Annotated in this window: 118 protein-coding genes (2 of these 118 running past the window's edge); 28 read left to right on the top strand and 90 right to left on the bottom strand. The window is 28.5% G+C overall.

All coding sequences use genetic code 11. The annotated features are described in order from the left end of the window. The 16 genes from GOQ27_RS15855 to pdxR all read left to right on the top strand — a co-directional run. Window positions 1-67, top strand: the final stretch of a protein-coding gene (locus GOQ27_RS15855; protein WP_203367853.1) for a 2-oxoacid:acceptor oxidoreductase subunit alpha. It extends 1,088 nt beyond the left edge of the window; the window shows 67 of its 1,155 coding nt (coding positions 1,089-1,155); its start codon lies beyond the left edge, outside the window; it ends in the stop codon at window positions 65-67. Further along, window positions 49-870 (top strand): 2-oxoacid:ferredoxin oxidoreductase subunit beta, encoded by an 822-nt coding sequence (locus tag GOQ27_RS15850; RefSeq protein ID WP_203367852.1) that lies wholly within the window; start codon window positions 49-51, stop codon window positions 868-870. The genes GOQ27_RS15855 and GOQ27_RS15850 overlap by 19 nt, the downstream gene beginning before the upstream one ends. Before the next feature lies 1 nt (window position 871). Then, a complete protein-coding gene (locus GOQ27_RS15845; RefSeq protein WP_203367851.1) occupies window positions 872-1,399 on the top strand; it encodes a 2-oxoacid:acceptor oxidoreductase family protein in 528 nt (175 codons plus the stop codon). A gap of 13 nt (window positions 1,400-1,412) precedes the next feature. Further along, entirely contained in the window at window positions 1,413-2,303 is an 891-nt protein-coding gene (locus GOQ27_RS15840; RefSeq protein ID WP_203367850.1) for a MurR/RpiR family transcriptional regulator, read from the top strand. A 93-nt stretch (window positions 2,304-2,396) separates the two neighbouring features. Further along, complete coding sequence (locus GOQ27_RS15835; protein ID WP_203367849.1) at window positions 2,397-3,005, top strand: histidine phosphatase family protein; 609 nt, start codon at window positions 2,397-2,399, stop codon at window positions 3,003-3,005. A gap of 3 nt (window positions 3,006-3,008) precedes the next feature. Next, a complete protein-coding gene (locus GOQ27_RS15830; RefSeq protein WP_203367848.1) occupies window positions 3,009-4,250 on the top strand; it encodes a BaiN/RdsA family NAD(P)/FAD-dependent oxidoreductase in 1,242 nt (413 codons plus the stop codon). A gap of 55 nt (window positions 4,251-4,305) precedes the next feature. Next, the gene (gene aroH, locus GOQ27_RS15825) at window positions 4,306-4,668 is read left to right on the top strand and encodes a chorismate mutase (protein WP_203367847.1); all 363 of its coding nucleotides are present in this window, start codon (window positions 4,306-4,308) and stop codon (window positions 4,666-4,668) included. 25 nt (window positions 4,669-4,693) lie between these two features. Continuing rightward, window positions 4,694-5,353, top strand: coding sequence for a (d)CMP kinase (cmk, locus tag GOQ27_RS15820; RefSeq protein ID WP_203367846.1), 660 nt, complete (start codon window positions 4,694-4,696; stop codon window positions 5,351-5,353). A gap of 17 nt (window positions 5,354-5,370) precedes the next feature. Then, window positions 5,371-5,961 carry a lysophospholipid acyltransferase family protein gene (locus GOQ27_RS15815; protein ID WP_203367845.1) on the top strand — a complete coding sequence of 197 codons (591 nt, stop codon included), beginning with the start codon at window positions 5,371-5,373 and terminating at the stop codon, window positions 5,959-5,961. Window positions 5,962-5,972: 11 nt separating this feature from the next. Then, entirely contained in the window at window positions 5,973-7,940 is a 1,968-nt protein-coding gene (locus tag GOQ27_RS15810) for a bifunctional 4-hydroxy-3-methylbut-2-enyl diphosphate reductase/30S ribosomal protein S1 (RefSeq protein WP_203367844.1), read from the top strand. A 71-nt stretch (window positions 7,941-8,011) separates the two neighbouring features. Continuing rightward, on the top strand, window positions 8,012-8,788 hold the full coding sequence (locus GOQ27_RS15805; protein ID WP_203367843.1) for a CheR family methyltransferase: 777 nt from the start codon (window positions 8,012-8,014) through the stop codon (window positions 8,786-8,788). An 81-nt stretch (window positions 8,789-8,869) separates the two neighbouring features. Further along, window positions 8,870-9,925: a M42 family metallopeptidase gene (locus GOQ27_RS15800; RefSeq protein WP_203367842.1), complete on the top strand. Its 1,056-nt coding sequence runs from the start codon at window positions 8,870-8,872 to the stop codon at window positions 9,923-9,925. Continuing rightward, window positions 9,916-10,938, top strand: a complete 1,023-nt coding sequence (locus GOQ27_RS15795; protein ID WP_203367841.1) for a M42 family metallopeptidase — start codon at window positions 9,916-9,918, stop codon at window positions 10,936-10,938. Before GOQ27_RS15800 ends, GOQ27_RS15795 begins: the two co-directional genes overlap by 10 nt. Next, window positions 10,938-11,936, top strand: coding sequence for a M42 family metallopeptidase (locus tag GOQ27_RS15790; protein WP_203367840.1), 999 nt, complete (start codon window positions 10,938-10,940; stop codon window positions 11,934-11,936). The genes GOQ27_RS15795 and GOQ27_RS15790 overlap by 1 nt, the downstream gene beginning before the upstream one ends. 155 nt (window positions 11,937-12,091) lie before the next feature. Beyond that, the gene (locus tag GOQ27_RS15785) at window positions 12,092-12,634 is read left to right on the top strand and encodes a MerR family transcriptional regulator (RefSeq protein ID WP_203367839.1); all 543 of its coding nucleotides are present in this window, start codon (window positions 12,092-12,094) and stop codon (window positions 12,632-12,634) included. 29 nt (window positions 12,635-12,663) lie between these two features. Beyond that, entirely contained in the window at window positions 12,664-14,103 is a 1,440-nt protein-coding gene (gene pdxR / locus GOQ27_RS15780; protein WP_203367838.1) for a MocR-like pyridoxine biosynthesis transcription factor PdxR, read from the top strand. Here pdxR and GOQ27_RS15775 read toward each other — a convergent pair. Next, on the bottom strand, window positions 14,098-15,114 hold the full coding sequence (locus tag GOQ27_RS15775; RefSeq protein ID WP_203367837.1) for a potassium channel family protein: 1,017 nt from the start codon (window positions 15,112-15,114) through the stop codon (window positions 14,098-14,100). The two genes, pdxR and GOQ27_RS15775, sit on opposite strands and share 6 nt — an antisense overlap. Before the next feature lie 214 nt (window positions 15,115-15,328). Here GOQ27_RS15775 and GOQ27_RS15770 point away from each other — a divergent pair, with 214 nt between their 5' ends. The 9 genes from GOQ27_RS15770 (at window position 15,329) to GOQ27_RS15730 (ending at window position 25,544) form a co-directional block, all read left to right on the top strand. Continuing rightward, window positions 15,329-16,054 (top strand): hypothetical protein, encoded by a 726-nt coding sequence (locus tag GOQ27_RS15770; protein ID WP_203367836.1) that lies wholly within the window; start codon window positions 15,329-15,331, stop codon window positions 16,052-16,054. A 187-nt stretch (window positions 16,055-16,241) separates the two neighbouring features. Continuing rightward, window positions 16,242-16,391 (top strand): hypothetical protein, encoded by a 150-nt coding sequence (locus tag GOQ27_RS15765; protein ID WP_203367835.1) that lies wholly within the window; start codon window positions 16,242-16,244, stop codon window positions 16,389-16,391. Window positions 16,392-16,687: 296 nt separating this feature from the next. Then, window positions 16,688-18,010 carry a tRNA (N6-isopentenyl adenosine(37)-C2)-methylthiotransferase MiaB gene (gene miaB / locus GOQ27_RS15760; protein ID WP_207751326.1) on the top strand — a complete coding sequence of 441 codons (1,323 nt, stop codon included), beginning with the start codon at window positions 16,688-16,690 and terminating at the stop codon, window positions 18,008-18,010. Beyond that, window positions 18,003-18,383 carry a YlbF/YmcA family competence regulator gene (locus GOQ27_RS15755; RefSeq protein ID WP_203367834.1) on the top strand — a complete coding sequence of 127 codons (381 nt, stop codon included), beginning with the start codon at window positions 18,003-18,005 and terminating at the stop codon, window positions 18,381-18,383. Before miaB ends, GOQ27_RS15755 begins: the two co-directional genes overlap by 8 nt. Before the next feature lie 54 nt (window positions 18,384-18,437). Then, window positions 18,438-21,101, top strand: a complete 2,664-nt coding sequence (mutS, locus tag GOQ27_RS15750) for a DNA mismatch repair protein MutS (protein WP_484477138.1) — start codon at window positions 18,438-18,440, stop codon at window positions 21,099-21,101. Between the two features lie 8 nt (window positions 21,102-21,109). Next, window positions 21,110-22,981: a DNA mismatch repair endonuclease MutL gene (mutL, locus tag GOQ27_RS15745; RefSeq protein WP_203367832.1), complete on the top strand. Its 1,872-nt coding sequence runs from the start codon at window positions 21,110-21,112 to the stop codon at window positions 22,979-22,981. A 15-nt stretch (window positions 22,982-22,996) separates the two neighbouring features. Continuing rightward, window positions 22,997-23,947, top strand: a complete 951-nt coding sequence (gene miaA / locus GOQ27_RS15740) for a tRNA (adenosine(37)-N6)-dimethylallyltransferase MiaA (RefSeq protein ID WP_203367831.1) — start codon at window positions 22,997-22,999, stop codon at window positions 23,945-23,947. Window positions 23,948-23,951: 4 nt separating this feature from the next. Beyond that, window positions 23,952-24,176 (top strand): RNA chaperone Hfq, encoded by a 225-nt coding sequence (hfq, locus tag GOQ27_RS15735; RefSeq protein WP_203367830.1) that lies wholly within the window; start codon window positions 23,952-23,954, stop codon window positions 24,174-24,176. Window positions 24,177-24,260: 84 nt separating this feature from the next. Continuing rightward, complete coding sequence (locus GOQ27_RS15730; protein WP_203367829.1) at window positions 24,261-25,544, top strand: methionine gamma-lyase family protein; 1,284 nt, start codon at window positions 24,261-24,263, stop codon at window positions 25,542-25,544. Between the two features lie 25 nt (window positions 25,545-25,569). Here the strand turns inward: GOQ27_RS15730 and lexA are convergent, their stop codons facing one another. Then, window positions 25,570-26,190, bottom strand: a complete 621-nt coding sequence (gene lexA / locus GOQ27_RS15725) for a transcriptional repressor LexA (protein WP_203367828.1) — start codon at window positions 26,188-26,190, stop codon at window positions 25,570-25,572. Between the two features lie 146 nt (window positions 26,191-26,336). On the opposite strand from lexA, the gene GOQ27_RS15720 reads away from it, so the two are divergent. Then, the gene (locus GOQ27_RS15720) at window positions 26,337-26,639 is read left to right on the top strand and encodes a LysM peptidoglycan-binding domain-containing protein (RefSeq protein WP_203367827.1); all 303 of its coding nucleotides are present in this window, start codon (window positions 26,337-26,339) and stop codon (window positions 26,637-26,639) included. Here GOQ27_RS15720 and GOQ27_RS15715 read toward each other — a convergent pair whose 3' ends face one another. Further along, entirely contained in the window at window positions 26,640-27,596 is a 957-nt protein-coding gene (locus tag GOQ27_RS15715; protein ID WP_203367826.1) for a tyrosine recombinase XerC, read from the bottom strand. 420 nt (window positions 27,597-28,016) lie between these two features. Between GOQ27_RS15715 and uvsE the strand changes: the two genes are divergently transcribed. Further along, window positions 28,017-28,979, top strand: a complete 963-nt coding sequence (gene uvsE, locus GOQ27_RS15710; RefSeq protein WP_203367825.1) for a UV DNA damage repair endonuclease UvsE — start codon at window positions 28,017-28,019, stop codon at window positions 28,977-28,979. Window positions 28,980-29,022: 43 nt separating this feature from the next. Here uvsE and purB read toward each other — a convergent pair whose 3' ends face one another. The 87 genes from purB to GOQ27_RS15275 form a co-directional block, all read right to left on the bottom strand. Then, window positions 29,023-30,453: an adenylosuccinate lyase gene (gene purB, locus GOQ27_RS15705; protein WP_203367824.1), complete on the bottom strand. Its 1,431-nt coding sequence runs from the start codon at window positions 30,451-30,453 to the stop codon at window positions 29,023-29,025. A 63-nt stretch (window positions 30,454-30,516) separates the two neighbouring features. Further along, window positions 30,517-31,707, bottom strand: coding sequence for a pyridoxal phosphate-dependent aminotransferase (locus GOQ27_RS15700; protein ID WP_203367823.1), 1,191 nt, complete (start codon window positions 31,705-31,707; stop codon window positions 30,517-30,519). Between the two features lie 84 nt (window positions 31,708-31,791). Beyond that, window positions 31,792-32,163, bottom strand: a complete 372-nt coding sequence (locus GOQ27_RS15695; protein ID WP_203367822.1) for a PadR family transcriptional regulator — start codon at window positions 32,161-32,163, stop codon at window positions 31,792-31,794. A gap of 11 nt (window positions 32,164-32,174) precedes the next feature. Beyond that, window positions 32,175-33,002 (bottom strand): PHP domain-containing protein, encoded by an 828-nt coding sequence (locus GOQ27_RS15690; RefSeq protein ID WP_203367821.1) that lies wholly within the window; start codon window positions 33,000-33,002, stop codon window positions 32,175-32,177. Window positions 33,003-33,123: 121 nt separating this feature from the next. Beyond that, entirely contained in the window at window positions 33,124-33,384 is a 261-nt protein-coding gene (spoVS, locus tag GOQ27_RS15685; protein ID WP_203367820.1) for a stage V sporulation protein S, read from the bottom strand. A 168-nt stretch (window positions 33,385-33,552) separates the two neighbouring features. Continuing rightward, window positions 33,553-35,106: a ribonuclease Y gene (rny, locus tag GOQ27_RS15680; RefSeq protein ID WP_484477137.1), complete on the bottom strand. Its 1,554-nt coding sequence runs from the start codon at window positions 35,104-35,106 to the stop codon at window positions 33,553-33,555. Between the two features lie 242 nt (window positions 35,107-35,348). Next, complete coding sequence (locus GOQ27_RS15675; protein WP_203367819.1) at window positions 35,349-36,008, bottom strand: AAA family ATPase; 660 nt, start codon at window positions 36,006-36,008, stop codon at window positions 35,349-35,351. A gap of 13 nt (window positions 36,009-36,021) precedes the next feature. Beyond that, window positions 36,022-36,282, bottom strand: a complete 261-nt coding sequence (locus GOQ27_RS15670) for a hypothetical protein (protein ID WP_203367818.1) — start codon at window positions 36,280-36,282, stop codon at window positions 36,022-36,024. Between the two features lie 16 nt (window positions 36,283-36,298). Beyond that, window positions 36,299-37,741 (bottom strand): AAA family ATPase, encoded by a 1,443-nt coding sequence (locus tag GOQ27_RS15665; protein ID WP_203367817.1) that lies wholly within the window; start codon window positions 37,739-37,741, stop codon window positions 36,299-36,301. Window positions 37,742-37,744: 3 nt separating this feature from the next. After that, window positions 37,745-38,728 (bottom strand): metallophosphoesterase family protein, encoded by a 984-nt coding sequence (locus GOQ27_RS15660; RefSeq protein WP_203367816.1) that lies wholly within the window; start codon window positions 38,726-38,728, stop codon window positions 37,745-37,747. Between the two features lie 98 nt (window positions 38,729-38,826). Further along, a complete protein-coding gene (gene recA, locus GOQ27_RS15655; RefSeq protein ID WP_203367815.1) occupies window positions 38,827-39,861 on the bottom strand; it encodes a recombinase RecA in 1,035 nt (344 codons plus the stop codon). A gap of 97 nt (window positions 39,862-39,958) precedes the next feature. Next, window positions 39,959-41,185 (bottom strand): competence/damage-inducible protein A, encoded by a 1,227-nt coding sequence (locus tag GOQ27_RS15650; protein ID WP_203367814.1) that lies wholly within the window; start codon window positions 41,183-41,185, stop codon window positions 39,959-39,961. A gap of 13 nt (window positions 41,186-41,198) precedes the next feature. Beyond that, window positions 41,199-41,741, bottom strand: a complete 543-nt coding sequence (gene pgsA / locus GOQ27_RS15645) for a CDP-diacylglycerol--glycerol-3-phosphate 3-phosphatidyltransferase (protein ID WP_203367813.1) — start codon at window positions 41,739-41,741, stop codon at window positions 41,199-41,201. Beyond that, the gene (gene rimO / locus GOQ27_RS15640) at window positions 41,725-43,065 is read right to left on the bottom strand and encodes a 30S ribosomal protein S12 methylthiotransferase RimO (protein WP_203367812.1); all 1,341 of its coding nucleotides are present in this window, start codon (window positions 43,063-43,065) and stop codon (window positions 41,725-41,727) included. The genes pgsA and rimO overlap by 17 nt, the downstream gene beginning before the upstream one ends. Before the next feature lie 4 nt (window positions 43,066-43,069). Then, window positions 43,070-44,116 (bottom strand): tRNA 2-selenouridine(34) synthase MnmH, encoded by a 1,047-nt coding sequence (gene mnmH / locus GOQ27_RS15635; protein ID WP_203367811.1) that lies wholly within the window; start codon window positions 44,114-44,116, stop codon window positions 43,070-43,072. Window positions 44,117-44,179: 63 nt separating this feature from the next. After that, a complete protein-coding gene (locus GOQ27_RS15630) occupies window positions 44,180-46,498 on the bottom strand; it encodes an FtsK/SpoIIIE family DNA translocase (RefSeq protein ID WP_203367810.1) in 2,319 nt (772 codons plus the stop codon). A gap of 222 nt (window positions 46,499-46,720) precedes the next feature. Next, window positions 46,721-47,431, bottom strand: coding sequence for a ClpP family protease (locus tag GOQ27_RS15625; protein WP_203367809.1), 711 nt, complete (start codon window positions 47,429-47,431; stop codon window positions 46,721-46,723). A gap of 54 nt (window positions 47,432-47,485) precedes the next feature. Next, window positions 47,486-48,688 (bottom strand): aspartate kinase, encoded by a 1,203-nt coding sequence (gene dapG, locus GOQ27_RS15620; protein WP_203367808.1) that lies wholly within the window; start codon window positions 48,686-48,688, stop codon window positions 47,486-47,488. A 71-nt stretch (window positions 48,689-48,759) separates the two neighbouring features. Then, a complete protein-coding gene (locus GOQ27_RS15615; protein WP_203367807.1) occupies window positions 48,760-49,032 on the bottom strand; it encodes a YlmC/YmxH family sporulation protein in 273 nt (90 codons plus the stop codon). A gap of 97 nt (window positions 49,033-49,129) precedes the next feature. Then, window positions 49,130-50,419 (bottom strand): M16 family metallopeptidase, encoded by a 1,290-nt coding sequence (locus tag GOQ27_RS15610; protein ID WP_203367806.1) that lies wholly within the window; start codon window positions 50,417-50,419, stop codon window positions 49,130-49,132. A gap of 53 nt (window positions 50,420-50,472) precedes the next feature. After that, a complete protein-coding gene (locus GOQ27_RS15605) occupies window positions 50,473-51,183 on the bottom strand; it encodes a polysaccharide deacetylase family protein (RefSeq protein ID WP_203367805.1) in 711 nt (236 codons plus the stop codon). 122 nt (window positions 51,184-51,305) lie between these two features. After that, the gene (gene pnp / locus GOQ27_RS15600; protein ID WP_203367804.1) at window positions 51,306-53,399 is read right to left on the bottom strand and encodes a polyribonucleotide nucleotidyltransferase; all 2,094 of its coding nucleotides are present in this window, start codon (window positions 53,397-53,399) and stop codon (window positions 51,306-51,308) included. Between the two features lie 108 nt (window positions 53,400-53,507). Then, window positions 53,508-53,774 carry a 30S ribosomal protein S15 gene (gene rpsO, locus GOQ27_RS15595; protein ID WP_203367803.1) on the bottom strand — a complete coding sequence of 89 codons (267 nt, stop codon included), beginning with the start codon at window positions 53,772-53,774 and terminating at the stop codon, window positions 53,508-53,510. Window positions 53,775-53,891: 117 nt separating this feature from the next. Continuing rightward, the gene (locus tag GOQ27_RS15590; protein ID WP_203367802.1) at window positions 53,892-54,803 is read right to left on the bottom strand and encodes a bifunctional riboflavin kinase/FAD synthetase; all 912 of its coding nucleotides are present in this window, start codon (window positions 54,801-54,803) and stop codon (window positions 53,892-53,894) included. 12 nt (window positions 54,804-54,815) lie between these two features. Further along, window positions 54,816-55,706, bottom strand: a complete 891-nt coding sequence (gene truB, locus GOQ27_RS15585) for a tRNA pseudouridine(55) synthase TruB (RefSeq protein ID WP_203367801.1) — start codon at window positions 55,704-55,706, stop codon at window positions 54,816-54,818. A gap of 4 nt (window positions 55,707-55,710) precedes the next feature. After that, the gene (locus GOQ27_RS15580) at window positions 55,711-56,673 is read right to left on the bottom strand and encodes a DHH family phosphoesterase (RefSeq protein ID WP_203367800.1); all 963 of its coding nucleotides are present in this window, start codon (window positions 56,671-56,673) and stop codon (window positions 55,711-55,713) included. Then, entirely contained in the window at window positions 56,666-57,031 is a 366-nt protein-coding gene (gene rbfA, locus GOQ27_RS15575) for a 30S ribosome-binding factor RbfA (protein ID WP_203367799.1), read from the bottom strand. The genes GOQ27_RS15580 and rbfA overlap by 8 nt, the downstream gene beginning before the upstream one ends. Window positions 57,032-57,051: 20 nt before the next feature. Next, a complete protein-coding gene (gene infB / locus GOQ27_RS15570) occupies window positions 57,052-59,061 on the bottom strand; it encodes a translation initiation factor IF-2 (protein WP_203367798.1) in 2,010 nt (669 codons plus the stop codon). 22 nt (window positions 59,062-59,083) lie between these two features. After that, window positions 59,084-59,389 carry a L7Ae/L30e/S12e/Gadd45 family ribosomal protein gene (locus GOQ27_RS15565; protein ID WP_203367797.1) on the bottom strand — a complete coding sequence of 102 codons (306 nt, stop codon included), beginning with the start codon at window positions 59,387-59,389 and terminating at the stop codon, window positions 59,084-59,086. Continuing rightward, entirely contained in the window at window positions 59,382-59,651 is a 270-nt protein-coding gene (gene rnpM, locus GOQ27_RS15560; protein ID WP_203367796.1) for an RNase P modulator RnpM, read from the bottom strand. The genes GOQ27_RS15565 and rnpM overlap by 8 nt, the downstream gene beginning before the upstream one ends. 13 nt (window positions 59,652-59,664) lie before the next feature. Next, window positions 59,665-60,720, bottom strand: a complete 1,056-nt coding sequence (nusA, locus tag GOQ27_RS15555; RefSeq protein ID WP_203367795.1) for a transcription termination factor NusA — start codon at window positions 60,718-60,720, stop codon at window positions 59,665-59,667. Window positions 60,721-60,736: 16 nt separating this feature from the next. Beyond that, the gene (gene rimP / locus GOQ27_RS15550) at window positions 60,737-61,198 is read right to left on the bottom strand and encodes a ribosome maturation factor RimP (RefSeq protein ID WP_203367794.1); all 462 of its coding nucleotides are present in this window, start codon (window positions 61,196-61,198) and stop codon (window positions 60,737-60,739) included. A gap of 149 nt (window positions 61,199-61,347) precedes the next feature. Next, a complete protein-coding gene (locus GOQ27_RS15545; RefSeq protein WP_203367793.1) occupies window positions 61,348-65,628 on the bottom strand; it encodes a PolC-type DNA polymerase III in 4,281 nt (1,426 codons plus the stop codon). A gap of 104 nt (window positions 65,629-65,732) precedes the next feature. After that, the gene (locus GOQ27_RS15540) at window positions 65,733-66,365 is read right to left on the bottom strand and encodes a glycosyltransferase family 2 protein (protein ID WP_203368071.1); all 633 of its coding nucleotides are present in this window, start codon (window positions 66,363-66,365) and stop codon (window positions 65,733-65,735) included. A 17-nt stretch (window positions 66,366-66,382) separates the two neighbouring features. Then, window positions 66,383-67,429 carry a flavodoxin-dependent (E)-4-hydroxy-3-methylbut-2-enyl-diphosphate synthase gene (ispG, locus tag GOQ27_RS15535; RefSeq protein WP_203367792.1) on the bottom strand — a complete coding sequence of 349 codons (1,047 nt, stop codon included), beginning with the start codon at window positions 67,427-67,429 and terminating at the stop codon, window positions 66,383-66,385. A 12-nt stretch (window positions 67,430-67,441) separates the two neighbouring features. Then, the gene (gene rseP, locus GOQ27_RS15530; RefSeq protein WP_203367791.1) at window positions 67,442-68,443 is read right to left on the bottom strand and encodes an RIP metalloprotease RseP; all 1,002 of its coding nucleotides are present in this window, start codon (window positions 68,441-68,443) and stop codon (window positions 67,442-67,444) included. A 16-nt stretch (window positions 68,444-68,459) separates the two neighbouring features. Further along, complete coding sequence (locus GOQ27_RS15525; RefSeq protein WP_203367790.1) at window positions 68,460-69,611, bottom strand: 1-deoxy-D-xylulose-5-phosphate reductoisomerase; 1,152 nt, start codon at window positions 69,609-69,611, stop codon at window positions 68,460-68,462. 52 nt (window positions 69,612-69,663) lie between these two features. Beyond that, on the bottom strand, window positions 69,664-70,428 hold the full coding sequence (locus tag GOQ27_RS15520; RefSeq protein WP_203367789.1) for a phosphatidate cytidylyltransferase: 765 nt from the start codon (window positions 70,426-70,428) through the stop codon (window positions 69,664-69,666). 26 nt (window positions 70,429-70,454) lie between these two features. Beyond that, on the bottom strand, window positions 70,455-71,216 hold the full coding sequence (gene uppS, locus GOQ27_RS15515; protein WP_484477136.1) for an undecaprenyl pyrophosphate synthase: 762 nt from the start codon (window positions 71,214-71,216) through the stop codon (window positions 70,455-70,457). A 50-nt stretch (window positions 71,217-71,266) separates the two neighbouring features. Continuing rightward, window positions 71,267-71,455, bottom strand: a complete 189-nt coding sequence (locus GOQ27_RS15510) for a hypothetical protein (protein WP_203367788.1) — start codon at window positions 71,453-71,455, stop codon at window positions 71,267-71,269. A gap of 2 nt (window positions 71,456-71,457) precedes the next feature. After that, the gene (frr, locus tag GOQ27_RS15505) at window positions 71,458-72,015 is read right to left on the bottom strand and encodes a ribosome recycling factor (protein ID WP_203367787.1); all 558 of its coding nucleotides are present in this window, start codon (window positions 72,013-72,015) and stop codon (window positions 71,458-71,460) included. Window positions 72,016-72,017: 2 nt separating this feature from the next. After that, window positions 72,018-72,734 (bottom strand): UMP kinase, encoded by a 717-nt coding sequence (gene pyrH, locus GOQ27_RS15500; RefSeq protein WP_203367786.1) that lies wholly within the window; start codon window positions 72,732-72,734, stop codon window positions 72,018-72,020. 115 nt (window positions 72,735-72,849) lie between these two features. Continuing rightward, window positions 72,850-73,497, bottom strand: coding sequence for a translation elongation factor Ts (tsf, locus tag GOQ27_RS15495; RefSeq protein WP_203367785.1), 648 nt, complete (start codon window positions 73,495-73,497; stop codon window positions 72,850-72,852). 86 nt (window positions 73,498-73,583) lie between these two features. Then, window positions 73,584-74,288 carry a 30S ribosomal protein S2 gene (gene rpsB, locus GOQ27_RS15490; RefSeq protein ID WP_203367784.1) on the bottom strand — a complete coding sequence of 235 codons (705 nt, stop codon included), beginning with the start codon at window positions 74,286-74,288 and terminating at the stop codon, window positions 73,584-73,586. A 131-nt stretch (window positions 74,289-74,419) separates the two neighbouring features. Next, window positions 74,420-74,833: a DUF6115 domain-containing protein gene (locus GOQ27_RS15485; RefSeq protein WP_203367783.1), complete on the bottom strand. Its 414-nt coding sequence runs from the start codon at window positions 74,831-74,833 to the stop codon at window positions 74,420-74,422. 23 nt (window positions 74,834-74,856) lie between these two features. Further along, window positions 74,857-76,671 (bottom strand): flagellar assembly protein A, encoded by a 1,815-nt coding sequence (locus GOQ27_RS15480; protein WP_203367782.1) that lies wholly within the window; start codon window positions 76,669-76,671, stop codon window positions 74,857-74,859. Window positions 76,672-76,700: 29 nt separating this feature from the next. Next, entirely contained in the window at window positions 76,701-77,426 is a 726-nt protein-coding gene (locus GOQ27_RS15475) for a sigma-70 family RNA polymerase sigma factor (protein WP_207751325.1), read from the bottom strand. Between the two features lie 25 nt (window positions 77,427-77,451). After that, window positions 77,452-77,934 carry a chemotaxis protein CheD gene (locus GOQ27_RS15470; protein ID WP_203367781.1) on the bottom strand — a complete coding sequence of 161 codons (483 nt, stop codon included), beginning with the start codon at window positions 77,932-77,934 and terminating at the stop codon, window positions 77,452-77,454. Next, window positions 77,935-78,549, bottom strand: a complete 615-nt coding sequence (locus GOQ27_RS15465; protein WP_203367780.1) for a chemotaxis protein CheC — start codon at window positions 78,547-78,549, stop codon at window positions 77,935-77,937. Continuing rightward, on the bottom strand, window positions 78,549-78,998 hold the full coding sequence (locus GOQ27_RS15460) for a chemotaxis protein CheW (protein WP_203367779.1): 450 nt from the start codon (window positions 78,996-78,998) through the stop codon (window positions 78,549-78,551). Before GOQ27_RS15460 ends, GOQ27_RS15465 begins: the two co-directional genes overlap by 1 nt. An 11-nt stretch (window positions 78,999-79,009) precedes the next feature. Further along, window positions 79,010-81,016, bottom strand: coding sequence for a chemotaxis protein CheA (locus GOQ27_RS15455; protein WP_203367778.1), 2,007 nt, complete (start codon window positions 81,014-81,016; stop codon window positions 79,010-79,012). Continuing rightward, complete coding sequence (locus GOQ27_RS15450; protein ID WP_203367777.1) at window positions 81,016-82,062, bottom strand: protein-glutamate methylesterase/protein-glutamine glutaminase; 1,047 nt, start codon at window positions 82,060-82,062, stop codon at window positions 81,016-81,018. Before GOQ27_RS15450 ends, GOQ27_RS15455 begins: the two co-directional genes overlap by 1 nt. 2 nt (window positions 82,063-82,064) lie before the next feature. Further along, entirely contained in the window at window positions 82,065-82,694 is a 630-nt protein-coding gene (locus tag GOQ27_RS15445) for a flagellar brake protein (protein ID WP_203367776.1), read from the bottom strand. Between the two features lies 1 nt (window position 82,695). Beyond that, window positions 82,696-83,592: a MinD/ParA family protein gene (locus GOQ27_RS15440; protein ID WP_203367775.1), complete on the bottom strand. Its 897-nt coding sequence runs from the start codon at window positions 83,590-83,592 to the stop codon at window positions 82,696-82,698. Between the two features lies 1 nt (window position 83,593). Next, complete coding sequence (gene flhF / locus GOQ27_RS15435) at window positions 83,594-84,700, bottom strand: flagellar biosynthesis GTPase FlhF (protein WP_203367774.1); 1,107 nt, start codon at window positions 84,698-84,700, stop codon at window positions 83,594-83,596. Next, entirely contained in the window at window positions 84,700-86,730 is a 2,031-nt protein-coding gene (gene flhA, locus GOQ27_RS15430; protein WP_203367773.1) for a flagellar biosynthesis protein FlhA, read from the bottom strand. Before flhA ends, flhF begins: the two co-directional genes overlap by 1 nt. A gap of 15 nt (window positions 86,731-86,745) precedes the next feature. Next, on the bottom strand, window positions 86,746-87,831 hold the full coding sequence (flhB, locus tag GOQ27_RS15425; RefSeq protein WP_203367772.1) for a flagellar biosynthesis protein FlhB: 1,086 nt from the start codon (window positions 87,829-87,831) through the stop codon (window positions 86,746-86,748). Between the two features lie 5 nt (window positions 87,832-87,836). Next, window positions 87,837-88,619 (bottom strand): flagellar biosynthetic protein FliR, encoded by a 783-nt coding sequence (gene fliR, locus GOQ27_RS15420; RefSeq protein ID WP_207751323.1) that lies wholly within the window; start codon window positions 88,617-88,619, stop codon window positions 87,837-87,839. Between the two features lie 11 nt (window positions 88,620-88,630). Continuing rightward, on the bottom strand, window positions 88,631-88,900 hold the full coding sequence (fliQ, locus tag GOQ27_RS15415) for a flagellar biosynthesis protein FliQ (protein WP_203367771.1): 270 nt from the start codon (window positions 88,898-88,900) through the stop codon (window positions 88,631-88,633). 14 nt (window positions 88,901-88,914) lie between these two features. Next, entirely contained in the window at window positions 88,915-89,670 is a 756-nt protein-coding gene (gene fliP, locus GOQ27_RS15410; RefSeq protein WP_203367770.1) for a flagellar type III secretion system pore protein FliP, read from the bottom strand. Beyond that, window positions 89,667-90,173 carry a flagellar biosynthetic protein FliO gene (fliO, locus tag GOQ27_RS15405; RefSeq protein ID WP_203367769.1) on the bottom strand — a complete coding sequence of 169 codons (507 nt, stop codon included), beginning with the start codon at window positions 90,171-90,173 and terminating at the stop codon, window positions 89,667-89,669. The genes fliP and fliO overlap by 4 nt, the downstream gene beginning before the upstream one ends. Before the next feature lie 16 nt (window positions 90,174-90,189). Then, complete coding sequence (locus GOQ27_RS15400; protein ID WP_203367768.1) at window positions 90,190-90,552, bottom strand: response regulator; 363 nt, start codon at window positions 90,550-90,552, stop codon at window positions 90,190-90,192. Window positions 90,553-90,564: 12 nt separating this feature from the next. After that, a complete protein-coding gene (fliY, locus tag GOQ27_RS15395; protein ID WP_203367767.1) occupies window positions 90,565-91,713 on the bottom strand; it encodes a flagellar motor switch phosphatase FliY in 1,149 nt (382 codons plus the stop codon). Beyond that, window positions 91,706-92,701, bottom strand: a complete 996-nt coding sequence (gene fliM, locus GOQ27_RS15390) for a flagellar motor switch protein FliM (protein WP_203367766.1) — start codon at window positions 92,699-92,701, stop codon at window positions 91,706-91,708. The genes fliY and fliM overlap by 8 nt, the downstream gene beginning before the upstream one ends. Window positions 92,702-92,716: 15 nt before the next feature. Next, window positions 92,717-93,127: a flagellar basal body-associated FliL family protein gene (locus GOQ27_RS15385; protein WP_203367765.1), complete on the bottom strand. Its 411-nt coding sequence runs from the start codon at window positions 93,125-93,127 to the stop codon at window positions 92,717-92,719. 26 nt (window positions 93,128-93,153) lie between these two features. Continuing rightward, on the bottom strand, window positions 93,154-93,876 hold the full coding sequence (locus GOQ27_RS15380) for a flagellar motor protein MotB (protein ID WP_203367764.1): 723 nt from the start codon (window positions 93,874-93,876) through the stop codon (window positions 93,154-93,156). Further along, a complete protein-coding gene (locus GOQ27_RS15375) occupies window positions 93,876-94,661 on the bottom strand; it encodes a motility protein A (RefSeq protein WP_203367763.1) in 786 nt (261 codons plus the stop codon). Before GOQ27_RS15375 ends, GOQ27_RS15380 begins: the two co-directional genes overlap by 1 nt. A 20-nt stretch (window positions 94,662-94,681) precedes the next feature. Then, the gene (locus GOQ27_RS15370) at window positions 94,682-94,870 is read right to left on the bottom strand and encodes a flagellar FlbD family protein (protein WP_203367762.1); all 189 of its coding nucleotides are present in this window, start codon (window positions 94,868-94,870) and stop codon (window positions 94,682-94,684) included. Window positions 94,871-94,917: 47 nt separating this feature from the next. Beyond that, window positions 94,918-96,228, bottom strand: coding sequence for a flagellar hook protein FlgE (locus GOQ27_RS15365; RefSeq protein ID WP_203367761.1), 1,311 nt, complete (start codon window positions 96,226-96,228; stop codon window positions 94,918-94,920). Window positions 96,229-96,302: 74 nt separating this feature from the next. Beyond that, entirely contained in the window at window positions 96,303-96,665 is a 363-nt protein-coding gene (locus tag GOQ27_RS15360) for a TIGR02530 family flagellar biosynthesis protein (RefSeq protein ID WP_203367760.1), read from the bottom strand. Window positions 96,666-96,680: 15 nt separating this feature from the next. Then, the gene (locus GOQ27_RS15355; protein ID WP_203367759.1) at window positions 96,681-97,058 is read right to left on the bottom strand and encodes a flagellar hook assembly protein FlgD; all 378 of its coding nucleotides are present in this window, start codon (window positions 97,056-97,058) and stop codon (window positions 96,681-96,683) included. 16 nt (window positions 97,059-97,074) lie between these two features. After that, a complete protein-coding gene (locus GOQ27_RS15350; protein ID WP_203367758.1) occupies window positions 97,075-98,427 on the bottom strand; it encodes a flagellar hook-length control protein FliK in 1,353 nt (450 codons plus the stop codon). Window positions 98,428-98,457: 30 nt separating this feature from the next. Further along, complete coding sequence (locus tag GOQ27_RS15345; RefSeq protein ID WP_203367757.1) at window positions 98,458-99,636, bottom strand: MotE family protein; 1,179 nt, start codon at window positions 99,634-99,636, stop codon at window positions 98,458-98,460. Next, window positions 99,636-100,073, bottom strand: a complete 438-nt coding sequence (gene fliJ, locus GOQ27_RS15340; RefSeq protein ID WP_203367756.1) for a flagellar export protein FliJ — start codon at window positions 100,071-100,073, stop codon at window positions 99,636-99,638. The genes GOQ27_RS15345 and fliJ overlap by 1 nt, the downstream gene beginning before the upstream one ends. A 13-nt stretch (window positions 100,074-100,086) precedes the next feature. After that, window positions 100,087-101,397 carry a flagellar protein export ATPase FliI gene (fliI, locus tag GOQ27_RS15335; protein WP_203367755.1) on the bottom strand — a complete coding sequence of 437 codons (1,311 nt, stop codon included), beginning with the start codon at window positions 101,395-101,397 and terminating at the stop codon, window positions 100,087-100,089. Window positions 101,398-101,404: 7 nt separating this feature from the next. Next, window positions 101,405-102,160 carry a FliH/SctL family protein gene (locus tag GOQ27_RS15330; protein ID WP_203367754.1) on the bottom strand — a complete coding sequence of 252 codons (756 nt, stop codon included), beginning with the start codon at window positions 102,158-102,160 and terminating at the stop codon, window positions 101,405-101,407. After that, on the bottom strand, window positions 102,153-103,160 hold the full coding sequence (gene fliG / locus GOQ27_RS15325; RefSeq protein WP_203367753.1) for a flagellar motor switch protein FliG: 1,008 nt from the start codon (window positions 103,158-103,160) through the stop codon (window positions 102,153-102,155). Before fliG ends, GOQ27_RS15330 begins: the two co-directional genes overlap by 8 nt. 10 nt (window positions 103,161-103,170) lie before the next feature. Further along, window positions 103,171-104,697, bottom strand: coding sequence for a flagellar basal-body MS-ring/collar protein FliF (fliF, locus tag GOQ27_RS15320; RefSeq protein ID WP_203367752.1), 1,527 nt, complete (start codon window positions 104,695-104,697; stop codon window positions 103,171-103,173). Window positions 104,698-104,723: 26 nt separating this feature from the next. Beyond that, entirely contained in the window at window positions 104,724-105,014 is a 291-nt protein-coding gene (gene fliE, locus GOQ27_RS15315; RefSeq protein ID WP_350445929.1) for a flagellar hook-basal body complex protein FliE, read from the bottom strand. Between the two features lie 14 nt (window positions 105,015-105,028). Then, window positions 105,029-105,466, bottom strand: a complete 438-nt coding sequence (gene flgC, locus GOQ27_RS15310) for a flagellar basal body rod protein FlgC (RefSeq protein WP_203367751.1) — start codon at window positions 105,464-105,466, stop codon at window positions 105,029-105,031. 7 nt (window positions 105,467-105,473) lie between these two features. Then, window positions 105,474-105,881, bottom strand: a complete 408-nt coding sequence (gene flgB / locus GOQ27_RS15305) for a flagellar basal body rod protein FlgB (protein ID WP_203367750.1) — start codon at window positions 105,879-105,881, stop codon at window positions 105,474-105,476. Window positions 105,882-106,143: 262 nt separating this feature from the next. Then, window positions 106,144-107,532, bottom strand: a complete 1,389-nt coding sequence (gene hslU, locus GOQ27_RS15300) for an ATP-dependent protease ATPase subunit HslU (RefSeq protein WP_203367749.1) — start codon at window positions 107,530-107,532, stop codon at window positions 106,144-106,146. Between the two features lie 10 nt (window positions 107,533-107,542). Beyond that, on the bottom strand, window positions 107,543-108,073 hold the full coding sequence (hslV, locus tag GOQ27_RS15295; protein ID WP_203367748.1) for an ATP-dependent protease subunit HslV: 531 nt from the start codon (window positions 108,071-108,073) through the stop codon (window positions 107,543-107,545). A 14-nt stretch (window positions 108,074-108,087) separates the two neighbouring features. After that, a complete protein-coding gene (topA, locus tag GOQ27_RS15290) occupies window positions 108,088-110,163 on the bottom strand; it encodes a type I DNA topoisomerase (protein ID WP_203367747.1) in 2,076 nt (691 codons plus the stop codon). Window positions 110,164-110,214: 51 nt separating this feature from the next. Further along, complete coding sequence (gene dprA / locus GOQ27_RS15285) at window positions 110,215-111,312, bottom strand: DNA-processing protein DprA (protein WP_203367746.1); 1,098 nt, start codon at window positions 111,310-111,312, stop codon at window positions 110,215-110,217. A 53-nt stretch (window positions 111,313-111,365) separates the two neighbouring features. Further along, window positions 111,366-112,265: a YifB family Mg chelatase-like AAA ATPase gene (locus GOQ27_RS15280; RefSeq protein ID WP_425475020.1), complete on the bottom strand. Its 900-nt coding sequence runs from the start codon at window positions 112,263-112,265 to the stop codon at window positions 111,366-111,368. A gap of 13 nt (window positions 112,266-112,278) precedes the next feature. After that, entirely contained in the window at window positions 112,279-113,940 is a 1,662-nt protein-coding gene (locus tag GOQ27_RS15275) for a recombinase family protein (RefSeq protein ID WP_203367745.1), read from the bottom strand. 207 nt (window positions 113,941-114,147) lie between these two features. On the opposite strand from GOQ27_RS15275, the gene GOQ27_RS15270 reads away from it, so the two are divergent. Next, window positions 114,148-115,343 carry the 5' portion of an outer membrane protein assembly factor BamD gene (locus tag GOQ27_RS15270; protein ID WP_203367744.1) on the top strand. 61 nt of this gene lie beyond the right edge of the window, so only the first 1,196 of its 1,257 coding nucleotides appear in the window; the start codon lies at window positions 114,148-114,150; its stop codon lies off the right edge, out of view.

Below are 115,343 nucleotides of genomic sequence, written 5' to 3'. Positions count from 1 at the left end.
ATTAATTACTCCAGATGAAATATTGGAGAAAATTAAGGGGGACGTATTATGCCTAGCAAATTGTTAGATAGATATTTTAGAATGGATAAATTGCCACATATATGGTGTCCTGGATGTGGGCATGGGATTATTATGAAAGCAGTAGTCGATGCTATAGATGAACTTGGATTAGAAAAAGATAAAGTTTGTATTGTATCAGGAATAGGCTGTTCCTCTAGAGCTCCAGGATATATGGACTTCAATACTCTACATACTACTCATGGTAGAGCATTAGCATTTGCTACAGGAATTAAAATGGCAAACCCTGAATTACACGTTATTGTGGTAACAGGGGATGGAGATTGTGCTGCTATAGGAGGAAATCATCTTATACATGCAGCTAGAAGAAATATTGATATAACTACAATAGTATTTAATAATAATATATATGGTATGACAGGTGGACAATATTCACCAACAACTCCTACAAAAGAAAAAGGAACTACTGCACCTTATGGAAATATAGATAAGAATTTTGATTTATGCGAGTTAGCAAAGGCTTCTGGTGCCACATATACTGCAAGGTCTACAGCATATCATGCTAAGCAGATTAAAGATTTGACCATAAAAGGTATAGAGAATAAAGGTTTTTCTCTTATAGAATCTTTAAGTATTTGTCCAACATATTATGGTAGAAAAAACAAAAAAGGTGATGCTCCAGAAATGATGAAGCATTTAAAAAATGGTACTATTAACATTAAAGCTGCAAATAAGCTAAGTAAGGATGAAATAGGTAATAAGATTGTTATAGGAGAGCTATATAGTAATAAAGAGGCAGAGTATACTGAGGAGTATCAAAAAATTATTGATAGAATGCAAGAGGGGAGATAATATGAAGGGACAAACAGAGGTTAGATTAAGTGGATCAGGTGGTCAAGGGTTAATTTTAGCAGGAATAATATTGGCTGAAGCAGCTTTGATAGATGGTAAAAATTCTATACAGACTCAATCATATGGACCAGAAGCTAGAGGTGGAGCTAGTAAAGCTGAGGTTATTATAAGCGATACTGAAATAAACTATCCAAAGGTTAGAAAATGTGATGTGTTATTAAGTTTAACTCAGAAATCTTGTGATGAATATTTGGATTCTTTGAAGAAAAATGGTATTCTAATTATAGATAAAGATGTAGAGAAACCAGAAAGAACTGATGTTAAAATATTTCATGTGCCTATTATAGAAAAAGCTGTAAATAATATCGGTATTTCTATGGTTGCAAATATAGTTGCATTAGGTGCTATTAATGGAATAACAAAAATAGTTTCTGAAGAAGCATTAAAGGAAGCTATACTAAAAAGGGTTCCCCCAGGAACAGAAAAAGTTAATGAAAAAGCATATGAACAAGGTTTAAATATTATCTAATAAGGACGATTTTATGGATGAAAATAAAAGAGATTTAATTAAGCTGATTCAACTGAATTTTAGTCACTTAAGTAAAGGACAGAGGCTAATTGCAGAATATATAATATCAAATTATGACAAAGCTGCATTTATGACTGCTTCGAAATTAGGAGAAATGGTTGGTGTTAGTGAATCTACAGTTGTTAGATTTGCTAATGCTTTGGGATTTTCTGGGTATCCTGAGTTACAAAAATCTCTCCAAGAGCTAATAAAAAATAAACTTACAACGGTTCAAAGATTAGGAATGGAAGATTTCTCAGATAAAGAAAATTTTATCAAGAAAGTAGTCAGGGCTGATATTAATAATATGAGAACTACATTAGATAATTTAGATAATGATACCTTTTATAATGTAATAGATGAAATATCTAATGCAAAAAGAGTATATGTACTAGGTTTAAGGAGCTCTACTGCATTGGCTGGTTATTTGGGGTTTTATTTAAGTCTTATACTTGATAATGTTAAGGTTGTTAGCTTTGGAATGAGTGATATATTTGAACAGTTATTAAGAGTAACGAAAGATGATGTGGTTATAGGTATAAGTTATCCTAGATATTCTAAGAAAACTTTGGATGCTTTACAGTATGTAAAAAAACAAGGTTGTACTATCATAGGTATATCTGATGGTAATCTATCACCAATATCTAAGATATCTGACTATACTTTAGAGGCTAAGAGTAATATGGTATCATTTGTAGACTCTTTAGTGGCTCCAATGAGTCTTATTAATGCATTGATAATTGCATTAGGTATAAAGAACAAAAATGAAGTAAGTACATATTTTTCTAAACTAGAAAGTATATGGGATGAATATAATATATATGATGATAAGAATAAAAGTGATATAATAGATTATGATTTATAAAAAAGTAGCTAAGGCTACTTTTTTTAATGGATTGATTTTAATAATAAATTAAAAGCCATAATATATTTAAATATATATTATATTGGAGGTATTATGAAAAGACTATATATAATAAGACATGGTGAGTCAAAATGGAATGAATTAGGAAGAGTTCAAGGACAAAAAGATATAGAATTAACTGAAAAGGGGCAACTTCAAGCCTTGAAAGTTGCAAATAAGCTTAAAAATACTGATTTTGAGTATATATATTCCAGTGATTTAAATAGAGCTTATAACACAGCTAAAATAATATCTGATAAGTTGTCCACAGAATTAATACAAATAGAAGATTTAAGGGAGATTAACTTTGGAGATTGGCAAGGCCTTACATTAGAAGAAATAGAGAAAAAAAATAATAAAGACTACTATACTTGGAGAAATACTCCTCATAATCTAACAATACCAAAGGGAGAGAGTCTCATAAAGGTACAAGAAAGAGCTATGGGTTTTATCAATAAATTACATGAAAAACATAAAGGAAAGAATATTCTTTTAGTATCCCACGGAGTTGTGATAAAAGTTATACTTCTAGGATTACTTGATTTAGATTTGAGTAATTATAGAAAATTATCTATTAGTAATTGTGGTTTAACAATAGTTGAATTCATCAATAATAAACCACAAATAAAATGTATGAATGAAAGAATAACGTTGGAGGATTAAATTATGAAAGAAAAAATAGTAGTAATTGGTGGAGGTCCTGCAGGTATAATAGCTTCAGCCACTGCAAGTAAAAAAGGAGCTAATGTAATTTTAATTGAAAAGAATGAAAGAATCGGAAAGAAAATGTTAATCACAGGAAATGGTAGGTGTAATATAACTAATTTATGTTCTATAGAAGAATTGATAGATAATGTTACTAGAAATAATTACTTTTTGTACTCTGCATTCTATTCTTTCACTAATAAGGACATTATTGATATATTGGACCAATACGGATTAAAGGTAAAGGTTGAAGATAATAACAGATGCTTTCCTATCACTAATAAGTCAATTGATGTAACGAATGTTTTAGAAAGATACCTACTAGATAACAATGTTGATATAAGTTTAAACACAAAGGTATATAAAATAAATAAAAAAGACGATAAGTTTATTATTGATTATATTAAAAATGATAAAAACCACACAATTAAAGCTGATAAACTTATAATATCCACTGGTGGTAAATCATATCCAGCAACTGGATCTACGGGAGATGGATATGATTTTGCAAAAAAACTAGGTCATAATATAGTTTCTCTCATACCTTCTATGGTACCTTTTAATATTAAAGAAGACTGGATCAAAGAAATAAAAGGAATAAGCTTAACAGAGGTGAAAATTTCATTAATTCATAATAAAAAAGAAGTAGATAATGAAATTGGAGATATAATTTTTACCCATTACGGAATATCTGGTCCAAGTGTATTTAATTTAAGTTGCAGGAAGAACAGAACCATAGAACAAAATAATAACATTAAATTAAGACTAGATTTTTTCCCTCACCTTAATGAAAAAGAATTTGATGATAAACTATTAGGATTATTACAATATAATTCTAATAAAAATATAATTAATATAATAGATAATTTAATACCATATGCTTTAGGACTAAATATCTTGAAAAGATTAAACATTGAATATAATTTAAAAGCTAACCAATTAAATAAAGAAAATAGGAAAGGTATAGTTAGTATTCTTAAAGAATTAGAATTAAGTATATCAGGTTTACGATCTATAAAAGAAGCATATGTTACTTCTGGCGGTGTAGACACGAGAGAAATAAACCCCTCTACAATGGAGTCTGATATAGTAAAAGGTCTATATTTTTGCGGGGAAATCCTAGATGTAGATGCTTATACTGGAGGTTTTAATTTACAAATTGCATATTCTACAGGATACCTTGCAGGAGAAAGTTGTTGTTAAGCACCTTGAGGTAGTTTTTAAATTAATATATAATATATGAACAGGAGTGGTATATATGGGTGTTGTGAGTATTAGAGGAGCAATTACAGTTGAAGAAAATAACAATGAACATATAATACTTAATACCAAAACATTATTAAATCAATTAATTATGGAAAACAATATACAATCTGAAGATATAATATCCATATTATTTACAGCTACAGAGGATTTAAATGAAGCTTATCCAGCAAAAGCTGCTAGAGAGATTGGATTAGTAGAATGTAGTTTACTATGTTTTCAAGAAATGTATGTTAAGAATAGTTTGGAAAAATGTATAAGAATTCTTATTATGTTGAATTCTGATAAAAAACAATCCCAAGTAAGTCATATTTATCTTAAGGGAGCAAAAAGATTAAGAAAAGATTTATTAAAATAAATATGTAGAGAAGGAATGAAATTAAATGTCAAATTTAGTAATAGCTGTAGATGGACCAGCTGGAGCAGGGAAGAGTACTATTGCAAAATTAATTGCCAGCAAATTGAATATTATTTATATAGATACTGGAGCAATGTATAGAGCATTAACTTACAAATTAATAAATGAAAACATAGATTTAAAAGATATTTCAAAAATAATAGACGTATTAAAAGATACAGAAATAGATTTTAAGAATAACCATATATATTTAGATGGAAAAATTGTAGATGATAAAATAAGAACTAATGATATAAGTAACAATGTATCTATTGTTGCAAGAATTAAGGAAGTAAGAGAAAAATTAGTAAATATACAAAGAAAAATTTCTAAGAATAATGATGTGATTATGGATGGAAGAGATATTGCTAGTCATGTTTTACCTGATGCTAATTTAAAGTTTTATATAAATGCCACACCGAAAGAAAGAGGCAAAAGAAGGTATGAAGAAATAATTAAAAGAGATCCGAGTGTATCGTTATCAGATATAATACAAGAAGTTAAGGTAAGAGATGAAATTGATAGTACACGAGAGATATCCCCTTTAATTAAAACAAAAGATGCTATTGAAATAGACACAACTGATAAAAGTATAGAGGAAGTTGTTCAAGTTTTATTAGATTATATAAAAGATAATATTAATTAATTCAAGGGGGTATAAAAATGGGTTTATATAACTTTGTAAGAAGTGTAGCTAGTGTTTTGTTTAAAATGTTATACAGAGTAAAAGTTCACGGAGATAAAAATGTACTAGTTGATTCTAGAATGATAATATGTTCAAATCATATACATTATTTTGATCCAGTATTAGTAGCTGTCATTTTTAAGAATAGTCAAGTTCACTATATAGCTAAAAAAGAATTGTTTAAACATAAGATCTTAGGATCTTTTATTGAGAAGTTAGGTACATTTCCAGTTGATAGAGATGGTGCTGATTTAAGTGCAATAAAGAGAGCTTTAAAAATACTAAAAAGTGATAAAGTACTAGGAATATTTCCAGAAGGAAAAAGGGTTGTAAAAGGGGAAAAAATAGAAGCGAAACCAGGGGTGGCTATGATAGCAGTTAAATCTAAATCTCCTGTAGTACCTGTATATATTGACACTAGTTATAAGTTGTTTAGTGAAATAAATGTATATTTAGGACAACCCATGGAATTACACAATAATCAAAAAGGTAAATTGAGTATAGAAGAGTATAAATCAATAAGTGATGATATACTAAAAAAAATATATAGTTTAAAAAGTAATGGATAGGAGGATTGAAATTGAAAATAATTTTAGCTCAAAATTCAGGCTTTTGCTTTGGAGTGGAAAGAGCTATAAATAAAACATTAGAAACCATAGATACTAATAAAGGAGTTCATTCATTAGGTCCTTTAATCCATAATAAACAGGCAATAAGTTTTTTAAGTAAAAAAGGACTTAATACTATTAAGAGTCTCGACGAGGTAGATTCAGGGACTGTTATAATTCGTTCCCATGGTGTACCTATTGATATTCATAGTAAATTAGAAAATAAAAATATTGAATCTTTAGACTTAACATGCCCCTTTGTAAGAAAAATTCAGAAAAAAGTTGAAGAATATTATAATAAAGGGTATAAAATAATTATAATAGGTAACCCTGAACATCCTGAAGTTATTGGCATAAATGGTTGGTGTAATAATAGTGCAAATATAATTAACTCAAAAGATGATATTGAAGATACAAAGAAATATGATAAAATATGTATTGTAGCACAAACTACTATGAATGAAGAAAAATTTGAATTATTATCAGAATTGATAAGTAAAAAGTCAAATGAAGTATTAAAATTTAACACTATTTGTAATGCTACTAAGCTTAGACAGATGTCATGTAAAGAAGTAGCTGGAAAAGTGGATGCAATGATAGTTATAGGTGGTTATCATAGTTCTAATACTCAAAAACTTGTTACAATAAGTAAGGATATTTGTAAAAACACTTATCATATTGAAACTGTTGATGATTTAAATATTAAAGAATTACAAAAATATAATTTAGTAGGAATTACAGCAGGTGCATCAACACCTGACTGGATAATTAAGGAGGTTGTCAATCAAGTGAGTAATATTGATAATGAAATGAACATGATGATGGAAGAAATTGAAAAAAGTTTAGTAAGTGTAAACAAGGGAGACATTATAGAAGGTACTGTTATATCTGTAAATAAAGATGAAGTAATGGTAAACATAGGCTATAAGTCTGATGGAATAATCAAAAAATCTGAATTATCAAATGATCCAAATATAAATCCTGAAGAAACACTTAGTGAAGGAGATAAAATAGAAGTTTATGTATTTTCTTTGGATGATGGTGAAGGTAATGTATTGTTATCAAAGAAAAGAGTAGTGGATATAAAAGGATGGGAAGAAATAGAAAGTGTTTATGATGACGGAACTTTAGTAAATGGTAAAATAGTTGAAATAGTAAAAGGTGGAGCTATTGTTTTAGTTAATGGATTAAGAGGATTTATCCCTGCATCTCATATATCTATAAACTATGTAGACGATTTAAATAAATACTTAGGTAAAGAATTATCTTTAAAAATCATTGAGTTTGATAGAGTAAAGAAAAGATTAGTATTGTCAAGAAAAGAAGTAGAGATGGCAGAACTAACAGAGAAAAAAGACAAGTTATGGAGTAAATTAGAAAAAGGTGCAAAAATTGAAGGTGAAGTTAAAAGATTAACTGACTTTGGTGCTTTTGTAGATATTGGTGGAATTGATGGTTTAGTTCATATTTCTGAATTATCTTGGGGAAGAGTTAATCATCCTTCTGAAGTGGTAAAAGTTGGAGATAAAGTTGAAGTTATAGTTCTCGACTTTGATAAACAAAAGGAAAGAATTTCATTAGGATATAAGCAAACAACTGAACATCCTTGGGAAAATGTTAAAGACAAATATAATATTGGAGATATTGTCGAAGGAAAAGTAGTTAAAATAGTAGATTTTGGTGCGTTTGTAGAAATAGAATCTGGACTAGATGGACTAGTTCACATATCTGAAATATCACATAAGCATATTGCTAAGCCTTCAGAAGAACTTTCTAAAGGAGATACAGTTAAAGTTAAAATTTTAGATATTGATTCAGAAAATAATAGATTAAGTTTAAGCATAAAAGAAACTGAAGAAAGACAAGAAAATACTTATAAAGATGAAGAAGATACTGAATTAACAGTAGGAGATATGATAAAAAATAATAAAGAAGACTAATAAAATAAGGAAGGGAAACCTTCCTTATTTTACATATCAATATTTTAATAACAAGAATAAGGAGTATTAATATGGATAAATATGAGAAATTTAAAAACGATATTTTAGGTCTAATAAATATTGACTTATCAAGTTATAAAGAAAAACAAATGAAAAGAAGAATAAGTTCTTTAGTATCAAGAAATGGTTTTAAGGACTTCGATGATTACTACTTAATGCTAAAATGTGACAAAGAATTGTTAAATGAATTTATGAATTACTTAACAATTAATGTATCTGAATTTTATAGAAATCATAAACAATGGGATGTTTTAGATAATGAAATCATCCCAAATCTACTGAAAACAAAAAAGAAATTAAAGGTATGGAGCAGTGCATGTTCAACAGGGGAAGAACCTTACTCTTTAGTTATGTTATTATCAAAATTCACTAGTCTATCAAATGTATCAGTCCTAGCAACTGATATTGATGAAAGTGCAATTGAAAAAGCAAAGTTAGGTTTATATTCTGAGAAGAGTTTAAAGGAGCTTCCTACAGAATTTAAAGATAAGTATTTTGATAGAATAGAAAATACCTATAGAATTAAAGATGATGTTAAAAATAGGGTTACATTTAAAAAAATGAATTTATTAGATGACAAATATCCTACTGATTGCGATTTGATTTTGTGTAGAAATGTAATGATTTACTTTACTGAAGAAGCTAAAAGTATCATGTATAAAAAATTTTACAGTGCATTAAGTAATGTGGGAGTGCTGTTTGTGGGGAGTACAGAACAAATTATTTTTCCAAATAAATATAACTTACAAGCAATTGAGACCTTCTTTTATAATAAAAAAAGCAAATAAGTTAAAATTGTTTGAAAATAAATAATTTTTAGAAATATTATGTTATAATAAACATGTGAAATTTAAGAAGGGAGGATTTTTATGAATACATTAGAATTTCTAAAATATTTATCTAATTCAACAAGTGTTTCAGGATATGAGGAAAATATTTCTGAATATATTGTAAATACTTTTAAAGAGTATAGTGATGACATTGACTATGATAAATTGGGTAGTGTTATTGCTATTAAAAGAGGTACTAATAACGTTTCAAATCTTAAGATAATGCTAGCAGCTCATATGGATGAAATCGGCCTAATGGTAAAGGATTTTGATGACTCAGGAACAATAAGATTTACATCTGTAGGAGGAATCGACCCTAGAACATTAGTCGCCCAGGAAGTTATTGTTCATGGTAAAAGGGAGGTTTTTGGTGTAATTGGGACTAAACCTCCACATTTACAAGACTCAAGTGATAGCGATAAAGCTTTTGAGATGGATGATTTATACATAGATATAGGATATGATAAAAAAACAGTTAAAGAATTAATATGTATAGGAGATATTATAACTATAAATCGAGAATTTACAGAATTACAAGGAAATTCAGTTACAGGTAAAGCTTTAGATGATAAAGCAGGAGTAGCAACTATGCTTCAATGTGCTAAAGAATTGAAAAAACTTAATCATCAAGCAGATGTTTATTTCGTATCTACTATTCAAGAGGAGGTAGGAACTAGAGGGGCTATTACTAGTACATACAAGATAAATCCAGACATTGGTATTGCAATAGATGTGGGCTTTGGAAAAACCCCAGAATTAGATAAAGCTGATTCAATAGAAATGAAAAAAGGACCTGCTATTACTCTTGGGGGGAATATTCACCCAACTTTAAGACAAAAACTTATAGAGGTAGCTGAGGAATATAATATACCTTATCAGATTGAAGTAGAATCAGGACCTACTGGAACTGATGCTAGATCTATGCAAATATCCATGGCTGGTGTGCCTTGTTTACTTATTTCTTTACCATTAAGGTATATGCATACTACTGTAGAGACTATTAACATGGATGACATAAAGAACTCTGGTAATCTTATTGCAAGATTTATTTCTGAAATTACTAGTGATAATTTGGAGGGGTATTTATGTTATTAAAAAGATTAACTGAAGCCAGTGGTGTTTCTGGTAATGAGAAGGAAGTAAGAGATATTATCATTGAAGAGATAAAGGATCATGTAGATAATTATGAGATAGATAAGATTGGAAATGTAATTGTTTACAAAAAAGGGAACGTAAAAGGGCCAAGATTATTAATTGCAGCTCATATGGATGAAGTAGGCTTAATGGTATCTGATATTGATGATAGTGGACTGATTAAATTCATTCCTGTTGGTGGTATAGATAAAAGAATTCTAGTGTCAAAAAGAGTAAAGGTAGGTAATAAGAAAATTGATGGAGTTATTGGAGCTAAACCAATACATCTTCAGAAGGCTAAGGAAAGAAAGAATGCATTAGATTTAAAACAGTTATATGTTGATATAGGAACTTACTCCAAAGAGGAAACAGAAAAATTAATAAAAATTGGTGATTATATTAGCTTTGATAGCGACTTTAGAGAATTCGGTGATAATCTAATCAAGGCAAAAGCTTTAGATGATAGGATAGGATGTGCTTTACTTATTGAGTTGTTACAAACTGATAATGAATTCGATATATATGGTGCATTTACTGTAATGGAGGAAGTAGGTCTTAGAGGAGCGGGCCCTGCTGCATTTAAAATAGAGCCAGATATAGCTATCATACTAGAAGGTACAACTTGTGCAGATTTAGAAAATAGTGATACACACTTACAAGCTACTAGATTAGGAGAAGGTCCAGCAATATCTCTTATGGATAGAACTACTTATTTTAATAAAGAATTAAGAGACTTATTAATTAAAGTAGCCCATGAAAACAATATTAAATATCAATATAGAAAAACTAGTGTTGGAGGTAATGACTCAGGAACTATCCACCTTTCAAAAGAAGGAGTTAAAACAGCTACAATATCAGTTCCTTGTAGAAATATTCACACACCAGTTAGTGTCATAAATAAAAGTGATTATGAAAATGCTTATAATTTATTGCAAGCTTCTATCAAAAAAATATTAGAGGGAGGTATTAATTAATGGAATTTAATAGTGATTTATTAAAAAATCTTGTTAAGACTTTCTCACCATCGGGAAATGAAGAAAGGGTTAGAGAATTAATAATTAATGAAATTAAAGATTATGTAGATGAAATAGAAATTGATAATCTAGGTAATTTAATTGCTAGAAAAAAAGGTTCCGGTAAGAAGATAATGATAGCAGGGCATATGGATCAAATCGGATTAATGATAACTGATATAGATAAAAAAGGATTTTTAAGATTTACTAATATTGGAGGCATATCCTCGTTATTAAGTATTAGTCAAAGAGTTATATTTGAAAATGGAACTATAGGAGTTATATCAAATGAAAATGTAGAGGACAAAAACAAATTGAAATTAGAAAATCTTTACATTGATATAGGAGCTAAAGATAAAGAAGAAGCGGAAAAGAAAGTTAATGTAGGAGATTCATGTGTATATCTTAGTGAATATTATGAAGAGGGCTCGAGAATCACCTCAGGATGTTTAGATGATAGAATAGGATGCTATGTAATGATTGAAGCATTAAAACGCTTAGAAGGCACAAATAATGACGTATACTTTACTTTCACTGTGCAAGAAGAACTTGGCATAAGAGGAGCGAAAACTTCAGCATATAAAATTAATCCTGATATAGGTATAGCTGTAGATATAACTGGAACAGGCGACACACCAAAGTCAAAGAGATTTGCAGTTGGATTAGGAAAAGGTACAGCCATTAAAGTAATGGATAAATCAGTTATTGTTCATCCTAAAATTAAAGAGGCTATGGTTAATACTGCAAAAGAAAATAAAATTAAATATCAAATGGAGGTATTAGAATATGGAGGTACTGATTCAGGATCAATACACCTATCTAGAGAAGGAGTTCCTTCCGGTGTTATATCAATACCTACAAGATATATTCATTCACCTAATGAGACAATAAATAAAGAAGATGTGGAAAATTCAATACTATTACTTAAAGAATTAATAAACAAAGAATTTAATTTATAAAAAAACGACCATTATGGTTGTTTTTTTTTGTTAACAAGAAAACTTTGCCTTATTGATTTGTAGAATTATATTTAAAAATGTAAAAATAAGTAGATATTTTTGTGAAGGAATTTTTAAATATAAAAAGAAAGTATATAATAAAAGGAGGTAGGAATATGGATGATAGAAAGTTAAGTATTTCAGAGGTTTCTGATATTTTAGGATATGAAAATCATGTGTTAAGATATTATGAAAAAGAGTTTGAATTAGAAATACCCAGAAATGAAGTGAATCATAGATTTTATACTGATATGGAAATTGAGCTATTAAAAAAAATAAAGAATTTACAACAGAAGGGATATTCAAATAAACAGATTAAACTAATATTAAAATCCCCTGATCTTATTGAGAATGGAACAAATGAAGCTTGTGTTACTGTTCTTATGAACGAAACTAAAAAGAAACCTGGTATAAATTTGCACTCAGCTGATATAATAGAAGCAAAGGAAAGGGAAACCTTAGTTTTAGAAGATTTGAAAGAAGAAATTATTGAATTAATAAATAAACAAGTAGATAAAGATAAAGATATATTAATTACTGAAAATGCTAAATTAAAATTAAAACTAAAAGAGAAAAGCTATGAGATAATTAAATTAAAAGAAAAATTAAATAGTTTAGAAAGCAAGAAGTTTCTATTTTTCAAAAGAAAAAAGAAATAGTAATCTTGTATATATTAATGGAGGGTTAAATGGATATATTTTCTAAAATTATATTAGATAAAGACAAAAATAAACCTATATATATTCAATTGTATAACGAAATAAGAAATATGATAGATAAGGATATTTTAAATTCAAATGGGAAATTACCATCAATAAGAGAACTATCTAAATTATTAAGAATAAATAGTTCTACGGTAGTAAATGCATATAGGCTATTAGAGGAAGAGGGTTATGTATATAAGAAGTTAGGCAGTGGTACTTATGTAAATAAAATTTATCCTCAGAAAAAAGATCAAAATAATGATATATCTCTTGATATATTATATGATTTTACAAATATAACTAGTAATTCAGACTTATTTCCTGTAAATGATTTTAAAAGGTTAATGAATAAAGTAGTAGATAGAGATGGAGGTATAGCTTTTGATTATCAAGATAGTAAAGGGTATTTACCATTAAGAAATGCCATAGTTTGTTATCTAGAGGAACTTGGTATTCAGGTGCCGTTAGAGTCCATACAAATAATTTCAGGAGCACAACAAGGAATAGACATTATTAGTAAAACTATAGTAGATTATGGAGATACTGTAATAACCGAAAGTCCTACTTACTCAGGTGCACTATATTCTTTTAAGTCTAGGTCAGCAAAAATAGTAGAAATTCCAGTAGATAGAGATGGTATAGATTTAATTAATTTAGAACAAAAGATAAAAATATTAAGACCAAAGATAATATATGTCATGCCTATTTATCAAAATCCAACAGGTTTTTCATACTCTGAAGAAACTAAAATATCCATACTTAAATTAGCAGAAAAGTATGATGCTTACATTATAGAAGATGATTATATAAGTGATATTATATTTAATAATCAAAGACTAAAACCATTAAAGAGCTTAGATGAAAATAATAGGGTTATATACTTGAAAAGTTTTTCTAAAAGTTTTATGCCTGGAATAAGACTAGGGTTTGCTATATTACCTATTAGTTTGCAGCATAAATTTTTATTAGGAAAACAATTCTCTGATATATCTACTTCTGGATTTATTCAAAGAGTATTTGCTTTGTATTTGAAAGAAGGTTTATGGAAGGATCATATACAAAAAATAAGTAATATTTATAATGATAAATATAATCTTACAAAAGAATATATTAAGAAATATAAACCTGTGTACTTAAGATATTATAGACCTTCGGGAGGATTCAATTTTTGGTTTTCACTACCTGATGGTTATTCTTCTCAAAGATTGGAAAGTTATCTTAAAAATAATAAGATTTTAATTTATTCTGGATCTAGATTTTACAATGATATATATGATATAGAATATTTTCGTATTAATATTGCTTCAATTAATAAAACTAACTTAGAAAAAGGTATAATTAGATTATTTGAATTAATAGATCAATTTATCAAAGATGAAAAAAATCGTATAATAAATAGTTCTATAAACAATATAGGGTTATAGAACTTTTTCTGGTGCAATATAAACAAGTATATCTTTTTCTTTTATAATGGTGTCTAGCTTTGGACTTAAATAAGTATTTCCATCTCTAAAATAACCTATTAAAGTAACACCTCTGTGTAATAGATCGGAAGAGACATCTATGTATTTATTATTAATATATTCTTTTGGTACTAAAGTTTCATATAATTCAGAACCATATGAGTTTGTTATAAGTTCTTTAATTGCTTTGTTTACACTCTTATATAATATACTTCTTACTAAGACTTTACTTTCTATTTCATTACTTATTATAATGTCGTTTGCATTTGCCCTTAAAAAATGAGTTGTATTATTATGATCGACTACTTCTGCAACAAGATAAACATCTTTGTTTAATTTCTCTACTGCTAAACATGTGAGAACAGATTTAGCATCCATCATTTCGGGATTTTCTAATTTTCTATCTGCTAAAACAATTATTGTTTTTGCATGTTTAATATTAGCTCTTTCTAGTACATTATCTTTCCATGGATTTCCTTTAATGTATGAAATATTTTTATTTCTATAGGGATTTTCATCTATATTATCTATTATTGCTATTTTAATATTATCATCTTCGTTAATTAATTCTTCAATAATGGATTTTGATCTATAATTCCAACCAATTATTATAATATGATTTTTAAAAGTTACATCCACTAGTCCCATCCCTCTCTTTAAGTTCTCCTCAACAAATAATGAAGCAAAAGAAGCTGTTATAAAACCAAATATACCTATGCCTATAAGCATTACTAATATAGCTATTGTTCTACCTATTTGTGTAACAGGATATATATCTCCATATCCTACTGTAGTACTGGTAACGAAACCCCACCAAAAAGCGTCTCCTATATTGTCAATCTTAGGGTTCTTTTCTACTTCAAAAAAATAAAACAAGAAAGAAGAAGTCATTATGAATGCTAGAACAATTGCTAAAGATTTATAAAGTTTTGTATTTTGCATTGATAGATGTAATTTTTTAAGTAACAGCATAGTTAAAATTCAACATCCTTTCCTTAATATTATTATCTTATAAAAATCTCTTTTTATAACTTTTAAATACATTTGATGGATATATCTGCTTATGATTTTAATGGATTATAAGTTTATATTTAGCTTAATGTTTAATTTAATCTAAATATAGTATTTTCCTAGCACTATAATATTTAAAAGATTACAGAAAATAATATAGAAGGAGGATCTAAATATGAACTCTCAAATAGATTATAAAACACAGTTAAATTATCTATTAAATAAAGATGAAAAAGATATTATAAGAAAAGATATATATGAATTTAATAAAATCGTATATATTATGAATCATATAGATCCAATATATATAAAGAAAGAAATATATTTTGATACTTTATTTGAAAAACGGGATATAAAAAAATTACTAATTTTAGTTTGTACAGAATATATACAAAATATAGATAAAAAAATTAATGCAAATATTGATGAGTATCATCTAACTATAGATTTTATTAAAAAATTTTATGATGTATTTAAACCTATAGAAGTGAAAAAGGGTTATTTAGCTATATATCCAAAGTTGTCAATAAAAAAATATGTTTCAGAGGTAATAAAAGAAAGAAACTTTGATAACTTTTATATATCAGAAACAACATTAGAACAATTAATCACTATGTTAATGGCTTTTAGTAAATTCGAACTTCAAAATATAGACACTAAAGATTTTGGAGAAATTAATTTTCCAACTTTGGTTTTAGCTAATATAAAATTATACGAAAAGGGAATTTTATCTATAGAAAAAAACGAAGAAAAGAAAGTAGTATTTTATCTTAAACCTATGAATAATACAAATAAACCTATAAAAATTATAAATGATGAAGAGTTTATTATGTGTAAGATATTAAAAACACTAAATAAGAGAACAAATGAAAAATTTACACTAAATGATTTCATCCAATAGAAATAGTATTAACTATTTCTATTTTTTTGTTTTGCAACATACCATTCTTTATTATGCATAAAAAGGTTGTTTGTTAGCTTATATTCCATATATATGAATTAAGACTTAAAACAAATTGCAAAATTCTGAATTTATACTTGACATTATTTAATATGAAATGTTATAATTTAGTTAAGGAGGAATGTATATGAAAGAAAATATTATTAATAATACGAATAGGGAACAAGTAAGTAGATTGAAGAAATGTGGTGCTATAACTTGTATACATAACCTTGATGGATGTTGTAATGTAGACAAATGCGAAATATATGAAAGAGTATTAAAGCAAGAATATTAAACATAAGAAAAAGAGGAAGATATTCTTCCTCTAGTTGACACCTTTTAGGTGTTATTTTTTTTGTTTTTATTTATAATAGCTAGCAAGTTCCATATCATTTAATGAATTATAAACAATATTTCTTCTGTTATTATATTCTTCTATTACTTCATAAAAATGATTTTCACAAAATATTGAAATGATATACTATTTTTTCAACTTTTCAAACCACATAGATACTTCTTTTTTTTTTCAATGTTTGTTATAATAAAGAATAATTGAATACTATAGTTCAGAATCATTTAGGAGGAATAAAAATGAATAAAAAATACCTTATAACTACATGGGGTTGTCAGATGAATGAGCATGATTCAGAAAAAATTGAAGGAATACTAAATTCCTTAGGATATATAGCTACTAGTGATAAAGAAAAAGCAGACTTAATTATATACAATACTTGTTTAGTAAGAGAAAATGCAGAACTAAAAGTGTACGGTAATCTAGGAGAATTAAAAAGGCTAAAAAGAGAAAATCCAAATTTAATTATAGCTATATGTGGTTGTATGATGCAAAAAGAAGAAGTAAGATTAGTCATCAAAGAAAAATACTCTCATGTGGACTTAATATTTGGAACCCACAATATTCATAAGCTACCTGAATTATTAGAAGATCATGATCAAAAGAAGAATATGTTAGTGGATGTTTGGGAGGACAATGAAGAAATAGTAGAAGGAGTTCCAACCAAAAGAAAATATGATTTCAAAGCATTTATTAATATTATGTATGGATGCAATAACTTCTGTACTTATTGTATAGTTCCTTATACAAGAGGAAGAGAGAAAAGTAGAGAACCAGAAGATATATTAGAAGAGGCATTAAAATTAAGTAAAGAAGGTTATAAAGAAATTACTCTATTAGGTCAGAATGTTAATTCTTATGGTAAAACACTCGATAGTAAGTTAACATTTGCTCAATTACTGCATATGTTAAATGAAATTGATGACTTAGAAAGAATTAGGTTTATGACATCTCATCCTAAGGATTTATCAGATGACCTTATTAATGCTATAAAGACTTGTGAGAAGGTATCTAATCATTTGCATTTACCTTTTCAGTCAGGAAGTAATAGAATATTAAAGAAAATGAATAGAAGATATACTAAAGAACAATATCTAAGCTTGGTTGAAAAAATAAGAAAAGAAATCCCAGATATATCCCTTACCACTGATATAATAGTAGGGTTTCCAGAAGAAACAGAAGCAGATTTTGAAGATACATTAGAGGTAGTTAGAAAAGCTAGATTTGATTCAGCATTTACTTTCTTATATTCAATAAGAGAGGGTACTCCTGCTGCAGATATGGAGAATCAAGTTCCTGATGAAATAAAGCATCAAAGATTTCAAAAATTATTAGATACCTTACATCCTATTAGTTTTGAGAGAAATAAAGAACTAATTGGAAAAACTGTAAAGGTATTAGCGGAGGACTTTAGTAAAAATGATTCTACAAAATTATCAGGTAGAACTGACACTAATAGATTAGTTCATTTTAAAGGCGGAGATGATCTCATAGGTAAAATAGTAAATGTTAAGATCTTAAAAGCTAAGACATGGACCTTGGAAGGTGAAATAGATGTATAACAATGTATTAGACATAGCTAGAAAATTAGGAAAATCAATTCAAAATTCTGAAGTGTTTAATGATTATCTAATAAAGGAAGAGTTGTTTTATAATGATAAAGAAGCTGTGAGCCTTCAAAAGGATATTGAAGATAAAAATATTCTACAAAAAAAGGCAATAATAGATAGAGATACAGAAAAAATAAATGTTATAAAATGTGAGATAGATAAACTAAATAATAAACTATTAGAGAATACACAGTATAATGACTACACTGCTGCAAAAGATAAAGTGGAAAAATTAATGAAAAATATAGATAACATACTAGAATATTTTACAGGCATTAGCGGTGGCTCTGGTTGTGATAATTGTAGTGGAAAATGTGGTAAATAGACTAGGGATTACTTCTTAGTCTATTTGTTTTAATTAATGTAATAATCAGGAGGAATGAAATTGGGAAAGTTAACACCTATGATGCAACAATATATGGATATTAAAAATAAAAACAAAGATTCAGTTTTGTTTTTTCGATTGGGAGATTTCTATGAAATGTTCTTTGAAGATGCTATAACTGCATCAAAAGAATTAGAAATAACTTTAACTGGAAGAGAATGTGGTCAAAAAGAAAAAGCTCCTATGTGCGGAGTTCCATATCATTCTGCTGACGGATATATAGCAAAATTGGTGTCAAAGGGTTATAAGGTAGCTATATGTGAGCAGGTGGAGGATGCTCAAGAAGCAAAAGGAATAGTAAAAAGAGACATTGTTAGAATTGTTACCCCTGGAACAATTACAGATTCTAAAATGTTGGATGAAAAAGACAATAATTATTTAGCTAGTGCTTATTTAAGTGAAAAAGGCATGGGTATATCTTATGTTGATATAACCACAGGAGAGTTATATACTACTGAGAAAAGGAATGTTGATTTTAATTTAATTCGTAATAGTATGGTGGATGAATTAGCTAAAATAAAGCCTAGGGAAGTTATTGTTAACAAATATCTTTATGACACAAGAATTGTTAAAGATATAGAAGATAAATTTAATTCTACTGTTAATGAGTATCATGAATGGATATACAATACTAATGAAAGTAAAAAAGTAATTAAAAATCATTTTAAGGTACTAAACTTAGAAGGATATGGTTTAGGAGACTCTGATTACTCTATTAAAAGTACAGGTGCTTTATTACAATACCTAGAAGAAACTCAGAAGACCTCATTAAAGCATATTAATAATATTTCCCAGTATAGTATAGATAACTTTATGATTTTAGATATTAATACAAGAAGAAATTTAGAAATTACAGAAACTATTAGAGATAAAACAAAAAAAGGTTCCTTACTATGGGTATTAGATAAAACAGCAACATCAATGGGAGCCCGTATGCTTAAAAAGTGGATAGAACAACCTTTATTAAATAAATCCCTTATAAATGAAAGGTTAAATGGTATAGAGTCATTAATAAATAATCTTATTTTAATGGGTGATATTAAGGAAAACTTAAAAGAAATTTATGATATTGAAAGACTTATGGGAAGAATTTCATATGGAAGTTCCAATGCAAGGGATATGATTGCACTTAAGAATTCTATTAATGTACTACCTCAAGTTAGAGAGTTATTAATTGAATCTAATTGTGATTATTTTAAAAAACTAGCTACCAATATAGATTTATTGCCTGATATTTATGAATTAATAAATAAATCTATAGTAGATGACCCACCTATCTCTATTAAAGATGGAGGGATAATAAAAAAAGGATACAATGATAGTTTAGACGAATTAATAACTGCTTCAACAGAAGGAAAGAAATGGTTATCTCAATTAGAAACTACAGAAAAGTCTAGAACTGGTATTAAATCTTTAAAAGTAGGGTTTAATAAAGTGTTTGGATACTATATTGAAGTTACCAAATCAAATTTGAATTTAGTTCCTGACAATTACACTAGAAAACAAACTTTATCTAATTCTGAAAGATATATCACGCCAGAATTAAAAGAAATGGAATCGAAAATATTAGGAGCTGAAGAAAAAAGCACTATATTAGAATATAAACTTTTTAATGAAATTAGAGATCTTATTAGAGTTGAAATAGAAAGAATACAAAATACCGCAAGAATAATTTCTAATATCGATGCTTTAAATTCGTTAGCACAGGTAGCATACAAAAATAATTATATTAGACCTAATATAAATGATAAGGGAATAATAGAAATCAAAAATGGAAGGCATCCTGTGGTTGAAAAGGTATTAGATGGTGATATGTTTATTCCGAATAATACATTATTAGACAAAGAAAGTAATAGATTAAATGTTATTACTGGTCCAAATATGGCAGGAAAATCTACTTATATGAGACAAGTTGCAATTATAAATTTAATGGCTCAGATTGGAAGTTTTGTACCAGCAGAATATGCAAATATATCATTAGTTGATAGAATCTTTACTAGAGTAGGTGCCAGTGATGATCTATCTCAAGGACAAAGTACTTTTATGGTAGAAATGAGCGAAGTTGCAAATATACTTAATAATAGTAGCTCTGATAGCTTAGTAATTCTTGATGAAATTGGAAGAGGTACCAGCACTTATGATGGGCTCAGTATAGCTTGGGCTGTTATTGAGTATATAGGTGATAAAAATAACATAGGTGCAAAAACTTTATTCTCAACCCATTATCATGAGTTAACAGAATTAGAAGGTAGTCTGGATGGTGTGAAAAATTATAAGATAACTGTCAAAGAAGATGGAGAAGATATTATCTTTTTAAGAAAAGTAGTAAGAGGAGAAGCGGATAAAAGTTATGGTATAGAAGTGGCTAACTTAGCTGGTGTTCCATCCCAAGTAATATCTAGAGCTAAAATGATATTAAAAGAATTGGAAAAAAGTGATATCAATTATCAAGATATTGATAAAGAACTAATAGTCCATGAGGAGGTTGCACTAGATTCTAATTCTTTAACTGCTTCTGAAGAGAACCAAATTGATATGTTTAACTTTAAGAAGCAAGAAATCATTGAAATGATAAAAGATATTGAACTTATTAATATAACTCCCCTACAGTCTATGAATATATTAAATGATTTAATTAATAAAACAAAAGAAATCTAGGTGATTAGATGACAAATAAAATTAGAATATTAGATGATAATACAATCAATAAAATTGCAGCTGGAGAAGTAGTAGAACGACCTTCTTCGATCGTAAAAGAACTTATAGAAAACTCTATTGATGCTGATTCTACTAGTATAACTATTGAAATTAAAGAAGGAGGAAAAAGCTATATAAGAGTAACTGATAATGGAAATGGAATAAATCCGGAAGATATTCAATTAGCTTTTTTAAGGCATTCAACTAGTAAAATATCTAACCCAGAGGATCTATCAAGAGTCCTATCTTTAGGGTTTAGAGGAGAAGCACTGGCAAGTATTTCAGCAGTATCAATGGTGGAATTAATAACTAAAACTGAAGATAATAATATTGGAAAATCGGTAGAAATTCATGGTGGGGTATTAAAAGAAGAACTAGATGTAGGTGCCCCTAAAGGCACTACTATTATTGTAAAAAACATTTTTTATAATACTCCAGTAAGAAGAAAATTTTTAAAGTCAGAAGGAGCTGAATCTGCTAATATAGGAGACATAATAAATAAACTAGCCATGTGTAATCCTAATATATCTTTTAAATATATTAAAGATGGTAAGAATATAATTAAAACTCCTGGAAATGGAGATATTAAATCAACTATATATAGTATATATGGCAAAGAATATACTAAATCATTGATAAAGGTAAGTTATGTAAATGATAAGTTTAGGATTTGGGGATATATTTCTGAACCATCATTAACAAGAGGAAATAGAAGCAATGAATTGTTTTTTATTAACAAACGATATGTTAGCAGCTTGATTTTATCAAAAGCCGTAGAAGATGCTTATAGTTCATTAATAACTATAAATAGGTTTCCAATAGTATTTTTATATATAGATATAGACCCTGAAGATGTTGATGTTAATGTACATCCATCAAAAATAGAAGTAAGATTTGAAAATGAAATGATAGTAGTTGATAAAATCAAGAGTATGATTAAAAAAAGATTACTTGGAGAAAATTTAGTTCCTCAAGTTCAACTTACAAAGGAAAAAGACCAGGGAACTCAAGAAAACATAATTGATATAATAGACTCATCAGAATCAAACGTTGATACCAGTGATAATATAGTTATAACTAATAAAGAAATAAATCATTTAAATAATCAATATAAATCAGAATTAAATAAAAGTCCGGATATAATCAGTGAGAATAATTATGATGTTTCTTCTGATTATACTATAGATGATAATATGGATGATGATATAGATAGTAATTATAAAGGTAATGATAATAATACTCAATCTAGAAAGAATGCTTTTCCTACTTTAAATATTTTAGGAAGAATATTTGAGACATATGTTATAGCTGAAGATAAAAAAGATAATGCTATGTATATGATAGATCAACATGCTGCACATGAGAGAGTTATGTATGAAAAATTAAAGAATCAGTATGAAAGAGAAGCGGTTATAATACAACCTTTACTTGCTAATGAAAATCTTAATTTAAATCATCATGAATTTCAGTTAGTATCTAATAATATAGATTTATTTAGAAAATTAGGGTTTGATATTGAAGAGTTTGGTCATAATACAATACTTTTAAGAGGAGTTCCTATGGTATTTGGGTGGCCTGACAATAAAAAATTATTTATTGATATTCTTGATAATTTAAGCAATGAGATAAATAATAGGTATGAATTGAAAGCAGAGAAGATTATAAAGATGTCTTGTACAAATGCTATAAAAGCAGGAGATTTTCTTGGCAGTATAGAAATAAATCAATTGATAGAGGATTTAAAAAAATGTGACAATCCTTTTACATGTCCTCATGGAAGACCTATAACTATTAAAATAACAAAGTATGAGATTGAAAAAATGTTTAAGAGAATTCAATAATATAAGGATGATTATATGAAAAAAGATTTAATACTTATAGTAGGACCTACAGCAGCAGGTAAGACGGCTATTTCTATAGAAGTAGCTAAAAAAATAAATGGAGAAATAATATCAGCAGATTCAATGCAGATATATAAGTATATGGATATTGGTACTGCTAAAGTTACTAAAAATGAAATGGATGGTATAAATCACTATATGATAGATGAAGTTTTTCCAAATGAAGATTATAGTGTGTCTGATTTTAAAGAATCTGCCTATAACTATATTGATAAAATCTACACTAAAGGTAAACTTCCTTTAGTGGTTGGGGGCACAGGCTTATACATAAATTCATTGGTTTATAATTTAGACTTTACTCAGGCTGTATCTAATCCTAAGTTAAGGGAGAAATACTATAATATAGCTGAAGAAAAAGGGAATCACTATATACATGAGTTACTAAAGGAAGTAGATGAAAAATCATATTTAAGAATACATGAAAATGATACTAAACGAATAGTTAGAGCCTTAGAGATATATTATGAGACGGGAAAACCAATGAGTAAAAAATATAATAAGCTTAGAGAACCTAATCCGGATTTTAATATAATAATTTTTGGAATAACTATGGATAGAAAAAAACTTTATAAAAGAATAAATTATAGGGTTGACCTAATGATTGAAGAGGGATTAGTGGATGAAGTTAAAAGTTTATTAGAGAAGGGTTATGATAAAGAACTTGTTTCCTTGCAAGGATTAGGGTATAAAGAGATTATAAGATATTTAGAGGGAAATATGACTTTAGAGGAAGCTGTGGAATTATTAAAAAGAGATACTCGAAGGTTCGCTAAAAGACAACTTACATGGTTTAGAAGAGATGATAGAATTAAATGGATAGACCTAGATAAATATAAAAATAAAGAAGATGCAACTAAGCAAATCATTTCTATTATTAATGACAAAATAAACATGAAAGGGAGGTAAGTAAATGAAAGGGAATATTAACTTACAAGATACTTTTTTAAATAAAGTTAGAAAAGAAAACATTAGTATTACAATTTATTTAGTAAATGGTTTTCAGCTGAAGGGCTTGGTAAAAGGTTTTGATAATTATACAATTGTGTTAGAGATTGATGGAAAACAAAATATGATATACAAACATGCTATTTCAACAATAATACCATCAAAGAATGTTGATTTTTTAGATAAGTAAATATTGACTATATTAAAAAAGTATTCTATCCTAGGATAGAATACTTTTTTAATATATACATAAAACTATAAGAAGGTGAAACTAATGAATGAATTGACTGTAAAATTATTATGTAAACAAGGTGATGTAGATAAAGAAATTATAGAGTTAGTACAGAAGGCTGAAACTGATATTAGTTCTCAATTCAATAGAATTGATGAAATAAGTGAATATAATCAATTAAAAGTTTTAAATGCTATGCAAAAAGAAAGATTAGATGCTACAAATTTTAACTGGACTACTGGTTATGGTTATGGAGATGTAGGGAGGGAAAAGGTAGAAAAAATATATTCTAACATATTTAATACAGAGGATGCTTTAGTAAGGCCTACGATTGTTTCTGGTACACATGCATTATCATTAACATTGTTTGGTATCCTCTTACCAGGAGATGAGCTTATTTCGGCAGCTGGTGCTCCTTATGATACATTGTTGAAGGTAATAGGTGAGAAAGGGGATGAACCGGGAACTTTATTGGAACAAGGAATAAAATATAAAGAAATACCATTAAATGATGAAAGTATAGATGTTGAACGTCTTGTTTCTAATATATCTTCTCAAACGAAAATTGTATTAATACAGAGATCTACAGGCTATAGTTTTAGAAAGGCTTTAACTATTGAAGAGATAGAAATGGTAATTAAAAGAGTGAAGATGGTTAAAAAAGATGTTATTTGTATGGTGGATAACTGTTATGGAGAATTTGTTCATATAAAAGAACCTAGTGATGTAGGAGCTGACATTGTGGCTGGCTCATTAATAAAGAATCCAGGTGGTGGATTAGCCTTAACTGGCGGTTATATAGTAGGGAGGAAGGATTTAATAGAACGGATAGCTAACAAAAGTACTGCTCCTGGTATAGGGAAAGAATGTGGCTTAACTTTTGGTACTACTAGACGTACTTTACAAGGTTTATTTTTAGCCCCAAAAATTGTATCAGAGTCCATTAAAACTGCAATACTTGCAGCAAAGGTATTTAGCAACTTAGGATATGAGATAATACCTAAGTTGGAGGATGAAAGAAGTGATATAATACAGGCTATTAAAATGGATAATAAAGAAAAGGTGATAAAATTTTGTCAGTCTATTCAAGCTTCTTCTCCTGTGGATTCCCATGTAAAACCAGAGCCGTGGGATATGCCAGGTTACGATGAACCAGTAATTATGGCATCTGGAGCTTTTGTTGAGGGCTCATCTATAGAATTAAGTGCTGATGCACCAATTAGAGAACCTTATATAGTATATCTTCAAGGGGGATTAAATTATTATCATGGTAAATATGGAATAATGAAAGTTTTATCAACTTTCAAAAATAGCAACTTATTTTAGAACAATAAAAAAAGGCCTTTGGGCCTTAATTTATTGTTCTAAATACACCTTTTATTTTGCCTAGTATTGTTACATCCCTAACTATTATTGGTTCCATATCTTGGTTTTCTGGCTGTAGTCTTATATGATCTTTCTCCATATAAAATCTTTTTATTGTAGCCTCATCTTCAATTAATGCTACAACGATATCTCCGTTTGTGGCGGTGTTCTGTTGTTTAACTAAGACATAGTCTCCGTCTAATATTCCAGCATCCTTCATACTTTCTCCAGTAACTGATAACATAAAAACTGTATCGTTATTAACAAAATCTACCGAAAGTGGGAAAGTATCCTCGATGTTTTCTGTAGCCAATATAGGAGCTCCGGCAGTTACTTTACCAATAATGGGTACTTCTACAATTTCTTTTCTGCTAAAGATATTGTCATCTTTACTATTTAAAATTTCTATGGCTCTTGGTTTTGTAGCATCTCTTCTTATATAGCCTTTTTTTTCTAATCTAGATAGATGTCCATGGACGGTTGATGTTGATTTAAGACCTACGGCCTTGCAGATTTCTCGAACTGATGGAGGATATCCTTTGGCTTTAAGTTCTTCTTTTATAAAATTTAATATATTATATTGTTTCTTTGATAAGTCTTCATACATATGTAGCACCCCACAATGTCTATTTTAAAATATTATAACATAGAAATAAAAAAGTATCAAACATTCGTTCGTTTTTTCTTGACTAAGAACATCCGTTCTGTTATAATTTAATTAATGAAAGAACTAATGTTCGGGAGGGGTTAAAAGTGCAAACGAAAAGAATAGTCATAGTTAATAAATTTAGATTTACTACATTTTTATCAGTTACTTTATTATTACTAACATTATTAATTAATGGTTTATTGAACATAGTAGTAGCCCAAGAGAATACATATGAAGATTATTACAAAGTTTTCGTTAGGGAGGGAGATACTATCTGGGAAATAGCTCATGATCACAATCCTTATGGTGAGGATGTTAGAAAGATTGTATATGAAATAGAAAAAATGAATAACTTAGAAAGTCAATATATTAGACCGGGAGATATTATAAAAGTCCCAAGAAATTAACTATTTCTTGGGACTTTTTGATAGAGGATTGCTTTTAACTGCTTGTCTTAATTTATCATCGTCTAAATGTGTATATATTTGTGTGGTAGATACACTGTTATGTCCTAATATTTGTTGTAAGGCTCTTATATCTACATTTCCATGTTTATACATTAGGGTAGCGGCTGTATGGCGTAACTTATGGGTAGATATTTTTTCGGTATCTAATCCAGCATTTTCTAAATGTTTTTTTACTAAATGTTGAACAGCTCTTATGCTTAGTCTGTTTTTTCTTTTACTTAAAAATAGAGCTTTAGGATCTTTGACACCGTCTCTAGGTCTAACTTTTAGATATTCATCTATTGCATATATGCAGGAATCGTTTAAATAAATTGTGCGTTCTTTATTTCCTTTACCTACAACTGTTAAAGTATCTTTCTTTATTCTGTTTATATCTATACTCACCAATTCTGACAATCTTAGTCCGCAGTTTAAGAATATCATAATTATAGCATAATCTCTTTTGGGGAATTGACCTCCAATGTTTTCTAATAATAATAATGATTCCTCAAGGGTTAGGTAAGAAGGGTGTCTGGAGGTTATTTTTGGCGTTTCTAAGTCAATTGCTGGGTTTTCATCAATTAATTTTACAATATTATGTAAATACTTAAAAAATGATCTTATGCTTGCAACTTTACGAGCTCTAGTATTGCTAGAATTATCTCTTTGCTTGTCTACATATGAAATATAAGCAAATAAGTCCTGAAGGTTAATTCTTTTCATGATATGTATATCCACATCTGTTATATCAATCTCATCAAATTCTATATCTCTATCAACTAATCTATACCTATATTTAATAAACCTTAGAAAGGTTCTTAAGTCATAATAATATTCTTTTACAGTGTTTTTTGATTTGCCTTTGATAGTATCTAAGTAATTTAAAAAATCTTCTAATATAATTGGGATATCATGCATAATTATCACTCCTTAACAAATTATATTATTATTATACCATTTTTTATGCTTTATGTCACAAAATAATAATTTTGTGACATAAAATAAAGGGAATTTAGCTCTATTTTAATGATTATTTTTAATAATTTATTTAATAATTTACTGGATTAAAATAATTTAATGATTTTTTCGTGCTCTTTATTATTAATTATCCATCATTTTATACTTAATTCTACCCCTTATAGTTAAATGTTACTTTATGTCGATATATATTAATTATTTCTATATACTATTCTATAATTTTTATTTTTGCTAAAATTCGACTTGTTAAATTGATTTTTAAAGAGTTTTATTTAATGTGCCTATATTATTGCATGTTTCGACATCTTTTACCCTTATACTCAATTCTAAAGACTATTATAGCGAAAGGAAGATTTATTTATGTTAATACGCTTTGGATATGTAGCTATGGCTATAGATTTAAAAAATTGTTCCCCTTCTAAAACAATGACTTATACTAATTATGAAAAAATGAAAGATTCAGAGGTTAAATTATATAAACTAAAAAAAATTACTAAAGAGAATCTTATAAACACTAAAAGGATTCTATTGTATAATGTAGCAAGTGATATAAAAGTTTATAGATTATCTTCAAGACTTGTACCTTTAGTTACTCATTCTGATGTTATAGATTGGGATTATACTAAGGAGTTTCAGGAAATATATAAAAGTATTTCTAAAATTATAAATGACAATAAATTAAGAGTAAGTATGCATCCAGATCACTTTACTATAATTAGTTCTCCTAAAGATAATGTTGTTGAGAAATCTATTGAGATTTTAGAATACCATAATAATATTATGTCAAGTATGGATTTGTCTCCTCAAGATGGAAAATTAGTATTACATATTGGAGGTAAATATGATGGTAAAGAAAAAACAAAAAAGAGATTTGTAGAGAATTTTTTAAAATTGCCAGAAGATATTAAAAGTAGAATTATTGTAGAAAACGATGATAAAATTTATGATGTGGAAGATGTCTTAGAGGTTTGTAGAGAAACCAAAGTACCTATGGTTTTGGATATTCATCATCATTGGTGTAATAATCGTGATAAACCTATCGGTGAGTACTTAGAGGAAATATTTAATACTTGGAAATCTCAACCCTTCCCTCCCAAAGTTCATTTATCTAGCCCTAAGGATGAGAAGAACTTTAGAGCTCATCATGATTATATAGATTATTTCTTTTTTAAAGAGTTCATTGATAAAGCTAAGAACTTAAATCAAGATTTTGATATTATGATTGAAGCTAAAAAGAAAAACTTAGCTTTAGTGAAACTAATTGAGGATATAAAAAAACAACAGGATTATCAAATCATAAATAATGCCACAATTAAAGCATAAGTTTACATAATGTTATTATGTAAACTTATGCTTATTTGATATGTTAAACTTTTAATTCTATATTTACTCCTAAAACATCTTTATTATTATTTAATATGGGATTTATATACTCACTTATAAATTCTTCTACTTGATATTCAGATCGACCAATGAAGTTTTTAGGATTGATTATCTCGTCAATTTCTTTATTAGATAATGGAAATTTATTTGAGTTTTTTATCTTCTCAATAAGCTCATTTTTCATACCCAATTCCTTTACCTCTTTTGCTGCTTCCATGGACAAGATTCGTATCTCTTCGTGTAACTCTTGTCGATCTCTTCCTCTTTTTACAGATTCCATTAAAATATTTTCTGTGGCCATAAAAGGTAATTCCTTGTCTATATTTGATTTTATTACATTTTCATATACTACTAACCCATCAAAAACATTAATAGAAATATCTAGTATTGCATCACATGCCATAAAAGCTTGAGCAATTGAAAGTCTTCTATTAGCAGAATCATCAAGGGTACGTTCAAACCACTGAGTTGAATGTATTAAAGCAGGGTTCATCAAATTAGCCATAATATATTTAGCTAATGAAGATATTCTTTCACTTCTCATAGGATTCCTCTTATAGGCCATAGCTGAAGATCCTATCTGGCTCTTATTAAAAGGTTCTTCTATTTCTTTTAAATGCTGCAATAACCTTATATCATTACTGATCTTGTGTAATGATTGTGCTATCCCACTTAGTACCGATAATATATCAAAGTCTTGTTTTCTAGAATATGTTTGGCCTGAGACTGGATGTATATTATCAAATCCCATTTTTTTAGCTACTAACTTATCTAATTTTTTGACCTTATCATTGTCATTATCAAAAAGGTTAAGAAAGCTCGCTTGAGTACCTGTAGTTCCTTTTACTCCTCTGAACTTTAATTTATCTATTTGAAAAATTAAATTAGTATAGTCTATATGGATATCATATAACCATAAGGATGCTCTCTTACCTACTGTAGTCATTTGAGCTGGTTGAAAATGTGTATAACCTAAGGTAGGTAAAGCTTTATATTCTAAAGCAAACTGTGACATCTTATCCATGAGGTTTATTATTTTATTTTTAATCAATATTGATGCTTCCTTCATTACTACTACATCAGTATTATCTCCAACAAAGGCACTTGTAGCACCTAAATGAATAATACCTTTAGCCTTAGGACATTGTTCCCCATAGGTGTGTACATGGGCCATTACATCATGTCTGAATTTCTTCTCCATTTCATTAGCTTTTTCATAATCTATATTATTAATATTTGATTTTAATTCATTTATCTGTTCTTGGGTAATATTTAACCCTAACTCTTTCTCGGATTCTGCTAAAGCCACCCACAATTTTCTCCATGTAATAAACTTATTATCTGGTGAAAATATTTTAGAAATTTCTTTGCTTGAATATCTTTCTATTAATGGATTTTCATATTCTAATTTCATAAATAACTCCTTTCTAGATAAAATAATTGTAGGAGATGTGAAATTTCCGCATCTCCTTAATATTTACTTTATATATTCTTCTATTCTATTTAAACCTTCTTTTATATTTTCTAGAGATGTTGCATAAGAAAGTCTTATATAATTATCATCTCCAAAAGCTATACCTGGAATTACAGCTACATGAGCTTCATCTAGTAAAAGATTTGCTAAGTCAATAGAACTTTCTATAGTTTTACCATGAATAATTTTTCCTTTTATATTTGAGATATTCGCCATTACATAAAAGGCACCTTTAGGCTTTTTACAAGATAGATTATCAATAGAATTAATTCTATCAACCATATAGTCTCTTCTTTCAATAAAATGTTTTATCATCTCTTTTATAGCAGTTTCTTCACCATTTAATCCTTCCACACTAGCATATTGAGATATGGAAGTAGGATTAGAAGTAGAGTGGCTTTGTAAATTACTCATCAATTTTATAATATCTTTATGAGCTGCAGTATATCCAATTCTCCATCCAGTCATTGCATAAGCTTTAGACATACCATTTATAACTATAGTTTGTTCTTTAATATTATCATTTATTGATGCTATACTTATATGCTCATTTCCATCATAAATTAACTTTTCATAAATTTCATCAGATATAACGAAAATTTCATTATCTATAGCCCATTTAGCTATTTTCTCTAATTCTTCTTTTGTATATGCAGTACCTGTAGGATTACTTGGACTATTTAGTATTATTGCTTTAGTAGAATCTGTTAGAGCATTGTTTAAATTATCTAAAGAATATTTAAAGTCATTTTCTTCAGGTGTTTTTACTTCTACAGGATTACCATCTGCTAATTTAACTAACTCTGGATAGCTAACCCAATAAGGTACAGGAATAATGACTTCATCTCCTGGATTTAAAATAGCTGAAAGAGCATTAAACAATGAATGTTTAGCTCCACTTGATACTATTATATTTTCAACATTATAATCTAAATTATTATCTCTTTTAAACTTATCACATATAGCTTTCTTTAATTCATTAGTTCCTGATGCTGCTGTATAACCTGTTTTACCTTTTTCTATTGCCTCAATACCTGCGTCTCTAATATTCTTAGGAGTATTAAAATCAGGTTCTCCTGCTCCAAAGCCAATTACATCAATACCATTTGCTTTCATTTGCTTTGCCTTTGCTGTAATTTCTAATGTTACTGATGGTGAAATGTTTGAAATTTTATTTGATAATTTTAAATTCATAATATACCTCCATTTTTTAATTGGTAAGTCTAACTTCTATAAATATCATTATAATCCTTCTAAAATATCAATATTTAATAAATCTTAACTTTCTTTATATACATCCTTTAACACACACTCAATTATAGTTAATGAGTCCATAAAGCTATCCTTATATAATAGTTTTATTTTCATATAGTGTTGATAGCCTTCTTCTGTTAATCTATAATGTCTTATAGATCTTTTATCAGGTTCCTCCCACCAACCTTTAATATAATTTTCTTCTTCTAACTCTCTTAGAAGAGGATAAATCATCCCTGGAGAAGGCTCCCATTTTCCCTTTAACCTTTCTTTAATTTCATCAATGATTTCATTACCGTAATAGCTTTTTTCTCTTAATAAGTGTAGTATATATAGCTTAACAAAAGCAGTAGTACTTATTTTAGTAGGAAATTGTCTGTTTCTTTTTTTTGTCATTATAATCACCTTCAAACTTTATATTTATATATATCTAATAATTCACTAAGTTCCTTTATATCTATAAAAGCATCTCCAATATTTGGAGCCTCTTTATTTTTATCACCATGAAAATCTGAACCTCCAGTAATATATAGATTGTTTTCTTTGGCAATTTGTAAATACTTCTGAGAGTCTTCTATTGAATGTTTAGAATGATAAACCTCAATACCATCAATGTCGAATTTATCAACAATATCTTCAATATTTATATTCAATAAAACAGGATGAGCTAGTATTGCTACTCCTCCACATTCATGTATAATATCTATTCCCTTTTGAAGACTTAACTTATATCTATCCACGAAGGCCTTTTTGCCTTTACCTAAATAATCATTAAATGCTTCTGAAATATCTTTAACATAACCCTTCTTCATTAATACTCTTGCAATATGAGGTCTTCCTATATTTTTGATCTTTGACTCACTTAAGACTTCTTCCATTGAGATATCTATATTTAGATTCTGTAATTTACTTACTATTTTATCAGCTCTCTTATATCTGTAATCATTAATTTCTTTTGATAAATTAACTATAGTTTCATTCTCATAATCAATAAAATAACCCAAGAGATGAACTTCACTATCACTATATAATGTGCTTAATTCTATACCAGGTATAGCTGTTATTTTATCATATATATTGCATCTCTTTATTGCTTCATCAATACCCATTATAGTATCGTGGTCAGTAATAGCTATTAATCTTATGTCTCTATTTGCAGCTAGGTCCACTACAGCAGAAGGATTAAGTTTTCCATCAGAAGCTGTAGTATGAATATGTAAATCTGCTTTTTTCATTTTTTCCCTCCACTTGTATATATAAATACTATTCATACACTATTATACCCAATAGATTATAGTAATTACAAATAGATTTAATACTATATAAAAGAACCTACCATTTGGCAGGTTCTTTTAGTTATCTAGGTTCTACTATTAATTTAATTGCAGTTCTTTCCTCACCATCAATTTGAATATCTGTAAATGCAGGTATGCAAATTAAGTCTACCCCACTAGGAGCTACAAATCCTCTAGCAATAGCTACTGCTTTAACTGCTTGATTTAGAGCACCGGCACCAATTGCTTGTATTTCAGCAGATCCTTTCTCTCTTAAAACTCCTGCTAATGCTCCAGCTACAGAATTTGGACTTGATTTTGCTGATACTTTTAATACATCCATTATTTTGCCCCCTTTGATAAAATTATACTTTGATTATAGTAAGTATTCTACAAAATTAAGTAAAATCCTTTTTTTAGTAATGATTTTTTTAAATCTTTTAATAATTCATTTAATTTACTTACTATATTTATTAACGGCAATAAAAAAAGAAGGGTTTAACCCTTCTTTTTATTTTGCATATTCAATAGCTCTACTTTCTCTAATAACATTAACTTTAATTTGTCCAGGATAGTCAAGCTCTCCTTCTATTCGCTTAACAATATCTCTAGATATATGGACAATATCTAAGTCACTAATAAGATTTGAATCTACTATTATTCGAACTTCTCTTCCTGCTTGAATAGCAAATGATTTTTCTACCCCTTCAAAGGAATTAGCTATTTCTTCAAGTTTTTCTAAACGTCTAATATATGATTCTAAAGTTTCTCTTCTAGCACCTGGTCTTGCAGCTGAGATTGCATCCGCTGCTTGTACTAGTATAGCTTCTACTGTAGATGGTTCTACATCATCATGATGAGCTTCTACAGCATGAATAACATCTTTATTTTCTTTAAAGCGTTTTAATATGTCCACTCCTATGGCTACATGAGGACCTTCTACTTCATGATCTACAGCTTTACCTATGTCATGAAGTAGACCAGCTCTTTTAGCTACTCTAACATCTGCACCTATCTCTGCTGCCATAATACCTGCTAAGTGAGATACTTCGATTGAATGTTTTAGTACGTTTTGTCCATAACTAGTTCTATACTTAAGTCTACCTAATAATCTTATAACTTCCGAATGAAGTCCATGAATTCCAGTGTCGAAAGTAGCTTGTTCACCCATTTCTCTAATGTGATTATCTACCTCGCGTTTTGCCTTTTCGACCATTTCTTCAATTCTAGCAGGATGTATTCTACCATCAGCTATAAGCTTTTCTAAAGCTATTCTAGCTACTTCTCTTCTTATAGGATCGAATCCTGATAAGATTACAGCCTCTGGAGTGTCATCAATAATAAGATCTATTCCTGTAAGTGTTTCAAGAGTTCTTATATTTCTTCCCTCTCTACCGATGATTCTTCCTTTCATTTCATCATTTGGTAAAGATACTACAGAAACAGTTGTCTCAGCCACATGATCAGCAGCACATTTCTGTATAGCATATGATAATATTTCTCTTGATTTCTTTTCTGCTTCTAACTTAGCTTTATTTTCAATTTCTTTAATCATAATTGCTGCTTCATGATTAATTTCTTTTCTAATATCACTAAGTAATAAATCTTTTGCTTGCTCACTAGTTAATCCTGAAAGTCTTTCTAACTCATTAATTTGTTTTTGGTATAAATCATTAATGTCTTTTTCTTTATTTTCTATACCTTTTAATTTTTTATTAAGAAAATCATCTTTTCGGTCTAGAGAATCATTCTTTTTATCAATGGATTCCTCTTTATGAACTAATCTTCTCTCAAGTCTTTGTAGCTCATTTCTTCTTTCACGATTTTCTCTTTCTATCTCATTTCTCATTTTATGAACTTCTTCTCTTCCTTCAATGAGATATTCTTTTTTAGCAGTTTCAGCTGCCTTTATACCTTCTTCAATTATTTTTTTAGCTTCTTCTTCAGCAGTCCTAATTTTTCCTTCAGCAATTACTTTTCTTATATATATACCTATAAATACACCTATTATTAGTGTAATAATTGCTATAATTACTGGGATTATTCCTTCTAAAATTGGAAGCACCTCCTTTACTATTAATTTTTCAAGTTTCGTTTCGTTTTTATTAATGGATTATTTAAATAAATCATGATAAAAATATAAACCGAGAATTCTCGGCTTAGATATCTCTACATTACGTCAATACCTAGCTGCAGAAACAATTAAAGTATAAATAATGATTTACTATCACCCGTCTATATTTTAATATTTTTTAATATATATGTCAAGTGAATTAAGGATGCATTGGTAATAGTTTACATAAAGAATTATTCTTCTATTTTGCTTACTACACTAGTAATCCCACTTAATTGTACTCTATAAGCAATATCTGCGATAGAAGCTAGATGATTATTATGAGTAACCATTATTATTTGTCTATTAAACATTTCAGAGACTTGTTTTAAAAATTCAGAAACATTAAAAATATAATCTTCACTTACATGTTTTGCAGGTTCATCTAATATTAATGGCCCATAGACTTGAGGTTTATGTATTTGTAAGAAAGCAATTCGTAAAGATAAAGATATAATATCTATTACTCCTCCGCCCCTTGAATCTTCAGGCTTTGTTCTTATTGTTTCTTCACCTTTTGTTATTACATAAAACTCTGCATTAGGTTTTCCATACAATTCTTGAATTTCTATTTCGAATTCCATATTTTCATCGAATATATATTGTAGACAATTAGTAACTAATCCTTCTATTTGTTTTTTTGCCTGTTCTCTTGCATATTCACTAGTTTTTTGTAATAATATGTTAGTTTTTTCTAAAATATCAATTCTATTATCTATACTCTGTATTTCATCTTTTTTTAGATTTAATTCTTCTTCTATAGCTTGCTTTTTTCCATTTTCTGATGAATATATATCTCTCAATATTTTAATATATTTATCGAGGCTTATTTTATCGTTTATTTTAGAATCCATACTATCACCTCAATCATTCTTTAGAATGGGCATTTAATATATCCATTGGTAGCAATTGGTTAGCTTTATTAAATAAGTTTGTTATCTCTTTTTCTAATTTATTGATTTCATCATCTAACTCATCAGGATTTACCCCTAAATCTTTCAGTTCACTTATTAATTCTTCTTGTTGCTTATTTAAATGTTCTAATCGGGCTTCTGCTTTATATTTTAAGTTTCTTGCTCTATCTAAATTATCCTTAAGTTGGGATAGTTGCTTTTCATGATTTTCCATTATTATAGCTCCTTTCTTATATTAAATTGTTAACAATTCTCTCCATATCTTCATTTGATATCTCATTAAAACATAGAGGGCACTTTTCAATTGTCTTAAGTAAATCTTTATATTCATATAATAGGTTTTGTTGTTTTAATTTCTCTTTATTATATAACAATATAGTATTGTTTTTTTCTGTATTTAATTTATTTAATTTTCTAATTAATGTGGTTAGTATGTTAATTTTTTCTTCTTTCTTAACTATATCATTATACAGAAGTTCAACTTTATTAATATCATCGAAACTATCTATATACACTTTCCCTTTTCTTATACTAGATATTATTTTGTTCAAGTTATTATTATAGGTAGTTAACTTATTCAAAGATTTTGATATATGTTCAATTGATTGATATATATTATTTAAATGATTTATATTATCTAGCCTATTACTTATATTACTTACACTTTTAATTTCATTGACTAATAGAGTGTGTTTCCTATGTTTAGGTACTAAATTTTGACTGATTTTTATTTTTTCTTCCAATGTAATTGTTAAGGATTCTATAGAACTTAATTCTTTTAATTTCTTCAATGTATTACGATTTGTATCAATCGAATCATTAACATCTGATAGTTTACCTTTTAATTTTGTAAATGATTTAATTTTATACAGGTTATCATCTAAATTAGAAATATAATTTTCAACAGTATTAATTTCTGATAAGCTTAAAATAATATCGTTATAATTTTTAATTTCTTTTATGTTGTTATTCATTTGCTCTTTTATATTCATTAATTGTGACAATATATTTTCTTTATCATTAATAGCAAGTTGTATAGTTTCTAATGTAACTATTTGCTTTTCTAAGGACTCTAAGTATTCATACCGTGATAATTTTGATTCTAAGGCATCTATATCGTCTTTTAAGGATTTATTCTTTACATTAAGACTCCTTGTATCTTTAATTGTATTTTGTACTGCTTTATCCACTACATGTACTCCTACTAATCTCCCTATAGCATTTGCTCTTGTTGAATTTTTCTGAGCCATAAGAAAAGGTCCTTCTAGTTGTTCTCCAATATTTATTGAACTAGATTCTTTGCTATCTAAATGTATCTTTCTTATATTAAGCTTTTCTACTATATCTATTGGAGTGCTAAGTCCAAAACCCTCATAAATTTCTTCTTCTCCTGTTTCATTTATATATATATATAAATTTTTACTATTTGAGCGAAGCCTTTTAACTTTTTCACCAGTATTAAAGGTTAAAACTACACTAGCCTCGCTTTCTCCATGTCTAATAAAGAAGTTACCTAGAGGTTCATTATATAAAACCCATCTTATAGCCCTTATTATAGCTGTTTTACCTTGATCAGAAGGACCTACTATTACATTCAAGCCATTTACAAAATCAATTTTAGTTTTTTTATGGGATTGAAAATTACTAATCTCTACTTGAGTTATATGTTTCATTTATTAATCATCACCCCCTAATTCTATTTGAGCTTCTTCAATTCTATTTACAGCTTCGATTTTTACATCATCTTCAATATCTTCAGCTTTTGTTAGATTATTTAATATATGGTTTATATCTAGTTTATTAAAATCTTGAGATGAATCCACAGACTGCTTAAATTGAATAATTTTCTCGCTTCTGAACATATTCTTTTCAATAATACTTCTATCTAATATTTCTTCTCCAGGAGCTGCTGATTTAAGATAATAGAAATCCAGTTTAATACTCTTGTCTAACTCTATTATCAATACTCTAGGAATTCTACTAATTTCTTTTAGACTGTTAGTTATTCTTATCAAACTACCAGGATTAATAAAGTATTTATTATTGTATTCTTTTATACCAAATCCAGAATGGTAATGACCACACAATGTAATGTCAGCTTTTGTATGAAGTATGTCATCTATTAAAGTATAGGGGACACCTTTAATAAATGGCTTATCTAATAACATACCATGGGATAGATGTATAGCATAGTCAACATTATCTGGTTTTTCATTTACTATATATGCGGATCTATATGTGTCTGAGTCAATTCCATACTTATACGGGCTACCAGTTACTTGCACTCTAATATTATCCTTATCTAAGGTTATTACTTCTCCCTCATCAATAAGATCCAATATTCCTATACCATCAAATAAACCAAGCATTGTTCTATGTAGAGTACTTGGATTATGGCCATATATATCGTGATTTCCAGCTATAGCATAGATGGGAACTTTTATCTTATTAAGTATCATAGCAAATTTTCTAACTATAGAAGGTGAAATATCTGGCCTATCAAATAAATCTCCTCCATTTAAAACATAATCTATATCATGAGATTGTACAACATCCACAATTTCATTAAATTTTTTCTCAAGAGTTTCTAATAAATTATCTTTTCTGTTTTTTGGAGTTGTTCCTCTTATGTGGGTGTCTGTAAAATAGAGTATTTTCATATTATACACTCCAATCTGAAATATTTTATTATAATTATAACATAAACATATATTATAGATTAAAATTTCATTATAAAAAAGACTTCCGAAGAAGTCTTTTATTTATCTTTTGATTTTTTATTATCATCCTCAGTTTTGTTAGATTCCTTTGAAATAAGACCATAGTATTCTCTTACTTTTCTTTCTATTTCATTAGCTACTTCTTTATTCTCTTTAAGAAAATCTTTTGCATTTTCTCGTCCTTGACCTAATCTTTGATCTCCATAACTATACCATGATCCAGCTTTATTTACAATATCAGCAGTAACACCTACATCAAGGATATTACCTTCTTTTGATATCCCTTCACCATACATAATATCAAACTCAGCCTTTTTAAATGGTGGCGCTACCTTATTTTTAACAACCTTTACCCTTGTTCTATTTCCTATCATATTATCTCCTTGTTTTAAAGTTTCTATTCTTCTAACATCTAATCTAACAGAAGAATAGAATTTCAGAGCTCTACCCCCTGGAGTAGTTTCAGGGTTACCGAACATGATACCAACTTTTTCTCGCAATTGATTTATAAAAATTGCAATAGTATTTGACTTTTTTATAGCCCCTGCTAGTTTTCTAAGGGCTTGGGACATTAATCTAGCTTGAAGTCCAACATGGCTGTCACCCATTTCACCCTCTATCTCCGCTTTGGGTACTAATGCAGCAACAGAGTCTACAACAATTACATCAATTGCTCCACTTCTAACTAAAGCTTCCGCAATTTCCAACCCTTGTTCACCCGTATCTGGTTGGGATACTATTAAACTCTCTGTATCTACTCCTAGCTTTCTTGCATAAGATGGGTCTAATGCATGTTCTGCGTCTACAAAGGCTACAGATCCTCCAGCTTTCTGTGCTTCTGCAAGAACATGAAGAGCTACAGTAGTTTTACCAGAAGACTCAGGTCCATATATTTCTACAACTCTACCCCTTGGTAGACCTCCTATACCTAAAGCAATATCTAACTCCAAGGATCCTGTGGATATAGAATCAATATTTAATTTAGATTCTTCTCCAAGCATCATAATAGATCCTTTTCCAAATTGTTTTTCGATTTGATTAATAGCCATTTCTAAAGCTTTTTTCTTTTCCATAATTTAACCCCCGTTTAATGGGTTCACCTACCTTTCCGTATTCCGAACAAATGTTCTGATTAGATTATATAATATACTTAGTTTTAAGTCAAATACTTTAATAATTTTTTAATAGAAAATTACGAAGAGTACTAAAGGCATTTAGTGAAGTTCTATTTTGAATATTATTTCTATCTCCATTTAAGATTATTTTTTTAGAAATAGATATTTTTTTATTAGCTATACCTATAAATACTAATCCAACAGGTTTATTTTTTGTAGCTCCTGTAGGTCCAGCTATACCAGTTACTGATAATGCTATATCTACTTCATATTTTTTAACTAATCCTTCAGCCATTTCTATAGCTGTTTCTTTGCTTACAGCACCGTATTCCTTTAGAGTTTCTTTTTTTACTCCCAATAAATTAATCTTTGAAGCATTACTATATGTAATTAAGGATAAAGGAAATACTTCTGATACTCCAGAGAGTCTTGTAAAGTTACTACTTATTAATCCACCGGTTAAAGATTCAGCAAAACCAATAGTAAGGTTATTTTTCTTTAATAGTTCTAAAACAATACTTTCTAAAGTCTCTTCGTCAAAGCCCCATATATATTTGTCAATATCAATAGAATTTAAAAAAGCATTAACATTATTTTTGGCTTGTGATAAGCAAGAAGCTTTTGATGAAACCTTTATATCTACTATTCCATTATTAGCATACATGCCAATTTGTATATTATTATTGAAAAAAGGTTTAATTTTTTCTTCTAAATGAGATTCTCCAATACCTATAGTGTGAATAGTTCTAGTGAAAATTTTTTGATCAGATTTATTTCTTAAAGAATCTAAAACATATTTATTAAACATTGGTTGTAATTCCCTTGGGGGTCCAGGTAATAAAAATATTTTTTTATTATGGTAATTGACCAACATTCCCGGGGCAGTACCTTTTGTATTCTTCAAAACTATTGAATTTTCAATTCTATAGGCTTGCTTTATATTATTATCAGACATAATATAGTTGTTTTTAGTGAATTTATCTTTTATTTCTTTTAAAAGACTATCATCTAGTACTAAATTATAATTTAATGCCTCAGCTACACCTTCTCGTGTTTTATCATCTTCAGTTGGTCCTAATCCCCCTGTGACTATAATTATGTCAGAATGTGCTAGTGATTCTTTTGTTGAATTAATAATATCTTCTATATTATCCCTTATTGTGTATATCTTAGAAACTTCAATATTTTGTTCTTTTAAGGATTTTGAGATAAATTGGCTATTGGTATTTAAAATATCTCCAGATAATATCTCATCACCAATGCTTATTACTATTGCATTCATCAAATCTCTCCTATTAATCTTGTAAGTTGAATAAGTTAATATTTTTATAAATATAGTCTAATCCTGAGATGATAGTAAATATTACTGCTAAAACTAACATAAATCTATCAAAAGGAAGTCCCACATAATTAAATGGGAAATTATTAAGTAATATACTTATTATAGCTACTAATTGAGTAATTGTTTTAACTTTACCCCACTTACTTGCAGCAATAGTGATACCCTCTGATGCTGCTAAGACTCTAAGGCCTGTTATAGCAAATTCTCTAGCGATTATTATTACAACCATCCAAGATGGTACTATCCCCATTTCGGTAAGAGATATTAAAGCAGCTGAAACTAATAACTTATCAGCTAAAGGATCCATAAACTTTCCAAATTTTGTTATCATGTTTCTACTTCTTGCAATATGTCCATCTAACATATCAGTTAATGCAGCTATTATAAAAATAATAGCTGCTATGGTAGACCCATAGGGTATATCTACTAATAAAAACACCATAAAAACTGGAACAAGAAAAATCCTAAATAATGTTAACTTATTTGCTAAATTCATTAATTATTTCCCCCTTTAAATCGTAATCATAACTTTCGGTGATTTTTACATTAGCAAAGCTTCCAATTTCTAATTCTTTTGTTGATGATATATAAACACAACCATCAATCTCTGGAGAATCCATATAAGTTCTACCTATATATAAGTCTTCATGTTGAACCTTTTCTTCAATAATAACATCATAAACTTTACCAACTTTTTTATTAGTAAGATTTTCCGATATATTTTGCTGTATTTGCATTAATATTTCTTTTCGCTCTTCTTTTATGTTCTCAGGTATTTGATCTTCAAATTTACTAGCAGCTGTATCTTCTTCTTTAGAATATGAGAATACTCCTAAACGATCAAACTTAATGTCTTTTATAAAATCAGATAACTCATTAAAATCATCTTGATTTTCTCCTGGGAAACCCACTATAATTGTAGTTCTTATTATAATATTTGGGATTTCCTTTCTTAAGTTATTGATTAGATTTGTTATTGTTTGTTTATTTGTTTTTCTATTCATTCTTTTTAAGACATTATCACTTATATGTTGTATTGGTATATCTACATAGTTTGTTACTTTTTCATTATTCTTAATACTATTTATTAAACTATCAGAAAATGTTTCAGGATACATATATAATATTCTTATCCATTTTAAATCTTCTATTTTATTTAATTCATCTAATAATTCGGGAAGCTTATATTCATTATATATATCTATACCATATTTTGTTGTATCTTGAGCTATTAAGATAATCTCTCTTGTCCCTCTTTTTACTAATTCTCTAGCTTCTTCGAGTATAGACTCAATTTTTCTACTTCTATATTTACCCCTCAATTTAGGAATAATACAATAGGTACAATAATTATTACATCCTTCTGATATTTTAATATAAGATGTAGCACCAGGTTCTAAAGGAATCCTTGGATGTTCTTCTAAATAATCGCTATGAATATCTCCAACTCTAATTATTTTCTCTTCTTTATATTCTTTTATTATTTCTGCAATTTCTCTAATGTTTCCTGTTCCTACTATTGCATCAATTTCAGGCATTTCTTCAATAAGCATCTCCTGATATCTTTCACTTAAACATCCTGCTACAATCAACATGTTACATACACCATTGTTTTTAAATTCAGCCATCTCTAATATAGTATCTATAGACTCTTCTTTAGCTGCATCAATGAAACCACAGGTATTTACAATAATAATGTTAGCTTTATCTAATTCATCTATTATTTTATATCCTTCTTTATCTAGTAGTCCCATCATTAGCTCTGAATCCACAAGATTCTTAGAACACCCTAGAGATACCATTGCTATATTTATTGACATTAAACTATCTCTCCTTTATCATCTCTTTAAAACTAATTAGTTTTTTTAAAAGTTCATTTTCTTCATTATAATAAATTTTTATATCATATTCACTTACTTTATTTATAGAATATTCATATAGAGGGTCATAATAATCTATCATTAATTCTTTTATAACATATCTATAGTTATTTTTTCGAAACTCTTCTTCTAAATTCCTAATTTTATCGTTACCTAATTTCTTTTTTAACTTTTTAATTGCACTTATTACCTGTTCACTATCATCTGATTTGTTACTTAAGTAATCATATGCAATGGTATCTACTCTATTACTGATGTTAGTACTTAATAATATATGATATCCATTTTGTATGTTTTCGTATAAAAAGTCTGGCATCACGGAGTTTCCAATTCTTTTACTTTCACTTTCTACAAAAATATATTCGTCTTTAAAATTCATAAATTTATTTAATAGTAAAGATTCAAACTTTTTTTGTCCATGAGAAGGATTACTATAAAATATGTTCCCAAAAACAGAACCGCTATTTTGGGCTAACTTTTCTAAATCTAATACTGCATGATTGTTATTTTTTAAATTTACTAAAGCTTTGGTCTTTCCTACACCAGTATAACCGTGTAGAACAATAAATTTGAACTTATGACCGTATTTTTCCAGATTATTAATAACAAAGTTCCTATATTCTTTGTATCCTCCATCTATTATATAGATTGGTAAGTTCATGATATCTAATATTTTAGCAATTGAAGAACTTCTCATACCACCCCTATAGCAAAATAATACTACATTTTTATTAGTATTGATAATCTCCTTTATTTGGTCATAGAAATTCACTAATTTCTTTGAAGCATATTCTAATCCCATTCTTTTAGCTTTATCCTTACTGATATGCTTGTAGGTATATCCAATTTCTTCTCTTTCTTTATTGTCTAAGATTGGAATATTTATTGCTCCTGGAATGGTATCTTCATTATATTCTTTTGGACTACGAACATCAATATATACTATATTATCTTTATCAACTATATCTTCATAATTTACTCTTTTTATCATTACTACACCTACTTTATCCTTATAAAAAATATTATAATTAAAATACATAAAAATGTGTATATTCTAATTATCTAACTCTTCCCTTGTTACTAGAACTTTTCGTGGTTTACTTCCTTCATGGGGACCTACTATTCCTCTTTCCTCCATTTCGTCAACAATCCTTGCTGCTCTTGAATAACCTACTTTTAATTTTCTTTGAAGATATGAAATAGAAGCCTGTCCTTCGTCTATTATTAACTCAATAGCTGATGGCAATAATTCATCTGTATCATCAAATTCAGTATTAATATCTTTGTCTATGTTTTCTATTATTTCTTCTTTATAATCAGCAGCATTATCTTTTTTTAAGAAACTAACTATTTTTTCAACTTCTTTTTCATCAATATATGCCCCTTGTAATCTTTTAGGTTTAGATGCTCCTACTGGATAAAATAATAAATCGCCTTTTCCTAATAATTTTTCTGCCCCTCCCATATCTAATATAGTCCTAGAATCAGCTTGAGAAGAAACTGCAAAAGAAATTCTTGAAGGTATATTAGCTTTTATAGTTCCAGTTATTATGTCCACAGATGGTCTTTGAGTAGCTACTATAAGGTGTATACCAGCTGCTCTTGCCATTTGAGCTAGTCTACATATACTATCTTCAACTTCTCCAGGAGATACCATCATAAGATCTGCTAACTCATCTATTATAACTACTATTTGTGGTAATCTCGTCATAGATTCATCCTTTTGTGATTTACTATTATAACTTTTTATATCTCGAACACTATTTTCAGCAAAAAGGTTATATCTTTTATTCATTTCTTGTACGGCCCAATTTAAGGCAAATGATGCTTTTTTAGGATCGGTAACTACAGGTATTAGAAGATGGGGAATTCCATTATAGATACTTAACTCTACAACTTTGGGATCTATCATCAGTAATTTTACTTCATCAGGTTTTGATTTATATAATATACTTGTAATAAGAGTATTAATACAAACACTCTTTCCAGATCCTGTTGCACCAGCAATAAGTAAATGAGGCATTTTTTCAATATTAGCTACTATAGGTTTTCCTGCAATATCTTTGCCTAATGCAAATGATAATTTACTTTCAAGATCACTGTATTCTTTAGTTTCAAGTACATCTCTCAAATTAACCGTGGATTTATCAATGTTAGGCACTTCTATTCCTATAGCTGCTTTACCTGGTATTGGCGCTTCAATTCTTATATCAGAAGAAGCTAATCCTAAGGCTATATCATCAGAAAGATTTACGATCCTACTTACTTTAATCCCGGGAGCTGGTTGTAATTCATATCTTGTTATAGTAGGGCCTCTACTTATTTGTGTTACTTGGGCCTCTATCCCGAAATTTTTTAGTATATCTTCTAATTTTTTAGCATTATTCAATATAATCTTATTTTCTTTTTTGTTTGATGAAATATCACTTTTTTGTAAAATGTCTAAAGAAGGATATTCATAATCATTATATTCATTTTCTGAAACTGCAATACTATCAAGATTATGATTTTCACTTTCATTATCTTTTTTAGTATTTTCTTTAGGCGATTCAATATTTTTCTTTTCAGGTTTTTCTATTTCTGCTATCTCAAAGGTATCATTATCTTTATATTCATTTTTAGTATAATCTAAAATCTTGATTTTATTATCTTTTATTTTAGTTTCATTTTTATCTATAATATTTTTAGTCTTATTTTCTTCAGTTTTAGATTTATTTGTTTTTTTCTTAATTCTTGATTTTGAGGTGTTAGTATGATTAGAAATGTTTTTTAGAAATGAGACTATAGTTTCATATATACTAATAATTGATTTTAGGATATTTTGAATTAAAAAAATAAGACTTGTATTAGTAACATATAAAATATTTATTGTTAATATTGTAAATAGAATTATATAGGATCCAATAACTCCGAATAATTTTAAAAACAAATATGCAAAAAATGCTCCTAAAATGCCTCCACTTCGATGAAAGGATAGTAAAGATGCTTCCATAGATATCCTTATTCTATCTGATATTTCTAAGCCATCAATTGTGGGAAGAAACTTTATATCAAATAGTGTTATTAGACATATAAAGATAATGAATATTGATACGGTTTTTTTTGTTTGGTATATATCTAGTTTATTGATTAAAAATAAAATACCAATTATTATAATTACGTAAGGTAATAAGTACCCTCCTGATCCTAGAAGTTGCCATGACTTCTCACCTATTAATTTTACTAATATTCCACTTGTAGCTGTATTCATACTATACAATAATAAGAGACCGAAAGATACAATAATCACACCAATTACTTCTTTATTAATCTCGGAAGGTTTATTGTTTCTTTTTTTTCTACCTTTTGTACTTTTTTTTGTTTTACTACTCATCCTATCACCTCTCAATGGATTTAATTCTTCATTACATTAGTGAATTCCTTCAAGAAAAACAATTCTTATATCAAAGCTACTCCATCAGAACTGATGGAGTAGCTTTGATATATATAGTATTATTTTAAATTATATATGTATTAAACTTAAAGTAAAGTTTCCTATAACATTAGTACTTTACTTTAAGTAATTATAACATATTTCATATTATTATACTATTTTTTATTCTTTGTGCTGTTCTAAGAGTTCTTCCAACTTTATTATAGCAGAATTCAATCCCCCTACTTCATTTATTAGGCCATATTTTACAGCTTCTTCGCCAACTAATATAGTTCCTACATCATTTGCAATTTCATCGGTATCATATATTAGCTTTTGTAAATTCTCAGGAGATATTTTCGTAGTTCTTAATATAAAGCTAGATATTCTTTCTTGCATTTTTTGAAAATATCTAAAGGTTTGAGGTACTCCAATTACAAGACCAGTCATTCTAATTGGATGTAAAGTCATAGTAGCAGAAGGAGTTATAAAAGAATAATTTGTTGATGTAGCTAAAGGAACTCCAATGCTATGACTTCCACCTAAGACTAAAGACACGGTGGGTTTTTTTATACTATTTATCATTTCAGATATAGCTAACCCTGCTTCAACGTCTCCACCTAAAGTATTTAGAATTACTAATAATCCTTTTATATCAGGATTCCTTTGAACTGATAATAATTGAGGTATAATATGTTCGTACTTAGTAGATTTCTTTTGAGGATGAGATAGATTATGTCCTTCTATTTCACCAATTATTGAAATAAAATGTATATCACCTTCATTTGCAGGAACATTAGTTACTCCTAAAGATTCTATAGTTTTAACTACACTTGCCTTCTTGGTACTTTCTTTGTTAGGTTTTGGAGCAGGATTAGGAATTTTATTTGACATTATTTAGTATCACCCTTTCGATTGTTAATAACCAAAAAAAATAGACTTATAAGTCTATTTTTCTCCTAAATTAAATTCTTTATGCAAAGACCTCATAGCTTTAATAGCATCTTTTGTTTTCACCAAAACCCATATAGATGAATGGGAATCCGAAGTTTGTAATATTTTTATGTTTTCTCTAAAAATACTATTTATTATTCTAGACATAACTCCAGGTATGCCTTTCATTTTATGTCCTACAACACTTATTTTGCAACAATCTCTATTGATAGAATAAATATAACCATTTTCAGAAAGGATCTTTTCAGCTAACATTACATTTTCATCATCAATAGTAAACATATTTGTTTCTAATGAAAAATTAATTAAATCTATACTGATATTAGATTCAGTTAATAAATTCATTACCGATTGGATTTTCCCTTTATTTTTTATGTTATCGATGATTATTTGTGTTCTTCTGTCTTTATAGGTGATTGAACTAATTATTTTTTTATCATTATAATCAATTATTCCTTGTCTTCTGAGTACTGTAGTACCATCTGAACTGCTCAGAGTATTTCTTATCTTTACTTTAAGATTGCTTCTTTCTGCAATTTCAACTGCTTTTGGATGGATTACTTTAGCGCCATCTTCTGCCATATTATATAAATCGCTATAGTTTATTGTATCAATAACTTGAGCATCAGGTACAACTCTTGGGTCTGCAGTCATAATACCATCAACATCAGTATATATTTCCACAAACTCTGATTTCAATGCTTCTCCTAATAGAACAGCAGTAGTATCACTTCCACCTCTTCCTAAGGTTGTTATATCACCTTGACTTGTAATTCCTTGAAATCCTGCTACAATAATAATATTATTATTTTCTAACTTATTCTTTATATTATCTGTATTAACAGATAGGACTTTTGAACTTCCATAATTCTCATCGGTTATTATACCAGCTTGACCTCCTGTTAATACTTGAGTACTATATCCTTTTTGAGTTAACATGTTAGATAACACTACAGATGATATTATTTCGCCACAAGACATAAGCAAGTCCAAATCTCTTTTATTAATATATTGAGTATTTATCAAAGATATTAGAGAATCTGTAGCATAGGGATCCCCTTTTCTCCCAATAGCTGATACAACAACAACAATCTTATGACCCTTATTTTTCTTTTCAATTATTTTTTCTATTACTTTTTCTCTTGAGGATTCATTAGCTACTGATGTACCTCCAAATTTTTGTACTATTATACTCATCATTTCACCTCATAAATAAGTTTAGTTATATTATATGATACATTATTTTATTTGTGAATGATTCTTCAATATTAATATTGTAATTCTATTATAATCATATCATCACCAATTCTTCTAATAGTGTTCCAAGGAATATTTAGTTCTCTTTTTTCACCAAAAAATTTGAACTGATTTCTATTATCAGGAACTAGTAAGGAATGAATTTTTCCTGTCTTCTCATCTATTAGAATATCTGAATCTGCTATAATACCTAATCGTCCACCAGTGTTAAGATTTACGATTTCTTTACCACCTAATTCCCTTAATGTAACAATTTTTTGATTTCCAATTTCATAAATCGCCATATTTACACCTCCTATATATTATATGAGTAAATTTTTAATATATTCTTTATCATTTATGATAACATTTATTATGATAAAACTTATATAAAAATGCTCCCTACTTTTTAAAGGGAGTATTTTTATATAAGTTTTTTAAATTTTTCTCTGTTTTATCTGAATCTTTTAAATTTCCGATATACGCGATATTCATTTTATTATAATCAAAAATTTCTTTAATTAGCTCATTGATTGAAGTTTTATTTACTCCATTTATTTTATCTATTATCTGTTTTGAAGTATTAATATCTCTATTTAATAATTCTGATTGACCATAAGCACTCATACGACTAGAGGTACTCTCTAACCCTAGAATATAATTTCCTTTTAATTGTTCTTTTGACTTATATATTTCTTCATCTGAAAAACTATTTTTCTTAACCTCTTCTATTTCTGTGGCAATTATCTCTGATAAGTTTATTAAATGATTTGGATTTAATCCAGCGTATATTGTAAATGCTCCAGTATCTTTATAAGTAGATGGATAAGAATATATTGAGTAAGCTAAGCCCATATCCTCTCTTACCTTTTGAAAAAGTCTAGAACTCATACTTCCACCAAATATATTATTTAAAACTAATAAAGAATATAAATCATCAGATCCTTGATTGATTCCTTGTAATCCTAAACATAAGTGTAATTGTTCTGTTTGCTTTTTTCTACTAATAAAGTTACCCTTTATTGTTGGTGTACTAATATCTGCTTGTATAGTATCTTTGACATTACTCCATTTACCAAAATTTCTTTCTAATGATTTTAATAATTGCTTTTCATTAATATTACCTACTACTGATATAACTAAATTATCAGGTCTATAATAGGTATTAAAATATTCCTTTATTCCTTTTTTAGTTAGATTATTTACACTTTTTTTATTTCCTAATATAGGATAAGACAGCGGATGACTATTAAACAATGTTTTTGATAATAAATCATGTACTAACTCCTCTGGAGAGTCTTCATACATATTTATTTCTTCAATTATTACACTTTTTTCTTTTTCTATTTCTGCTTCCTCAAATTTAGAATCAAACAGCATATCTTGTAATACATCAATTGCTAAGTCAATATGATTGTCTAGTATTTTGATATAAAAACATGTGCATTCTTTACTAGTAAATGCATTCATTTGTCCCCCTACACTATCAATTGCATCAGCAATATCTCTTGCAGAGCGCTTATTAGTACCTTTAAATAACATGTGTTCAATGAAGTGAGACACACCATTATTATTAATATCTTCATACCTAGATCCTGCTTCTATCCATAACCCAATAGATACGGACTTTACATAAGGTATATTTTCAGTTATTACTCTAATTCCATTAGATAATTCTAATTTATTATACACTAATTTCTCTCCCCTAAACTACATAATAACTTTATTATAATAGAGTGAAAGACTTATTTCAATATATCTGATACTTTTCCTATATTAAGTCCTTTATTTTTCAACTCTTTTATGATAGTTGGAAGAGCTTTAATTGTTTCTTCTTTAGGGTGCATTAATATGATAGAATTTTTTTTACTTTTTGATACAACTCTTTTGATAATGATATCCCTAGAACTATCTTTTCTCCAATCAATAGTGTCAACAGACCACATAATTGTTTTATGGTTTTGATCTGTTGCAGCCCTTAGGGTAGCTTCACTAAAATCACCTGATGGGGGTGCAAACAATAAGGGTTTATGACCTATTATTTTAGCTATTATATTATCTGCTTTCTTAATTTCTTCTAAGTTTATCTTGTAGCTTAGGTTTCCATAGTTTCTATGTATATAACCATGATTTCCTATTTCATGGCCATTGTTGTATATCTTTCTTAAAAGTTCTGGATTTTTTTCTGCCCATTTACCTGTAACAAAAAAAGTAATCTTTAACTTCTCTTTTTCAAAAATTTGTAGCATTACAGGTACTAATTCTTCACCCCAATCTACATTACAAGTAAATGCTACTGTATTACTTTCTCCGTTTCCTTCATAATATAAGTTATCTTTATTATTAAATGTTTTTATAGAAATACTTCTTGAATATAAGAATGATAAAATCAAAATTATTATTAATGATATTAATACAAAATAAATAGTTCTATACTTTATAAAATAAATTTTCATATCTACCCCTCCAATTTATATATATTACATTAATATTCATTATTATAATGATAATATACCTAACATTGTAAGAGTTATATATTTGGACAAAATAAGACATAAAACTTATATAGTTTTATGTCTTATTTACCTTCTTCATTTTCTGGTAGAGCATCTTTTCTAGATAAGTTTACTCTTCCTTGTTTATCAATATTGGTAACTTTAACAAGGACTTCATCACCTACTGATAATACATCTTCGACTTTTTCTACCCTCTCTTTAGCAATATTTGAGATATGGACTAAACCTTCTTTTCCTGGTAACACCTCAACAAATGCACCAAAAGGCATAATCTTAACTACTTTACCTAAATATATTTCATCTATTTCAATTTCTTTTATTATATCTTTAATCATATCAATAGCTTTTTGCCCCATTGACATATCATCTGCTGCAATTAAAACTTTACCGTCATCTTCAATATCAATTTTAACTCCAGTTTCATCAATAATTTTGTTTATAGTTTTTCCACCAGGTCCTATAATATCTCTTATTTTATCAGGATTTATTTCTAATGTAAGGATTCTAGGAGCATATGGTGACATCTCTTCTCTTGGTACAGAGATTACTTCATTCATCTTATCAAGAATATATAGTCTTCCTTTTCTTGCTCTTTTTAAAGCTTCTGTTAATATTTCTCTACCTATTCCTGCTATTTTAATATCCATTTGAATAGCCGTTATGCCATCTTTTGTACCTGCTACTTTGAAGTCCATATCACCTAAGAAATCTTCCATACCTTGAATGTCACTTAGGATACTTACTTTATCTTCTTCTTTTATAAGACCCATTGCAATACCAGCAACATTGCTTTTTATTGGAACACCTGCATCTAATAATGCTAAGGTACTTCCACATACGCTGGCTTGAGAAGATGATCCATTTGAACTTAAAACTTCAGAAACGACTCTTATTGTATATGGAAACTCATCTACTCCTGGGATTACTGGTTCTAATGCTCTTTCAGCTAATGCTCCATGACCTATTTCTCTTCTTCCAGGTCCTCTTAAAAATCGTGTTTCTCCTGTACTATAGGGAGGAAAGTTATAATGATGCATGTATCTCTTAGACTCTTCTTCTCCTAGACCATCAATCATTTGTGCATCTCCAGCAGCTCCAAGAGTTGCTACAGTTAATGCTTGAGTTTGACCTCTTGTAAATAATCCTGAACCATGAGTTCTAGGAAGTAATCCAACCTCACAGGATATTGGTCTTATTTCATCAATTTTTCTATTATCAGGTCGAACTCCTTCATGAATAATCATTTTTCTTACTTGTTCTTTTATTATAGTATATAAGGTTTCATCAACATCTTTAGAATTGTCAGGATATTTTTCTTCAAAATATTTTTTAGTTTCTTCTTTTACTTTATCCATATTTTGCTTTCTTTCAAGTTTATCCTCTGTTTTAATTGCATCAATCATTTTATCTGTTGTATATTCTCTAACTTCTTTAGATATTTCCTCATCAGATATATATACTTCATATTCAGATTTTTCCTTTCCAACCTCTTCTCTAATTGATTCTATAAAACTACAAATATTCTTTATTTCGTCATGGGCTGTTAAAATTGCATCAAGCATAGTATCCTCTGAAATAATATTGGAACTTGCTTCCACCATCATAACAGCTTCACTAGTACCTGAAACCACCAAGCTTAAGTCAGACTTATCTCTATATTCACTATTAGGATTTATAACTAATTCTTCATCTATTAAACCAACTGCAACTGCTCCTGTAGGTCCTTGAAATGGAATATCTGATATAGTTAATGCTATAGAAGATCCTATCATAGCAACTATATCAGGTGCACAATCTTGATCTACAGATAATACTGTAGTTATCACTTGTACATCGTTACGATATCCTTTTGGGAATAAAGGTCTTATAGGTCTGTCTATAAGTCTTGAAGTAAGTACTGCTTTTTCACTAGGCCTACCTTCTCTTTTAATGAAGCCTCCTGGTATTTTTCCAACTGAATATAGTTTTTCCTCAAAATCTACACTTAGTGGGAAAAAATCAATGCCTTCTCTTGGAGACTTTGATGCGGTAGCTGTAACTAAGACTACTGTATCTCCATAACTTACTATACATGATCCATTAGCTTGTTCTGCAACCTTGCCTACTGTAACACTTAATTTTCTTCCAGCAAGAGTATACTCAAATGTTCTTTCCATATTAAACCTCCTTATATATATTAATCATACTATAAAACTTTAGATAATAACCTTATATGTAAAAAAAAAATTGATAAAAATAATAGAGCGGGAATATCCCCGCTCTTATTATTTCCTTAAACCAAGTCTTTCAATCAATTTACGATATCTTTCTAAATCATTTTTCATTAAATAATTTAAAAGACCTCTTCTTTTACCAACCATTTTCAAAAGACCTCTTCTTGAATGATGATCTTTTTTATGTTCTTTTAAATGCTCGTTTAACTCATTTATTCTATAAGTTAATATAGCAATTTGTACTTCTGGAGAACCAGTGTCTCCTTCATGTATTTTGTATTCCTCAATAATTGTTGTTTTAGCTTCTTTACTTATCATTTAAATACCTCCTAGTTTTTTAATACTCCCAATCCCAAGAATAACGCCGAGGTAACGATATCCATAGAACAAGGTTAATACCTTAATTTTAACATACTAATGTATACATGTAAATAATTATTTTATTGCATTCTCTACATCAAGTGTCATCTGTCTAACTAGTTCATCTTTAGATTGAAACTTAATCTCATTTCTAAGATGCTTTATAAAATTAATTCTTATATCTTCATCATATATATTTTTATCAAAATTCAACAAATAAGTTTCAATAGATATATCCTCTCCATTTTCAAAAGTTGGATTCATACCAACACTTGTTACACTATCATATTTAGATGAATTATAAATTGTCTCAGTTTTGTATACACCTAGTTTTGGAACAATATAATTACTATTTAAATCTATATTAGCAGTAGGAAATCCCATCCCTTTACCTCTCTTTTTCCCATGAATGACTTTACCTTCTATAGAAAAATATCTATCTAGATACTTATTAGCTTTTTTAATATTACCTTCTGAAATTAAATTTCTAATAACAGTGCTACTAATAATTTCACCATTGTATTTTATTGGAGAGACTATTTCTACCTCAAAACCATATTTTTCACTTAGTTTCTTAAGTAGATCTGTGTCACCTCTACCCTTGTATCCAAATCTATAGTTAAAACCTACAACGATTCTTTGAACTTTCAAATTATCTACAAGTATATTTTTAACAAAATCTTCAGGTTCCATTTTCATGAACTCTGTACTAAAAGGTATCATTATCAAATAATCTACACCTAGTTTTTTTAATATTTCGGTTTTGTGATTATTATTTATTAATAATTTTGGCTCTTCTCTATTAGATATAATACTTGCAGGATGATTACTAAAAGTAAAAACTGCACTTTTTAATCCTTCCTGCTTAGCTTCTTTAATGACATTTTCTATTAATGTCTTATGTCCTCTATGTAACCCATCAAAGCTTCCCAAGCATATTACTGTCTTATCATTTATTTTATTACTAATATTTTCAATAATCCTCATCTATACTCACCTTCACACTAATACTTTGTTCATTTTTAGAAATATATCTTCATTGTCTTTTATAATAGATCCTATTCCAATGAATACACTCTCACTATATACCCTGTATTCTTCATCAATATCAAAATGTTTTATATTTAATCTTCTAGTACTTATCTTAAGTCCATTTGATAAATGTTTTAGGAATTTCTTATCTACTTTTATTTCTTTCATATTAATCAAAGGATAATCAATAGGTAAAATAAAACTAAAATCATTTATTTGAGACTTACTTTTAATTTCCTCTATAGTATATGCTGAGTCTAATTTAAAAGATCCTACTTCAAACCTCTCTAGGAAAGACATATGTCCATAAGTCCCTAATTTTTCCCCTATATCATTACATAATGTTCTGATATAGGTTCCTTTAGAGCATACCACATCAAATATCACTTTATTATTATTTATATGGATAATATCTATTTCATCAATGAAGACTTTTCTAGATTCTCTTTCTACAGTTTTTCCTTCTCTTGCTAATTCATATAGCCTCTTACCATTTTTTTTCAATGCAGAATACATAGGTGGAATCTGTTTAATATCACCTTTAAAACTATTGATAACTTCAATGATAGTTTCATTAGAAACCTTTTTATCTGAAGTATTAATAATTTCACCATACTTATCTTGAGTATCTGTATTTGATCCTAACGTTAATTCTGCTCTGTATTTTTTTTTTGTATACTGGATATATTCTATAACTTTGGTTCCTTTACCTATACATATAGGAAGGACCCCTACAGCATTTGGATCTAGTGTGCCCGTATGTCCAACCTTTTTCATGTTTAAGCACTTTCTAATAAAGTTAACTGCATCATGAGAAGACATACCTGTAGGTTTCAGTACATTTATTATACCATTCATAGTATCACCTTAATCGTTTAATTATTTCTTTTAATACTTTATTTTTAGCAACTTCCACATTACTTTCAATAGTATATCCTGCTGCTCTAATATGTCCTCCACCGCTAAATATTTCAGCAATTTCAGATACATTAATACGACTTTTAGATCTTAAACTAACCTTTACTTTATCATTCTCAAGTTCCTTTATAACACATGCTATTTCTACTCCATCAGTATCTCTTATAAATTCTACTATCCCATCTAAGTCTTCAGACTTAGCATTAGTCTCATTCATCATTTTTTTAGTAATAACAGTAATACCAATTCTATTATTACTAAAAAATTCTAAATGTTTTATAGCTTGGATAAATATATTTGTTTTTTCCATAGATCTGTTTTGATAAATCTCATATATTATTTTATCCTTATCAATATCATAGTCAAGTAGTTCTGCAACAATCCTATGGGTTTTTGATGTAGTATTATCATAAATAAAACTACCAGTATCCGTAGATATCGCAGTATAAAGCGCATTAGCAATATCCTTATTTAATAGTAAATTATTCTCTTTTATTATATCAAAAACTATTTCTCCTGTAGAACTTGCATCACTTTTTATTATATTGATATCTCCAAAATTTGTATTTGAAATATGGTGATCAATATTAATAATTTTTTTAAATTTATCTATGTAATTATAAGCTTCACCTATTCTACTTATATCTCCACAATCTAGAGTTATCAATACAGAATTATCTCTTATATTGTTTAAGACATTTAAATCCGATAAAGTTTCTATATTTGTTAAAAAATTAAATTTTCTAGGTATATTATCTGATTTTATTAATATTACTTTATCTTTATATATTTCTTTTAACGTGGAGCCAAGAGCTACTAAAGATCCTATACTATCTCCATCTGGATTAATATGAGAAATTAGATAGATCATTTTAGACCTATCTAATTCTCCTATTATTTTATTCATCATTTTTGTTATCATCTTCTTTAATACTATCTATTAATTTAGATATATATATACCGTTTTCTATTGACTTGTCTAGACTAAACTTAGGTTCTGGTATATATCTTAGTTTTACTTTTTTACCTATTTCTTTTCTTATAAATCCAGATGCACTCTCTAAAGCTTTCATAGTACTTTTTCTTTCTTTTTCACTTCCTAATACAGATACATATATCTTAGCGTAACTAAGATCATTTGTTACATCAACATCTGTAATAGTTGTCATAGTGGCTATCCTTGGATCTTTAAGTTCTTTTAAAATTAATTGACTTACTATTTTTTTTATCTCTTCAGATATTCTAGCATTTCTTTTTGAACTCATTTAGTTCACCTTCCTCAACATTACCTTTCTATTTCTTCCATTATATATGCTTCTATAATGTCGCCTTCTTTAAGGTCGTTATAATTTTCTATTCCTATACCGCCTTCATATCCAGTAGCGATCTCTTTAACATCATCTTTAAATCTTCTAAGAGATGATATTTCTCCTTCATGTACAACTACGTTATCTCTTAATAATCTAAGTTTAGAGTTTCTTGTTACTTTACCATTTAACATATATACTCCAGCAATTGTTCCAGCATTGGGAACTTTGAATGTAGCTCTAACTTCAGCTCTTCCTTGAACAACTTCTTTATATTCAGGATCAAGCATTCCTTTTATTGCCGCTTCAATATCTTCGATAGCTTTATAAATTATTCTATAGGTTCTTACATCTACTGACTCTCTATCCGCTAAGTTAGATGCAGAAGTTGTAGGTCTTACATTAAATCCTATTACTATTGCATTTGAGGCAGTTGCTAACATTATATCAGTTTCAGTAATAGCACCTACGCCCCCATGAATAGGATTGACTTTTACTTCTTCATTACTTAATTTCACTAATGCATCTTTTACAGCTTCAATCGATCCTTGTACATCCGCTTTTATAATTATATTAAGATCCTTAACTTCTCCAGTTTTTATTTGATTAAATAACTCATCAAGAGAAATATTTTGCTTAGATTTAATTTGATCTCTTTTTATTTGTTCTTTTCTTTCATCGGCAATTACACGAGCCTTTTTATCATCTTTCACTGCATATAATTTATCTCCCGCATGAGGAACTTCAGATAAACCAAGAATTTCCACTGCAGTTGATGGTCCAGCTTTCTTTACTCTCTTACCTTGGCTATCTATCATAGCTCTGACTCTTCCGCTAGCTGTTCCAGCTATTATTGAATCACTCACTCTTAGAGTTCCTTTTTGTACTAGTACAGTAGCTACAGGGCCCCTTCCTTTATCTAATTCTGCTTCAATAATTGTTCCTACCGCTTTACGGTTTGGATTAGCTTTTAACTCACCCATTTCAGAAACCAATAATATCATTTCTAAAAGTTCATCTAAACCTTCTTTATTTATTGCAGAAACTGGTACTGTGATTGTTTCACCACCCCAGTCTTCTGGAACAAGACCATGTTCTGTTAATTCCTGTTTAACTCTATCAGGATTTGCTTCTGGTTTATCCATTTTATTTATAGCTACTATAATTGGTACATTTGCTGCTTTAGCATGATTTATAGCTTCTATAGTTTGAGGCATTACTCCATCATCTGCAGCAACTACTAAAATTGCAATATCCGTAACTTGAGCTCCTCTAGCTCTCATAGAAGTAAAAGCCTCATGTCCAGGAGTATCTAAAAACACAATTTTATTATCATTAATTTTTACTGTTGATGCTCCTATATGCTGAGTTATACCTCCAGCCTCTTTTTCTGTTACATGACTTTCTCTAATAGAATCTAATAATGATGTTTTACCATGATCAACATGACCCATAACAGTAACTACTGGTGGACGTAATATAAGGCTTTCTGGACTATCTTCTGAATCTAGCTCATCTTCTTGAATTTCTTCTAATGTTTTACCTTCTTCAATAGCATACCCATACTCTGCTGCTATTAATTCTGTAGTTTCATAGTCTAATTCTTGATTTAAATTCGCCATGATACCTAAACCAATTAACTTCCCTATTAACTCATTACTATTTACAGAAAGCTTTTCTGCTAAGTCTTTAACTGTGATGTTACCTTCTATTTCTATTATATTTTGTTTCTCTTCTTCTATATTTGTATGATTAGTATTATTTGAATTTTCCGTTTTATCTTCTTCCTCTACTTTTGATTTTAGTTCTTCTTTTATATCACTATCAGATTTATTATTAAATAATTCTTTTAGTATTTTTGATTCTTCATCTTCAATCGTACTCATATGACTAGATACTTCTATATCTAAGTCATTCATTTTATTTATCAATTCTTTACTGCTAATATTTAATTCTTTTGCTAATTCATAGACTCTTTTCTTTGTCATACCACATTCACCCCCTATAAAATTAGGTGATACATTTAGATCTCTTTTTTAATGTATCAGAGAATTTCTTATCACATACTGCTATAACAGATATGTAATTTTTTCCTAGAGCATTGCCTAAATTCTCTTTATTTCCACATATTAATAATTCTATGTTATTCTTTTCGCTTAAATTAGTAAATTTCTTTTTGGTATTATCTGAAGCATCTTCTGCTAATATTATTAATACGGACCTTTTGAATTTTATAGCTTCTTCTGCTTTAAATTCTCCTGCTTTAATAATACTTGCTTTTTGACCTATACCTAAGAATGAATAAAAATTATTCATTTTTATATAACTCCTCTTTTAATGAATTGTAGACATCTGGCGAAATATTAGTTTTAAATGCTCTATTAAAAGCTTTACTTTTAAATGCCTTATCTAAACATTCTTTATTATTGCAGATATAAGCTCCTCTTCCATTGGCCTTTCCATTCATATCTACAAATACTTCACCTTCATTATTCTTTACAATTCTAACTAAGTCTTTTTTTTCTTTTCTTTCGTTACAAACAATACATTTCCTTAGAGGAATTTTTTTTGTTTTCATTCTATCACCTCTGTTATTCTAAATTTTCATCGGTGCTTTCTTCACTCTGACTTTCACTCTTAATATCTATTTTCCAGCTTGTTAACTTGGCAGCTAATCTAGCATTTTGTCCCTCTTTGCCTATTGCTAATGAGAGTTGATAATCTGGTACAATTACTGAAGCATTTTTTTCATTTTCATTTACTGTTACTTTTATTACTTTAGCAGGACTTAAACTATTAGCTATAAATTCAGCTGGATCGTTACTCCAGTTAATAATATCTATTTTTTCTCCATTTAATTCGTCTACAACAGCTTTTACTCTGCCTCCATTCTGTCCAACGCATGCTCCAACAGGATCAACGTTCTCATCGTTTGAATAAACAGCTATCTTAGTTCTAGAACCAGCTTCTCTGGATATACTATAGATATCAACAACTCCTTCTTGTATCTCTGGAACTTCTAATTCAAAAAGTCTTTTGACTAGCCCTGGATGACTTCTAGACAATAAAATTTGAGGACCTTTTGTAGTTTTCTTAACTTCAACTATATATGTTTTAATTCTATCATTATGATTATAAGATTCTCCTTTGATTTGTTCAGATGGTAGCAATATTCCTTCAGCTTTACCTAAATCTACCAGTACATTATTGTTTAGCTTTTGTATTATACCCGTTACTATTTCATTTTCTCTACTTATAAATTCATCAAAAATGATGTCTCTTTCAGCCTCTCGTATACGCTGTACTACTACTTGCTTTGCAGTTTGAGCAGCAATTCTACCAAAATTTCTAGGAGTTACTTCAATCTTTATAACATCCCCAATTTGATAATTAGAATCTATTTCTTTAGCATCATTTAGAGATATATGTAAAAACTCGTCATCTACTTGTTCTACTACATCCTTTAAAGCATAAACTTTAACATCTCCAGATTCATTATCAATTTCAACTTCTACATTTTGTGAAGATCCGAAGTTTCGTTTATAAGCTGATATTAACGCTGCCTCAATTGCTTCTATTAAGATCTCTTTAGCAACTCCTTTTTCTCTTTCTATTTCTTCAAGAGCCTGTATAAAATCGGCTTTCATCCCCATCTAACCTCCTTTAAAATTTAATAGCAAGATTTATCTTTGCTATATCATTTCTATTTAATTTTATAATTTCCCCTTCAACATCAAGCGATATATCATTTTCATTAAAATCAATTAATTGACCTGTATAATTCTTCGAATTATTAATTTGTTTATATAAACTAACTTCAACGTCTTTTTCTAAAGCTCTTTTATAGTCTTTGTCATTCTTGAACGGTCTATCTATCCCTGGGGATGATACTTCCAAGAAATAATTCTCTTCTACAGGATCAATTTCATCAAGTTTTTCACTTGTTAATTGACTTATACTCTGACAATCATCTATTGTCACACCACCAGGTTTATCAATAAATACTCTTAAATACATATAGGGTCCTTCTTTTACATATTCAACATCTACTAATTCAAATTCCTTGCTATCAGTTATCGGTTCTACTAAATTAAATACTAATTCTTCTACTTCTTTTTTAAGCATTTCTTTCACCTCCATAGTTTCTTATTCATATTTTATCTAAAATTACAATTATTAATACAATTAAACTAAAAGTAAAGAGTGGGTCTGCACCCACTCCTCCTTAAAACAGTCTTATATTAATTCTAATATATCATATAGAGTCACATAAATCAAATGCTAAATAAATCTAGTTGATTACTTTCCGACATACCATCTAGACATCCATGAACTCTTAATGCCTCAATAACTGTTTTAGAAACTTTTGCTCTCTTAGTAATATCTTCTATAGATAAAAATTTGCCCTCTTGTCTAGCCTCTACAATGCTTTTAGCGGCATTTTCTCCTACTCCTTGTAAAGACTTTAAAGGAGGAAGGATTCCATCATCTGTAATAAGAAAAATATCATTATGGGAGTGGTATAAATCTACTTTGTTAAATGTATACCCTCTCGCATACATTTCTAAAGCAACTTCTAATACAGTAAGCAAATTTTTCTCTTTAGCAGTTTTATTATTCCCTAATTCTTCTATTTCATTTATTTTACTTTTTATTGTATCTGTTCCTTTTGTTATTAATTCTGCATCAAAATCAGTTGCTTTCATTGTAAAATATGTTGCATAAAAAGCTTCTGGATGATGAACCTTAAAATATGCTATTCTAAAGGACATCATAACATAAGCAACTGCATGAGCTTTTGGAAACATATATTTTATTTTCTTACAAGAGTCAATATACCATTCAGGAATATTATTATCTCTCATATATTCTTCTTCTTCTTCAGTTAGTCCTTTACCTTTTCTGACTTTTTCCATTATCTTAAATGATTTCTTTTTATCTAAGCCATTATATATTAGATACATCATAATATCATCTCTAGTTGAAATAACTTCTTTAAGAGTTGTTACACCATTAATTACTAAATCCTGTGCATTATTTAACCAAACATCAGTACCATGTGAAAGACCACTTATACGAACTAATTCTGCAAAAGTTGTAGGTTGAGTATCTAACAACATCTGAATAACAAACCGAGTACCAAATTCTGGTATTCCAAATGATCCTGTTTTACAATTTATATCATCTGGGGTTATGCCTAATGTTTCTGTAGATGTAAATATCTTCATAGTTTTAGGATCATCTAAAGAAATTTTTTGAGCATCCTCTCCAGTCAAATCTTCAAGCATTCTTATTATAGTAGGTGTATCATGACCTAAAATATCTAATTTAAGAATTCTACCACTTATAGAATGGTAATCAAAATGTGTTGTTATTACTCCAGCTTCAGGATTATTAGCTGGGTATTGGATAGGGGTAAAATCGTATATATCTTTATCTTGAGGTACTACCATAACTCCTCCTGGATGCTGTCCTGATGTTCTTTTAATACCAGTACATCCATTAATTAATCTACTTGTCTCTGCTCTATTTAATATTAATTCTCTTTCTTCATAATATTTTCTAATAAATCCATAGGCTGTTTTGTCAGCTATAGTACCTATTGTTCCGGCTCTGTATACATGTCCTTCTCCAAATAAATCTTCTGTATATTGCATGGCTATTGTTTGTTCTTCACTAGCAAAATTTAAGTCGATATCTGGTTCTTTATCTCCTTCAAAACCTAGAAAAACTTCAAAGGGTATATCAAAACCATCTTTTTTATAATTAGTTCCACACTTAGGACAATTCTTATCCTTCATATCAACCCCAGAACCTACAGATCCATCAGTTATAAATTCGCTATTCTTACAATCAGGACATACATAATGAGGTGGTAGTGGATTAACTTCTGTTATATCACTCATCGTAGCAACAAAAGAAGAACCAACAGATCCTCTCGATCCAACAAGATAGCCATCTTCTAGCGACTTTTTAACAAGTTTATGGGATATAATATAAAGAACCGCATATCCATTACTAATAATAGAGTTTAATTCTTTATCTAATCTACTTTTAACTATCTCAGGAATAGGATCTCCATATATATTTTTAGCTTTATTGTATGTCATATCCTTTAAATCTTTATCTGAACCTTCAATCACTGGAGGAAATGTTCCATTTGGTATAGGTAATATCTCTTCTATCATATCAGCGATTATATTAGTATTTTTTATAACAACTTCTTCTGCTATCTCTTCCCCTAGATAAGAAAATTCTTCTAACATTTCGTCTGTAGTCTTAAAATATAATGGAGCTTGATTGTCTGCATCAGAAAACCCTTTACCAGCCATTAAAATTCTTCTATATGCTTCATCTTGAGGATCTAAGAAATGTGCATCACCTGTAGCGACCACAATTTTATTGTATTTCTTACCAAGGTGATATATTTTTTTATTTATATTTTTTAATTCATTTACATCTTTAACCATTCCATTTTCAACTAAAAAATTATTATTCCCTAAAGGTTGTACCTCTAAATAATCATAGAAATTTACAATCTCCCTAACTTCTTTATCGGATTTATTTCTTAAAATAGCTCGATATAATTCTCCAGCTTCGCATGCTGTACCAATAATTAATCCTTCTCTATATTTATTTAATAGAGATTTGGGGATTCGAGGTTTTCTATAGAAGTAGTTTATATGACTTTCTGATACAATTTTATATAAATTTTTTAAACCTGTGTAGTTTTGAGCATATATTATTATATGATGTGTGTCTTGAGATTTATAATTAATATTACCACTAAAAATCGTGTTTATTTCTTCAAGCTTTGTGACATTCATATTTTTTACATCGTATATCATTTTTAATAATATATCTGCAGTTGCTTTTGAATCATCTACAGCTCTATGATGATTTTCTAAACTAACATTTAAATATTTTGCTACCCTATTTAATCTATGACTTTTTAAGTTAGGATATAATTCTCTCGCAAATTGAAGAGTATCTAATATAGGATTAGATAAAGTAATTCCCATATCATTAAAGTTTTTAGATATAAACCCCATATCAAAGGAAGCATTGTGAGCTACTAACACTGCATCTCCAATAAATTTTTTAAATTCAGGAAGTATTTCATCTATTGTAGGTTCACCCCTTACCATTTCATCAGTAATTCCTGTAAGTTCTACTACTTTCAAAGGAATTTTCTTCTGAGGATTAACAAGTTTACTAAATGTATCTACTACTTGATTATTAACAATTTTCACAGCTCCAATTTCAGTTATTCCATCATTTATAGGAGAAAATCCAGTAGTTTCTATATCGAAAACTATATATTCGCAATCAATATCTTGATCTCTAGAATTTATTACAATCTGTTTGGAATCGTTGACTAAATAACCTTCTACTCCATATAATACTTTTACACCATGTTTATTTGCTGCTGACATTCCTTCGGGAAAGCCTTGTACAACTCCATGGTCTGTTATACCAATAGCCTTATGTCCCCATTCCTTAGCTCTTTTAACATATTGAGTGATATTTGTCATACCATCCATATCACTCATCTGAGTATGAAGATGGAGTTCTACTCTTTTTTCCTTATTTTTATCTTTTCTACTTGATGAGTAGGATGTTTTAATTCCTTTACCCATCATAACTAACTCTCTAGAAAAACTATCGTATACAATATCCCCTGTAATTATATAGGTATCACCAATTGTTAAACCCGCATCTATAACCTCTTGTTGTTTTTTGTTTGCAAAAATTTTAATTTGAATAGAATTAGTGAAATCTGTTACATTTATCATATATATTTTTTTGTTATTTTTTATTTCTTTAGTCTCTATGTCAAATACTTCACCCTTTATTGTGATTGTTCCCGAATTAGTATTTATAGTCTTCATTGATATGATTTCATCATCTACTCTTTTACCAAAGACATATTCACTTTTGATATTATTTTTTTCATAATTATTTGATTTAGGTGGCTCACTAGTTATTTTTATTTTCTCAACCATTTTTTTCTCTACTAACTCTTTTTGTTGATAGTGGTCATTAAAACTAGATGCCTCATTATCATTTAAAACAATCTTTACTTCTATATCTATATCAAATTCTTCTTTAATTTTCATTTTTATGATTTCATTTAACTTTTTATTTAAAATAGCTTGTAAGAACAACTCATCTTCTACTTCTATTAACAAATCATTGTTGTTAACTACTTTTTTTATATTATTAATCCAACCTGTACTTGAAGGTATATAGTGTTTTATCATATATATTATATTATTCCAATAGTTATCTATAACCCAGTTATTATCAATTTTATCTAAGTCATATTTTATAGTAATATTAATTTTATCTATCCCTTTTAATATTTTTTTAAATGAAGCTTTTAATAGTTCAATGTCTTGAAAATTAATGATTTTTATACTTTTAAGCTTAAGGGTTATAATTCTATTGCTATTATTTAGATATACTTTTTCAATCTTGCACTCTCTTAATTCATCACTGCATTTAATACTATGTTTATCAACTAAATAATCTAGTTTATAATTCTGTATCATCTTTTTAATTCCCCCTAATTATTACTTTTGGGTCGCTTTTATATTTATCGGATCATCTATCGTAGTAGCATCAAAAAATTATCATCTTTTTAAATCATGAATTTTTAATCTTTAATTATAAATTTACTTATATCTAGGTACATTTTAAATCTTTCCTTAAGACCATTTAAAATCCCCATTTTTTCTTCTTTCATTAAATGTGTTAAATTTTTCATAGGAATTTCTTTAACCCTTATATTATTTCTTTGAACAAACTTAGTAATAGCTATTTCAAGGCCGTATTTAGATATATCAATATTTGGTATTTTATCTATAAGCTCTCTTTTTATTGCTCTTTGTCCAGATAAAAAGGGAGTGATTTTTTGAGCTAAATCTGTCTTAAATCTACCTTTAGTAAATATTCCAATGCTCATTTCATAGTCTTCAAAAACTATAGGTAATATTAAGTCTGTTACATGTTTAGATGTAAGACCTACTAAATCAGCATCTAGAAATAGTATAATATTACCTTTGGACTTTTCAAATCCACTCCTTACTGCTGAACCTTTTCCTCTGTTTATAGAAAATTCTAATACCTCTACATTAGACTCCTTTGCAATGAAAGCAGTTTTATCTTGAGAACCATCACTAACTACTATAATATCTTCGATAAGATCTACTTGTTTAATTGTTTCAATAATATTTTTTATAGTTTTCTCTTCATTTAAGGCAGGTATTATAGTAGTAATATGATACATTCTCTTCACCTACTTTATTATAGTTTATTTATCTCTTTAATTAATTCATCAATAAGTTGTTCTTCTTGAACTTTTTTTACTATTTTTCCTTTTTTAAAAATTAAGCCTAATCCATTTCCTCCAGCAATCCCAATATCAGCTTCCCTTGCTTCCCCTGGTCCATTTACCTCACATCCCATTATAGCAACTTTTATAGGTTTATTTAAATTATCTATTCTACTTTCAACCTCTTCAACTATTTTTTCTAAATTAATGCGGGTTCTTCCGCATGTGGGACAAGAAATAACTTCAATTTTATCATTAAGTAGCCCTAAAGAGCGAAGTATTTGTTTTCCAACTTTAACCTCTTCAATAGGACTTCCAGTCAACGAAACTCTTATAGTATCTCCAATTCCTTTATATAATAATGAACCTATTCCGATTGCTGATTTAATAGTGCCTTTCCAGAGAGAACCTGATTCTGTAATTCCAATATGTAATGGATAATTTACCATTTCAGATAATTTCTCATAGGATTTGATTGTCATATCAATATCAGTAGATTTAACTGATATTATTATCTTATGAAAATCCATTTCCTCAAGAATTCTCACATGTTCCATAGCACTCTCTACCATAGAATCAACATTCACACCATTATATCTTTTAAGATATTCCTTCTTGATAGATCCCGAATTAACACCTATTCTAATAGGAATATCTTGTTCCTTACATGCTTTTACAACTTCTCTAACTCTCTGATCATCTCCAATATTACCTGGGTTAATCCTTAATCCATCAATTCCACCTTTTATAGACTCTAAAGCCAATTTATAATCAAAATGTATATCAGCAATAATAGGTATTTGTACTTGCTCTTTAATTTGTTTAATTGCCCTAGCTGCTTCCATATCTGGTACTGCTAACCTTACGATATCACAGCCTATTTTTTCTAGTTCCTTAATTTGATTAACTGTTAATTCTATGTCCCTAGTGTCTGTATTAGTCATAGATTGAACCGATATCGGAAAGTCACTCCCGATACCTATTTTTCCATAGTAAAAATTCTTTGTATTTTTTCTCATTAAAACACCTTCCTAAAAAATGTTTAATCTATTTATGTCATTGTATGAAATTAGTAACATTAAAGCAATTAGAAATACAAATCCGATAAAATGAATGATTCCTTCTTTTTCTGGATCTAGGGGTTTTCCTCTTACTAATTCAACTAAAATAAATAAAATTCTACTACCATCTAGAGCTGGTATAGGTAATAAATTAAAGAATCCTAAGTTTATGTTTATGAAAGCTGCTAAATTTAATACACTTAAAAATCCATACTTAGTTGTTTCTCCAATTAACTGAATAACTCCTATTGGACCTGCAACATCACCTTTATTTATATTTCCAGTTATAGCCATTTTAATAAAATCAAACATCAATGTGATAATAAATATTAAATTAGTAAAAGAATACTTAATTGATTCAATAACAGATACATTTGTTTTAACACTAATACCAATCACTTTATTTCCACTTTCATCTATCTGTGGATCTAATGTGAAACTTTTAACTTCTCCATCTCTCAAAACTTTTATATCCACTGTGTTTTCAACTGTAGCAAAAATATTTTTGAATTCTTGCCAATCACTAATTTTATTTCCTTCTACTGAAATAATTTTATCTCCATTTTTAATTCCGGCTTCATATGCTGGTCCATTCTGCATAACAGTATCTATTTCTGTAGTAGGCGTTCCTATAACTATAGAAACTATAAAAAATATAATTAAAGCTAAAATAAAATTCATTGTAGCACCAGCTAATAGTACTAAAATTCTTGATATAGGAGATTTATTGCTAAAACTTCTTTCATCATCCGATTTCTCGTCTTCACCTTCCATTCTCACATATCCACCAATAGGTAAGACTCTTAGTGAATACTCTGTTTCGCCTTTATTAAGTTTCCCAATTCTTGGACCCATACCAATAGAAAATTCATGAACTTTAATTCCCACTAATTTAGCTACTGCAAAATGTCCAAATTCATGTACTAATACAACAATAAAGAATATAATAATCGCTGCAATTGCTGTAGTCATAAAAACACACTCCTAACTAAAATTTTAATAATTCTATAGCCTTGTTCCTAGCCCAATTGTCACTATATAAAATCTCATCTAATGTTGGGTCACATATATTCTTATGCTTATCTAATACAGTTTCTATTGTATTCGGTATATCATAAAATCCAATCTTATCTTTCAAAAACATATCTACTAATACTTCGTTAGCTGCATTTAAAACAGATGGTATTGTTCCTTCTTCCTCAGAAGCTCTATATGCAAGCTTCAGACAAGGAAAAGTTGTTAAATCAGGCTTTTCAAAAGTAAGATTTGATACTTCTATAAGATTTAATTTTTTTATATTATTTGATATACGTTTAGGATATGATAATGCATATTGTATTGGAATTCTCATATCTGATACACCTAATTGAGCTATTATACTACCATCAATATATTCAACCATAGAGTGAATTATACTTTGAGGGTGAACTATTACCTCTATATCATTAAGATTTATATCAAATAACCACTTTGCTTCAATAACTTCTAGTCCTTTATTCATTAGTGTTGAAGAATCAATTGATATTTTTCTTCCCATACTCCAATTTGGATGCTTTAGTGCTTCTCTGGAAGATATATTTAATAAATCACTCTTCTCTTTGTTTCTAAAGGGTCCACCAGATGCAGTCAATATAATTTTACTAATTTCTTTACTTTCCTTGCTAGTTATGGATTGAAAAATAGCTGAATGTTCACTATCCACGGGAATAACACTAACATTGTGTTCTTTAGCTTTATTCATAACAATACTTCCTGCTGTAACCAGTGTCTCTTTATTGGCTAATGCTATGTCTTTACCAGACTCTATTGCTGCTAAGGTAGGTTTTAATCCTATCATTCCTACAACTGAAGTTAATAATAATTCTATACTCTCATATTTAGCCATCTCAATTAGTCCATCTAGCCCACTAAATACTTTAATATTAAAAGGCTTTAATTTATCTCTAAGGATATTAGCATTAGCTCTATCAAATACTGCTACAATATCAGGTTTAAATTCTAATGCTTGTTTTTCTAATAATTTTATATTATTATTACCACTTAATGCCACTACATTAAATAGATTACTATTATTTCTTATTACATCTAAAGCTTGGGTTCCAATTGAACCTGTAGATCCTAATATTCCTATATTTCTCAAAGTATCACTCCTCTATTATCTATTTTTAAAAAATATTACTTGTTACTATATCTTATATCAAATAACTAATAAAATAAAATATTAAAGGAGAAATAAATAATATACTATCAAATCTATCTAATACACCGCCATGTCCAGGCATGATATTTCCATAATCTTTTATACCTATATTTCTCTTTATCTTAGATGCAGTAAGGTCACCAATTACAGAGGCTATTGATGATATAACCCCTAAGGCTGCATATAGGAAAATATTATCTAGATTAAATATTTCCACAAAAATTATAGTAGATATTAACGCACCTATTAGACCTCCAATAGCTCCTTCAATTGTTTTCTTAGGACTGAGTATTGGTGCTAATTTTCTTTTGCCAAAGAAATTTCCGCTAAAATATGCAAAAGTATCAGTAGAGAATGCAATTATAAATATAAGCCATATTAAAATATTTCCTTCTAAAAATGAAATATGGACTAGTGAAAATGGAATATATAAACTTGCAAATACACTAATGCATATTTCGTTTATATTATAGTCACTATTAAACACATATATAATTAAAAATATAATCAAATTCAATACTATACTAAAAGTTACTAGGTTATAATTATTTAATATTGAAAAAACAAATAGCAATATAGAATATAAATATAGATATTTTGTTAATTTAATATTAACTTTAGAAAAGGCTCTTCTAAACTCCTTTATACCAATAAGAGTAATAACTAAAACAGATATTTTTAAAACTATACCACCTGTCATTACAGCACCTAATAATAGAATCACTCCTATTAATCCGCTAATAATTCTTGTTCTCATTTTCCCACTCCTTAATCACTCGTTTACTAAATACCTCCAAATCTTCTATTACGTTGCTGATATTCATATATTACTTTATGTAAGTTATTACTATGAAATTCAGGCCAATTCACATCAAGAAAGAAGAATTCACTATATGCTATCTGATAATTCATAAAATTACTCAACCTTTTTTCACCACTAGTTCTTATAACTATATCAGGATCAGGTTGATTTTTAGTATATAAAAACTCTTTAAAAGATTCTTCATTGATTTCATCTATATTTATCTCATTATTTCTTATTTTTTCCCATAATAATTTCGTGGCTCTTACTATTTCACTTCTCCCACCATAATTTAAAGCAATATTTAATATTAATTTAGTATTATCTCTAGTCAATTCTATAGCATCATTTATTTCACTATTGATTTTTGTATCAAACCTGCTAAGATCTCCTAAAACATTTAATTTAACATTATTATCATGAATTTCTTGTAGTTTACTTTTCAAAAACTCAACTAAAAGTCTCATTAAATAATCAATTTCATCCTTTGGTCGAGACCAATTTTCAGTGGAAAATGCATATAGGGTCAAATGTTTTATACCCAGATTCCCGCATTCTTCAACTGTATCCATAACTCTTTTTACACCTTCTCTATGTCCTGCAGTTCTTGGTAAAAATCTTTTTTTAGCCCACCTACCATTACCATCCATAATTATAGCTATATGTTCAGGTAAATTCTCAAAATCGATTTTCCCTTTATAACCAGCTTTACGGTCTGTATTTTTATTTTTAAAAATCTCCACTGTTATACCTCCAATATAATGACTAAAAACCCCTTCTTAGTAGAAGGGGATTAAAAAGCACATACTATAATTTTAATTAATTTATCATCAATATCAAATTTAACAACCCTTAATTCATTCAGGTTATTGTTAAATCGATTGTTAGTTCCCTTTGTTTCAACTATTGTTATAGATAAATCCTCATCTATTTTTGATATAGCATCTTTTAATGGTAACCCTATTATATTAAGGTACTTCAATTCTAAACCTCCAACAATTCTGATTCTTTCTCCTTAGCTAACTTTTCGATTTCAATAATGTAATTGTCAGTTAACTTTTGAGTTTGATCTTCTGCTTTTGATAATTCATCATCAGTAAGATCACCATTTTTGTTTAGTTTCTTTAATTCATCATTAGCTGTTCTTCTCTCATTTCTTATAGCTACTTTAGCCCCTTCAGTAATTTTACCTAGGACTTTAATCATATCTTTTCTCGTTTCTTCCGTTAATTGCGGTATTATTAATCTTATAGTTTTTCCATCATTAGATGGATTTAATCCCAAATCTGATTTCATAATTGCTTTTTCTATGTCTGGTAGGGCGTTAGCATCCCATGGAGATATAAGTAACTGTCTTGCTTCAGGTACTGAAATATTAGAAATCTGCTTCAAAGGAGTTGCAGTTCCATAATAATTCACCATTACTTTGTCTAATAATGCTGGGTTTGCTCTTCCAGCTCTTATTGTCTTTAGTTCGTCACTAAAAACCTTAACTGTCTTTTTCATTTTTTGCTCTACTTCTTTATGAGTCTCTAAATACATAACTAATCCTCCTTTAATTTAGTACCAATTTCAGCTCCAAAAATCACCTTTTTAATATTTTCAGGCTGCTCTATACCAAATACAATTATTGGTATATTATTATCTTTACATAGAGAAGCTGCCGTTGAATCCATAACTTTAAGCTCTAAATTTAATACATCTTTATATTTAAGTTCATTGAACTTTTTGGCATCAGGATTTTCTTGAGGGTCTGAATCGTAGACTCCATCTACACCCTTTTTAGCTAATAGAATAACTTCAGACTCAATTTCAGCAGCTCTAAGTGCAGCAGTAGTATCAGTAGTAAAATAAGGATTTCCAGTTCCAGCTGCAAATATAACTACTCTACCCTTTTCAAGATGTCTTACTGCTTTTCTTCTAATATATGGTTCAGCAATTTGTCTCATCTCAATAGCTGTTTGTACTCTGGTTAGCACTCCAATATTTTCTAGTGCATCTTGCATAGCTAACGCATTAATTACTGTCGCTAACATACCCATGTAGTCTGCAGTAGTTCTATCCATCTCTTTACTACTTCTTCCTCTCCAGAAATTACCTCCACCAACTACAATTGCAACTTCAACACCTGATTCTTGTAATCCTTTTACTTCTTCAGCTATTTTCATTATTGTCTCTTCGTCTAAACCAAAACTTTTATCTCCTTTTAAAGCTTCTCCACTTAACTTTAATACTACCCTTTTATAAATAGGTTTATCCATTTAAACACTCCTAGCTATATTATTCTACATTAATAAGTAATCTCCTCTAAAATATCATTTTAAAGTAATTATTCAAATGGAGAACACAGGGTGTTCTCCATTTGTGTTAATATTATTAGCTTTGAATTTGTTTTGCTACCTCTTCAGCAAAATTTTCTTCTTTTCTCTCTATACCTTCTCCAACTTCATATCTTGTAAACCTTCTAATTTTAATGTTCTCGCCTAACTTAGCAATTTTTTCATTCATTAGTTGCTCGATAGTTTTATCAGGATCTTTAATAAATGTCTGTTCCATTAAACATACTTGCTTATAATATTTATCAATTCTTCCTTCTACCATTTTATCAACTATTTTTTCAGGTTTTCCTTCGTTTAATGCTTGTTCTCTTAATATATCTTTTTCTTTTTCAATTTCATTTGCTGGTACTTGATCTCTTGATACATATTGTGGGTTCTGAGCTGCAACTTGCATAGCTACATTTTTAGCAAACTCTTTAAACTCCTCATTTTTAGCAACAAAATCAGTTTCACTATTAACCTCAACCATAACTCCTATTCTACCACCATGGATATAAGATTCTACTACACCTTCTGCAGCCACTCTTCCTGCTTTCTTAGCTGCTTTAGATAAACCTTTTTTCCTAAGTAATTCTATTGCTTGTTCCATATTACCATCAGTTTCAACTAAAGCTTTTTTACAGTCCATCATACCTGCACTAGTTTGTTCTCTTAATTCTTTTACCATTGCTGCTGTTACTGCCATATTAACGCCTCCTCAATTTATCATCGTATATTAATAAATGGTAAGAGTAGTAAGGGAAAATTCCCTTATTGCCCTTACCATTTGAATTACTCGTTATCTTCTATTTGTTCGCCTTGCTTACCTTCTAAAACGGCATTTGCCATTGTTTCAGTAAGTAGCTTAACTGCTCTTATAGCATCATCATTACCTGGAATTACATAGTCAACTTCATCTGGATCACAGTTTGTATCAACTATTGCAACAACAGGAATTCCTAAAATCTTCGCTTCTTTTACAGCAATTTTCTCTTTTCTAGGATCTACTATAAATAGAACACTTGGAATTTTCTTCATATCCTTAATACCACCAAGGAATTTTTCTAGTCTTTCTTCCTCATGCTTTAACTTTATAACTTCTTTTTTTGGAAGAACTTCATAAGTTCCTTCTTCTTCCATTCTTTTAAGTTCATGAAGTCTTGATATTCTCTTATTTATAGTTTTAAAGTTTGTTAGCATACCCCCAAGCCATCTTTGACTTACAAAATGCATACCGCATCTCTTAGCTTCGTTCTCGATTGACTCTTGAGCTTGCTTCTTAGTTCCTACAAAAAGAACCTCTCCATCGTTAGCAGCAATTTCTTTAATAACATTGTAAGCTTCTTCTACTTTTTTCACTGTTTTTTGAAGATCTATAATATAGATTCCATTTCTTTCAGTAAATATATATTCAGCCATTTTTGGATTCCATCTTCTTGTTTGATGTCCAAAATGAACACCTGCTTCAAGAAGTTGTTTCATACTTATAACTGCCATTACTACACCTCCTTTGTTTTACGCCTCCACTCATATCACTTTCCTATAAAACCTTGTTAGGCACATTCATAAGAATTAATGAGTGTGTGTATTTTCACCTCTACGAGTATACCATAAAAATCGTAGTAATTTCAACTCTTTTTTTTGATTTTATTAAAATTATTTAGTTTAACCATCATTTCTACTTCTCTTTTACCTTTATTTAACCTTTTTGCTATTTCATCAATACTATTTCCATCTTTATAAAGATCTATAACTTCTTCTTTTATTTTTCTTGTATAATCTTCAGTAGCATAGTCATCCTTAGTACCACTTATATTATAATTAGATTCTATAATATAACTTTCTTTTTGAGAATTTTCATTTTTTATCATGCTCTCTAAGTCAATAATAACACCACTAATTATATCACTATATTCTACAATTTCATTATATATCTTTATAATTTCATTGTATTTAGTATTTTCTACTTCTCTATATTTTACAATTAAAATAATGGATAATATAATCAATAATATTCCAAATATTATCATGCTAAGAATCATATTTTTTCTCCTTCGTATCTCTATTAAAGTTTTGTTACTTTGATAGTCCCCCTTACCAAAGTAAATTTGGAATTTTTTATAGGCTTTCTAATATACATTGAATGATTCCCTATAACTATTTTTACCCCAGGATATATAATATCATCAACTTTTATAGTTCCTGTAGATAAAATTTTCAATTCTTTTTCTTTGTTTTCATATTCTTCAATTAAATTTTTCTTTTTTTCATTCAACTGTTTATTGGTTTTTAATAACTTTTTAAATAAAATAATTTTTTTATCCGACAAGTTATTATGTTTATAACTCTTATCTAAAATATTTATTGATTTTGATATTTTGATAATATCTTGTTCAATTCCCTCGATTTCTGATTTAATATTAACTAAATTTTCTTTCAATTCTGGATTAGTCCCTACCTCTACTAGTGTGTAGGTTTCCATAGGTGATCCAATAATATTTGCATGTACTTCAAACTGGGCTTTGCACTCTCCCCCTACTATTAACCCCTTTTTTCCTTGCACATTTATACTACTATTACTTTGAGCAGTACTATGTAATATAGCTTGAGCAGTAATATCCCCTTCAGCTTTTACTGTTGCATTCTCAATATACTTTGATACGATTTCACCTTTAGATTCTAATGTTGCCCTATTTTTACCTACTATACCTCTGGCTAAATAAATATTACCAATGGATTTTACACTGGTATCTTCAACTACACCATTAACATATACATCACCTAAAGCTTCTACTTTAAAACCACTATTTACACAATTATTAACCACTACAGTACCATTAAAGTCAATATTCCCCGTGTGACTATCTACATTTCCTTCTATATTATATATATTTAAAACTTCTAGTTTCCCATTAGTTAACCTAACTTGTCCATCAATATCAGAAAAAATTTCCTCCTCATTTATCGTTATATTTTTACCAATTTTTAAACTAGCTGGCTTCCCCTCTATTGCAGATATCTCTTCACCTAGAATGTTAAATCCAATCTCTCCCTGGGTAGGAGGATTAATTAGGGCTAATATTTGACCTTTACTTATATTATTTACTAAGCCTAAGTTTCTAAAATCAACTCTTCCATTGTCTAATATACAAGGTTTTAAGTCAGTATTAATATCAAATTTATAATCTAGATACCCATCTTCACCATTTATTGGATCCTTTCCGTAGGCTATAGCATATTTTTTATTATATAATTTACTTTTAAAAATTTCTTTTAACATATTGTTGTCTATACCAAATTTAATTTTTTCTTCTAATATGTTCAATGCTTCAGTATATGTAATCTTTTTTCCATCTTCATCCCCTGGAATTATTTCAACATATCCTTTCATATTATCTTTACTTATATCAATAATAATTTCATCATCTACTATAATTTCATTCTGTACTGGAGCTAAAATAATGTCTTCATGTAAATTATCAATTGCTTCGTAGATTTTACTTTTATCAAAATCCTTTATTTCTTTTCTACAAATATAATTGTATATTTCATTATATAAAGATTTTTTGTCTTTTATTTTATTTACTGTTACCTTTACCCCTTCATTTGTAAATTGGATATTATAATCTTTTTGGGGTTTTTCTAATTTAGATAAATATTCTTCATCAATTAATTCATCTAAATTTTCCTTATTGTCAGTTGAATAACTATTCAAGTTACTACTCAGTTTAAACTCCATCTTATAGTATTTTTTTATTATTCTGTTTTTTTCCGTAATAATTTTAATATCCAAATCTTCCTGGGATACATTAAAATGTTCAGTTGCCTGTTGTATAAGTTTATTTTTATTATTTCCCTCTAAAATGATACACTTTTCCATAATACCCCCACCACCCCAAAGTTAATTATTTATATTAATTTACTCAGTTGGTTCTTAAGCTTTTTTATTGCTTTACTATGAATTTGTGAAATTCGTGATTCTGATAAATCTATAACTTTACCAATTTCTTTATAATTTAATTCTTCATAATAATATAAGGTTATTACCATTTTTTCCTTTTCCGGTAATTCCAAAATAATATCAGTTAGTGTTTCTATGTATTCACTTTCCTCCATAATATTTTGAGGGTCATCTGATATATCTAAAGGCTGCTCTCCGTTATTTAATATTATTTCATCTAGTGAAGTAATATTAAAAGAGTTAATTTCTTTTAATATTACTTCTACTTCTTTTACTGGTATGTTTAATTCTTTTGAAATTTCTTCAGAAGTTACATCTCTGTGTAATTTATTTTCAAGATTATAGATAGTTCTTTCAATTAATTTGGACTTTGCTCTTAAAGCTCTTGGTACCCAGTCTAATTTTCTCAAATTATCAATTATAGTACCTCTAATTCTTAATTGTGCATAGGTTTCAAATTTTGCACCTCTATAAGGATCAAATTTATCTATAGCATCAATTAATCCTAAAGCTCCAAAACCCATTAAGTCATCAAATTCTACTTTTCCACCATAGTAGTTATACATTCTACTAGCTACAATTTTTATGATATATGCATATTCTTCTATTAGTTTATTTTTCATATGAATATCACTATACTCATGATAGTCTTTCCACATTTTATCTTTTAGCATAATTCTCCTCCTATGAGGTGATTAGTTAAATAGTTTTTTTACCATATCCTATAGTTTTTATTAATAAACTTCCATCTGAAGATCGAAATTCAATTGTTCTTCCAAAATTTCCACCAGTGTCCTCTGCGATAATTTTAATTCCTAACTCATCAAGTTTTGATTTAGAAGCTAGTACATTTCTTTCTCCAATTTTAAGAACATCAGCTTTACTATTAAACTTAAACATTTGTGCTCCTCCAGCCAATTTAGCTACCATATTATGTTTATTAGCTCCTATAAATTCCATCTTCGATATTAATAATTCAATTCCAGAATCTGCAAATTTAGCTTTATTTGAATTGTTTTTAATTTCTAAGCTAGAAGGTAACATTATATGAGCTAGTCCTGCTATTTTATTCTTTCTATCAAATATGGCAATTCCTACACAAGAACCTAATCCTAAAGTAACAAGTGTTCCGTTATTTTTTATAGTGTTTAAATCTGCCATTCCAACTTTTAATGATTGCATTTATACTACTCCTAAACTATTTAATATAATTTCAAAAGAATCAATATCTGGTATCAAAAATAAATTTCCAGATATATATTTATTCTCTTCTATAAATTCTGTTTCAATAAAAAGAACTTTATCAGAAACATAACTAAATTGTATTGCTGGAACACTTAAAATTGCACCAGCCATATCTATTGTTATTGCCGGTACTGAAGTCTTAAGTTTTAGACTGGTTAATTGACTTAAAGAATTTATATATGAAGAAGCTAATATATTTCCTATTTCAGACAAAGCAGATATTTCTAATTCGTTTAATTCTGAACTTTCCTTTTTCTTATCAAATAAAAGTTCAACTAGATTTTTTGCCGATTCTAAATCTAATATAAACATTATATTCCCCACTGCATCTCCTTCCATTCCAAAATAGATACCTACTACTGGGTTTTCCGGACCACCCAGTATTCCATCTACCTCTGAAAAATTTAGAAGTCTTACTTGGGGTACATTCATATCAACTTTATTATTTATTATTTGTGATAATGCTGTGGCTGCATTTCCAGCTCCTATATTCCCTAATTCTTTCAATACATCTAAAAGAATATTATTTAAATTACTAATATCAACAGTCATTATTCTTCCCTTTCAATATCCAAGATTCTGTCTAGATCAATAATTAAAATTAATTTATCATTTTTCTTACCAATTCCCTTAATATAATTATAATCTTCACTTTCATTTATATTTGGAGGATTATCAATTTCATCTTTTTGTAAATAAACAACTTCAGAGGATGCGTCAACCAATAATCCTACGACTATTTCATCCCTATATGTTATTATTACTCGAGAGTTTTCATTTATTTCAATCTCTCCTATTCCTAACCTCTTCTTAAGATCTATAACAGGAATAACTTCACCCCTAAGATTGATTACTCCTTTGATATATCCTTCAGAATTAGGTATACGAGTAAAATCCTCTACTTTTTCTATAGTTTTAACCATTGAAATATCTATGGCATAACTATCATTATGTATTCTGAAAATCACATATTGATTTTCTACTTCAATAATATTCTCCATAAAAATCCTCCTTAAAATAATGAATTTACATCTAGTATTAAAGAAATGTTACCATTACCTAAAATAGTTGCACCAGCTAAGTATTTAACATTTGACAAGTACTTACCTAAAGATTTAATAACTATCTCTTGTTGACCTAATAATTCATCAACAATAAAGCCAGCCTCTTTTTCTCCTTTTTTCACAATTACTGTTATTAACTCTTTTTTATTTAAATTAGTTTTAGTATCTAATATAGAACTTAATCTAATGATTGGCAATGTTTTATTTCTATAGAGAATAACTTCTTGATTTTGTACTTTTCTTATATCCTCAGTTTTAATAGTAGTAATTTCTTTTATAGAACTTAATGGTATAGCATATATCTCATTAGATAACTTTATTAATAAAGCTTGTATTATTGCTAAAGTTAAAGGTATTCTTATTGTAAACTTAGTGTACTCTTCTTTTTTGGTTTCAACCTCTACTATACCACCAATTGAATTTATTTTTGATTTAACAACATCAAGTCCTACCCCTCTCCCTGAAATATCTGTTATCTCATCAGCTGTACTAAATCCAGGCATGAATAGTAATTCTGGTACTTCTTTATCATCCATTTGATTAGCTTGTTCCTCAGTAATGACATTATTTTCTATAGCTTTCTGTTTAACTTTATCTATATTTATCCCTGAACCATTGTCTTGCACTTCAATTACAACATTATTACCATCAGGATAAGCTTTTAAGAATACCGTACCCTCAGCTTCTTTTCCAAGTAACTTTCTCTTATCTGGTGTTTCTATTCCGTGATCAATTGAATTTCTAATTAAATGTATCAATGGATCTCCAATCTCATCAATTACAGTTCTATCTACCTCTGTATCTTCCCCCGACATTTTCAAGTTAATATCTTTTCCTAACTCTTTAGATAAATCTCTAACCATTCTTGGAAATCTATTAAATACTCTCTCTATTGGGACCATTCTTACCTTCATTACAGCATCATGTAAATTTGTTGTGATTCTTTCTAAATATTCAGTAGCCTCATTCATGCTTTGTTTGCTATTATTATCCCCTATATCTTCCATTCGAGTTTTTATTATTATTAATTCACTTACTAAATTCATTAAATTATCTAGCCGTTCTATATCAACCCTTACAGTTTTACCAACTTTATTATTTACTGTTTTTTTCTTTTTTTCAATTTTATCAGCACTCACTTCTTTAAACTCTTCTAAATTATCTTTTTTAATTGTTTTTTCTTTATAATCTTGATCATAATCTGCATTAATACTGGATTCTTCAAGTTCTTCAATAAGTATGCTTTTAATTTCAGATATTTGGGTCAATTCTTTATTAATTTCTTCAACAGAATTTTCAGTAATTATTAGAACTTCAAATTTATTATCAAAATTCTCATCTTCAATATCTTCTGTAGAAGGTTCAGATTTAATTATTTCAGAATATTCTTCTAGTGTATTAAACACAATAAACGCTCTAGCGGCTTTAAGCATACACTTTTCATCTATTTCTACTGTTATTCTATATCCCTTCATGTTTTTTTTCATTGCTTCTTTTAATATATTAAGTATGTAATAGTCAATATTTTTTACTCCTGTATCGCTTGTATAATCAGCAATAATTAACTTATCATTATCATTAAGTATGCTATTTAATTTTACAATTAAATTAGAAACTTCAATTTCACCTTCATTTGATTGCTCAGCGACATTTTTTGTATATTGCTCAAGTTTATCGAAGCATTCAAATAAAATATCAATAATATCAGTATTGATTGATATTTTATCACTTCTTAATTCTTGTAATAAATTCTCCATTTCATGAGTTAAACTTGCCATTTTTTCATAACCCATAGTTGCAGACATGCCTTTTATAGTATGAGATACTCTAAAAATTTCATTTAATAATTCTGTATTTTCAGGTTCATTTTCTAATTTCAATAAACATTCATTCATACTTTGTAAGTGCTCATTCGATTCTTCAATAAATATATCTATATATTGATTGATTTCCATTACAATCCCCCCAATTTATTATAAATTTCACTTATTATATCTTCAAGGGGCAACTGCACATCTACTGCACCTATATTATATGCAGATTTTGGCATCCCATAGACTATGCAAGATTCTTCATTTTGACCTATAGAATATCCCCCTGATTTTACTAAATTTTTTAATCCTAAAGCACCATCTGAACCCATTCCTGTTAATATTACTCCAATTTTATTAATATTTTCTAGATTAGAGATTGAATTCATTAACACATCCACTGAAGGTTTATGTCCATTTACATTTATACCATCATCTAATATAATTTTGATATTATTATTGTGATTGACTAGTTTTAAATGCTTGTCCCCTGGTGCAATATAACAATATCCATTTCTGACTATCTCATCATTCTCAGCTTCTTTTACGATTACATGGGACATCCTATTAAGTCTGTCTGCTAATGATTTGGTAAACCCCGGGGGCATATGTTGTACAACTACAAAAGATCCATCTACATCTTCTGAAATTTGAGGAATTATCTCTTGTAAAGCTCTCGGGCCACCAGTGGAAGATCCTATTCCTATAATATTCTTAACTTGTTTATTCTTAACTATTTTATGTGCTTTTTCCTTGAAGACAATTTTTTCAGTATTGGTGATAAAAATTGTCTTAGTATTAATTGCTCCTTTAATTTTGCTTATAATTTCATTTTTTTTCTCATCATTATTAACTTTAAATATACTACTAGGCTTTGTAATAAAATCTATTGCTCCTATTTCTAATGCTTTTAATGTTAATTCAGCCCCATCTCTTGTAAGACTGCTTAGCATCAATACTGGTATATCGATATTATTTTTTTTGAGTTCTTTTAAAGTTTCAATTCCATTCATTATAGGCATCTCTATATCAAGTGTAAGAATATCTACATGTATATATTTTAATTTTTCAAGAGCTTCTTTTCCATTTCTAGCTGTATCAATAACTGTTAATTCACTATCTTGGTTCACTATGTCTGATATTATTTTTCTCATAAAAGCTGAGTCATCAACAATAAATACTTTTTTCATAATTAATTCAACCCTTTTTTTCTTAGCTTTCTTTGCTCTTCAAATATGTATTTTACAATGATATCTCTAGATTCTTTATCTAAATTATTATAGCATATTCCATAAATATTATTGTTAATTTCATCATAATCTTCTACTCTTACAACTTCTCCAGTTGTCTTTATATTTTTATCATTTAATGAAAATTCAAGAAAAAGATTATCTCCTAGATTAAAAGTTCTTTTAGTTACAATTTTGAGGCCTTTACCACTTATATCTTCTGTAAAAACTTTTATTATATCATTATTGTCCAATGTAATAGATACATCCAAAATTTTTTTCAATCTAAAATATTCTCTTTCTTGTAGTTTAACAGTATCATTAATTTTCTTAATATGAAGCTTATATAAGTTTTCTCTATCAACATTTTCTACAACACCATTAAACCAATATCTAGCTTTATCCTTTAGAGTAAACATTATTTTAAGTTCAGTTCCTATTAAAATATTAACAAGTTTCCCATATTTAATAGGCCCTAATATTATCAATTTGTCTTTATTTATAATATCTGATACTTGACTTACATATCCCTGATTTCCAATATATATTTCAATCTTATTTCCTAACTCAAGATTAGGTGTTGTTTTATTCATACTAGTCACCACCTCTATTTACTAAATTTTTGATATTGCTTAAAAAACCTCTTAGCCCATTATGTGTAGCAACATTTTCTTTATCAATTAAACGAAGAGCTATGGTGTTAATCATCCTACTTATAGGTGATTTTGAATCTGATAATACAAAAGGCAATTGATTTTTAACAGAGTTTGTTACTAATTTTGATTCATATATATAACCCAAATTCTCTAATTCTAGATTTAAGAATTTTATAGTAGCTCTATTAAGTTTATTGTAAACTTCAATAGACTCTCTTTCATTTTGAACTCTATTAACTACTAATTTTACATTATCTTTTTTAACGTGGTTATTAATAACTTTGAGCATAGCATAGCCATCTGTTAGGGATGTGGGTTCTGGAGTTGTAACTAAAATTATTTCATCTGAGGAGCTTACAAAATTAATTACAGCTTTAGAAACTCCTGCACCAGTATCTATTATAATGAAGTCCATAGACTCTTCTAACTTCATTAATTGATTAGTTAGTATTTCTAGTTCATTAGTCTCCATGTGCATTATATCTTCAAGTCCTGAGCCCCCTGGAATAATTTTCAATCCATAAGGTCCATTTTCCATTATATCTAATATATCTTTATTCTCTCGAATAACATCAATTAAAGAATATTTAGGCATAATACCAAGTATGACATCAATATTTGCAAAACCAATATCTGCATCTAATATAGCCACTTTATATCCTAATTTACATAAAGAAAGTGATAGATTTATTGTAAAATTAGTTTTCCCTACCCCCCCTTTACCGCTGGTAACAGTAAGTACTCGAGTATTACTAACACTCTTATTATCTATACTTTCATTATTTTTCTTTCTATTGACTATTAATTGTCTTAACTTCTCAGCTTGATCTCTCAATTTAATTTTCACCAACTATCATATCAGTAATTATTTCATTACTAAATACTTGGAGGTCTTCCGGTACATTTTGACCATTTGTAATATATGATATAGGATACTTTGAGTATAGTTTAGCATTTAAAATATTCCCTATTTTTTCAGTTTCATCTAACTTAGTAAAAATGAGCTTTAATTCTGGAATTTTACTGTAATTATCAATAATAGATTTTATTGAACTGAATTCTGTATTAATACTCAGTACTAAATATACTTCTTTATTGTTAATAATATCTATCATACTTTCTAATTCAGAAATTTTTTCATGATCTTTATGGCTTCTTCCAGCAGTATCTACTAAAATTATATCTTTATCTTTAAATTTCGACATAGGCATATAAATTTCCTCTGTATTATAAATTATTTCTAAAGGTAAGTTTAAAATTTCACTATAAGTTTTTAATTGTTCCACAGCTGCTATTCTATAGGTATCTGCAGTTATAAGACCTAACTCTTTATCTTTATTTAGAGATAAATCTGCTGCTATTTTTGCTAAAGTTGTAGTTTTACCCACTCCTGTAGTACCCACAAAAAAAACAACCTTTTTATTATTATCAATCTCTATAGGGTTAGCTTCACCTAGGGTGGAGTTTATTAATTGTTTTAATATATTAATTAGATCTTCTTCATTTTTATTTGTTATATTAAAACTACTTTTCAGCTCTTTAATGATACTTAATGCATATTCTTCTATAACACCATTATTAATTAATATATTCTTTAAATACATAAGATTCTCATCTAGATTACCATCATCTTGTATAGTTGTTGGTATTATATGAGCTTCAATTGTTTTTCTTAATTTAGTAATTTCTTTATTTAAATTGTCTATTTCATTTGTATTTCTTTTTTTTGTTGGTTTGTAATTAAAGTTAGATTTATTATTATTTGGTGAAATGTTTTCCTCTCTTGCTGCAACCACTTCTACTAGAGGTTTTTTAAAGAGTCCTAGTAATCCCTTAGTTTTAATTTTTCTAGTATGTAGAATTACAGCATCTTCTCCTAATTCCTTTTTTAACTTTAACATTGCTTCATGGTTAGTTCTTCCTATATATCGTTTAATATTCATTATAGTTTCACCATCCCTAGAGATTTTATCTCAATAGTAGGATCTATTTCATTATATGATAGTACAATAAAATCACTAGTAATTTGTTCTGTTAACCTTTTGAAATATAATCTTACAATAGGAGCTGTTAATATTATAGGTTGCTCGCCTATAGAAGTAAGCTTTTGAACATTCTTTGATAAACTATTAAGTATTTGCTGTACTAATGTTGGTTCTAATGATAAGTATGATCCTGTATTTGTTTGATTTATAGAATCCATTATTAATTGTTCTAATTCTGAATCCAGTGTAACCACCTTAAGCATATTACTTTCCACATATTTTTTTGTAATATATCGTGAAAGTCTTTGCCTTACATATTCTGTAAGCATGTCTGTATCTTTTGTAACAGCACCATAATCAGCCAAGGTTTCTAAAATAGTTACCATATCTCTTATGGATAGTTGCTCCTTTAATAAATTAGATAATACTTTTTGTATTTCTCCAATTGTCATTACACTAGGTATAACCTCATCTACTAATGCTGGATGCTCTTCTTTTATATTATCAATAAGCACTTTTACATCTTGTCTACCTAATAACTCATCAATATTTCTTTTTATTACTTCAGTTAAATGAGTTGAGATCACTGAAGGTGGATCAACTACAGTGTAACCAAATATTTCAGCTTTCTCTCTTTGTTCCTCTGTTATCCATTTAGCTGGAAGACCAAAGGCTGGTTCTATTGTATCAACTCCATCTATTTCTCCATTGGCCGTTCCTGGATTCATAGCAAGATAATGATCAAACATAAGCTCTCCTGTAGATACTTCTACCCCTTTAATCTTAATTAAATATTGATTAGGATTAAGTTGGATATTATCCCTAAGCCTTATCATCGGAACTATAATTCCTAATTCTAAAGCAATCTGTCTTCTTATCATAACAACCCTATCTAGTAGATCTCCTCCTTGATTAGAGTCAGCTAAAGGTATAATACCATACCCAAATTCTAATTCAATATCCTCAACTTTAAGTAATGATCTCACATTTTCTGGCTTTCTTATTTCTTCCTTATCTACTTCACTATCAGTATCAACATCAACTTCTTTAGATTTTTTAATATTTTTCATCATTACAACACCTATCCATAGAAAAGTAGTTGCTAATATGAAAAATGGAACCGGAGGTAATCCTACAATACCTAGAAAATATAATACACCAGCAATCAAAAACATTACTCGTGGATGTGTAGAAAATAGTTGATTTATTATATCTGTCCCTAAATTAGAATCAGATGCAGCTCTAGTTACTACTATACCAGTAGCTGTTGATATCATTAAGGCTGGAATTTGACTAACTAATCCATCTCCCACTGTTAAAGTTGTAAACTTAGCTAAAGATTCAACTAATGTTAAGTCTAGCGTTAACATACCTATGGCAAAGCCTGCAACTATATTTAAGACAGTAATTATTATACCTGCTATAGCGTCACCTTTGACAAATTTACTGGCTCCATCCATAGAACCATAAAAGTCTGCCTCCCTTTGAATAAAACTTCTTCTTTCTCTAGCTTCAATATCTGTAATTAAACCAGAATTCAAATCAGCATCAATGGCCATTTGTTTTCCTGGCATAGCATCTAATGTAAATCTGGCAGCTACCTCTGCTACTCTTTCTGAACCTTTTGTTATAACAAGAAATTGAATTATTACAATAATTAAGAATATAATAAAACCTACTACTGGATTTCCTTGTATAACAAATCCTCCAAATGTCTCTATAACACTTCCAGCATCACCTTTTGAAAGTATCATTCTCGTGCTAGATATATTTAGTGATAATCGAAACATCGTAGTTATAAGTAGTAAAGAAGGAAATATGGAAAAACTTAGTGCATTATCAATATACATTGAAAGTAATAATATCAATAATGCTAAGGAAATATTTAAACTTAATAGTATATCTAAAATATTTTCATTTACAGGTATTATTATAATTATTATAATTGCTATTATACCAATAGCTACAACTATATCTCCGAACTTCATCTTTATCTCCTTTCATTATGTATTCAAACTAAATACATAGGCTAATACTTCAGCCACAGCCTGATACATTTTTTCTGGTATAACATCTCCTACCTCACAAGAACTGTAAAGTGATCTTGCTAATAATTTATTTTCTACTATAGTAACATTTGAATCCTTTGCTACTTCTTTAATTTTTTGAGCTATTAAATCCTGTCCTTTAGCCACTATGTAAGGAGCTTCATATTTGTCTTTATTATATTTTATTGCCACTGCATAATGAGTAGGATTTGTAATGATAACATCTGCACTAGGCACATCTTGCATCATTCGTCTCATAGCTATTTGTCTTTGCTTTTCTTTAATTTTAGATTTTATTAATGGATCACCATCAGATTGCTTATGTTCTTGTTTTACTTCTTGTTTAGTCATTTTTAGATTTTTTTCATGTTGCCACCATTGATACCAATAGTCAAATATAGCTAATATAAATAATATTGCCCCAGATCTTATAGCAATTCCAAAAGTTAATGAACCAATATTTGTAGCTATTTCCTTTACAGTCATATTAAATAATTCATAAACTTTGTTTAAATTATTATAAATATATAATGATACAACATACCCTATAATAAATATTTTTACTGATGATTTTACTAGCTCTACCAAAGATTTAGTAGAAAAAATCTTTTTAAACCCTTCTAATGGATTTATTCTACTGATTTTCATGCTTAAGCTTTTAGTACTAAATAAAAAACCTACCTGAAGATAACTAATTAAAACGGCTACAATTACTACAGTTCCAATTATTGGAGCAATAATCTTAGCAGTTATAATAATCATAGTCATAAAAAATATAGATAGATTATCCACGGTATATAAACTTTTATATATAGAATGATCTGATAAAATTGATATTGTATAATTTGATAGATTATCGACCATATATTGTCCAAAAATTTTTAGTGATAAAAAAGCGAATATTAGTAAAAAAGCAGATGTTAGCTCTCTACTTTGTAAAACTTGTCCTTTTTCTCTAGATTCTTTTCTTTTCTTTGATGTGGGTTTCTCTGTTTTTTCTTCTGATGCAAAAAGTTGTAAGTCTATAATGTAATTAGTCACATAAATCAACCCTTCATAAGCAACTGTAAAAAGTTAAAAATCTCCCCAGACATATTGTCAAAAATATGTTGAAGAGCTATTAAATAAATTGGTAGTGTTATAAAAATAGTTAATATCCCTACTATTATTTTTAAAGGCATACCAACCACAAAGACATTCATCTGAGGCATAGTTCTAGCTATTATTCCTAATAATATATTTGCTAAAAAAACTGTTGCTAGTATAGGACTACTTATTTTGAATCCTATATTAAATATCTCAGAAAATACGTATATCATTTGTTTTAAAATTCCCTCGTTAATACTTATCGACCCTAGGGGTAATATAGAATATGACTTTATTATGGCTTGTAGAAACCAATGATGTCCGTCAATAGTCAAAAATATTAATAATGCTAATATATAATATAGATTACCTGTAATTGGTACTTGAGCATTATGTTGAGGATCAAATAGATTTACCATTCCAAAACCAATCTGGGTATCAATTATCTGGCCAGCGATAAATAATGATATGAAAAATAAATAAGATATGAATCCAATTATTAACCCTACACTAAGTTCTTTAATTATCAATATAACTAAATGAATTTCTGTATCAAAACTAATACCCTGCTCACTTATGGTACTAAAGGTAATAATCGATAGTAGTAAGGCAAAGGATACTTTAAATATTGAAGGTATATTAGTTCTACTAAAAATAGGTGTTATTATAAAAATCCCAGTCATTCTTATGAAAACTAGTATAAAAGTCTGATATTCTGAAAAAATGTAATCAAATAAGTCCATAATTATTCATCCTATTGAATGTATTTATTAATATTCATAAATAAGTCTTCAGTAAATTCTACAATATAAGTAAGTATCCATGGTCCAAAAACAATAAATGCAACTAAAACTGCAATTATTTTAGGTACAAAGGCTAATGTTGCTTCTTGGATCTGAGTAGTTGCTTGGAATATACTCACTAATAAACCTACTAATAAACCAAAGCCTAACATTGGTGCTGATAAAATTAAAATAGAGAACATAGCATCCTGTGCTAACTTTATTACATCCCCTTGACTCATATAATCACTCCTATCTAATTAAAACCATTAATTAATGATCTAATTATTAAATTCCACCCATCAACCATAATAAATAACAATATCTTAAATGGTAAGGAAATCATTACTGGAGGTAACATCATCATACCCATAGACATCAATGTACTTGCTACTACCATATCTATAATCAAAAATGGTATAAATAAGATGAAACTTATTTGAAAGGCTGTTTTTAATTCACTAATAATAAATGCTGGTATTAAAGCTTTAGTAGGTATGTCTTCTTTACTTAATACTTCTTCATCTACATTTGCAAGATCTATAAATAAAGCAAGGTCTTTATCCCGTGTTTGTTTATACATAAATTCCCTAACAGGGATCACAGCTTTTTCAATAGCTTCAGCCTGTCCTATTTCTTCCTCTAGATAGGGTTGCAATGCATTCTCATTAATATCGGCCCCAATAGGGGCCATAATGAAAAATGTCAAAAATAATGCTAATCCTATAAGTACTTGATTTGGTGGTGTTTGTTGTGTACCAAGAGCGTTTCGTATAAATGATAAAACAATTATTATTCTAGTAAAACTGCTCATCATTATTAGTATGGCAGGTGCTAATGTTAAAATCGTTAAAAGTAACAGTATTTCAAATCCTACAATATAATCATCAGGATTATCGCTATCTTCTATATTTACCTCTGTACCAAATAAAGAGATATCAGGATTGGCATAAACACCAGTATTAATAAAAATTAATAAAATTAATAAAATTATTATAGTCTTTCTCTTCATTTAGTTTCATCCTTTTTTCTAGCAAATACATGATTTTCTTTTAAATATTCTATTCTTTTCTTTAAACTATCTATTTTATTATAATCTAAGTCATTTAAATTATCTTTATATTCTGATTGTTTATTTTTATTGAATGATGTGAGCTTATCTTTAAGGAAGTTTTCAAATCCTGGTTTATCTTCTTGAGGATCTATTATTTTTTTAATTGTAGTCTCATCCTCAATAGTATCTATCATATTAAACCCTGAATTATTACTTCCTAATATATATATTTTATCAATAATTTTCACCATCATTATCCTTTTGTTATTACCTAAGTTTAGTATATCAATTATCTCCATATTTCTTCCATTATTCAATTTTCTACCATTAGATGCAATAAATTTAGAAGTATAATAAGCTAAGATTAATATGATAAAAAAAGAAAATATGGCAAATAAAGTTTTGAATATATCTCCTGGTATATTAGAGTCATTAGCTAACACAACGTAATTAATCAACATTTAAAGAATCCCTCATTTATCCAATTGCCTTATTAACAGCTTCGATTACTCTATCAGCTTGAAAAGGTTTAACAATAAAATCCTTAGCTCCTGCTTGAATAGCCTCTATAACCATAGCTTGTTGTCCCATGGCTGAGCACATTACTACTTTTGAATTGCCATCAATTTTTTTTATTTCTTTTACTGCTTGAATTCCATCAACTTCAGGCATTGTTATATCCATTATAACTAAATCAGGAGTTAATTCTTTAAACTTCTCAATAGCCTTAGCACCATTTTCTGCCTCACCTACTACTTCATATCCATTCTTTGTGAGAATATCCTTGATCATCATTCTCATAAAAGCTGCATCATCTACTATTAGTATTCTTTTTCCCATTTTTCTTCCTCCTTAAAGTTTCTTTAATCTTTTTGATGGATTGACTATATCCGTAATTCTTACTCCAAAGTTGTCATCAATAACAACAACTTCTCCTTTTGCAATGACCCTGCCATTAGCCATAATCTCTAAAGATTCTCCCACTAATTTATCTAACTCTATTATAGTTCCCGGACCATATTCTAATATTTCACTTATTTTCTTTGTTGTTCTTCCTAATTCTACAGTTATTTCAATAGGTATATCTTGTACTAAATCAATACTTTCATTATATATTGCCTTTTCTTTATTATCAAAATTATTAAACTCAAACTTTTTAACATTCACTGCTTGTCTAGGTTTTTCTTTTACTTTAGCCTCTTCTCTTCTGACACTATAGTTAATATCAGATACCACTTCTTCGTAGGAATCTGTATCGGAGTAATCTTCCTCCCATTCTTTATCATCTACAATATCAGTTACATCTTCATCACTATCGTTTTTAAATAGTTCACTTACTAGTTCTTTAGCGAACTCTATAGGAATTAATTGCATTATTTCACTATCTACTAAATCTCCAATAATCATTTTAAAAGATATTTTAATCAGTTCGTCTTCTGTATTAAAAATTTCTATGTCATTTATATTTTCATCAAATTTTATCTCAAAAGCCTTTGGAGGATCTATATCTATTTTTTTTGAAAAAATTTCAGATAAAGATGTGCTAGAAGAACCTACCATCTGATTCATGGCTTCACTTATTGCACTTAGATCCATTTCGCTTAATTCTCTATCAGTATTTGTTCCATCTCCACCCATCATTAAATCTGTTATAACCTTTACATCATTGGTTTTTAATATTAGGACATTGGATCCCTCTAGTCCAACTTTATAGCTTACATCTACAGCCACATATGGACTTGGATATTCTTGAGAGAGCTTTTTCATACTAGTGGTGGATACTTTTGGGGTTGTTATAAGAACTTTTTGTCCTAACAGCGTAAACAATGTAGTAGCTGCTGTACCCATACTTATATTCCCAATTTCTCCTAATGCATCAACTTCCTCTTCTGTTAACATAATATCTTTATCATCCACCTTAGTATCATCTACCTTAGTATCACCTATATCACCATTTAATAGTGCGTCTATCTCTTCTTGAGAAAGCATATTACTATTCATCTACTTCGTCACCCTCCCTTTTTACTGATGTTATTTTAACTGCTACATTATTTCCTATACTCCCTGGTTCACAAAAGAATTTTAAATTAGAACCTATTTTTATTCTTGCATTATTCCCTGCAAAATTATCTAGTTCTATTACATCTCCTTGAGCTAGTTCTAGTATTTCTTTAACATTTAAAATAGATTTTCCAACTTCTGCTTTTACTAGTACTTTTGCTGTTTTTAGTCTATTTTCTATAAGATCAACACTTTCTTCATTTCCTTTTCTCTGGGAGCTTGAAAACCATAATTTAGTGCTTAGTTTATCTAAAATGGGCTCTAATACTACATGAGGTATACAAAAGTTCAGCATTCCTTCTACTTTTCCAATTGATAAACTTAGAGTAATCAATGCAATAGTCTCGTTAGGTGAAACTATTTGAGCAAATTGTGGATTAGTTTCAATTTTTTTTAATAAAGGATTAATTTCTATTACATTTTCCCAAGCTCTAGATATTAAATTGATTGACTTGGAGATTAAATTCTTTAATAAATTTTGTTCTATTTCTGTGAAATTTCTACTTTCTTCTGTTTTTTCCCCTTTTCCACCTAGTAGTCTATCTATTATTGTAAATGCTATATTTGTTGAAATATCAATAATAACTTCTCCAGGTAATGGATTAAAATCTATAATTGATAAGAAAGCGGGATTTGCAATTGCATTACTAAATTCACTATAAGCATATTGATCAACAGTAAGAACTGACATTTTTACGGGTGCTCTTAAATAACCTGATAGAAAAGTTTGAAATAGTCTTCCAAAATTTTCATGAATAATTTCTAGAGTTCTTAATTGATCCTTTGCTATTTTTTGAGGATTTCTAAAATCATAATTCCTAACTTTTTTTTCCGAAGTTTCTTCCTTCATCTCAGAAACATCAACTTCACCTGTATTTAATGCATTCAATAATGCATCAATTTCCTTTTGGGATAATACTTCCGACAAGGTATCTACCCCCTTTTATTGTACTATTAGTTCGTCAAAGTATATGTTGTTTATCTTATCAGTAGTGAATATTTTATTCAAATTTAGAATAATTTCTTTTTTTAATTCTAATTGACCTTCTTTTCCTTGAATATCTTCTATCTTTTTATTTCTTAAAATTTTATATAATTCATCTTTAATTAAAAAGGATTTACTACTAAAAGTCTCTATTAATTCTTCCTCTTTTGTTGATACCGTAAGATTTAGTTTTAAAATTCTATTTGAGTCATCCAAGTTACTATATATCTGTCCTACATTATAATAATAATCTTCTGATTTCTTTTCTTCATCATCTTTTAGCATGAAAATTCCAAATACAGTTCCAGAAATAATAACTAATAGAATAAAAATAATTAATGAAATTAATAATATCTTTTTAAAAGACATAAACGGCCTCCTTTTCCTTCGAGATTCTAATCTATTACACCAGATTTAAGAATCACTATATCTACTCTACGGTTTTTTGCTTTATTAGCCTCTGTATCGTTAGGAGCAATAGGTCTAAACTCACCATAGCCAGAAGCGGATATTCTATTAGGACTAATTTTTGTATCTTCTATTAATAGTCTTAATACATTCGTAGCTCTTATTACTGATAGTTCCCAATTAGAAGGGAATTCGTCTGAATTCATTATCACATTATCAGTATGACCTTCCACTTTTATCTGTTTTTCTAATAATTCTTCAGAGTTTAATATTTGTCCTATGTATAATAAAAGTTGTAGTGCATCATCCTTGATTTTAGCTTTTCCAGAATCAAAGAATATATTATCTTTAGTTCTTATAACTAACCCTCTTTCATTATACTGTATTTCTATTTTGTTTTGTAGATTATTCTCTTTAGAATAGTCTTCTAAGTACTTTTCAATTTTAGCAAAATCTTTCATATCTTCACTGTCTATGCTCTCTTTACTTACTTCAGGCTCAACATACTCATTTTGATCTAATGTTTTACCCCCTTCTAGTACACCTAAATTACCTTGAAATGAATTCATAATCTCTTGGAATTTCTGAGCATCTATAGTAGAAAAGCTAAATAATAATACAAAAAAGCACAGCAATAATGTTACCATATCAGCATATGTAGCCAACCATCCAGCTTGTTGAGAATTATCATTCTTTTTGATTCTTCTCATTATGCTATCTCTCCTTCAGGTGACTCATCACTCTTCTCTCTCATACCCGGTGGGATAAATGTACTTAGTTTTTCTTCTATTATTCTAGGATTTTCACCTGATTGTATAGACAATAAGCCTTCTACTATCATTTCTTTAACAATTAACTCAGATCTACTTCTACCTTTTAGTTTATTAGCAATTGGCTGGAATACAAGATTAGCTAAAACTGTACCATAGAAAGTTGTAATTAACGCTACTGCCATATTAGGACCTACAGTAGTTGGATCATCAAGTTGCTGTAGCATATTTATCAATCCAATCAATGTACCTATCATACCAAAGGCAGGTGAAAAGTTTGCCATAGTCTGAAATATTTTCTGACCTTCTTCATGCCTTTCTTCTATAAAAACTAGTTCTGTTTCCAAGATATTTCTTACAAGTTCTGGATCTGTTCCATCAACAATGAGAAGAATACCTTTTTTTAAAAAATTATCGGTTAAGTTTTCTGCTGCATCCTCTAATGCAAGTAGACCTTCTTTCCTTGCAACATTAGCAAGGTTAATTATCTCACCTATTATTTCACTACCGTTTATCTTTTTATCTGTAAAAGCATGTTTAGCTACATTTATAGAAGCTATTACTTTACTAAGAGGAAAACTTACCAAGGTTGATGCGATTGTACCTCCCATAACAATTAAAATTGATGCAACATCTACAAATGTTATTAATTCCCCTGATAATAATATACCAAATATGATAAATCCAAGTCCTGCAAAAAAACCAATAGCTGTACCTAAATCCAAAACTTACACCTCATTTCTTACTAAAATATGTTCTTTACTTGCTTTCTAAAATTAATAATTTTATCAATTATTTCTTCACCCTTCTCTATAACTATGTATTTATTACCATTTGTCATTCTGATTACAGTGTTAGGAGTCTCTTCAATTAATTCAATTAACTCAAGGTTTAAATATATTCTTTCACCATTTAATCTGTTAAGTTCAATCATTCTACACCTCTTTAATTAGGCCTAGATAAAAAATCTAGGCCTAGATTTTATCTTTTAAGATTAACTAGTTCTTGAAGCATTTCATCAGAAGTAGTAATTATTCTTGAATTTGCTTGGAATCCTCTCTGTGTAGTAATCATTTCAGTAAATTCCATTGAAAGATCTACATTTGACATTTCTAATGATCCTGATTTTATAGCGCCTAAGCCACTGCTTCCAGCTGTAGAAAGTTGAGGTTCACCTGAGTTAGGGGATCCTTTAAATAGATTATTACCTATTTTTTCAAGACCCGAGTTATTGTCAAATTTAGCTAATGCAATTTGGCCTAAACCTTTATTCATACCATTACTGAATGTACCAGTAATTCCACCAAAGGTATCTATTGAAAACCCAGTAAGAATACCTGAGGATGCTCCCTCTGTACCCCCATCCTTTCCACCATCAAATCCTTTAGCATCATTTTCATTAGCATATTGAGTTATTTGTGATAAATCTACAGTTATTTTATTGTCAGCAACATCAGGGCCTGTACCAAAATATGCAGGTTCATTTGTACCATCACCAAAATTGATATCAAACTGAGTTGTTGAAATAATTTCTCCATTAGGTCCAAATTCAACATCAATAGTTCCTATTGCCGGATTAGGTGTAACCGGATCTCCCCCATTTAAACTTTCTAAGTCAGAAACTGTTAATTTCCACGTGTTTCCATCACTCTTTTCAAATTTAAAATTAACTTTATATTGATTTCCTAAACTATCTTTAATAGTAGTATCAGTATGATAAATTCCATCCTCATTATCAATCACTGAGTCATTATCAGTATCAGCATCTGGTAATCTTGAATCTAGATTGCCTAATACCCCTATTTGACTAGATGCTACTGGTGCTACTGTTTCTGTTTTATTAATTTTTAAAGGTTTTAGCTCCCCATTTTCATATCCTAATACTTTCATACCATCTGGTGTAACAATATGTCCATCTTTATCTAATGCGAAATTTCCTGCTCTTGTATAGTATCTGTTATCAAAACTCTCATCATCAGAGACTATAAAATAACCTTCCCCATCTATCATAAGATCAGTAGGGCTATCTGTTCTTTGTACTGCCCCTTGGGTATGTATTGTATTAATTGATCCTAATTGAGCACCTAACCCTACTTGTTGAGGATTAGTTCCTCCTTTTCCTCCTTGAGGAGATCCTCCCCCTTGGATGGTCTGACTAAAAACTTCTGTAAAAGTAACTTGTCCTTTTTTATAACCTAAAGTATTAACATTAGCAATATTATTACCTATAACATCCATTTTTTTCTGGTGGGTTCTTAAACCCGATACTCCAGAATACATTGAACTCATCATTTTATATAACCTCCTTATATTCCGTGCAATATCATCTATCAGTCAGATATTAATAGCTTCCTATGAAGGTCCAGCTATACTATCACGGCTCCATCAATATTTGAAAATACGTTATTTTTAAGCTGTTCTGAATTAATTGTAGTTATTATAGTGTTATTTCTGACACTTGCAATGAAAGCTTTATTATCCATTAATATTAAAGCTTGATCTACACCCTTATCTCTTGCTTGATTCATAGCATGATTTATTCTTAATACATCTTCATTATTAATAGATATGTCTCTATCATCCATTCTTTTTACTGCATGCTTTGAAAATTTAATATTTTCAACATCTTTTAATATTTGATCAAAAGTGTTTTTATCATTTTTTTGTTTGTTATCAATTTTACTTTTAGTTATATTAGAACTTATCTGATGAATGTTGTATGTTTTCATTAATTCCACTCCATACTAAATACTATTCTCATAGGCTTGTACTAAATTTTTTATTGAATTTTTTATTTCTTTTATGTCTTCTATTAATTCCTCATTATTAGATGTAGTTTTGTTATGTAAGCTATTCATTATTTCTATAATTTTCCCCTGTGACTCTTGTAATGATTTGTTAAGATTTTGTGATTGTTCTAATGTGCTGAATTGAGCCATCTGTGATATGAATTCTTTATCTTCTAGTGGTTTTAATGGATCTTGATTTTGTAATTGAGTAACCAGTAATTCTAAAAAAGAATCTTTTCCTAACATTCCTTTATTTGTTTCTGTTTTAATACTTTCTTTACTTTGGTTAATATCATATACCAAAGTATTATTCGAAGTTCCTTCTATACTCATGTTTTGGTACCTCCTTTTATATAGTAATATCTAGTGAACCTTTTTCACTGAATGCCTCTTGATAATTATTAGATATAATGTCTATATAGTCACTATCACTTAATTCATCTAAATCTATATCAATTTTTTTCTTTTTGTGAGAGAAAAAATTGTTATTACTATGAGATTGAGAGTCTTTACCAACTGAAACACTAAACCCCTCTATATTTATTCCTTTAGATGAGATTGCTTCTTTTAATTGATTAATATTATTTTCTAACAATGCTTTTATATCTTGATTTTCAACTAATACTTTCCCAGTAACGCTTCCCTCCTGCATACTAAGATTTATTGTTACTTCTCCTAAAGATTCAGGTTTTAAATTAATTTTAGCAACCTGTATATCACCTTTATTATTGAATACTACTTGCTCTTTAATTTGATTAATTACTTCAAATTTATCCATTAATACTGATGTTGATTTGGTAGCTGTTTTGTCAATTATTTCTACCTTAGAATCGATTATAAAATTAGATTTTATGCTATTGTCATTTTCATTGTAATTAGATTGATAATTTTTAGGCATATCTTCTTGTAATACTTCTCTTTTATTAATCTCTATTGGTATATCATTAATCTTTGTAGAACTTTTATTTTCTTCAGTAATATCTGAATTAACTTGAGAAAGTTTTACTTTATCTATATCTTTATTCTCTCTGCTTACTAATTCTGAATCAAAATTAGTTTCAATCTTTTTCTCCTCTACATTAATTTTAATTTCATTAATAATAGATTCTAGGTCTTCTAGTACTTTAATATAACTGCTGATGGAATCCATACTTTTATTTTCGGATATTTGTATCGTATTAATAATATTATCTAGATTACTTTTAAGTAAATTATTACTTATGATATCAAGATCTTTAATTACTTTTTCTAAATATTCATTATTAACATCTAAATTTTTTTGAGAAAATAACATTTTGATATTATCAGTTAATTCTTCTATATTCTGTAGTTTTGCATGATCATCTGCACTTATTTTATCTAGTTTAATATCTTCAATAATAGAGTCTATAAGATAGAATAAATGCTGAATATTATCTTGTATATTTTCACTTTCTTGTGAATCTTGTTCATTAGATTTTACTTCATCACTTTGTTCAATCTTTTCTTCTGATTTTTTTTCTTTTATTTCATTTTTACTATTAGATTCATTAGCTTTTTCTTCTTTAATACTCTGCTTTGAGTTTTTAATTTCATTTTGATTTTTACTTAATGCTCCCTTCAAGCAGTCATTAAATTCAGTGTCTTTATTCTTTACAGTATTTTTCTCTTTAGCATTATTAGAAGGCCCTTTAAACTGTGTTGATATTATCATACTATTCATTTTTTTCACCTCCTTTCAATTATTATGAAACTATTCTAATGTCAATTTTTTTGATAGTTCATTTGATATATCTGCTTCTACATAATTCATTATTTCAGCTACTTTAGTTTTGGGCATACGCCCTATTAAGTCTACAGCTAATTTGGCATCCTCTTTAAACATTTTTTCTATTATAGAGGCCACAACACTGCTATCCATTTTTTGATATATCTTAACCAGCTCTTGTAACTTGTTATTGTATTCTTTTATTTGCTCAATTTCACTAGCTATTTTAACAGTTCGAGAATCAAGAATATCCTTCAAAAGTTCAATATTTCTCATCTCAGTAAATAAACTTTCAATAAATTCTTTGTCTTCAATTTGAGATAAAATTTCAGCAGCTTTTGTAGTAGTTAGATTTAAATATACTATTGATAATTGATTGAAATTATATGTATCTTCATTTCCAATTTCTTTTAAAGAGTCAGTACTGTTATTGACTTGATATATTTCACTTTGCCTAATCAACTTCTCCATTTCTAAATTCTTCTCAGTAAGTTTGATACTAATTTCTATTCTTTTATTATTATCAATATTATTTAATATATAATCATAAACATCCTCATCAAAATAGTAGAGTAAATCAACTGCTCTATCAATACTTATACTGTCAAAAATTTCATTAATTCTTTTGAAATTTTCATTATTGTAATATTCTAAAATGATATTTTTAGCAACTAATAAGTCCATTCCTTCAATTTTCTTTACATCCTCTTGCAGTTCATTTTCTTTTGTAGAAGTAATCTCATCATAAACTGAAATTAATAAATCTTTTCGAAGTTCTATGTCTCTAACCTTTTTAATAATGATTTCTGTCTTATCTGGTGATAATTTATTCATTTGTTGAATTATATTAAAATACAAATCTGAGTTGTCTTTTTTTATAATATACAATTTATCAGCTGCAGAGTCTGGATCTATAGTGCTAAAATGCTCTGATATGTATAATACTTTATCTTTTGTCTCAGCTGTAGTAGGATATTGATTGAAATAATCTCCTATTGAACCAGGCATATTTCTCAAGAATTTATTTGCTTCTACCTTAAATTCGCTATTAGTTTTATAGAATATTGTTAATGTAACTATAGGAATTAAGATAAAGACTATAATAATTACTAAAATTATTTTAATTATTCCACTTATTTTTTCATTTTTCATCTCATCACCCATTAATTATTACTATTTATATATGTGACTATTTCATCCACTATAATTGCTTCTTTCTTTTTCTCTTTATCTAAATACTTATTAAACTCATTTTCTTTTAATTTTTCAAATATCTTTTTATCCTTTGCTGCTTCTACAAGATTTTCTTTAGCAAGTTCTACATTTATTTCAGCTTCTTTTATATGGTTTTTTTGTTCTTCAATTTGAAATTTAATTTGATTTATATATTGATTATAAAGTTTTAGATCTTTAATTCTACCAGACATACTTAAATTATTTTTTTCATTTTCTATTTTCTTTTTTAGAATATTATAATCAATTAGTACATTTTCAGCTTTTTCTAATATTTTTTTTGCATCATTATATTTGGATACCATTTGTGTTTGCATACTTGATTTAAAATCTAAGACATTTTGTAATCTAAAATCATAATTCCCCATTTAATCACCCTCTTTATTCTCTAACGATATTATTCATTGAATTTACTATGTCTTCATAAGAGTAATTCTTCATTACATCTTGAGTCAAAAATGTATTAATTTCATCTATTAATTTTATAGACCTATCAATTTTACCATTAGAACCCTGTTTATAAGCACCAATATTTATTAAATCTTCAGAGGTTTTATAGGTTGATAATATATCTTTTAGCTCATTGGCAGTATCTCTATGTGTAGAGTCTACTATATTAGGCATAACTCTACTTATACTTGCTAGAACATCAATGGCTGGATAGTGATTTTTATTTGCTAATTCCCTGGACAAAACTATATGTCCGTCAAGTATCCCTCTTACAGTATCCGTTATAGGTTCATTCATATCATCTCCATCCACTAAAACTGTGTATAGAGCTGTGACTGTTCCCTTATCAGAATTTCCTGCTCTTTCTAATAATCGTGGTAATATCGCAAAAACTGATGGAGTAAAACCTCTTGTAACAGGTGGTTCTCCTATAGCTAGTCCAACTTCTCTTTGTGCCATTGCAAACCTTGTTAATGAATCCATTAATAGCATTACATCTTCACCATTATCTCTAAAATACTCAGCAATTGCTGTAGTTAATAATGCACCTTTCATTCTGACTAATGCTGGTTGATCTGAAGTTGCTACAACTATTATAGATTTCTTTAATCCCTCTTCTTTTAAATCATTTTCAATAAACTCTCTTACTTCCCTACCCCTTTCTCCTATTAATCCAATAACATTTACATCTGCTAAAGCATTTCTTGCTATCATTCCCATAAGAGTACTTTTACCAACTCCACTACCTGCAAAAATGCCAATTCTTTGTCCTTTTCCACAGGTTAACATACCATCAATAGCTTTTATTCCCAAGGGAAGTACGTCCTTAATTTTGTTTCTTTGTAAAGGGTTAGGTGGAAGATTGGATACTGGATACTTTGCATTGATCTTTATAGGACCTTTACCATCAATAGGGTTACCCATACCATCAAGTACTCTTCCTATAAGTCCATACCCTACTGATACCTTTAATGATTCTCCAGTTGCTACAACTATACTTCCAGGACCTATTCCTTCCATTTCACCTAGAGGCATTAATAATATTTTATCTTCTTTAAATCCAACCACTTCAGACATAATAGGCTCTTTAGAATTATAAGGATATATATAGCATAATTCACCTATTTTAGATAAAGGTCCATTGGATTCAATAGTTAGTCCAGTTACTTTTGTAACCAATCCTCTATATTTAATAAAATCAATGTCTTCAATTCCATTTATATATTTCTTAAGATTTATCATAATAAAATCACTCGCTATTTAATAATTCTTTAAGTATTTTTTCTAATTCATTTATTTGAGTATCAATACCTACATCAACACTTCCTTCAGGAGTTTCAATAATTATTCCACCTTTATGTATATGTTTATCTATAACTATTTCTATCTTTTCAACAGAATTTGCCATAGCATTAATCTTATTTTTATACATTTCTAAAAAGTCATAATCTTCTTTAGAGGTTTTAATACAAATTTTTGAAGGATTATTTAAATTATCTAGTCCTTTTTGAATAATAGATAAAATAATTTCTTTGTCTTCATCATATAATCTATTAATCACTTTACTACATGACTTAATTACTACTTCTATAATATCTTCCTCTAAAGTCTCTAACATCTGTTTTCTACTTTTTATAACATCTTCTTTAATTTCAATAGCTTCATTAATCAATAGTTCTGATTTATTTTTACCATCATTGTATCCACCTTGATATCCTTCTTCATATCCCTTTTCTCTAAATTCATCAATAATTTGAGCACTTTTATCATAAGTATCTTGTAAAACTCTTTCTGCTGATTCATTTGCTTGGTCAATAATCTTCTGTGCTTCTATATTAGCTTTTTTTATGATATCTTCTTTTCTATTATTAGCTTCATTTAATATCTCGGTTTTTTTTTGCAAAAATTGCTTTTCAAAATAGTTATCTTCAATATTATTACTTTGGACTTTATTATTTTCCTCAATAGCTTCAGTTACAAGAGAAGACTTTATTATTCTAGACAATTACTTCATCTCCTCCCCTTGGTGTAACAATTTCACCAGCATCTTCTAGTTTTCTAATTACATTTACAATGTTTTGTTGTGCTTCTTCTATGTCTTTTAATCTAACTGGGCCCATAAACTCCATATCTTCTTTTATTATTTCTACTAAGCGCTTTGACATATTGGTAAATATAACTTCCTTAACTTCTTCACTGGCTCCTTTTAATGCAATAGACCATTGACTGTTATCGATTTCTCTAATAAATCTTTGGATAGATTTACCATCTAGTGTGACTATATCTTCAAATACAAACATTCTTCTTCTAATTTCTTCAGACAATTCTGCATCATCTAATTCTAATTCTTCCATAATATGTTTCTCTGTACCTCTATCCACAGCATTTAAAATCGAAACAATGGATTCAATTCCTCCTGCAGATGTATAATCTTGATTAACCATAGTAGAAAATTTACTTTCTAAAATCCTTTCAACTTCTTTAATTATCTCCGGCGAAGTTCTATCCATTACTGCAATCCTTTTTGCAACTTCAGATTGTTTTTCATGATTAAGGTTTGATAGTATTTGTCCAGATTGTACTGGAGATAAATAAGAAAGCACTAATGCTATAGTTTGGGGATGTTCATTTTGAATATAGTTCAATAATTGTCCTGGGTCTGCCTTTCTTATAAATTCAAAGGGTCTTACCTGTAGTGATGTGGTAAGTTTATTTATAATGTCAAGTGCTTTTTGACTACCCATAGCTCTTTCTAATACATCTTTAGCATAATTAATTCCACCTTCTGATATAAATTCTTGTGCTACGCACATTTGATAAAAATCTTCTACGATTTTCTCTTTATCATCAGGAGATACTTTTCTCATATTTGCAATTTCTAATGTTAATTCTTCAATTTCCTCTTCATTTAAATGTTTAAATATATCAGCAGATTTTTCTGGTCCTAATGTTATCAGTAGTATTGCTGCCTTCTCTTTTCCTGTTAAATATTGTTTTCTGCTCATTATTTCACCTCTATTCTTCGTTTAGCCAGCTTCTAAGAAGTTGAGCGACAGCATCAGGCTTCTTCTGCACAAAATCATTGATTTTTGATTTGTATTGGGATTTTTCATTTTCAAAGTCTATATCTTCTATATGTTCAGATTCTCTATAATTATCTATTACCAGTTCATCTGTGTCTTTATTAGAAGTTCGTCTTCTAAGTAATATTGTACCTACTCCTCCAAATAAAGCTACACCTATCAATGCATAAACCCATAATGGTATTTGAGATACTTCATTAGCTTCCATAGAACCTTTGTTATCCTTGGGGGTGTTAAATACACCAGTGTTTACAATTACTTCTTGAGTATTTATTCCTGTTGCAGCATAAATTAGCTTTACTATTTCTTTTCTTCTTTCATCTGTCAGTTCTCCATCAATAGATTCTTCATTAATTAATATAGCAACAGTTACAGAATCAACTGCTCCAGGAGCTTTTTTGATTTGTCTATTAATTTCATTTAATTCATAGTTAATTACTTCACTAGCTTTGTCATATTTAGAAACATTTCCATCTTCAGCTACATAATCAGTAACATCCCCTGTATTAGATTCGACACCTACAGCTGCATTGGAATCACCATTTATGGTATGTTCTTCAATTTTCTCCATGCTTCGAACTAATCCCTCGGTAGAATCTTCTATTGGTGGAGAAAATTCTACGATATTAGCAATTTCACTATCAAAGTTCATATTAACACTAGCTCTAACATCTACATTTCCAATCCCAAATAAATTTTCTAAGAATCTTTGTATACTATTATTTAACTTATTTTCAAAACCTTGAGTCACCGAAAACTGATCTGTAAGATCGTATTCTTCCATGTTCTTTTCTGTATCTCCATAAGACCTTCCCATATCATCAATAATATTAACATTCTGTTGATTCATATCTTTAAAAGAGCTAGATACTAAAGTTCTTATTGCAACAATTTTCTCATTAGACAAGGGCATGTCTCCGTTTAGTGTAACAAATATAGAAGATGTCGCTACTTTATCTTCATTCATAAATGCTGTATCCTCAGGCAAATCAACAATTACATCTGCTTCTGATATTCCGTCTATTTGAGCTATAGTAGATGCTAATTGACTTTCAACAGCAAAGCCTATCCGTTGCTTTTTTTCATATTCTGTCATTGTCCAACTTGTCTCATTTAAGGCATCTAATACACTATAACCTACCTTAGGTAGTCCTTCTGATGCTAATTCAATCATTACTTTGCTTTTATATTCTTCAGGAACTAATATAGTAGTTTCGTTATCTCCAAACTTCCACTCCATGGGCATTTCATCTAATCTTTGAGTTATTGCCCCTGTATCCTTCATTGATAAATCTCTATATAAAGTAACATATTTAGTTCTAGTAAAGGTATATATAAGTCCAGTTAAAACAACTAGCATTAATATAAGACCAATAATTAATCTGTATTTTTTCTTTTTACCTAGTCCATTCCAAAATTCTAATAACTGATTTTTAGCCTTTTCAATCGTTTCAGCCAATTAAACTCACCCCATTCTTACTATATCTATATTTGCATTCTCATAATCTCTTTATAAGCATCAATCACTTTATTTCTTATATTTAGAGTTAATTGCAAGGCTAAATCAGCTTTTTCAGTAGCTATCATACCACTATGTATATTTTCAACTTCACCAACTGTCAACATATTTTTTAAAGTCTCATCTTGTTTTTGCAATGAATTTACTTCATTTAAAGAATTATTTAAAAAATCTCCAAAATTGATTTTATCTTTATTATCTGTAATTTTAATTTTATCACTATTACTTAATATGTTTGATAAACCCTGTATTTGCACTTTAATCCCCCTTATTATCTACCAATTTCTAATGCTTTCATAAACATTGATTTCGATGAGTTTAATGAAGTTATATTCGCTTCATATGCTCTGGTAGCTGATATCATATCTACCATCTCTTTTACTACATCAACATTTGGCATTTCTACATATCCATCTTCATTTGCATCTGGGTGGCCTGGTTCATATACCTTTTTATATGGCGTTTCATCCTCTACAATTTTTTTAATCTTTACTCCAGATGAATTATTGGTAGATTTTATAGCATCATTTAATAGTGTTGAAAAATTAGGTTTATTTTCTTCAAACACAATCATTTTACGATTATAGGGAGTACCATTACTAGTTTTAGTAGTATTTGCGTTTGCAATATTTTCTGATATAATATCCATTCTCGTACGTTCAGCAGTCATTCCTGTGGCACTTACATTAATTGAATTAAATAATCCCATATATTAATTATCTCCCCTCATTAATAATACTTCTAAGTTTTTTAGTTTCACTTGATACCTGTTTTATCAATGCATTATACATCATAGTATTCTTAGCTAAATTTGCCATTTCCACATCTATATTCACGTTATTACCATCTTTTCTAGTGGAGTATGTTTCGTCTTTTGTTACCTTTATGCTTTCGGTGTTTCTTTGTCCAATAAATTTCATGTGTTTTGGATCAGTAGTTTTAACTTTTAATCCCCTCTGTATATTTAACTCATTTTTCAAATTTTCTTCAAATTCTACCTTTGTTTTTTTGTAACCTGGGGTATTAACATTGGAAATATTATTATTTATCGTTTCATTTCTTTTCCAATAACCATCAAGGGCTTTCTCCATGAAATTTATATTATTAAATGAATTGTTTAGCAATTTATACACCTCCAAATCATTTTTTAATTGCATATATTATTGTATTATTAATTTCTGAATATTAAAAGAGTTTTTGTAAAATTTTGTTGAATAATCACTTCTCTTCTCAACCTATTCTACCATAATACTATTAAATCCTTCTTTTTTTGAGGTATTTTTCATTTTTTTTGGTATTTAGTATTTTAGACCTAATTAAAATGGGTATATATTATATATTTGTAATAGAAAGCCAGCCTATAATATATTATAGGCTGGCTTTCTATTACAATATGTATTTTGACATATCTGTTCTCGCCATGCTATCTTTTAGTTTTTCTTTTACATAATCTTTATCTATTATGAATTTTTGTCCTTGGTATGTGGGAGCATTAAATGATAATTCTTCTAATAGTTCTTCCAATATAGTATGTAGTCTTCTTGCTCCAATATTTTCTGTTTGATCATTAATAATATAAGCTGTTTTAGCTATTTCTTTAATTCCTTCTTCCGTAAATTCTAATTCAACATTCTCAGTTTTAAGTAATAGTTGATATTGTTTTATTAATGCATTTTGAGGCTTTGTTAAAATTTCAATAAAATTTTCTTCTGTGAGATTATGAAGTTTTACTCTTATAGGGAACCTACCTTGAATCTCAGGAATCAAATCTGTTATCTTTGATACATGAAAAGCTCCAGCAGCTACAAACAATATATGATCAGTTTTAATTGGTCCATATTTACTCATTACAGTACATCCTTCAATTATAGGTAGTATGTCTCTTTGCACACCTTCTCTAGACACATCAGGACCTGAACCGCCTCTACCAGCAATCTTATCTATTTCATCAATAAATATAATCCCATGGTTTTCAGCCTTTTCTATAGCTATAGAAATAATATCATCCATATCTATCATCTTTTGCGCTTCTTCATTAGCAATTATGTTTCTAGCTTCTTTGATTGTAACTTTCCTATTTTTCTTCTTTTTTGGAAGAAGTCCAGAAAAAACATCATTCATATTCAAGTCATCCATACCCATAGTATTAATCATACCTATAGGATTAGCACTATTATCTTGAACTTCTATTTCAATATATTGGTCCTCTATTTCTTTATTCTTTAATTTAGCTTCTATTATTTTTCTATCACCTTTATCATGAATTTCACTTTCTTCATCATCATTATTATTATCATTATCTATATTAGATCCAAAAAAGGCCTCAAAAGGATTAGTCATTTTATCTTTCTTCTTCTCAGGTCCGTTTATTAAATTTTTTAATATCCGTTCTTCTGCTAGTTTTTGAGCTTTATCATAAACTTTAGATATCTTTTCGTTTTTAACTAGCCGAATTGAAGTTTCTACTAAATCTCTAATCATGGATTCAACGTCTCTTCCTACATATCCTACTTCAGTAAATTTTGTTGCCTCTACTTTTACAAAGGGTGAATTTTCTATTTTAGCCAACCTTCTAGCTATTTCCGTTTTACCTACCCCAGTAGGGCCCATCATAATTATATTTTTCGGCTTTACTTCTTCTCTAAATTCATCATTTAACTTGTTTCTCCTATATCTATTTCTTAAAGCTATAGCTACAGATTTTTTCGCTTTATCTTGACCTATAATATAGTTATTTAACTTCTCTACTATTTCTATTGGGGTATAACCTTCCATAATAAACCTCCTAAAACTCTTCTACTATAATATTATCATTAGTGAAAACACAAATTTCTGAAGCAATTTTTATTGATTTATATGCAATATCTTTCGAATTAAGGTTAGTATTATCTTTTAGTGCCTTTCCAGCAGCTAGGGCATAATTTCCACCTGAGCCTATAGCAATAATTCCTTCATCTGGTTCTATAACCTCCCCATTACCAGATATTAGTAATAGATTTTCCATATCTCCTGCTATTAGCATGGCTTCCAACTTCCTTAGTATTTTATCTCCCCGCCATTCTCTTGCTAACTCTACTGCTGCTCTCATCAAATTACCATTAAATTGTTGTAATTTTTCTTCTAATTTATCTGATAATGTCACTGCATCTGCTACTGACCCTGCAAATCCTACTATTACTTTATCGTTATATAGCTTTCTTACCTTTTTAGCAGTATTTTTCATTATAGTTTTGTCACCCATAGTTACCTGTCCATCTCCTGCAAAAGCTAATTTATTATCTTTTTTAACTGCTATAATAGTGGTAGCTCTTAACATCTCATTCCTCCTATCTAATTTTCTTCTTTTTCATTTCTCTTATAATCACATTCACTACACTTTATATAATTGCCTTTTTTTGAATTTTTCTTAACTAAAATACTTCCACAATCTGGACAGCTTTCATTGATAGGCATATCCCAAGAAACAAAGTCACACTCTGGGTAATTAGTACACCCATAAAACTTTCTTCCTTTTTTTGATCTTCTCTCTATTATTTCTCCATCTTTACATTTAGGACAAGGTATATCTAGTTTATTTAATATTGGTTTGGTATTTTTACATTCTGGATAACCAGGACATGCTAAAAACTTACCATATCTACCATGCTTAATAACCATATTTCTTCCACATTTTTCACATTCAATATCAGTTTCTTCATCCATATCTATTTCAGTTATTTCTTCTTCTGCTACCTTTAATACATGTTCAAAATCATTATAGAAGTCTTCTATAACCTTTTTCCAAATAATATTTCCTTCCTCTACCTTATCTAGTTTATCCTCCATACTAGCTGTGAATTCCTCATTTATTATATTTTCAAAGTATTCTATAAGTAAATCTGTAACAACAAATCCTAGTTCCGTTGGCTTGAAATATTTATTCTCTATCAATACATATCCTCTACTTAATATAGTACTAATAGTAGGAGAGTAAGTAGCAGGTCTACCTATTCCTAATTCTTCCATAGCCTTTACTAAACTTGCTTCAGAATATTTAGCAGGTGGTTGAGTAAAATGTTGTTTAGGTAATATATCCTTTAAATTTAATTTATCTCCAACCTCCATATTTGGGATATCCATATTCTTGTCTTGGCTTTTGATAGGATAAACTTTCATAAATCCATCAAAGTTAATTTGCGATCCACTGGTCCTTAATACATAATCTTCAGCACTTATGTTTATACCAAGAGTATCGTATACGGCTTGTGACATCTGGCTGGCTACAAATCTCTCCCAAATTAGTTTATATAATTTATATTGATCATTCTTTAAAGATTCCTTGATTGATGATGGAGTCCTAAGTATATCTGTGGGTCTAATTGCTTCATGAGCATCTTGAATATTCTTTTTATTTTTAGATTTATTATTTCTAGCTAGATATTTTTCACCATAATTTGATGATATGTATTCTTTTGCAGCTTGTTGAGCTTCATTAGATATTCTTGTAGAATCCGTTCTTATATATGTAATAAGACCTACAGTTCCGGCTCCCTTAATATCAATACCTTGATAAAGATCTTGAGCAACTCTCATAGTTTTTTTGGTTGAAAATCCTAATCTTGTTGAAGCATCTTGTTGCAAACTACTAGTTGTATATGAAGGATATGGATTTCTTCTTTTCTTACCCCTTTTAACTTCTTTAACAATAAGTTCAGATTTAGAAATCTTCTCTGAAATTTCCTTACTCTCTTCTTCATTAGAGATTTTTATTTTTTTAACTTTACCATCTATCATTTTACCGTTTAATGTTGATTCGAATTCAGCTTTATCTTTTAATAGAAGAAAATCAATACTCCAATATTCTTCTGGAATGAATTTTTCAATCTCTCTTTCTCTATCTACAATTAGTTTTGTTGCTACTGATTGTACTCTACCAGCACTTAATCCTTTTCTTACTTTTTTCCATAATAAGGGACTAATCTTATATCCCACAAGTCTATCTAGTACCCTCCTTGCTTGCTGAGCATCTACAAGATCCATGTCAATTTTTCGAGGTTTTTTCATAGCATTTATTATAGCATTTTTAGTTATCTCATTGAACTCTATTCTATTTTTATCATCTTTATCTAAATTAAGGGCATTTGCTAGATGCCATGATATTGCTTCTCCTTCTCTATCTGGGTCAGTGGCTAAATATACTTTATCCGCTTTTTTTGCTTCTTTCTTTAACTCACTAAGTATAGGTCCTTTTCCCCTTATAGTTATATATCGAGGTTCAAAATTATCTTCAATATCAATACCTAATTTACTCTTAGGTAAATCGATAATATGACCTACAGAAGCTTTGATTTTATATTTTCTCCCTAAAAATTTTCCTATAGTTTTTGCCTTAGCAGGAGACTCAACTATCACTAGTGATTTTGCCAAAATACGCACCTCCGGTTATTTATGAAAATATGTCAGATTAGTTAGTTCTATTTAAAAGTTATTAATTGTATATACTTTACCCGGTAGAGCTTTAATTACATTTTTCATTTCTAGTATAGTAAGAATACTATTCAACTCTACTATATATATACCAGTATTATATGCTATCATATCAGAATGTATAGGTCCATTATGTATAGCTTTTATAACAGATACTTCTTTATCACTAAAATCATCATATTTTATACTATTTTCTTCATTCTCTTTTATTAGTTTTCTTAACTTAGGTATTTCCTCTAGTATGTCCTCTACCTTTGTAACTATTTTCGCCCCATCTTTTATTAATAGATTTGTACCTTTACTATATATACTATTAATATTTCCAGGAACTGCAAATATGTCTTTTCCTTGTTCTAGTCCATGATAAGCAGTTATCAGTGAGCCACTCTTTTCTTTAGCTTCTATAACTAGGATTCCTAGTGATAATCCACTTATTATTCTGTTTCTTAATGGAAAATTACCCGCAATCGCTTCCATTCCCAGTGGAAACTCAGACACAACTAACCCTTTTTTACTTATGTCATTATAAATACCTATATTTCTCTTAGGATAAGGTCTATCAACTCCAGAACCTAATACAGCTATAGTTTCACCATTATGGTCCAAAGCTCCTTTATGGGCAACAGCATCAATGCCTAGTGCCATCCCACTAATAATGCAAATACCTAAACTACTTAATTCTTTTGATAATCTTTCTGTAACCCACTTACCATAGTAAGTAGCTTTCCTAGAACCAACTATAGCTATTGATGGTTTATACATCAAATTGTAGTTACCCTTTAAATATAATACTTTTGGTGGATTATATATATTCCTTAAATTTTCAGGATACTCTTCATCTAGTATAGTGATAATTTTTACATCACTGCTTTTAGAATAAGTTATTATATGATTATAGTAACTTTCACTTCTTGAATCAATTAATTTTCTTTTAATATTATCAGTGATACTAGGTAATTGCATTATATCATTTTTACTACAGTACCATAAATCTGTCAAGTTTTTAAAGTGATCATATAATTTATTTATAGTCTTTTCTCCAATCCCTTGGATACTATTTAACCATATTAAAATATCTCTATTATCCATAATCTACCCCAATTTATATTTATTTTTCATATTATTTTAAAATTTAATTATAACTATATAGAAAAATACTTTCTATCCATACTTCTATACTGTATTGCCTCTAATATATGATTTTCAGTAATATCATCACATCCATCTAAATCTGCTATAGTTCTAGCTACTTTTAGTATTTTATTATAAGCTCTAGCGCTAAGTCCTAATTTATCAAAAGCATTTTTTAAGATTTTTTCACTTTCATTATTAATCTTACAATATTTATTAATATTTCTTCCTTGTAATTCAGAATTAGAAAATACTCTATCCTCTTTGTATCTATTAATTTGTAACTCTCTACACTCATTTACTCTATTTCTTATCTTAGCTGAAGACTCACTCTTAATATTTCTATTTTTTAAATCCTCAAAATTTACAGGACTCACTTCTATATGTATGTCTATTCTATCTAGTAAAGGTCCACTTATTTTCTTCAAATATCGATCTATATCCCGTGGACTGCAACTGCATTCATGTAGTGGATCTCCATAATAACCACAGGGACAAGGATTCATACTAGCAACTAACATGAAATTAGATGGATATGTTAAAGTTGCATTTACTCTTGATATAGTTACAACATTATCTTCCATGGGTTGTCTTAAAACTTCTAATACTGATTTGCCAAACTCAGGAAGCTCATCGAGAAATAATACTCCATAATGAGCTAAGGATACTTCTCCAGGAGTAGGTATTCTTCCTCCCCCAACTAATGATACTCGAGATATAGTATGGTGGGGTGATCTATAAGGTCTTTTGCTAATTATACCATTATCTTTAACTAATCCAGCTACACTATATATTTTTGTAACCTCTAAGGCTTCTTCAAAAGACATATCTGGAAGTATTGTAGGAAGTCTTTTTGAAATCATAGTTTTACCTGAGCCAGGGGGACCTATTATTAATATATTATGCAACACTGTCAGGCAAATTTTATTCTAAATTTTCATCATAAGATAAATCTATATATTTTTGGGATAGTTCATTTATGTAGGTTAATAGCTTAAATTGGAATGTTAACATTAACTCATCTGTTCTTTCAAAATGTCTTGCTATTTCTATAAAACCTAACTCATTGATAATCTCATCAATGGTATACTTCTCTTTAATATTTAAGTTTTCAAGTTTCGATATTATTTCATCAATCTCTTTAAGATCATGAATAATTTCTTTATTACTACTATTTATATATTTAAGTTCTCCTTTTAACTCTTTAATCCTTCTATCAATTTCAGAATTTTTTGAATTATAATAATCTTTTTCTATTCTTTCTTCTAAGTAAAGATCGGTTAACTTATCTTTTTGTTTCTTTAGTTTTTCTAATTCTGTATTAGTTTTTTCATAATCTATACTATCTCTATTGCTCATTTTGTTATATATGGCTTCTTGTATTCTATAAAGTCTACTAATATATACATCCTTATCGTAAGTAATGGTTTCATAGTATTCACCTTCTGCTAAATCCTTTAAACTATCTTCTAAGTAATCTAAGTAAATATTAGGACTATCACATGCTTCAGTACCTTTTCTTTTCTTTAAGCTACAATTATAGAACACCTTACCCCTATCACTATTTCTTGTATAGCTACTGCCACATTTGCCACACTTTAATATACCAGAATACTTACTTCTACCATGATATACACCTTTTTGGTTTTTGGTACTAATCTTACTATCTCTAACTTCTTGAACTTTGTCCCATAGTTCTTCACTTACTATTACTGGAATAACATCTTTATGTTCAATCCAATCATCTTTATCTTTAATTAATGGAGTTGTTCTTTTGTCTACAAAAACTATTCCTGTATCGTATTTATTTCTAATTAGTATGCCTTTGTATTTCTCATTTTTTAATATCTTACTAATAGTAGTTTTACTGAATGGTTTTCCTTGTCTTGTTTTATATCCTTTTTTATTTAGTAACTCAATCAATTTTCTTATTCCGCAACCCTCTGAGTACTTCTCATACATAAATTTTATAATCTCAGCTTCTTCAGGGATAATCTTTAAAGTATACTTGTCCACTCTTTTATACCCATAAAGCCGACTATTTGCCATTATTACCCCTTTATTCATGCTCTCTTTATGTCCGAATCTAATCTTTCTACTCTTATCTCTACTTTCATTCTCATCAAATATAAGTAACATTTCAATGAATACAAAGTCTGCTTCATCTTCTGTTGTTTTGCCTATATCTAAAAAGTCCACATAAACTTTTTTCTGTCTTAATTTTCTAAGCATGTCTACTACATCAATATTTCTAGCAAATCTAGAAGTATTTTTAACAAAAATTCTATCAAATTTAGGGGATCTATCACTTAATGTATAAAAGTTCTCTATCTTATCTCTATTTTGATGTTTATATTTATGTTCTTGTATATCTAACCCACCATCTACAATCATTCTTAAAAAATTTTCTCTTCTGTTCATACTTGTAGCGGTTATTCCTTTATCTGCATATAAGCCTATAAAATCATATTTCTCATTCTTTTCTATTTCTCTTTCAAAATATGTCTTTTGATTATCAAAACTATTTTCTTGATCCTTTGAACTGGTGGACACTCTTGCATAAGCACATACTTTTAGTTTTTTCAAATTAACTCTCCCCTTTGGTTATGTACTATTTATAGATAATATATCACATTGTCATTATTGTTTCTATATTCTGTAAAAAGTTCGTACTATTATATATACTAATTTTATGTATATATAATAGGCATTTTGATATATATGTAATCTTTGTAAAATATATCTTCCATGTGGTAAAATGGAATAAAATAGATGGGTGGGTGATTGTTATTGATGGATAAGCTAAAGTTTTTGATAGTTCTTTTTTTATTAACAACCTTTTTAGTTAGTGGATGCACCTCCGATGAAGATACATATCAATCGGCAATGAAATTAATAGAGAATAATAATTATGATGAAGCTATTGATAAGTTAAAAGTAATACAGAACTACAAGGACAGTAAAGAAATCATACAGAATAATACTACATATAATGAAGCTATCGAATTATTTAATAATGAAGATCTTAAAAATGCTCTAACTAAATTTGAATCAATATCAAATTATAGAGATTCAAATACTTACATATCTGAAATAAACGATGTCTTTTCATTAGAAGAAAAAGAAAAAATATATCAAGTTTCTATAAAAATATTTAAAAACAATGATCTATATTTTGCAAAGAAAAAATTTGAAGAGTTAGGTAATTATAAAGATTCAAAAGAATACTTAAAAAATATAGAAGAAAAGCTAGAAACTATTTATCAAGAATCAATTAAACTTATAGAAGATAATAAATGTGAAGAAGCTTTTAAGAAATTAGATAAAATTAGAGGTTATAAAGACACAAGCACTCTTGTAACTTTTGCCAAAGCATATACCGACTTTCATAAATATGACATGGAGAATAAATATTTTAGACAAGATGTACTTAAATTATTGCATCAAATAGACAACACCTATAATGGGGACTTATCTGAAAAAATAGTTAGTTTTAAAGAAAATTCACTAAAAGTTATCGAGAAATATTTAGAAAAATTAGAACCAGAAAATATAAAAAAACAAGCTGTAAATTTAATAAAAAATAAAAAATACGATGAAGCAACTTCTATAATATATTTTCATAAAAATAAAGATGAGGAATTTGAAGTCTTATACAATTATTCTAATGGTATGAATTCACAAGTTAATGGAAATTTAAATATGATGCATCATTATTTCACATATATATCTCCTGACTATAAAGGAGTTTTATCTGATACCATTCTAAATGAAATTCTTATACATCAGACACTTAGCGAATGGAAAGAATCTATCGAAACAAGAAAAGCATATGCAAAAGAAAGAGAACGTAAAAAAGATCAATCATTAAAGCCTGAGCCTAGAATTGGTATGAGCGCTCAAGAAGTTGAAGAATCTTCATGGGGTAAACCATATGAAATAAATAAAACTATTACTCAATATGGTACATCAGAACAGTGGGTTTATAG

The organism is Anaeromonas frigoriresistens, assembly GCF_016820655.1.
GTDB classification, from domain to species: Bacteria; Bacillota; Clostridia; order Tissierellales; family SIT17; genus Anaeromonas; species Anaeromonas frigoriresistens.
This window is presented reverse-complemented; position numbering and strand designations above follow the sequence as displayed.

What these genes read in the sequence shown, in the direction of transcription:
- spoVS (WP_203367820.1), bottom strand. Translation starts at nt 33,384, where the DNA reads ATGGATGTATTAAAAGTATCAGCAAAATCAAGTCCAAATTCTGTAGCT.
- GOQ27_RS15485 (WP_203367783.1), bottom strand. Translation starts at nt 74,833, where the DNA reads ATGATTCTTAGCATGATAATATTTGGAATATTATTGATTATATTATCC.
- GOQ27_RS15840 (WP_203367850.1), top strand. Translation starts at nt 1,413, where the DNA reads ATGGATGAAAATAAAAGAGATTTAATTAAGCTGATTCAACTGAATTTT.
- GOQ27_RS15460 (WP_203367779.1), bottom strand. Translation starts at nt 78,998, where the DNA reads ATGGAGAATATTATTGAAGTAGAAAATCAATATGTGATTTTCAGAATA.
- mnmH (WP_203367811.1), bottom strand. Translation starts at nt 44,116, where the DNA reads ATGATAAAAAGAGTAAATTATGAAGATATAGTTGATAAAGATAATATA.
- GOQ27_RS15665 (WP_203367817.1), bottom strand. Translation starts at nt 37,741, where the DNA reads ATGAAACATATAACTCAAGTAGAGATTAGTAATTTTCAATCCCATAAA.
- rimP (WP_203367794.1), bottom strand. Translation starts at nt 61,198, where the DNA reads ATGCTTAAAAAAGAAGTAGAAGAATTAGTATTTAATTTAGTAGAACCG.
- GOQ27_RS15815 (WP_203367845.1), top strand. Translation starts at nt 5,371, where the DNA reads ATGGGTTTATATAACTTTGTAAGAAGTGTAGCTAGTGTTTTGTTTAAA.
- fliY (WP_203367767.1), bottom strand. Translation starts at nt 91,713, where the DNA reads ATGAATAGTAATATGCTTTCTCAAGAAGAGATAGACGCACTATTAAAT.
- GOQ27_RS15565 (WP_203367797.1), bottom strand. Translation starts at nt 59,389, where the DNA reads ATGAATAATTTTTATTCATTCTTAGGTATAGGTCAAAAAGCAAGTATT.
- hslU (WP_203367749.1), bottom strand. Translation starts at nt 107,532, where the DNA reads ATGGAAGGTTATACCCCAATAGAAATAGTAGAGAAGTTAAATAACTAT.
- mutL (WP_203367832.1), top strand. Translation starts at nt 21,110, where the DNA reads ATGACAAATAAAATTAGAATATTAGATGATAATACAATCAATAAAATT.
- GOQ27_RS15625 (WP_203367809.1), bottom strand. Translation starts at nt 47,431, where the DNA reads ATGTCAAATAAAATTCCTAATCCTGCTCCAAAACCTAACAAAGAAAGT.
- flhA (WP_203367773.1), bottom strand. Translation starts at nt 86,730, where the DNA reads ATGAAGTTCGGAGATATAGTTGTAGCTATTGGTATAATAGCAATTATA.
- nusA (WP_203367795.1), bottom strand. Translation starts at nt 60,720, where the DNA reads ATGAAAGCCGATTTTATACAGGCTCTTGAAGAAATAGAAAGAGAAAAA.
- GOQ27_RS15580 (WP_203367800.1), bottom strand. Translation starts at nt 56,673, where the DNA reads ATGAATAAAATAATAGGAGAATTAGATAGGTCTAAAATGATCTATCTA.
- ispG (WP_203367792.1), bottom strand. Translation starts at nt 67,429, where the DNA reads ATGAGAAAAAATACAAAGAATTTTTACTATGGAAAAATAGGTATCGGG.
- GOQ27_RS15775 (WP_203367837.1), bottom strand. Translation starts at nt 15,114, where the DNA reads ATGCTGTTACTTAAAAAATTACATCTATCAATGCAAAATACAAAACTT.
- purB (WP_203367824.1), bottom strand. Translation starts at nt 30,453, where the DNA reads ATGAAATTAGAATATGAAAATCCATTAATAGAAAGATATTCAAGCAAA.
- fliP (WP_203367770.1), bottom strand. Translation starts at nt 89,670, where the DNA reads ATGAAGAGAAAGACTATAATAATTTTATTAATTTTATTAATTTTTATT.
- aroH (WP_203367847.1), top strand. Translation starts at nt 4,306, where the DNA reads ATGGGTGTTGTGAGTATTAGAGGAGCAATTACAGTTGAAGAAAATAAC.
- miaB (WP_207751326.1), top strand. Translation starts at nt 16,688, where the DNA reads ATGAATAAAAAATACCTTATAACTACATGGGGTTGTCAGATGAATGAG.
- GOQ27_RS15380 (WP_203367764.1), bottom strand. Translation starts at nt 93,876, where the DNA reads ATGAGAAGAATCAAAAAGAATGATAATTCTCAACAAGCTGGATGGTTG.
- GOQ27_RS15605 (WP_203367805.1), bottom strand. Translation starts at nt 51,183, where the DNA reads ATGAAAATTTATTTTATAAAGTATAGAACTATTTATTTTGTATTAATA.
- rimO (WP_203367812.1), bottom strand. Translation starts at nt 43,065, where the DNA reads ATGTCAATAAATATAGCAATGGTATCTCTAGGGTGTTCTAAGAATCTT.
- GOQ27_RS15350 (WP_203367758.1), bottom strand. Translation starts at nt 98,427, where the DNA reads ATGAATAGTATGATAATATCAACACAGTTTAAAGGGCCTTCTAATAAT.
- GOQ27_RS15400 (WP_203367768.1), bottom strand. Translation starts at nt 90,552, where the DNA reads ATGGGAAAAAGAATACTAATAGTAGATGATGCAGCTTTTATGAGAATG.
- GOQ27_RS15695 (WP_203367822.1), bottom strand. Translation starts at nt 32,163, where the DNA reads ATGACAAAAAAAAGAAACAGACAATTTCCTACTAAAATAAGTACTACT.
- GOQ27_RS15615 (WP_203367807.1), bottom strand. Translation starts at nt 49,032, where the DNA reads ATGGCGATTTATGAAATTGGAAATCAAAAAATTGTTACATTAAGGGAA.
- GOQ27_RS15630 (WP_203367810.1), bottom strand. Translation starts at nt 46,498, where the DNA reads ATGAGTAGTAAAACAAAAAAAAGTACAAAAGGTAGAAAAAAAAGAAAC.
- GOQ27_RS15795 (WP_203367841.1), top strand. Translation starts at nt 9,916, where the DNA reads ATGTTATTAAAAAGATTAACTGAAGCCAGTGGTGTTTCTGGTAATGAG.
- truB (WP_203367801.1), bottom strand. Translation starts at nt 55,706, where the DNA reads ATGAATGGTATAATAAATGTACTGAAACCTACAGGTATGTCTTCTCAT.
- fliJ (WP_203367756.1), bottom strand. Translation starts at nt 100,073, where the DNA reads ATGGGGAATTATGATTTTAGATTACAAAATGTCTTAGATTTTAAATCA.
- uvsE (WP_203367825.1), top strand. Translation starts at nt 28,017, where the DNA reads ATGTTAATACGCTTTGGATATGTAGCTATGGCTATAGATTTAAAAAAT.
- GOQ27_RS15545 (WP_203367793.1), bottom strand. Translation starts at nt 65,628, where the DNA reads ATGATACAGAATTATAAACTAGATTATTTAGTTGATAAACATAGTATT.
- GOQ27_RS15650 (WP_203367814.1), bottom strand. Translation starts at nt 41,185, where the DNA reads ATGAATGCAATAGTAATAAGCATTGGTGATGAGATATTATCTGGAGAT.
- GOQ27_RS15675 (WP_203367819.1), bottom strand. Translation starts at nt 36,008, where the DNA reads ATGGATTCTAAAATAAACGATAAAATAAGCCTCGATAAATATATTAAA.
- fliI (WP_203367755.1), bottom strand. Translation starts at nt 101,397, where the DNA reads ATGATAAATCTTAAGAAATATATAAATGGAATTGAAGACATTGATTTT.
- lexA (WP_203367828.1), bottom strand. Translation starts at nt 26,190, where the DNA reads ATGTATGAAGACTTATCAAAGAAACAATATAATATATTAAATTTTATA.
- GOQ27_RS15715 (WP_203367826.1), bottom strand. Translation starts at nt 27,596, where the DNA reads ATGCATGATATCCCAATTATATTAGAAGATTTTTTAAATTACTTAGAT.
- flgC (WP_203367751.1), bottom strand. Translation starts at nt 105,466, where the DNA reads ATGGGATTATTTAATTCAATTAATGTAAGTGCCACAGGAATGACTGCT.
- GOQ27_RS15845 (WP_203367851.1), top strand. Translation starts at nt 872, where the DNA reads ATGAAGGGACAAACAGAGGTTAGATTAAGTGGATCAGGTGGTCAAGGG.
- pyrH (WP_203367786.1), bottom strand. Translation starts at nt 72,734, where the DNA reads ATGGATAAACCTATTTATAAAAGGGTAGTATTAAAGTTAAGTGGAGAA.
- miaA (WP_203367831.1), top strand. Translation starts at nt 22,997, where the DNA reads ATGAAAAAAGATTTAATACTTATAGTAGGACCTACAGCAGCAGGTAAG.
- rnpM (WP_203367796.1), bottom strand. Translation starts at nt 59,651, where the DNA reads ATGAAAACAAAAAAAATTCCTCTAAGGAAATGTATTGTTTGTAACGAA.
- tsf (WP_203367785.1), bottom strand. Translation starts at nt 73,497, where the DNA reads ATGGCAGTAACAGCAGCAATGGTAAAAGAATTAAGAGAACAAACTAGT.
- GOQ27_RS15790 (WP_203367840.1), top strand. Translation starts at nt 10,938, where the DNA reads ATGGAATTTAATAGTGATTTATTAAAAAATCTTGTTAAGACTTTCTCA.
- GOQ27_RS15445 (WP_203367776.1), bottom strand. Translation starts at nt 82,694, where the DNA reads ATGAATAAAACAACACCTAATCTTGAGTTAGGAAATAAGATTGAAATA.
- fliQ (WP_203367771.1), bottom strand. Translation starts at nt 88,900, where the DNA reads ATGAGTCAAGGGGATGTAATAAAGTTAGCACAGGATGCTATGTTCTCT.
- GOQ27_RS15730 (WP_203367829.1), top strand. Translation starts at nt 24,261, where the DNA reads ATGAATGAATTGACTGTAAAATTATTATGTAAACAAGGTGATGTAGAT.
- cmk (WP_203367846.1), top strand. Translation starts at nt 4,694, where the DNA reads ATGTCAAATTTAGTAATAGCTGTAGATGGACCAGCTGGAGCAGGGAAG.
- fliG (WP_203367753.1), bottom strand. Translation starts at nt 103,160, where the DNA reads ATGAGCAGAAAACAATATTTAACAGGAAAAGAGAAGGCAGCAATACTA.
- GOQ27_RS15700 (WP_203367823.1), bottom strand. Translation starts at nt 31,707, where the DNA reads ATGAATTTAAAATTATCAAATAAAATTTCAAACATTTCACCATCAGTA.
- fliR (WP_207751323.1), bottom strand. Translation starts at nt 88,619, where the DNA reads ATGGACTTATTTGATTACATTTTTTCAGAATATCAGACTTTTATACTA.
- GOQ27_RS15785 (WP_203367839.1), top strand. Translation starts at nt 12,092, where the DNA reads ATGGATGATAGAAAGTTAAGTATTTCAGAGGTTTCTGATATTTTAGGA.
- pdxR (WP_203367838.1), top strand. Translation starts at nt 12,664, where the DNA reads ATGGATATATTTTCTAAAATTATATTAGATAAAGACAAAAATAAACCT.
- GOQ27_RS15830 (WP_203367848.1), top strand. Translation starts at nt 3,009, where the DNA reads ATGAAAGAAAAAATAGTAGTAATTGGTGGAGGTCCTGCAGGTATAATA.
- GOQ27_RS15690 (WP_203367821.1), bottom strand. Translation starts at nt 33,002, where the DNA reads ATGAAAAAAGCAGATTTACATATTCATACTACAGCTTCTGATGGAAAA.
- GOQ27_RS15480 (WP_203367782.1), bottom strand. Translation starts at nt 76,671, where the DNA reads ATGGAAAAGTGTATCATTTTAGAGGGAAATAATAAAAATAAACTTATA.
- GOQ27_RS15805 (WP_203367843.1), top strand. Translation starts at nt 8,012, where the DNA reads ATGGATAAATATGAGAAATTTAAAAACGATATTTTAGGTCTAATAAAT.
- infB (WP_203367798.1), bottom strand. Translation starts at nt 59,061, where the DNA reads ATGACAAAGAAAAGAGTCTATGAATTAGCAAAAGAATTAAATATTAGC.
- dapG (WP_203367808.1), bottom strand. Translation starts at nt 48,688, where the DNA reads ATGAGTATAATAGTACAAAAATTTGGAGGTACATCAGTAGCTAATGAA.
- GOQ27_RS15475 (WP_207751325.1), bottom strand. Translation starts at nt 77,426, where the DNA reads ATGCTAAAAGATAAAATGTGGAAAGACTATCATGAGTATAGTGATATT.
- GOQ27_RS15455 (WP_203367778.1), bottom strand. Translation starts at nt 81,016, where the DNA reads ATGGAAATCAATCAATATATAGATATATTTATTGAAGAATCGAATGAG.
- GOQ27_RS15540 (WP_203368071.1), bottom strand. Translation starts at nt 66,365, where the DNA reads ATGTATCATATTACTACTATAATACCTGCCTTAAATGAAGAGAAAACT.
- GOQ27_RS15670 (WP_203367818.1), bottom strand. Translation starts at nt 36,282, where the DNA reads ATGGAAAATCATGAAAAGCAACTATCCCAACTTAAGGATAATTTAGAT.
- GOQ27_RS15385 (WP_203367765.1), bottom strand. Translation starts at nt 93,127, where the DNA reads ATGTCTTTTAAAAAGATATTATTAATTTCATTAATTATTTTTATTCTA.
- GOQ27_RS15465 (WP_203367780.1), bottom strand. Translation starts at nt 78,549, where the DNA reads ATGACTGTTGATATTAGTAATTTAAATAATATTCTTTTAGATGTATTG.
- GOQ27_RS15450 (WP_203367777.1), bottom strand. Translation starts at nt 82,062, where the DNA reads ATGAAAAAAGTATTTATTGTTGATGACTCAGCTTTTATGAGAAAAATA.
- GOQ27_RS15850 (WP_203367852.1), top strand. Translation starts at nt 49, where the DNA reads ATGCCTAGCAAATTGTTAGATAGATATTTTAGAATGGATAAATTGCCA.
- GOQ27_RS15590 (WP_203367802.1), bottom strand. Translation starts at nt 54,803, where the DNA reads ATGAGGATTATTGAAAATATTAGTAATAAAATAAATGATAAGACAGTA.
- pgsA (WP_203367813.1), bottom strand. Translation starts at nt 41,741, where the DNA reads ATGAATTTAGCAAATAAGTTAACATTATTTAGGATTTTTCTTGTTCCA.
- GOQ27_RS15765 (WP_203367835.1), top strand. Translation starts at nt 16,242, where the DNA reads ATGAAAGAAAATATTATTAATAATACGAATAGGGAACAAGTAAGTAGA.
- GOQ27_RS15355 (WP_203367759.1), bottom strand. Translation starts at nt 97,058, where the DNA reads ATGAGTATAGAAGGAACTTCGAATAATACTTTGGTATATGATATTAAC.
- GOQ27_RS15755 (WP_203367834.1), top strand. Translation starts at nt 18,003, where the DNA reads ATGTATAACAATGTATTAGACATAGCTAGAAAATTAGGAAAATCAATT.
- hfq (WP_203367830.1), top strand. Translation starts at nt 23,952, where the DNA reads ATGAAAGGGAATATTAACTTACAAGATACTTTTTTAAATAAAGTTAGA.
- GOQ27_RS15370 (WP_203367762.1), bottom strand. Translation starts at nt 94,870, where the DNA reads ATGATTGAACTTAACAGATTAAATGGTGAAAGAATATATTTAAACCTT.
- GOQ27_RS15365 (WP_203367761.1), bottom strand. Translation starts at nt 96,228, where the DNA reads ATGATGAGTTCAATGTATTCTGGAGTATCGGGTTTAAGAACCCACCAG.
- GOQ27_RS15360 (WP_203367760.1), bottom strand. Translation starts at nt 96,665, where the DNA reads ATGAAAACATACAACATTCATCAGATAAGTTCTAATATAACTAAAAGT.
- GOQ27_RS15520 (WP_203367789.1), bottom strand. Translation starts at nt 70,428, where the DNA reads ATGAGAACAAGAATTATTAGCGGATTAATAGGAGTGATTCTATTATTA.
- dprA (WP_203367746.1), bottom strand. Translation starts at nt 111,312, where the DNA reads ATGGATAATAGAGATATTTTAATATGGTTAAATAGTATCCAAGGGATT.
- rpsO (WP_203367803.1), bottom strand. Translation starts at nt 53,774, where the DNA reads ATGATAAGTAAAGAAGCTAAAACAACAATTATTGAGGAATACAAAATA.
- GOQ27_RS15835 (WP_203367849.1), top strand. Translation starts at nt 2,397, where the DNA reads ATGAAAAGACTATATATAATAAGACATGGTGAGTCAAAATGGAATGAA.
- GOQ27_RS15770 (WP_203367836.1), top strand. Translation starts at nt 15,329, where the DNA reads ATGAACTCTCAAATAGATTATAAAACACAGTTAAATTATCTATTAAAT.
- GOQ27_RS15470 (WP_203367781.1), bottom strand. Translation starts at nt 77,934, where the DNA reads ATGCAATCATTAAAAGTTGGAATGGCAGATTTAAACACTATAAAAAAT.
- rseP (WP_203367791.1), bottom strand. Translation starts at nt 68,443, where the DNA reads ATGACTACAGCAATTGCAGCGATTATTATATTCTTTATTGTTGTATTA.
- pnp (WP_203367804.1), bottom strand. Translation starts at nt 53,399, where the DNA reads ATGGAAAGAACATTTGAGTATACTCTTGCTGGAAGAAAATTAAGTGTT.
- rpsB (WP_203367784.1), bottom strand. Translation starts at nt 74,288, where the DNA reads ATGGCAGTTATAAGTATGAAACAACTTCTTGAAGCAGGTGTTCATTTT.
- hslV (WP_203367748.1), bottom strand. Translation starts at nt 108,073, where the DNA reads ATGTTAAGAGCTACCACTATTATAGCAGTTAAAAAAGATAATAAATTA.
- flhF (WP_203367774.1), bottom strand. Translation starts at nt 84,700, where the DNA reads ATGAATATTAAACGATATATAGGAAGAACTAACCATGAAGCAATGTTA.
- GOQ27_RS15800 (WP_203367842.1), top strand. Translation starts at nt 8,870, where the DNA reads ATGAATACATTAGAATTTCTAAAATATTTATCTAATTCAACAAGTGTT.
- fliO (WP_203367769.1), bottom strand. Translation starts at nt 90,173, where the DNA reads ATGTTGATTAATTACGTTGTGTTAGCTAATGACTCTAATATACCAGGA.
- frr (WP_203367787.1), bottom strand. Translation starts at nt 72,015, where the DNA reads ATGTATTTAGAGACTCATAAAGAAGTAGAGCAAAAAATGAAAAAGACA.
- mutS (WP_484477138.1), top strand. Translation starts at nt 18,438, where the DNA reads ATGAAATTGGGAAAGTTAACACCTATGATGCAACAATATATGGATATT.
- GOQ27_RS15345 (WP_203367757.1), bottom strand. Translation starts at nt 99,636, where the DNA reads ATGGGTGATGAGATGAAAAATGAAAAAATAAGTGGAATAATTAAAATA.
- rbfA (WP_203367799.1), bottom strand. Translation starts at nt 57,031, where the DNA reads ATGAGTTCAAAAAGAAATGCTAGAATATCTGAAGAGATAAAAAAAATA.
- GOQ27_RS15660 (WP_203367816.1), bottom strand. Translation starts at nt 38,728, where the DNA reads ATGAAAATACTCTATTTTACAGACACCCACATAAGAGGAACAACTCCA.
- recA (WP_203367815.1), bottom strand. Translation starts at nt 39,861, where the DNA reads ATGGAAAAGAAAAAAGCTTTAGAAATGGCTATTAATCAAATCGAAAAA.